The organism is Streptantibioticus ferralitis, from assembly GCF_029223525.1.
In the GTDB taxonomy this organism is placed as follows: domain Bacteria; phylum Actinomycetota; class Actinomycetes; order Streptomycetales; family Streptomycetaceae; genus Streptantibioticus_A; species Streptantibioticus_A ferralitis.
This window is the reverse complement of sequence record NZ_JARHTQ010000012.1, coordinates 1-111662: the sequence shown is the minus strand read 5'-3', so window position 1 is coordinate 111662 and position 111662 is coordinate 1. Positions and strand designations below refer to the sequence as shown.

Here is a 111662-nt window from a genome sequence, read left to right as displayed (position 1 = left end):
GGTACGGCGTTCACGCCGAGGGGTTGGTGGTGGACCAGGAACAGGCGCCGGCGGACGATTTCTTGACGCCTGTGATCGAGTTCACCGACCGGCAGGGCCGACCCGTCAGGTTCCGGCCCGCGGCGAGGGGGACGGGGCTGGGGCTGGACCTCGGAGCCCATGTGCCGGTCGTCTATCTGCCCGAACAGCCGGAGAACGCAAGGGTGTTCACCCGGAGGCACCGCCTATCCCGGATCGTCGGCCTGTTCACCGGAGGCGTGCTCTTCCTCGGTGCCGCAGTGCTGACCACGCTCACTCGATGATCTTGTTCTTGTTCCTCGTCCATCACGCAAGCCGACACATCCGACGGGCGACTGCTGCCAGCCGATCGACCTCCCGCAAGCGAGGGTCCCGTTCCACATGGGAACGGGACCCTCACCTGGTCGATCGCGAGGCGATCAGAAGCGGCGCGTGATCAGCGCGCGCTTGACTTCCTGGATCGCCTTGGTGACCTCGATACCACGCGGGCAGGCGTCCGTGCAGTTGAAGGTCGTGCGGCAACGCCACACGCCCTCCTTGTCGTTGAGGACCTCCAGGCGCTGCTCGGCGCCCTCGTCACGCGAGTCGAAGATGAAGCGGTGCGCGTTGACGATGGCCGCCGGGCCGAAGTACTGCCCGTCGTTCCAGAACACCGGGCAGGACGACGTGCACGCGGCGCACAGGATGCACTTGGTGGTGTCGTCGAACCGCGCGCGGTCCTCGGCCGACTGCAGGCGCTCCCGGGTCGGCTCGTTGCCCTTGGTGATCAGGAACGGCATGACGTCGCGGAACGCCTGGAAGAACGGATCCATGTCGACCACGAGGTCCTTCAGGACCGTCATGCCCTTGATGGGCTCGACCGTGATCGGCTTCTCCGGGTTGATGTCCTTCAGCAGCGTCTTGCACGCCAGCCGGTTGCGGCCGTTGATGCGCATCGCGTCCGAGCCGCAGATGCCGTGCGCGCAGGAGCGGCGGAAGGTCAGCGAACCGTCGATCTCCCACTTGACCTTGTGGAGTGCGTCAAGGACGCGCTCCTTGGGGTCCATCTCCAGCTGGTAGTCGACCCACGTGACCTCGTCGGAGACCTCGGGGTTGAACCGGCGGACCCGCAGCGTGATGGTGATCTGCTCGAAAGCGGTGTTCTCGGCCGCGTCCAGGGCGGCGGAGTGCTTGTCCAGCGTAGGGGTGCTCATCAGTACTTACGCTCCATCGGCTGGTAGCGGGTCTGGACGACCGGCTTGTAGTCGAGGCGGATCGACTCGGCGCCGTCCTCGCCAACCTCGCGGTACGCCATGGTGTGCCGCATGAAGTTGACGTCGTCGCGGTTCGGGTAGTCCTCGCGGTAGTGGCCGCCGCGCGACTCCTTGCGGGCCAGCGCGGAGACGGCCAGCACCTCGGCCAGGTCGAGCAGGTTGCCCAGCTCGATGGCCTCCAGCAGGTCGGTGTTGTACCGCTTGCCCTTGTCCTGGACGCTGACGTTGTTGTAACGCTGCTTGAGCTCGGCGATGTCCTCGACGGCCTGCTTCAGCGTCTGCTCGGTACGGAACACCATGGCGTTGGTGTCCATGGTCTCCTGCAGCGCCTTGCGGATCTCGGCGACCCGCTCGTTGCCGGTCGCGTCGCGCAGCGACTCCACCTGGTCGACCACCAGCGAGGCCGGGTCCTCCGGCAGTTCGACGAAGTCGTTGCGGGAGGCGAACTCGGCGGCGGCGATGCCCGCCCGACGGCCGAACACGTTGATGTCCAGCAGCGAGTTGGTGCCCAGACGGTTGGCGCCGTGCACCGAGACACACGCCACCTCGCCCGCCGCGTACAGGCCCGGCACGACGGTGGTGTTGTCCGCCAGCACCTCGCCCTCGACGTTGGTCGGGATGCCGCCCATCGCGTAGTGCGCGGTCGGCTGGATCGGCACCGGGTCGGTGTACGGCTCGATGCCGAGGTAGGTGCGGGCGAACTCGGTGATGTCCGGCAGCTTGGCGTCCAGCTGCTCCGGCGGCAGGTGCGTGAGGTCCAGGTAGACGTGGTCGCCCTCGGGGCCGCAGCCGCGGCCCTCGCGGATCTCGGTGTAGATCGCGCGGGAGACGACGTCACGGGAGGCCAGGTCCTTCATGACGGGCGCGTACTTCTCCATGAAGCGCTCGCCGTCCTTGTTGCGAAGGATGCCGCCCTCACCACGGGCGCCCTCGGTGAGCAGGATGCCCATCCGCCAGATGCCGGTCGGGTGGAACTGGAAGAACTCCATGTCCTCCAGCGGCAGTCCGCGCCGGTAGGCGACCGCCTGGCCGTCACCGGTGAGGGTGTGCGCGTTGGAGGTCACCTTGAAGAACTTGCCGGTGCCGCCGGAGGCGAACACCACGGCCTTCGCCTGGAAGACGTGGATCTCACCGGTCGCCAGCTCGTACGCCACCACGCCCGCGGTGCGCTTGACGCCGTCCACCTCGGTGAGCAGCAGGTCGAGCACGTAGAACTCGTTGAAGAACTCCACGCCCTCCTTGACGCAGTTCTGGTACAGCGTCTGGAGAATCATGTGGCCGGTGCGGTCGGCCGCGTAGCAGGCGCGGCGCACCGCGGCCTCGCCGTGGTTGCGGGTGTGACCGCCGAACCGGCGCTGGTCGATCCTGCCCTGCGGCGTCCGGTTGAACGGCAGGCCCATCTTCTCCAGGTCGAGGACCGCGTCGATGGCCTCCTTCGCCAGGATCTCGGCGGCGTCCTGGTCGACCAGGTAGTCACCGCCCTTGATCGTGTCGAAGGTGTGCCACTCCCAGTTGTCCTCCTCGACGTTGGCGAGGGCGGCGGCCATACCGCCCTGCGCGGCGCCGGTGTGGGAGCGGGTCGGGTACAGCTTGGTCAGCACGGCGGTACGGCTGCGCTTGGTCGACTCGATGGCCGCGCGCATGCCGGCGCCGCCGGCGCCGACGATGACGGTGTCGTACTTGTGGATCTGCATGGTCGCGTCAGCCCCGGGTCTACTGGATGTTCGGGTCGAAGGTGAAGATCACCAGCGTGCCGAGGAAGACGGTGAACACCGTGGCGGTGTACAGCAGCATCTTCAACCAGAACCGGGTGTTGTCCCGCTCGGCGTAGTCGTTGATGACCGTCCGCAGGCCGTTGGCACCGTGCAGCATCGCCAGCCACAGCATCAGCAGGTCCCACATCTGCCAGAACGGCGAGGCCCAGCGGCCGGCCACGAAGGCGAAGCCGATCTTGGTGACGCCGCCGTCCAGCACCAGCTGGATCAGCAGATGGCCCAGGACCAGCACCACCAGGACGATGCCGGACAGCCGCATGAACAGCCAGCCGTACATCTCGAAGTTGGTGCGGGTGGCGCGTGGCGTGCTCTTGGTGCGGGTACGCGGCGGTTCGATGACCGGTGCCGGGTTGTCCGGGCTGTAGGTGCCCGCTCCGGCCAGCTCCACGGCGTCCGCGGGGGTCGAGGTCTCGGCAGACATTCTCAGCTCCCGAACAGAGTGCGCAGGGTGTGGTCAAGGACGGGGTAGAACGCCCCGGCCATCAACACGATCCAGATACCGACCACGGACCACAGCATCTGGCGCTGGTACTTCGGCCCCTTGGACCAGAAGTCGACCGCGATGACGCGCAGACCGTTCAAGGCGTGGAAGAGGATGGCCGCGACCAGGCCGTACTCCATCAGGTTCACGATGGGGTTCTTGTAGGTCGCGACCACATTGTCGTAGGCCTGCGGAGACACACGAACGAGCGAGGTGTCGAGGACGTGTACGAACAGGAAGAAGAAGATGAGGACGCCGGTGACTCGATGAGCCACCCAGGACCACATGCCTTCCCGGCCGCGGTACAGCGTTCCAGCCGGCACGGAAACCCTCCGGATACGGGATTAAGGGACCTGCCGGCTTCGGTGTCGGTCGGGCCCGGCCGGGTATGGTCCACCGGCCCCCGACATCGTAGCGACGCGTTCCGGCTCATCGCTTCCGGGGTCGGTCAGGTGTGATCGATCCCGCACGTGCGGCCTAGAGTGCCCGGCGTGTTCCCCCTACTCGGCGTGTTCCCCCTAATGGTGCGGACCGCCGGGGTGCGGGCCGACGGGCGGGCAGGGCCGGGCCAGCTGGGCGAGGCGGCCGCGGGCCAGCGCGCGCAGTTCGTCGGCGGCGACGGCACGTTCCTCCTCGGGAGTGTTGCCGAGCCGTAGGCGCAGGCCCGCGAGGACATGGTCGAGGTGCTCGTCCGGGTGAACGGCGTCAAGGCAGATGACGAAGGCATGGCCGAAACGCCGCTGGTACTCGGCGAGTCCGACGCGCAGCGCGGTGTGCGCCGCCAGGCCGCCGCCCTGGGGGAGCGGGAGCGGTTCCTCGCAGGCCAGCGCCTCGGCGAGATCGCCCGCGGCGAGGTCGTACGCGGCCTGGTCCGCGGCGGCGAGTAGCGCGCCCAGATCGGGGTACGGGCGGTGCGCGGCCATTCGGCGGGCCCACTGGCGACAGCCGCAGCAGGTGAGCAGCGCGGTCTCGGCGGCAGCGGTCGCGGCGTGGTTGAGCGCCGCGAGTCCTGTGACGGTGCTGCCGAGGCCGCGGTTCTGCCGCGGTATCGGCGCCGACGTTCCGGGAAGGTCGCTGGCCAGCTTCGGACTCCTGATGCGATGACGGAAATGATGCGAAAAAACGGGCGAGATGACCCGAGGGAGCGGCAGAGGATGATGCCGGAGAAGGGGACGCCGACAACGTATCGGCGGATGCGCGCACTTGACCGCCAGATGTGCGAATTTCACTCGTACGGGAGAGGAATCGGCCGCGAAGTGGACGAGAGCGGCGCCCGAGTGTTGGCGTTGGGGGAGAGTTGGTAGTGGGGAGTCGGCGGGCGTCACGCCCAAGGGGCGGCCGCGCGGCCGTAACGGCAGAGGCGGCCGGAGTCGCCTCCCCCCACAGGAGCGTCTCCGACCGCCATCTCGCGGCGCGCGCCGTTCTGCGCGTCGCTTATTCAAGACAGCGTCAGGCGGCGCGAAAGTGTCACACCCGCCGCGCCGGGACGAACCGGAAACCCGGGTGTGCGCCTCGGGCGCCGGGGCATCCCGAGGAGAGGTGCGGTAGCACCGGGTTCGGGATGGGTAGTCGGAGCAAGCGTTCGGATCGGGCATGATGAGGCACGTGGTGGGGGCTGACCAGGACACGGACGAAGCGCGGGTGACGGCTGCCATAGCCGCCGCCCAGCGCGGCGACGAGGCTGCCTTCCGCACCGTCTACCGCACCGTCCACCCTCGTCTACTCGCGTACGTACGCACGTTGGTCGGGGATGTGGACGCCGAGGACGTGGCGTCCGAGGCATGGCTGCAGATCACTCGTGATCTCGGCCGGTTCGCGGGGGACGCGGACAGGTTCCGCGGCTGGACCGCGACGATCGCGCGGAACCGCGCACTCGATCACCTGCGTCGTGTTGGCCGAAGGCCCGCCGTCAGCGCTGACGAGTCGGTCCTCTACGGCATCGCGGACCGCGCTGACACGGCGGGGGAGGCCCTGGAGTCACTGGCCACCGGGCGCGCCATGGCGCTGATAGCTCGACTGCCGGTGGACCAGGCGGAAGCGGTGGTGCTGCGCGCGGTCGTCGGACTCGACGCCAAGGGTGCGGCGGAGGTGCTCGGCAAACGACCGGGTGCGGTACGGACGGCCGCGCACCGCGGACTACGGCGGTTGGCGGAGCTGATGGAGGACGGTGCGGGGGGCATTGGGACGGACGGCGGTGTGACGTTTGCGGCCGCGCCGACGCAGAAGGACGTGAGATGAGCGGAAGCCGCCATGACTGGCTGGACGAGGAAGCCGCCGAGCGTCTGCTGAGCGGCGAACCAGTCAATGCCGGAGACGCCGGGGACGCCGGAGACGCCGGGGCAAAGGGACGCGACGGAACCACCACCGTCCGGGCCCTCACCGAGCTGTTGGCCGCGGCCGTCGACCGCTCGGCCGTTGAACAGACCCGTGAGGACGCGGTGTTGGCGGCCTTCCGTGCGGCCCGCGACGAGGCCGCGGTGGCGGCGCCTGCCGAGGCGGCATCCGCCGCGGTCATGGCCATGCCGCACGCTGCGACATCTCCGGTCGAACCCGCCCATACCGGGGCGGAGTACGCCGCGAAGTCGAGCACTGCGACGGCGATCAGTGCGCCACTTCCCCCCGAGGCGGCCGTCGCCGAGCGCGCTCCCGCCCGCGCCGGTGCCCCGGCCAGAGCCGTCGAGCGGCCGAGGCGGCTGCGCCGGCTGCGGGGTCTTTCGGGGTCGGCCAAGGTCGCGGTGGCGGCCGCCTTCGCCGCGACCGCGCTGGTCGGCGGGGTCGCGGCGGCGGCCGGTACCGGGGTGATCTCGTCGCCGTTCAGCAGCGGTGACCCCGCGCCGGAGGTCTCGGGCGGCTCGCAGGCGCCGTCGCTGGACGGGAGCGAGGTGCCGCAGGAATCGGGGGGCAGCGGTCTCCCCTCGACCGTGCCCACGTCACCCGGCGCCTCCTCCGGTTCGAAGGGCGCCACCGCCGGTACGCAGTCGCCGTCCCAGTCGCCGGGCGCATCCGGCGTGCCGGGCGTGCTGGGCGGGACCAACGGCTCCAAGCCGGGTGACCAGGACCACGGCAAGGGCAACTGGGACCAGGGCTCCGGAACCTCCGACCCGGACACGCTGTGCCGCGCCTACTTCGCGGCCGGCGGGGGTGCCGCGCTGCAGGGCAACGAGCTGCAGTGGTTGGCCAAGGACGCGGGCGGCCCGCAGGCCATCGACGCGTACTGCCGTCAGCGGCTGGGTCTCGGCTCCGGGAGCGACAAGAACTCCCACGGCACGAACGGCTCCGGCAGCGGCGGCAGCAGCGGCAGCGGCAGCGGCGGCAACGGGGGCAGCAACGGCGACGGGGGTGGCAACGGCAACCCGAGCGGCAATGGCGGGGGCAAGGGCCACGGCACCAACCAGCTGTTCCAGCAGCCGTCCCGCTGACCCCGTTGCGGGCTCACCCGGCTCCGCTTCTCCGCGCACGCCGCCGTCCCGGCGCCACGGCGTTCCGCAACCGGCCACGGCCCGACCGTGCCGTGGCCGACGTAGCGCCCCCGTCGGCGGAGCCGGAGCCGCTTCCAGACGGCCCCGCTCCGCGCTGGACACCTGCCGCGAACGTCGCTGTAACACTTTTCAACCACCCGGCGCAGTTGCTTACGGGTCGACTGGTCATCGGCCCGCGGACGTGCCGGTTCCCCCGTTACCGGCTGGTCCGCGCCTGACGCGGGTGGGGCGCCTTTCCCCCCGCCCCACCCGCGTCGTCAGGCGGCGACCCCACCTTTCGCGCCTCTCACCCCTACGTTGTGACGTGATGACGCCGGGCGCGGCATGCTGTCCGTAGTGCCGGGCTGTGAGCGAGAGCGCCGGGCTGTGAGCGAGGTCCCAGCCTGCGGGGCTCCACGGCTTGTACGCCCGCCACTGCAGTCCGTTGCGAGGACGGACGGTTACCCGTGCGTAACCAGGGTGTCGGTATCCACAGCGGGAGGCGTAGAGCATGGGGCGCGATTCGGGCAGCGACCGACTGACGGAGTCCGGGCTGCCGATCGAACCGGTCTACGGGCCCGCCGACCTGGCCGGTTGGGATCCGCAGGAGAAGCTGGGCGAGCCCGGCTCGTATCCGTACACCCGCGGTGTGTACCCCTCGATGTACACCGGGCGGCCGTGGACGATGCGGCAGTACGCGGGCTTCGGCACCGCGACCGAGTCCAACGCCCGCTACAAGCAGCTGATCGCCAACGGCACCATGGGGCTGTCGGTCGCCTTCGACCTGCCCACCCAGATGGGGCATGACTCCGACGCGCCCATCGCCTCCGGCGAGGTCGGCAAGGTCGGCGTCGCCATCGACTCGCTCGACGACATGATGGTGCTCTTCGACGGCATCCCGCTGGACAAGGTGTCCACGTCGATGACGATCAACGCCCCCGCCGCCCTGCTGCTCCTGCTGTACCAACTCGTCGCCGAGGAACAGGGCGTGTCCGCGGACAAGCTCACCGGCACGATCCAGAACGATGTGCTCAAGGAGTACATCGCGCGCGGCACCTACATCTTCCCGCCCAAGCCCAGCCTGCGGCTGATCGCCGACATCTTCGCGTACTGCAAGACCGAGATCCCGAAGTGGAACACGATCTCGATCTCCGGCTACCACATGGCCGAGGCCGGGGCGAGCCCCGCGCAGGAGATCGCGTTCACCCTCGCCGACGGCATCGAGTACGTACGGACCGCGATCGCCGCCGGGATGGACGTGGACGACTTCGCGCCCCGGCTGTCGTTCTTCTTCGTCTCGCGCACCACGATCCTGGAGGAGGTCGCCAAGTTCCGTGCGGCCCGCCGGATCTGGGCGCGGGTGATGAAGGATGAGTTCGGCGCCAAGAACCCCAAGTCGCAGATGCTGCGCTTCCACACCCAGACCGCGGGTGTGCAACTCACCGCGCAGCAGCCCGAGGTGAACCTGGTCCGGGTCGCCGTCCAGGGGCTGGCGGCCGTGCTCGGCGGTACCCAGTCGCTGCACACCAACTCCTTCGACGAGGCGATCGCCCTGCCGACCGAGAAGTCGGCCCGGCTGGCGCTGCGCACCCAGCAGGTGCTGGCGTACGAGACCGATGTGACCGCCACCGTCGACCCGTTCGCGGGCTCCTACGTGATCGAGAGGATGACGGACGAGGTCGAGGCCGCCGCGGTGGAACTGATGCGGAGGGTCGAGGACTTCGGCGGCGCGGTCGACGCGATCGAGCACGGCTTCCAGAAGAGCGAGATCGAGCGCAGCGCCTACCGCATCGCCCAGGAGACCGATGCGGGCGACCGGGTCGTGGTCGGCGTCAACCGCTTCAAGCTGGACGAGGAGGAGCCGTACGAGCCGCTGCGCGTCGATCCGGCGATCGAGGCCCAGCAGGCCGAACGCCTCACGAAGCTGCGCGCCACCCGCGACCAGGCCGCGGTGGACGCCGCGTTGGCGGCGCTGCGCGGCGCCGCCGAGGGGACCGAGAACGTGCTGTACCCGATGAAGGAGGCGCTGCGCGCCCGGGCCACGGTGGGCGAGGTGTGCAACACGCTCCGCGGGGTCTGGGGAGCGTACGTGCCCACCGACGCGTTCTAGCCTGCGGCTGGGCTTGCGGCTTGGCGGGATCGGCCGGTTGTGACCGGTTCGGTTCCGCCGAGCTCCGGCGCCGTGGCCGCTCGCCGTCGCGGCGGGGAGAAGCGGGCGTTGGGGGCAAGTCCCCGACGCCCCTCGCGTTCCTACCGCTTGGCGGTCAGCAGGGCTCGCCTGATCCGTGGGGTCAGCGGGCGTTCCACCGCGATGTGCAGCAGCCAGGCGAGGGCCAGCATGCCCGCTGCCGTGGCCACCAGTACGACGGGTGCGGGCAGCCGTAGGTCATGGTGGAGGGTGGGGATGACCGCCCAGCCCAGATGCTCGTGCACCAGGTAGAACGGATAGGTCAGCGCGCCCGCGGTGGTCAGCCAGCGCCAGTCGATCCGGCTCAGCGGGGTCAGGGTGACCACGGCGACAGCCGCGAACGCCAGCGTCACGATCGCGATGACCGTCAGCTGGGTGCGATGGTGGAAGGCCGCCGCATGCGCGGGCTGCACCAACTCCCGTACCGCGTAGTGCTGTCCGAGCAGCCAGCCGACGGCGACGACGGCCCAGCCGGTCGCGTCATGCCCGTACCGGTACACCAGGTACAGGCCGATGCCGCCGACGAAGAAGGGCGCGTAGTCGGGCATCAGGATCTGCTGGAGCAGCGGTTCGTGCGCGGCGTCGGCGAAGACGGCGGCCGCCGTCCACAGCGTGCAGAACAACAGGACGCGACGGCGGGTGGCGCCGCGCCAGATCACGCAGAGCGCGAACAGCAGATAGAAGCGCAGCTCCGCCCAGAGTGTCCAGCACACGCCGAGCACCCGCTTGGCGCCCACCGGCATCTGAAGCATCGTCAGATTGGTCAGCAGGTCGCTCGGTGAGACCGGGTGGAGCGCGACCCAGGGAAGGGCGAAGACCAAGGTGATCAGCAAGATCGCGGCCCAGTAGGCGGGCAGCAGCCGACCCGCCCGCGACGCGGCGAAGGACGTCAGCGAGCGGCCCCAGCCGCTCATGCAGATCACGAACCCGCTGATCACGAAGAACAGCTGCACCCCGAGGCAGCCGTACGAGGCCGGTCCGGCGAGGCTGGGGAAGAGCTTGTGCGGGGAGGCACCCCAGGCGCGGGTGATGTCACCGCCGCGCCCCGCGTAGTGGTACGCGCACACCGACAGCGCCGCGATCAGCCGCAACCCGTCCAGCGGCCGCAGCCGCCCGGAGCGCCGGGTACCGGGTGCCGCGACGGGAGCCGAGGCCGTGGTCGCGGCGGACCCGTCGGCCGGTGCCGAGGTGATCTGCGGGGCGGTCATCGGGCGCCCGCCTGGCGGTCGGAGACGCGCGAGGTCAGCACGCGGGCCCGGCGTACCACCCGGCGCACCGTGCGGTTCTTCGGCAGGAAGGCGAGTTGGGACGGCACGCCGCCGGGCAGCGCCAGCGAGGTGAGCCGACGGCGCTTGAAGTACCGCCGTGTGCCGGCGTTGAGGTTCTTCGCCAGGTAGCCGATCGCGTCATCGCGCAGCCGTGGGTACGCCTTGGACTGCATGCAGTAGCCCACCGCCCGCAGCAGCGCGGTCAGTTCGGCGACGGACAGCGGCTCGGCGGAACCGCCACGGGATGCCCGGTCGCGCTCGTCCAGCGGCGGAAGCACGGCGTCGGCGATGGTGACCGGAACGCGGTTGCTGTTCTGGTACGGGGACAGCCGCTCCAGCAGCAGCCCGGTGCCGGTGCTGGCCACCGGCAGGTCGAAGAACTCGGAGGCGGTGACCAGGGCGGTGGAGAAGCAGCCGACGACCAGCGCGGGCCGCAGGCGCTGGAACAGCACCTCGGCGAGCCCCGGAGTGTCGCAGACGGTGAACTCCACTCCGAGCTCCGCGGCCTCCTTCTCCAGCAGATGCGGCCAGTGCGCGGGCGCCATCGGATGCGGTTTGAACACCGCGTTGCGGTGCCCGCGCGCGGCCACACCCCGCAGCATGCGCACATGCAGCCGCTCCTCCTCCTCGGGCGTGAGGATCTCCAGAGCGGACAGGTACTGGCCGAGCAGCAGAGCGGGACCGTCCGCCGAGACCGGCTCCCCGTCCCGCGGTGTGGCCGCGGCCACCTCCGCCAGTACCGCGGTGAAGGCGCCGGTCGGGACGATCTCGGGCCTGACCCCGTACTCCGAGAGCAGCAGCGGGGTGAGGCCCGGTACCAGATCGAGGTGCAGCAGGCGCCGGATCCGGCTGGTGACCAGCAGCTCCAGTTTGTTGCGGGTGGGGCCGTAGCTCATCAGGCCGTCCGCGTAGACGTCGATGGGCGCGGCCGGGAAGAGCTGGACCACGGCGAGGGCCGGTTCGACCTGGATGGACTCCACGGCCAGCTCGATCTCGTCGTCCCCCAGCTGCCACAGCAGCCGCAGATGCCGTTCCCACAGCGGTACGTCGTCCGGGCGCGGCGTCCAACCGCCGGGGTGGAACGGGGAGATGGCCTCGTTCCAGGACAGGACACGGTCGAAGCGGTCGCGCAGCGCCGCGAAGCCCGGCATCCGGTCCAGCGGCGGGGTGGTCTCCGGCACCGAGGCGTTGTTGCTGACCAGCAGGATCCGCCGGTGCGCCGGGCGGAAGCAGTCGGCGTCCAGCGCGGCGGCCAAGGTGGCGGCGCCGTAGAGGGTGGACGCCATGAAGATCTGGGTACGCGCCATCAGGCCGCCGCCTCCTCTTCGGCGCCCTGCGACGGGCGGGCGTTCGCGTTCCGGGTCGGCAGCAGCCGGTCCATGCGGCGCAGCCGCCTGAGCCGTAGCGAGCGGTCCAGGTCCATGGAGTCCAGGGCCGCGGTCAGCAGCTCCTGCGGCATCCGCTTCATCGCGGCGATGCTCAACGCCCGCAGCTTGCGGGCGACATGGGGCTCGAAGCGTTCGATGTTGTTGAGGTGGTGGGCGATGATCGCGCAGTAGGTGCGCACCGCCTTCGGCAGGAACTCGTCGGCGCGCGGGTCCTGCGCCGTCTCGGCCAGCACCTGGTCGAAGGACCGGATGAAGTCGAGCTGCCGCACATCGCCGATCTGGGTGAGCGAGGTGGCGACACCGCGCCGGTAGAAGACACCGAGCAGGCCGAGCACGGCGAAGGACTCGGCCTTGCGGTGCAGCCGCCAGATCCAGGGGCGGTCCTCGGCGGTGCGCAGCCCGTCCGGGAAGTGCAGCAACCCGGCGTCCTTCAGCCTGCGGTGGTACATCCCGGCCCAGGCGTACGGGTAGTCGACGGAGGTCGAGGTGTCCGCGGGCAGGATCGCGTCGCGTGGGTCGAGCACCTCGCCGCGGCGGCCGTCCGGCACCCGGTGGATGACGCGTTCCCTGCCGGTGCACTGCACATGGTCGGTGCGGACGAAGTCGCAGCCCAAGCCTTCGATGGCGGCCAGGAGTCGGGCGAGGTATCCGGGGGCCAGCCAGTCGTCGCCGTCGAGGAAGGCGAGGTACTCGCCCTCGGCGGCGTCCAGGCCGGTGTTGCGGGCGGTGGCCAGTCCGCTGTTGCGCTCGTGCCGTACCAGCCTGGCGCCGGGCACCGCGCCGTTCGCGGCGCGTTCCAGGATCTCCGGCGTCCGGTCGGTCGAACAATCGTCGACCAGAATGAATTCAAAATCCGTGCGGGCATTCGATACCAGACTTCTCAGCATGTCAGGTGCGAATGGCTGCACGTTGTAGAACGGCACGATGACGGAGAGCTTGGCCACTTGCGGAACGTTATGCAACGGGTCGCCATTTGGGATTGCGAGCTGCGAACCGTCGGGTGAACGACGTGTGGCAGGGCCGTGAACCAGCCGCGTCAAACAGTGAATCCCCCTGCCGTCGGCACGCTGTTAACCATTTGTTGCGGCCCTGTATGCCCACCGCTTTGATTTGATTCCTACGGTCTGCTGTCGTGCCAACCAGTGCCACCCCGGTAAAAAAGATCACCGTACTCGCTGATTCGGACACGCGTTGGAAATGGGGCGCCCAGACCGCCCGCCGAATTGCCGAGGACGCGTGTCTTGACGCGCGACTGCTGCGCGGTCGGGCCACTCCGACCACCCGGCAGTTGGTCGAAGTGGGCGTCCCCGCCGACTCGATGCGCGAGGTGACGGCCAGTCAGTTCCTGGCGGAGACAGACCGGGAGAACGCCGATGTGATCGTGCTCGCCTGCGTGGGCGGCACCGTGCAGGCCATGCTGCACGGCCTGGCCCGCGCCTGGCAGGGGCGAACCAGACGGCCGGTGATCGTCACCGGGTACGTCGGGGTGGTCTACGAGAAGCTCGCCGACGGTCTGCTGCTACGCCACGGTGCCGATGTGGTGCTGGCCAACAGCCGGCACGACGCCGAGCGCTTCCGCGCGGTGTACCAGGGCGTCGGGGCGGACCACGAGTGCGTTGTGGAGAGCGCGCTGCCGTTCCTCGACGGCGCGCCCTACCAGCCGTCCGACGACCGGCCGCTGACCGTGGTCTTCGCCGCCCAGCCCTCGGTGCCGGACAGCCGCCGCGACCGCGAGTACCTGCTGGAGCGGGCGGTGCGGCACGCCGTGGCGCACGGCGACCGGCAGGTCCTGGTCAAACTGCGCAGCAAGCCGGGCGAGCACACCACGCACATCGAGGAGATCCCCTACCCCAAGCTGGCCGCACGGCGTGAACTGCCGTCCAACCTGCGGTTGGGGTACGGGCACATGGGCGAGGTCCTCGACGGCACCGACCTGCTGGTCACCGTCAGCTCCACGGCCGCCCTGGAGTCGATGCACCGTGGCATCCCCACCGCCGTCCTCACCGACCTCGGCGTCCGCGAGGCGCTCGGCAACCACCACTTCCTCGGCTCCGGCTGCCTGGCCTCCTGGGACCAGTTGGACGCCGGACTGCTGCCCCGCGCCGACGACGGATGGCTGCGGCGGCACGGCGTCACGGCCGACGACCCGTTCCGGGCGGTACGCGAGCGGGTCGCCGAGCTGGCGGGCGCGGCCCAACTGCCGCCGCCGCGGCCGTACTACACGCCGCAGACCGCGCCCGGTTACCTGCCCGGCGTACTGGCCCGGCACCACCTCGACGCCAAGGGCGAACCGCTGCCCGGCGCACCGGCTCCCGCCGCACCCGGCCGACTGCGCGGCACGCTCCACGAGCTGACCCGCAACGCGGCCCGCACCCTCTACCGCCAGGGCGTCCAACGCGTGGCGCCCGCCATCCGCCGCTGGGGGCAACTGTGAGTGACGCTCTCGCCGCTTGGGTTCTCCCGACGGCTCTTCGCCGGGTCACGGTCACCCGACTGCGCCGATCCACGGACGCCTCGGCGCACCTTGCTTCCCGCCGCGATGGCGCGCAACCAGAAGATCGTGGTCCGGCGGTTGGCGGGCAGCCGCAGCCCACGGGCACCTCGGCGCAGGCCGACTCGCGACCGCCGGTCTCCGCCGCGGCGCAGGACCCTTCCCGCCGCGCGGTCGGCGAGCCCGTCGTGCTGGCCGTCATTCCCGCTCGCGGCGGATCGAAGGGCGTGCCCGGGAAGAACCTGGCGGAGGTCGGCGGGGTGCCGCTGGTGGCGCGGGCGGCGCGGGCCTGCGGGGCCGCGCGCAACGTCAGTGCCGTCATCGTGTCCACCGACGACGCCGGTATCGCCGAGGCGGCCCGGGAGGCGGGCGCCGAGGTGGTGGCTCGGCCGCCGGGCATCGCGGGTGACACGGCGACCAGCGAGGCGGCCGTACTGCACGCGCTCGACGCGTACGAGGCGATGCACGGCCAAGTCGTCGACGTCGTGGTGCTGGTGCAGTGCACCAGCCCGTTCCTGGCGACCGAGGACGTGACGGGCGTGGTGGCCGCGGTGCTGGAGGACGGCGCGGACACCGCACTGACCGTCGCACCGTTCCACGGCTTCCTGTGGCGCCAGGGCGGCGACGCCCACGGTGTCAACCACGACAAGGCCGTCCGCCCGCGCCGCCAGGACCGCCCGCAGGACCTGCTGGAGACCGGCGCCGCCTACGCGATGCGGGTGCCCGGATTCCGTAAGGCGGGCCATCGCTTCTTCGGACGCACCGCCCTGGTGCGCACCGACGCCGCGCGGGTGCTGGAGATCGACGAACCGGCCGACCTCACCCGTGCCCGTGCCCTCGCCCCACTACTCGACACCGCATGCCCCCCGCTGGGGGCAGCAGGTGACTCTCCGGGGGCCGTGCCCCCGAACCCCCGCTCATGAAAGGACCGTCCCCCGTGACCACCACCCCCCACCGTATGCGCACGATCGGCGAGCGTCTCGTTGGCACCGGCCGTCCCGTGTACATCACCGGCGAGATCGGCATCAACCACAACGGCGACCTGGAGAACGCCTACCGGTTGATCGACGCCGCCGTCGCGGCCGGTTGCGACGCGGTGAAGTTCCAGAAGCGCACCCCGGAGATCTGCACCCCGCGCGACCAGTGGGACATAGAGCGTGACACGCCGTGGGGCCGGATGACGTACATCGACTACCGGCACCGCGTCGAGTTCGGCGAGGACGAGTACCGCGCCATCGACGAGTACTGCCGTGAGCGCGACATCCACTGGTTCGCCTCGCCGTGGGACGTGCCGAGCGTGGAGTTCCTGGAGAAGTTCGACCTGCCCGCGCACAAGGTCGCCTCGGCCTGCCTGACCGACGACGAACTGCTGCGCGCCCTGCGGGCGACCGGCCGCACGATCATTCTGTCCACCGGCATGTCCACCCCCAGGCAGATCCGGCACGCGGTGGAGGTGCTGGGCAGCGACAACATCCTGCTGTGCCACGCCACTTCGACGTACCCGGCGAAGCACGAGGAGCTCAACCTGCGCATGATCCACACCCTGCAGGCCGAGTACCCGAACGTGCCGATCGGCTACTCCGGCCACGAGGTCGGTCTGCAGACCACCCTCGCCGCCGTCGCCCTCGGCGCCGTCTTCGTCGAGCGCCACATCACCCTCGACCGCGCCATGTGGGGCTCCGACCAGGCCGCCTCGGTGGAGACCTCCGGCCTGCAGCGGCTGGTCCGCGACATCCGGATCGTCGAGCAGTCGCTGGGCGACGGTGTGAAGCGGGTGTACGAGGGCGAGCTCGGCCCGATGAAGAAGCTGCGCCGGGTCGCGGGTGTGGTGGCGGAGGCCGAGGAGGCCTCGGCAGCCGGACGAGAGCCGGTCTCCGCGTGACCGGTTCACCAGCCGGCGGGGCCGCCGCCGTTCCGGGGCCCCGTGCCGCGGGCGATCAGGGCGCCGTCGCGGACGGCGGGGGCGGGCTGCGCACGCTCGCCCTCATCGAGTCCCCGGTGCAGCTGCTCAACCTGCTGGAGTGGGTGCACGCCCAGCGCACCGCCGGGGCGCTGAGCGTGGCCGACTGCACCGTCGTCGTCCTGCCGCCGCGCGACCCGATGAGCCGGGGGCAGCTGCGGCGGATGGCGGAGTTGGCGCGGGACGAGGGGCTGGCGCTGCGGTGGTGCGAGCCGCGCACCGCGACCGCCGGGCCGGTACGGACCCTCGCGGGGCTGACGCCGCTGCTGCTGCGCGCCAAGCGCCTGGTGCTGGGCGACCCGTTCTCGCGCTTCGTGCAGACGCTGCTCCCGCTGACCCGGGCCCGCGACCTGGTGGTGATCGACGACGGAACGGCGACCATGGAGTTCGTGGCGCTGATCGCCGACGGGCAGCGCCTGGTGCGCTGGCACCGTGCGGGACGCGGCCTGCGGGACGCCGCGTTCGCCGCCGTCGCCGCCAACGCCCGGCGGCGGCTGACCGCGGGACCCAACCGCCGGGTGGAGCTGTTCAGTTCGATGCCGGTCACACCGCCGCCCGGTACCCGGCTGCACGTCAACCACCTGGCGTGGACCCGGGCCCGCTTCGGCCCGCCCGCCGTCCGGCGCGGCGCGGACCTGATCGGGACCTCGCTGGTGGAGACCGGCGTGGTCGAACCGGACGCCTACCTCGCCGCCGTCCGCGGGATCGCCGCCGCGCACGGCGCCACCCGCTACTTCGCGCACCGCCGGGAGCGCGAGGACAAACTGCGGCGGCTGTCCGCCGAGACCGGGCTGGAGATCGTACGGCCCGACCTGCCGCTGGAACTCGTCGCCCGGCGCGGGCCGATAGGTGCCCGCCTGCTGAGCTTCCCGTCCACGGTCGTGCACACCCTGCCGCTCGCACTCGACGGCACCGGTGTGGAGGTCGCCGTCTGCGAGGTCGACCCGACCTGGCTGACCAGCGGCGCTTCGCCGCGCGCCCATGGCTTCCTGTCCGGCATCACCAGCGCCGCCCGCAGCCGCCACGGGCTCGGCGCGATCCGCAACCCGGTGGCGGTGACCTCATGACCGTAGCCATCGACGCCCCCGCCGCCCGGCTGACGTCCAGCCAGGCCGAGGAGCTGGCCGCCCGGTACGGGCTGACCCCGGCCGTGGTACGGCCCTCCCTGCCCGCGTACCTCCAACAGCTGTGGGGCAGACGGCACTTCACCGTCGCCTACGCCCGCGCCCGGCTGACGGCCCTGTACGCGACGGCCCGCCTCGGCCAGATCTGGCATGTGCTGACGCCGCTGTTCAACGTCGCGGTGTACTGGCTGATCTTCGGCTATCTGCTCGACAAGAAGGCCGGGACCGGCGACAACTACATCGCCTTCCTGTCCGTCGGCATGTTCGTCTTCACCTACTCGCGGGAGTCCATCTCCTCCGGCACCTGGTCGATCTCCAACCGCATCGAACTGGTCCGGGCCATGCACTTCCCGCGCGCCTGCCTGCCGATCGCCTCAACTCTCGTACAGCTCCAGCAACTTGTGCTGTCCATGGGCATCGTCGTCAGCATCGTGCTGGCGACCGGCGAGCCGTTCACCGCGCGCTGGCTGCTGCTGATTCCGGCGCTCGCGCTGCAGACGGTCTTCAACCTCGGCTGCGGGATGCTGATGGCGCGCATCGGCGCCCGCAACCACGACATCGGCGAACTGGTGCCGTTCCTGCTGCGCACCTGGATGTACACCTGCGGCGTCTTCTACAGCATCGCCAAGGTCACCGGGCACGCGCCGCGGATCGTACGGCTCATCCTGGAGGCCAACCCCGGCGCGCTGTACATCGAGCTCGCCCGGCACGCGCTGCTCAACGGCTACCCGCAGCTCACCCCGCATGCCTGGCTGCTGGCCGGGGCATGGGCGGTGACGGCGCTGGTGACCGGCCTGATGGTCTGCTGGCAGGCCGAGGAGAAGTACGGCCGTGGGTGATCGCGCAATGCCCTGCGCAGCGCCGGGCCGCGATCGATACCTATCCGTGACCCGTTCAACCCGGCGCCACACGCCCGCCATCCGGTGATCACCGCCGCCGTGTTCCCTTCTCTCATGGGGAGCACACCGCGGATGACCACGCGGATCGCGGTTCTCGCGGACAGCACACTGGGGAACGACTCGCGAGCACAGCGGGTGGCCCGGGCGGCCGCCGACGCTGGCTATGACGTCACGCTCATCGGACGCGCCGAGGGCCGTCCCGCACCGGTACTCAAGGGCGTCGCGGTGATCACCGTCGACGTACCGGAGACCCTGCGCCGGCACCGGATCCGCAGACCACGACCGGGCCTGCGCTGGCCGCTGGCGTACCGCTGCGCGGAGGCGCATCGCTACCGCACCGCGCAACTCGCGGTACGCGAACAGCTGTTGGGCACCAGAGCCGCCGAACTCGGCGTGATGTATCGGCCGTTGGTCCGGCAGGCCGCCGCCCGGGCGGCCTACTCCCTCGCCCGTGCCCGGTACGAGGTGCGCCGGGCGTGGACCAGGGCGCGCTCCGCCCAGTACCAGGCGGCGGTGCGGCGCCGCCGCGTCCCCGACGGCTTCCTGGACGACCTGGCCACCGCGCTGTCCCGGCTGATGCCCGCCCGGCGTGCCTGGCGCCGTCTCGAACCGCTGCTGCTCGACCTGGAGGCGGCCTACGGCCCGGTACTGGACGAGCGGCGCCCGCAGCTGATCCACGCCCGCGGGCGGCGGGTGCTCGGAGTAGCGCTGCGCGCAGCGGTACGGGCGGAGGCCGCCGGACGGTCGGTGAAGGTGGTGTGGGACGCCGACGAGTGCGCCGCGCTCGGTCCGGCCGGCTCGCGCCGGGCGGCCGCCGCCCGGGACGCCGACGAACGGGCGCACGCCGCCGGGGCCGATGCGGTGGTCACGGTGTGCGAGGCCTACGCGGAGCAGCTGCGCACCCGGCACAAACTGCCGGTGCCGCCCGCCGTGGTGCTCAACGCCCCCGCATACCAGGAGCGTTCGGAGCAGCGCGACGTCGGCGGGGTGCGGGCGGCCTGCCGCCTCGGCCCGGACGTGCCGCTGCTCGTACACAGCGGCGCGGTCGCCCCGGAGCGCGGGCTGCTCACCGCCGTGGAGGCGCTGCCCAAGCTGTACGACCTGCACGCGGCGTTCGTGGTGCCCGATCCGGGCGCCGCATACGTCCGTACCCTCATCGAGCGCGCCGCGGAGCTGGGGGTGGCCTCCCGGCTGCACATCCTGCCGTTCGTGCCGCCCGAGGAGATCGCCCGGTACCTGGCCTCCGCGGACATCGGCGTGGTACCGGTGCACCATCTGCCGCACCATGAAGTCGGGCTCGCCGCCCGCTACTTGGAGTACGCGCACGCCCGGCTGCCGGTGGTGGTCAGCGACGTACGGGTGATGGCCGCCGCCACGCTGTCACTCGGCAACGGAGAGGTGTTCCGCGCCGCGGACACCGCCGACTTCGTCCGCGCGGTCGGCGCGGTGCTGACCAACCGCCCGCGCTACCGCAGGGCGTACCAGCGCTCGCCGATGCTGGGGAAGTGGTCCTGGCAGACCCAGTCGGGGCCGCTGCTGGAGGTCTACGCACGGCTGGCGGGGACGCCGACGGTCGCGGGTCCCGCGGTGCTCGCCCGGACCTGACGGGATTGGGCGCGACCGCGTACGGACCTGACCGAGTCTGCTCCATCCGGGGCCGTTGCCGCGCATTCGGTCGCTCGTTGGTCCACCATGGAGAGGTAGGGAAGACGAAGGCTTAACAAGTGGCTATACCCGCGGCGGCGCCGGATATGCACCACAGGGGTGATGATCTCGTCACTTGAAGGCCGGAATTTCCACTGACGACACACCAGGAGTGGTCATGAGTCCTACGCTGTCGGGGGTGGACCACTCACTACCCGCGCCCGCGTCCGGCGCCCTGCCCGATGACCTGTTCACCGAACTCGTCGCGTTCCGCCGCGACTTGCATATGCACCCCGAACTTTCCCGGGAGGAGTTCCGCACCACCGAGGCGATCAGCAGACGCCTGGCGCAGGCGGACCTCCAGCCCCGAGTGCTCCCCTCCGGTACCGGCCTGATCTGCGACATCGGCGAGGACGAGCCCGGGCGGGACCGGCTGGCGCTGCGCGCCGACATCGATGCGCTGCCGATCCCGGACACCAAGACCGTCGAGTACCGGTCGACCGTGCAGGGCCGGGCGCACGCCTGCGGCCATGATGTCCACACCACCGTCGCCCTCGGGGCCGGCCTGGTCCTCGCCGAGCTGGACCGGGCCGGACGGCTGCCCCGCCCGGTGCGGCTGGTGTTCCAGCCCGCCGAGGAGAGCATGCCGGGCGGCGCGCTCGACATGCTCAAGGCCGACGTACTCGACGGGGTGGGGCGGATCCTCGCCGTGCACTGCGACCCCAAGGTCGAGGTGGGCCGGATCGGGCTGCGCACTGGAGCGATCACCTCCGCCTGTGACCGTCTTGAGCTGCGGCTCGACGGCCCGGGCGGCCACACCGCGCGCCCCCATCTGACCACCGACCTGGTGACCGCGGCGGCCAAGATCGCAACCGAGCTCCCGGCGGCTCTGGCCCGCCGGATCGACCCGCGCGCCGGTGTCTCGGTGGTCTGGGGCCGGATCGAGGCGGGCCACGCGTGCAACGTGATCCCGCAGCGCGCCGAGTTGGAGGGCACGGTCCGCTGCCTCAACCTCGACGCGTGGCACGAGGCGCCCGACCTCATCCATGAGGTGATCGACCAGATCGCCGCGATCTACCGGGCCAAGTGGGAACTGACCTACCACCGGGGCGTGCCCCCGGTGGTCAACGAGGCGTCCTCCGCCGACCTGCTCCGCGAGGCGATGACCTTCCGCCACGGCGCCCATGCCGTCGAGGACACCGAGCAGAGCCTTGGCGGCGAGGACTTCTCCTGGTACCTGGAACGCGTCCCCGGCGCCCTCGCCCGACTCGGCGTGCGCCCGGTCGGCGATCCGACGGTCCGCGATCTGCACCGCGGCGACTTCGACGCCGACGAGGAAGCGATCAGGGTCGGCGTCGAGCTGTTCACGGCGGCGGTGCTGCTCGAATAGGCGCGGACCGGTTCAGTTCGGCGGACCGGTTCAGCTCAGCAGCCTCGCCCGCCAGAAGCGGTGGATGATCTCCCGGAATCCGGTGTGCGAGGGGTTGCGCCCCACGTGCCGGAAGGCCCAGTCCCGGACGTCCTCGAACTCCTCGCTCGCCTGCGAGGCCTCGTCGCAGCGCATGCACTCCATCTCGAAGACCATGCGCGGCGCCTCCGGTGCGGTCTCCGGACCGATCAGCCAGTTCGCACTGCGGATCACCGGGTACGCGCTCAACGCGCCCACCTCCGGGCGGCGTTGACCTCCGCGACCCTGGCGCGCAGCGCGTCGGTCGGGCTGGCGGGGGACACGTCCCGCGGGTGGGCGACCCATGGTTCGCCTTCCCCGGCAGGGCGCAGGTGCACCATGCCCTGCCGCATGAACAGCACCACTCCGACGCGGTCCCGCGCCCTGTCCAGCACCACCGAGCCCGACTCTGGGATCTCCGCCGCCTGCATGCCTCACCTTTCCACTGCCGCTTACCGTGCGTAAACGACCCTTTACTGGTTGTTACCCGTGGTGAGGGGTGCGGCGCTAGGCTGAACAGGGGGTGTGGGGTTACGGGGGGTGTGCGCAGGGCTGGGGGTAACGCCTTTCGCGGCCAGGAGACTTGAACGCGCGAGACGGCAACAGGTTCAAAGGTCACGCGCGAGTTGAATGCGCACCGGCACAAGTGCGGTTACCGGAACCTTCTCCTTGTCGCCGAGGCGTGGAACTCCTCTGCGCGGGACGTAGAAGGCGACAGGATCGGCCGAACCAGGTGACCTGAAGGATGACGACGCGTTCCCGGCGTACAGCCGTGAGGTAGGCGATCGTCAATCGGCCACGTCGCTCCGTCCGTACCCCCGGAGAGTGCCCTGCGTGCGCCAAGCCGTCCAGAAAGATCGTGGAATCGCGAACGGTGATCTCGTTGGCGAGTGGTTCCAGCTCTCGGAGTGCTTCCGAAGGCAACCCGTCGAGCAGGTCATCGGGGTCGCATTCCCGGTGCCGGTCAGCCGTCTGCGACCTCGCGGTGGGCAGCGCGCACGATGTCACCGGCCTCCCGGATGGCGCGCGCTTGCCCTTCGGGGTCCTCGCTGGCAACCGCGCGCTCGGCCGCGTGCAGGCGGCGAGCCGTCCCCGGGTTTCTCTCGATCGCGACGACGACGCCCCAGTGCCGGTAGAGCATCTGGATCGGGACCACGCTGCCTTCCTCGCCCGCCTGGACGAAGGCCTTCTGCATATCCTCGAACATCTCTGGAAGGCGGGAGGGGGCGACCGCGGCCACAGCTTGGCGCAACGCTGGCAGCGTGAGCGCAGGCATGGGGATGATGGGCCTGTCGTGTTCCGGGTGCTGGGTGGTCATGCGCTGCCTTCCTGAGTGCCCTGTCAAGAATTGAGCTCCGTCTCAGAGTGTCGGCAGCGCTGGGGCGTCGGGTCGGGTCTCGCATGGGCCACCCGATCGGGTGTTCTGGTCGCCACGCAACGCCGTGCTGACAGGGAGCGCGGGTGCCACCGCCCTCGGTTACTGCCCCGCCACCCGGTGGCCCATGGCCGGAAACCGACCGTTGGCCTCGATCCGATAACAGGTTCTCAACCCCCCTTTACCTGACATCTACGCGCGTTAAGCTCCCGTTCGACCAGCGCCGGACGGGGCGCTATCTGGATGAAGGGGTACCCCTCGTGCGCCGGGTAACCACAACAATCGCCGCAGCCGGCATAGCCGCGGCCCTCGCGATCAGCGCCACCGCGTGTGGCGCGAGCTCCACCAGCTCGGGTTCGAGCACCTCGGGCTCGTCCTCCAGCGGAATGAAGGTCGGCATCGCCTACGACGTGGGCGGTCGCGGTGACCACTCGTTCAACGACTCCGCTGCGCGTGGTCTGGATCAGGCCACCAAGCAGTTCGGCGGCACGCCGAAGGAGCTGACCGCCAAGACCACCGACACCGAGTCGGACCGCGAGCAGCGGCTGTCCGACCTCGCCTCCGCCGGGTACAACCCGGTCGTCGCGGTCGGCTTCGCCTACGCCGACGCGGTCAAGGCCGTCGCACCGAAGTTCGCCAAGACGAACTTCGGCATCGTCGACTCCGTGGTGCCGGGCAACAACGTCGACAGCATGACGTTCGCCTCCCCGGAGAGCTCCTACCTCGCCGGTGTCGCGGCCGCGCTGAAGTCCAAGAGCGGCAACATCGGCTTCATCGGCGGTGTGGACAACCAGCTCATCAAGGGCTTCGAGGCGGGCTTCCGGCAGGGTGTCACCGACACCAAGCCGAGCGACAAGGTCACCACGCAGTACCTGACCACCGGCTCCGACCTGTCCGGCTTCTCCAGCCCGGACAAGGGCAAGAGCGCGGCCGGCGGCATGCTCTCCAAGGGCATCGACGTGATCTACAGCGCGGCCGGTAGCTCCGGCTCCGGTGCGATCGAGGCCGTGCACGGCCAGAAGGGCGCCTGGGCGATCGGCGTCGACTCCGACCAGTACCAGGACCCGGGTCTGGCCCAGTACAAGGAGTCGATCCTGACCTCCGCGATCAAGAACGTGGACGTCGCGGTGCTGGCCCTGATCAAGAGCGTGCACGACGGCAAGGCGCTCAACGGCAACAACACCTACGGCCTGAACAACGGTGGCGTCAGCCTGGCCACCAGTGGCGGGTTCATCAACGACATCCAGCCGCAGATCGACGCGGTGAAGACGAAGATCGTGGGCGGCCAGATCAAGGTCAAGTCCACTTCCTGACAAGGGAACGGCCTCCCGGCCAGTGGCTCCCGGGCAACCGGGTCACCCGCGGCCGGGAGGCTGAATCCACTCCCTGACAAGGGAGTTCGGTCATCGGCGTGGCGCACGGGGCCCGGTGGCGGAGGTGACTCTCCGCCGGGTCCCGTTGGCTACGTGGCCGTCCTGCGTCATCTGGGCAACCTACGCGCGTAGAACTCGATTTCGGTCGGTCACGCGGTACGTTCGCCCCCCACCGCCCCACTCCTTCGCCCCGAGGAGAGTGCGCCATCAACGCGTCCAGTAATCCTCCCGCTGCAAGCTCCCCCGCAGTCCAGCTCAAGGGAATCACCAAGCGGTTCCCCGGAGTTGTCGCCAACCACGACATCGACATCACCGTCGCCCGTGGCACCGTGCACGCCCTCGTGGGCGAGAACGGTGCCGGCAAGTCGACCCTGATGAAGATCCTCTACGGCATGCAGAAGCCGGACGAGGGCACCATCGCGATCGACGGCGAGCAGGTCACCTTCCACCACCCCGGCGATGCCATCGCCCGGGGCGTCGGCATGGTGCACCAGCACTTCATGCTCGCCGACAACCTCACCGTGCTCGAGAACGTCGTGCTCGGCAGCGAGAAACTGCACGGCATCGGCGCCAAGGCGCGCACCAAGATCCTTGAGATATCCGACAGCTACGGTCTCGGCATACGGCCCGACGTCCTCGTCGAGAACCTCGGCGTCGCCGACCGGCAGCGGGTGGAGATCCTCAAGGTCCTCTACCGCGGTGCCCGCACGCTGATCCTCGACGAGCCGACCGCGGTCCTCGTCCCGCAGGAGGTCGACGCGCTGTTCGACAACCTGCGCGGCCTGAAGGCCGAGGGCCTGACGGTCATCTTCATCTCGCACAAGCTCGGCGAGGTGCTGTCGGTGGCCGACGAGATCACGGTCATCCGGCGCGGTACGACGGTCGGTTCCGCCGACCCGAAGACCACCACCACCAAGCAGCTCGCCGAGCTGATGGTCGGCAGCGAACTGCCGTCCCCCGAGACCCGCGAGTCCACGGTCACCGACGTCCCGATGCTGACGGTGGGCGGCCTGCGGCTCACCGCGCCGGACGCCGACGGCGTCGAGCGGATGGTGCTGGACGACATCGCCTTCACCATCCACAAGGGCGAGGTCCTGGGCCTCGCGGGCGTCGAGGGCAACGGCCAGGCCGAACTCGTCGAAGCCATCATGGGCATGCGCGACGCGGACGCCGGGATCATCACGCTCGACGGCGCCGACATCTCGCACGCCCCCACCCGCAAGCGCCGCGAGAACGGCATCGGCTACGTCCCCGAGGACCGCCACCGCCACGGCCTGCTGCTGGAAGCCCCGCTGTGGGAGAACCGCATCCTCGGCCATGTCACCGAGGAGCCCAACAGCAAGGGCGCCCTGCTCGACAACGCCGCGGCGCGCCGCGACACCGAGCGGATCGTCGCCGAGTACGACGTACGTACCCCTGGCATCGACGTCACCGCCGCCTCACTGTCCGGCGGCAACCAGCAGAAGCTGATCGTCGGCCGCGAGATGAGCCACCGCCCCAAGCTGCTGATCGCGGCGCACCCCACGCGCGGTGTGGACGTCGGCGCGCAGGCGCAGATCTGGGACCAGATCCGCGAGGCACGCCGTGAGGGTCTGGCGGTCCTGCTGATCTCCGCTGACCTGGACGAACTGATCGGCCTGTCCGACACCCTGCGGGTGATGTACCGCGGCCGCCTGGTCGCCGACGCCGACCCCGCCACGATCACCCCCGAGGAGCTGGGTTCCGCCATGACCGGCGCGTCCTCCGGCCGCCTCGAGCACGTTGCGACGGACGCGGACGCCGCTCCGGACGCCGACGGGGGAGAGGAACGATGAAGAAGATCGACAAAGAGCGGCTGCTGCTCGGCATAGCCGCACCCGTACTGGCCCTGCTGGCCGCGTTCGTGGTCACCAGCCTGGTGCTGCTGGCCACCGGCAAGCAGCCGTTCGACGCCTTCCAGATCATGGGCAGCTACGGCGTCAAGAGCGACAGCCAGGTCTACATCCTGAACAAGGCGACCACGTACTACCTGGCGGGTCTCGCGGTGGCCGTCGGCTTCCGGATGAACCTGTTCAACATCGGTGTGGACGGCCAGTACCGGCTCGCGGCCTTCGCGGCCGCCGTGGTCGGCGGCATGGTCAACCTTCCCGGGATCCTCGAACTCCCGCTGATCATCATCGTCGCGATGCTGGTCGGCGCCATGTGGGCGGGCCTCGCCGGTCTGCTCAAGGTCGGCCGGGGCGTCAGCGAGGTGATCGCCACGATCATGCTGAACGCGATCGCCACCGCGATCATCAGCTATCTGCTGCAGCCGGGACGGCTGGCGCACCTGGACGCCAACACCAACAGCGTCCACACCACGGTGCTGCCGAAGTCGGGCTGGTTCTTCACCTTCACCACCAACCCGGCGGCCGGTCCCATCGAGGGCTTCATCGTCGTCGCCGCGCTGGCCGGTGTCGCCTACTGGTTCGTGCTCTCCCGCACCCGCTTCGGCTTCGACCTGCGGACCGTCGGACAGTCCGAGTCCGCCGCACAGGCCAGCGGCGTCAACGTCAAGCGCATGATCGTCACCAGCATGCTGGTCTCCGGTGCGTGCGCCGGACTCGTCGGCATGCCCACGCTGCTCAACGAGTCCCACCAGTACGCCACCGACTTCCCGGCCGGTATCGGCTTCACGGGCATCGCGATCGCGCTGCTCGGCCGCAACAACCCGGGCGGCATCGCCGTCGGCGCGCTGCTGTGGGCGTTCCTCGACCGCACCTCCAACTGGCTTGAGTTCAACGGCTACGACAAGGAGATCGTCGGCGTGATGCAGGGCGTCATCGTCCTGTCCGTCGTCGTCGCCTATGAACTCGTCCGCCGCTACGGCCTCGGCCGCCAACAGCGCCGGGTCGGCGAGCAACTCGCCGCTGCGGCCCGCAATACCGCCAAGCAGGAGCAGGAGGCAGCGATATGACCGCGGTGCGAAGCACCTCCGTTGAGGGCGGTGGCGGGCGACGGGCGGGCATGAGCGCCACCACCACGACCGCTGTACCGGCCACCGCGCCCAAGGCCCCGCAGGCCAAGCGCGGACGACTCTCCTACCCCGTACTGCTGTTGATCTTCGCGGGTGCGCTGCTCGCGGTCTGCGCGGTACGGGCGATCACCGGCGCGCAGGACGTCACCTCCTCGGGCCAGATCAGCGGCATGCTGCAGATGGCCGTGCCGATCGGTCTGGCGGGGCTCGCCGGTCTGTGGTCGGAGCGCGCCGGTGTGGTCAACATCGGCCTTGAGGGCATGATGATCCTCGGCACCTTCTTCGGTGCCTGGGCGGGTTGGCAGACCAACCCGTGGATCGGCCTGGTCGCCGGAATCCTCGGCGGCATGCTCGGCGGACTGCTGCACGCCGTCGCCACCGTGACGTTCGGCGTCGACCACATCGTCTCCGGTGTGGCGATCACCCTGCTCGCCCAGGGCACCACCCAGTACCTGGCCAAGCGCTGGTTCAACACCGGCCACGCCGCGGCGCTCGGCGGCAACCCGAAGCAGTCGCCACCCATCAAGTCGGTGCCGTCGATCACCGTGCCGGGTCTGTCCGACTCGCTGCTGACCATCGAGCACCACCACTGGTTCCTGGTCTCCGACCTCGCGGGCATCCTGGGCGGACTGGTCACCGGGCTGTCCTACTTCACCGTGCTCGCCGCCCTGCTGTTCGCCGCCACGTTCTTCGTCCTGTGGCGCACGGCGTTCGGTCTGCGGCTGCGCTCGTGCGGTGAGGCGCCGATCGCCGCCGAGTCGCTCGGCGTCAACGTGTACTTCTACAAGTACGCGGCGGTCGTGCTCTCCGGTGGACTCGCCGGCTTCGGTGGCGCGTTCCTGGCCATGGTCCCGTCGCACATCTACAACGAGGGCCAGACCGGCGGCCGCGGCTACATCGGTCTCGCGGCGATGATCTTCGGTAACTGGCGGCCGGGCGGTCTCGCCATGGGCGCGGGCCTGTTCGGCTACACCGACAGCCTCCAGCTGCGCAGCGGCGGCCCGGCCGCGCACGCGCTGCTCCTGCTGCTGGTGATCCTGTTGGTCCTGCTGGCCGCACGGAAGGTCTACCGCAAGAGTTACCGACAGGGCGTGCTGAGCGCCGCGTTCGCCGCACTGCTGCTGGTGTGGTTCCTCATGACGGACACCATCCCGAACGAATTCGTCTCCGCCACCCCGTACGTGGCCACGCTGCTGGTGCTCGCGCTGTCCGCGCAACGGCTGCGGATGCCCAAGGCGGACGGCAAGCCCTACCGGAAGGGCCAGGGCAAGTGACCGACCAGCACATCGGCTGGGCGGAGCTGCGCGCGGCGGCCCGGGACGTGATGACCCGGGCCTACGCGCCGTACTCCAACTACCCGGTCGGCGCCGCCGCCCTGGTCGACGACGGGCGGACCGTCGTCGGCTGCAACGTGGAGAACGCGGCCTACGGCGTCGCACTGTGCGCCGAATGCGGCCTGGTCTCCACGCTGCATGCCTCAGGCGGCGGCCGCCTGGTGGCGTTCACCTGCTGCGACGGCCAGGGCCGGGTCCTGATGCCGTGCGGGCGCTGCCGCCAGTTGCTGTGGGAGAACGGCGGACCTCAGCTGCTGGTCGACACCACGAGCGGCATCCGGCCGCTCAGCGAGTTGCTTCCGGACGCCTTCGGCCCCGACGATCTTGACCGATAAGGTCAAACCGACGTAAGGAACGCGAACCCCTCATGGACGTCATCTCCGTCATCCGTACCAAGCGCGACCGAGGTCGTCTCAGCGACGAGCAGATCGACTGGGTGATCGACGCGTACACCAAGGGCGAGGTCGCCGACGAGCAGATGTCCGCGCTCGCCATGGCGATCCTGCTCAACGGTATGGACCGGGCCGAGATCGCCCGCTGGACCGCGGCGATGATCGCCAGCGGTGAGCGGATGGACTTCTCGTCGCTGTCCCGCCCGACCGCCGACAAGCACTCGACGGGCGGCGTCGGCGACAAGATCACGCTGCCGCTGGCCCCGCTGGTCGCCGCGTGCGGCGCCGCCGTACCGCAGCTGTCCGGACGCGGCCTCGGCCACACCGGCGGCACGCTGGACAAGCTGGAGTCCATCCCCGGCTGGCGTGCGCTGCTGTCCAACGACGAGATGATGGGCGTACTGCGGGACGTCGGCGCCGTCATCTGCGCCGCGGGCGACGGCCTGGCACCCGCGGACAAGAAGCTGTACGCGCTGCGCGATGTGACCGGAACGGTCGAGGCGATCCCGCTGATCGCCTCCTCCATCATGTCCAAGAAGATCGCGGAGGGCACCGGCTCGCTGGTGCTGGACGTGAAGGTCGGCTCCGGCGCCTTCATGAAGAACCGCGAGGACGCGGCCGAACTCGCCCGCACGATGGTCGGGTTGGGCACGGACCACGGCGTGAAGACCGTCGCGCTGCTGACCGACATGTCCACTCCGCTGGGCCTGACCGCGGGCAACGCGCTCGAAGTCCGCGAATCCGTCGAGGTGTTGGCGGGCGGCGGCCCGGCCGACGTCGTGGAGCTGACGCTGGCCCTGGCCCGCGAGATGCTCGACGCGGCGGGGCTGAAGGACGCCGACCCGGCCAAGGCGCTGCGCGACGGTTCCGCGATGGACCACTGGCGCCGCATGATCGCCGCCCAGGGCGGCGACCCGGACGCGGAGCTGTCGGTGGCCCGTGAGCAGCACGTGGTGACCGCCTCCGCCTCCGGTGTGCTCACCGGGCTGGACGCCTACGCGGTGGGCGTCGCCGCCTGGCGCCTCGGCGCGGGCCGCGCCCGCAAGGAGGACCCGGTCCAGGCGGGCGCGGGCATCGAGATGCACGCCAAGCCGGGCGACACCGTCACCGCCGGTCAGCCGCTGCTGACGCTGCACACGGACACGCCGGAGCGCTTCGACTACGCACTGCAGGCGCTGGAGGGCGGGGTGACCGTTGCTCCGGCGGGGACGGCGTACGAGGCTGCACCTATCGTGCTGGAACGTATCGCCTGATTTTCGGGTCACTCGTACGGCTGAACGGGACCGGTGGACGGCCATCGGTCCCGTTCGTCATGCTGGGATCGGTGACGCACCGAACGAGGAGCACACCATGAGCGCACTCAGCGTCGAGCACGAGCCGGAGAACGGGTACGGCTGGGACGAGCTTGTCCGCCTCTGGGAGGAGACGGACTGGCCCGAAGGGTGCCTGGTGGAGATCATCGAGGGGATCATCACCGTGGCGCCAGCGCCTTCCAAGAGGAATGCCCTGACCGCAACGCGGCTCGCACGGCAGGTCGACAAAGTCATCCCGGAGGATTGGGGGGTCTTCCAGAACCTTGCCGGTGCTGTACCTGTTCGTCAGGGCTTGTATATCCCCGACTTGGCCGTCTTCGCCCATAGTGTTCTGGAAGCTCCCGGTCCCGCAAACTACGTTCCTTTGGATGAAGCCCAGTTGGTCGTCGAGATCACTTCAGGCAGAAATGCCAATCACGACCGGGTTGAGAAGCTGCGCGGCTATGCGATGGCAGAAGTGCCGTTCTACTTGCTGCTGGATCCGTGGCACTCCGGAGCACCGACAGCAACTCTCTATGGCGAGCCCAGGAACGGCATGTACCGCGTCCTCGCGGCGGTGAAGTACGGCGAGGAACTCCACCTCCCCGCCCCCTTCGACCTCACCATCGACACCAGCGTCTTCCCCGGCGCCTAACCGACCGCCGTCGCCCGCCGGGCCGCCCGCGTCCCGTACAGCGTGACGCCCGCAGCCGCGACCATCGCGGCCAGCCCCACCACCGTCGCCGCGGGCCAGCCGCCGTCGTGGTAGGCCGCGGCGCCGACCGTGCCGCCCACGCTGTTGCCGATGTAGTAGGCCGTCAGGTACAGGGCGCTGGCCTGGGCGCGGCCCGAGGTGGCGGTGTGCGAGACCGCGCCGGAGGCGACCGAGTGGCCCGTGAAGAAGCCCGCGGTGATCAGTACGAGTCCGGCCAGCACAGCGGCGATCGAGTCCGCCAGGCTCAGCAGCAGCCCCACCGCCACGGCGCCGATCCCGAAGTACAGCGCACCCCGCCGCCCCAGCCGGGCCACAAGCTTGCCCGCCGCGGCCGAGCTCGCCGTACCCACCAGGTACACCAGGAAGATCGAACCGACCAGGCCCTCCGGCAGGTTGAACGGCGCCGCCGTCAGGCGGTAGCCCAGCACCGTGTAGACCGAGCCGAACACCGCCATGAACAGCAGGCCGAGCAGATAGAGGCGGACCAGCAGCGGATTGCGCAGGTGCCCGGTGAGAGTGCGCAGCAGCGCGCGCGGGCTGATCGGCGACGGGGTGAAGTGCCGGGCCTTCGGGGCGAGCAGGATGAACGCGACCGCGCAGCCCAGTGACAGCACGCCCAGCACACCGAGCGCCACCCGCCAGCCCGCGAACTGGGCGACGAAACCGGCGATCACCCGCGAGGCCATGCCGCCCAGGCTGTTGCCCGCGACGTACAGGCCGATCGCGGAGGCGATCGCCTTCTTGGAGACCTCCTCGGCCAGATACGCCATGGCGGTGGCCGGAAGCCCGGCGAGCGCGACGCCCTGGAGGGTGCGCAGCACCACCAGCACGGTGAGGTCGGGCGAGAAGGGCACCGCCAGGCCGATCACCGCGGCGCTGACCACCGCGGCCGCCATGACCGGCGTACGGCCGTACTTCTCGGACAGCGTGCTGACCGGGATCAGCGCGATGGCCAGCCCGGCCGTCGTCATCGCCACCGTCAAGCTGGCCTGGGCCGGGCTCACCCGGAGGTCGTCGGAGATCGCGGGCAGCAGCCCCTGGGTCGAGTACAGCAGGAGGAAGGTGGCCGTTCCGGCGGCGAACAACGCCAGGATCGCGCGGCGGTAGGCGGCGCTGCCGGGCAGGAGCTTGGATTCCGCGGCGGCGTCCGTGGTCGTGGTACGAGCGGACGCCGGGGTATCGACATCGGGCATACCTCGAAAGTACGACCGGCATATTGATGCGTCCAATGCATGGAATCGCAATAATCGTTCCCATGCAGCATGACCGCAGGTCAACGAGGGGTGCTTCATCCCATCGCAAAGAAAACGACATTGAGGCGATAAACATCCGTCAACGCGGCGGCAGTACCGGGAGCTGGGCCGCGGTGCTCGCGCCGCGCCTCGCCCAGTTCGCCGCCGTCGCCCGCCATGAGCACGTGACCCGCGCCGCCCAGGAACTCGGCGTGCCGCAGTCCAGCCTCAGCCGCGCCATGGTCCGGCTTGAGGACGACCTCGGCGTCACCCTCTTCGCCCGGCACGGCCGTACGGTCTCGCTGACCCCGGCGGGGCGCGTCTTCCTCGGCTCGGTGGAACGCGCTCTCGACGGGGTGGAACGGGCCGCGGAGACCGTACGCGCCGACGCCGATCCGGCGACCGGGCGGGTCGCCTTCGGCTTCCTGCACACCCTCGGCCCCGAGACGGTACCGGGGCTGCTGCGGGAGTTCCGCGCCGACCACCCGGGCGTGCGCTTCCAGCTCGTACAGAACTACGGCGAGGCGATGTTGGAGAAGCTGCGCGCTGGGGAGTTGGACCTGTGCCTGACCGCGCCGCTGCCCGACGCGCCCGATCTGGTGGTGCGCCGCCTCGACGAACAGCGGCTGCGCCTGGTCGTCCCCGAGGGGCACCGGCTCGCGGCCCGCAGGCGGGTACGGCTGGCGGAGACCGCCGACGAATGGTTCGTCACCCTGGAGCCGGGATACGGGCTGCGCCGGATCACCGACCGCCTGTGCGCGGAGGCCGGGTTCACTCCGAAGGTCGCCTTCGAGGGCGAGGAGGCGGAGACCCTGCGCGGCCTGGTCGCCGCGGGGCTGGGGGTGGCCCTGCTGCCACCCCCGCCCGTACCGCGCCCCGGCGTGGCGGAGTTGACGGTCTCCGGCCCCCGTGCCGTCCGCGAGATCGGCGTCGCCTGGCTGGACGGCCACCCCGACACGGCTCCGGTCGCGGCGTTCAAACGGTTCCTGTTGGGGCGGCGGGGGCGGTTGTTGGCGTAGTGGGTGCGTCGGGCGCTCAACCGGCCCAGGTGACGCTGGTGATCACGATGACTTCTGACCGCTCAAGCGGAAGAAAGGCTAAGAGACCGAACCCTCCGAAAAATTCAAGCAGCCGCAAGCTGCCTGGTCTCGGCCCCCTACCCACGTCCAGCGCATCCCGCCCCAGGTCGGCCAGTTGCTGCGCCATTCGCTCTACCTCGGCCACCACCTCCTCGGGCAGCCCGCCCACAACGTGTTCGGCATCCGGGTCATAGGCCCAGGACCACGCGTCGCTCACCGGGTGGTGTTCACCTCACGTTCCGCGGTATCCATGATGGCTCGGATTTCAGCCAAGGCAGGGCGTGCGGCGTCGAAGGTGGGTGCGGACTGCGCCGCATCCTCCATCTCGCGCAGCCGCGCGGCACGCGCTGGATGGCGCTGGATCGCGATGGTCATACCCCAGTAGAGGAGGAACGTGCGTAGTGGCGCGATGCTGCTTTGGGCGGCGGCGTTCTCCGCGGCTTCCGCCAAGTGCTCGTTGAACCTGGGCAGATCAGCGGGGATGATCTGTGACACCGCCCGCCGCAGGGCTGTCGGCGTCAGGGCTGGCATGGCGATGAGCGGCCCCTCGGGCGGGGTGTGCTGGGCGGACATGGCCTCTCCTCGGAGTCGGACGACTTCACCGTAGCGCGGCCCACATGGGCGCCGGACGCGTCGCCCGCATTTTCATACCTTCGTGCGAGGGTGCCTCCCGAACCCCGCCGCCAGCGGCATCCTCAAACCCAGCGGCGGCGGAGCCGCCAGCGCGTCGACCACCGGGCGGGCCAGCGCGCTCCCGCACAGCGTGCCGAGGGTGAAGTCGGCGGTGAGGGCCATGACCTCGGGGCGGTGCTGGTGGAGCGAGTGGCCGTCGGAGTGGACCTCGAAGCGGCAGACGTTCGGGTTGACCTTCTTGACCCGTTCGGCCAGCCGATAGGACAACTCGGGGTCGGACCTGACGTCGTTGGTGCCGTGCACCATCAGCACATGGCGGCCCGCGAGGTGTTTCACCGGATCGGGTTCCTCTCCCTCCGGCAGCCAGGGGGCGAGGGCCGCCACGGAGTTGACGGCCGGATGGCCGCCCGCCCGCAGTGCGGCGCGGGCGCCCATGTTGATGCCGACCAGGCACAGCGGTACGTCCCCGTACCGCCGGACGATCTCCTCCGCCGCCCATGCGGCGTCCTCGGCGAGGTGCGCGTGATTGCCGTTCCACCCCTGGAAGCGGTAGTGCACCACATGTGCGACCAGGCCCTCGGGCCGTCCGGCGCGCACCAGGGCGCGGGCCAGCGGCCAGGCCGAGGCGGCCGACAGCGCGGAACCGCGGCGGGTGCTGACCGCGCGGCCGGCGGGCAGTACGAGCACCGCGGCGCGCACGGCGGTCCCGGCGACGGCGCCCACCGCCCTGCCGAGCCGAGCCCCCCGCAGGGGCGCGATGCCTTTCCGGGGGGTGACCCCCGGACCCCCGAGCGAGTGCGAAGCCATGGCAAAACCTTGGCAGACGCGGCGGTGTGCTCCACCTGGCCGGTAGGTCAATCTTCGGTATCGGAATGGCTTCACTCGGCTTTCTACGCGCGTAGGGGCTAGCATCGGCCAATGGAGAAGACAAGCCAGCTCACGAATCAGCTGGAGCACACCCTCGGAGACGCCGCCTCCGCGACGCCGGACCGGATCCGCCGGGCACCCAAGGTGCTGCTCCACGACCACCTCGACGGTGGTCTGCGTCCCGAGACCATCATCGAGCTCGCCCAGGCCGTCGGATACGACAACCTGCCCGAGACCGACCCCAAGCGCCTCGCCGCCTGGTTCCGGGACGCCGCCGACGCCCCGGCCAAGGAGGGCGGCGCGGGTCTGGTGCGCTATCTGGAGACCTTCACCCACACCTGCGCGGTGATGCAGACCCGCGACGCGCTCTACCGGGTGGCCGCCGAGTGCGCCGAGGACCTGGCCGCCGACGGGGTCGTCTACGCGGAGATCCGCTACGCCCCCGAGCAGCACCTGGAGGCCGGACTCACCCTCGAAGAGGTCGTCGAGGCGGTCAACGAGGGCTTCCGGGAGGGCGAGCGCCGGGCGCTCGCGGCCGGGCACCGGATCCGCGTCGGCGCGCTGCTGACCGCCATGCGGCACGCCGCACGCTCGCAGGAGATCGCCGAACTCGCCAACCGCTACCGCGACCTCGGCGTCGTCGGCTTCGACATCGCGGGCGCCGAGGCGGGCTTCCCGCCCACCCGCCACCTCGACGCCTTCGAGTACCTCAAGCGCGAGAACAACCACTTCACCATCCACGCCGGTGAGGCCTTCGGCCTGCCGTCGATCTGGCAGGCGATCCAGTGGTGCGGCGCCGACCGGCTGGGCCACGGCGTGCGGCTGATCGACGACATCCACGTCTCCCAGGACGGTTCGGTCAAGCTGGGCCGACTGGCCTCGTACGTACGGGACAAGCGGATCCCGCTGGAGATGTGCCCGACCTCCAACCTGCAGACCGGTGCGGCCGACAGCTACCACGAGCACCCCATCGGCCTGCTGCGGCGGCTGCACTTCCGGGTGACCGTCAACACCGACAACCGGTTGATGAGCGGTACGACCCTCAGCCAGGAGTTCGGCTACCTGGTGGACGCGTTCGGCTACACGCTCGACGATCTGCTGTGGTTCACCGTCAATGCGATGAAGTCCGCGTTCATTCCTTTCGATGAACGTCTGGCCATGATCAATGATGTGATCAAGCCCGGCTACGCCGAACTGAAGGCCGAATGGCTGTTCCGTCCGGCGACCGGACAACCCGGTGTGGCCAGCGGTTCTGCCGCCGAGCGGGACTGACGGGCGGGCGCGGGAACGCGCAGGGGGTCGTGCGGTCACGGTGGCGCGCGCGGCCCCGGCGGCCTGTTTGCACCGGCGACGGCGTGTCACTAGCGTGCTGCGAACGGTGATCGCCTCATTACCTGGCGTGGTCACTGCCGTTGTCGTCGATGGCTCGGCGCCGGGCAACCGACCGCCGGATACTGCCAGGTTCTGGAATTCCGCGGTAACGGCCGGTGTGTCATCGCGGGCCGCCACAAGCCACCAGAGGATGTATTGCGATGAAGAACGGAACCATCAGGACGCTCGGTGCCGCAGCGCTCGGCGTGGCCTTCGCCGCCGCCGCGGGCTCCGCGAACGCCGCGGAGACCGCCGCCCCGGCGGCGCTGCCGGTCGCCAACCCGGCCACCGCGGTCGACGGCCTCACCGGCAAGCTCCCGGTCCAGCAGACCGCCAATCTGCTGCCCGGCGCGGGGACCGCCGCGCAGACGGCCCAGGACACCCTGAAGTCCCTGGCCAGCCCGAACGGTAACGGTCTGCTCGGTGGACTGCCGATCAGCTCGGTGACCGGCGCGCTGGGTGCCGCCGGCCACTGACGCCCCTCCTCTTCGGGCGTCGCACCAGAGCGGGCCGTGTTCTTCCCCCCGGGACACGGCCCGTTCGCCTGCCCGGGGCCGGTTGCCCGTGGGACGTCGGGTGGGAAGCCGGTTACCGGGCCGCGCCCACTCCGGACATCATCGGTGTCCTGCTCTGCGGCTCCCGGTCCGGCTGGTGACCGCGGCGACGGCTTCCGCGGCGCCGCCGCAGTGCCGCCCGCGCCGCGGGCACCACCAGCAGATGCGCCAGCGCCACCCCGGTGGTGTTCAGCAGCAGCGCGTCCACGTCCAGTACCTGGCCCGCCATCCCGGTCCGTCCCGCCTCGAAGCAGAACGAGAGCATCAGACCGGTGAAGACGGTACGGGCGAAGGAGACCACCGGCGGCACGTCCAACCGCCCACCGGCCAGCGGCAACAGCACGCCCAGCGGCGCGAGCAGCAGCAGACCGCCCCCGATGTTCCGCGCCGCCGCCGCCGGTCCGAGCGCCAGATCGGCTCGGATGGTGTGCAGCGGAGTGAAGTTGCCCGCCGCCATCCAGGTCGCGGAGAGCGGCCGCAGGGTGAACCAGCAGACAGCCGCCAGATACAGCGCGGTGAGCACCACGCCCACGGGTCGCGCCCCGGTCAGGGTCGGCTGCTGCCGCTCATCTCGCTGCACGCCGGGAATGACGCCCGGTACCGTGCGGTGGTTCCTGGGCGCCGCCGGACGAGACCTACGTCATGTCACGGCGCGGCCCGCGGGCCGTCAGGAGACCTTGGTGCCCTCGGTCGACCCGGCCTCGGGGCGGGTGCGCAGCCCGTCGTCGCAGCGGTAGCGCAGCGGCGCCATGTTCTTGTCCGGGCCGCCGAGCACCACCGACCGGTCGGCGGCGCCCGCCACCGTCCCCGCGACGGTGCACACCAACTGGCCGACCGCGTACGACGGCAGGTCATCGGGGTCCTGGTTCAGCCGCAGCGTCTCCGGCGGATCGCCCGGGAACGGAGCCGTGACGGTCAGCCCGCCCGGCACCTCGGAGGCGAAGCCGCCCCGCTCCTCGGCCTGGTCGGGCTTGCGCTGCAACTCGGCCAGCAGCATGCGGGCGGTGCCGAGCCGGTCCTGATGCCGGTCCGGAACCATCCGCCGTACCGGCGAGACCCGCTGGCTGCACACCAGATAGACATCCGCGACCACCATGCCCGGCGCCTTGGCCGACGCCCCGGTCCTCGGCTGGTCGCAGGACACCCTGGTCGGCGCGGCGCCCGCGTCGACCGGCACCGAAGTGGCGCGGATCCCGCACCCCGCCGTACCGAGCAGCAGCGCCAGCAGTGCCAGCCCCGCGCCCAGTCGCCTTGGCGACGTCAACTCCGCCCCTCCTCGGGCTCGTTGGGCTCCCCATGATCACTCGGGTCGCCGGACTCATGGTGTTCGGCGGGCGGGATCGGCAGCCGCAGGGTGAACACGGCGCCGCCCTCCGGCCGGTTGGCCGCGGTGATCGTGCCGCCGTGGATGTGCGCGTTCTCCATGGCGATGGACAGGCCGAGACCGCTGCCCTCCGAACGCGCCCGCGAGGCATCCGCCTTGTAGAACCGGTCGAAGACATGCGGCAGGACGTCCTCCGGAATGCCCGGCCCGTTGTCCGCCACCTCGACGACCAACGTCGCGTCTTCGGTCCGCACGGTCACCCGCACCGGTGAGCCGCCGTGCTTGAGGGCGTTGCCGATCAGGTTGGCCAGGATGACGTCCAGCCGCCGCGGGTCCAGACGGACCAGGATGCCGCGCGGCGCGTCCAGTTCCACCGCGTCCAGCCAGGCCCGGGTGTCGATGCAGGCGGTCACCATGTCGGCGACGTCCACCTCGTCGGCCCGCAGCTTCGCGGTGCCCGCGTCGAACCGGGTCACCTCCATCAGGTTCTCCACCAGATCGCCGAGCCGCCGGGTCTCGGTGACGACCAGCCGAACCGCCGGTTCGATCATCGGGTCGAGGGCGTCCGCCTCCTCCTCCAGCACCTCGGTCACCGCGGTGATCGCGGTCAGCGGGGTGCGCAGTTCGTGCGACATGTCCGCGACGAACCTGCGGGACGCCTCCTCCCGGCCGCTCAACTCCTCCACCTGGCGCTGCAACGCCTCCGCCGCGCTGTTGAACGTCCGTGACAGATCGGCGAGTTCATCGGTGCCCGAGATCCGCAGCCGGGTGTCCAGGCGCCCCTCGCCCAGTCTGCGCGCCGCGTCCCCGAGCCGTTGTACCGGCCGCAGCACCGTGGAGGCCGCCGCCTGGGCCAGCAGCGCGGCGCCGATCAGGGCCAGCGCGGTGGCGATGCCCAGCGACCAGGCCAGCGAGTTGAGGTCGGAACGCTCCGCGTCCAGCGACTTGTACATGTAGCCGGTCGGGCCGTTGCTCATCATCTTCGCGCCACCGACCAGGAACGGACGCCCGCCGGGCGCGGTCCGCTGCCAGTACAGGTGGTACGCGGCCTGGTTGCCGTCCTTGATCGGCCGGGGGTTCTGCACCGCCTTCTGCAGCGCGGCCGGCACCTGGTCGAGGGTGAAGACGTCCCGGTCGGAGGTGGCCGCGCACTGGTTGCCGTCCCCGTCCTTGGCGATCAGCAGCACCTGGTAGTTCTGGGTGCTGCTGGCCATGCGGTTGGCGGCCTCCTGCAACTCGTCGCACGGCGGATTCACCGGCAGCGAACCGATGTTGCGGGTCATCGAGGCGCGGAAGTCGTTGAGCGCCGCGTTCTGTGCACGGGTGAGCACCGCGTCGCGGTTCAGCCAGTACGCGATACCGGAGACGGAGACGGCGGCGGTCAGCGCGACCGCCGCGAACACCGCGACCAGCCGCAGCCTCAGGCTGCCGAACCTCAGCCGCGACAGGGCGGCCCTGAACCTCACCATGGCCTCGCTATCGCGGTCACGAACATCACCGTCACTGCGGCGGGTCCAACCGGTAGCCGACGCCACGCACCGTACGGATCAGCTTCGGGGACGACGGGACGTCCTCGACCTTGGCGCGCAGCCGCTGGACACACGCGTCCACCAACCGGGAGTCGCCCAGGTAGTCGTGCTCCCACACCAGTCGCAGCAACTGCTGCCGGGACAGCGCCTGTCCGGGGCGGCGGCTCAGCTCAAGCAGTAGCCGCAACTCGGTCGGGGTCAGCTGGAGATCCTCACCGGCCTTGGTCACCGTCATCGCGGACCGGTCGATCACGATCGAGCCGAATGCCGCCGAATCGGTGCTGTCCCGCTCGCCGCGCCGCAGCACCGCGCGGATCCGCGCGTCCAGCACCCGCGGCTGGATCGGTTTGACCACATAGTCGTCGGCGCCCGACTCCAGGCCGACCACCACGTCGATGTCGTCACTGCGCGCGGTGAGCAGGATGATCGGCAACTGGTCGGTGCGGCGGATCCGACGGCACACCTCGAACCCGTCGATGCCCGGCAGCATCACGTCCAGCACGATCAGGTCGGGACGCTGCTCACGCAGCCGTTCCAGACCTTCCTCGCCGGTCGCGGCGGCCACCACACGGTGGCCCTGCCGGGATAGGGCCAGTTCGAGGCCCGTACGGATGGCGTCGTCGTCCTCGATAAGCAACAGGAAGGGCACGCAGGCCATTGTGGCGCACCGGCGGGTGCCATCGCGTGCACCCCCGAATGTAGAGGCGGACGCGCGGCCCTGTGACGAGCCTGTGACACTTGACGGACAGCCTCATGAAAGTGGTCCGCCAGAGTTGTGGAACAACAGCGGGAAGCCCCGCTGGGAAGTACCACGAATTCCACACCAGACCGGTTCCACTCACGGGGGCACGAGATGAGCGCTATGCACACCAACACCTCCGCCGCGATCGTGCGGCAGCGTCCGCACACCGCACAGTGGAACGAAGGACCGTCCGGTGCCCCGAGCGGGCGGGGGTGCGCACGCGGCACCGGACGCAACACGGTCGGCTCGGCGACAGTGCGCCATCGGGCGCCGTACCTGAGCGCGATCGACGGCGGGGCCGCGGGGGTTGCCGCCACCGCGTACGGGGAGGCCGCGACCGCGCGGAAGGCGTCCAGCGAGGCGGACTTCACCGCCTACGTCGCCGAGCGCCGCGCCTCCCTGTACGCGACCGCGTACCACCTGACCGGTGACCGGCACGAGGCGGAGGACCTGCTGCAGAGCGCGCTGTTCTCCACCTACCGCGCCTGGGACCGGATCAGCGACAAGGCGGCCGTCGGCGGCTACCTGCGCCGCACCATGACCAACCTGCACATCAGCGCCTGGCGCCGCCGCAAGCTCAACGAGTACCCGACCGAGGAACTCCCCGAGACCGTCGGTGAGTCCGACGCGATGCGCGGCACCGAACTGCGCGCCGTGCTGTGGCAGGCGCTCGCCAAGCTGCCGGAGACCCAGCGCACGATGCTGGTGCTGCGCTACTACGAGGGGCGCACCGACCCGGAGATCGCCGACATCCTCGGTATCAGCGTCGGCACCGTCAAGAGCAGCATCTGGCGCTCGCTGCGCCGCCTGCGCGATGACGAGGTGCTGGCCCAGGGCCGCGACGAGGCTGAGGCCTTCGACGAACTGGTCGCGTAGAACGGCCCGGCAAGGCTTTCCCCGGGGGAAAACGGGGTAAACCGGGGGAATGGGGGATGAAGGGGCGGACACGCACGTCCGGGGGGGCCGTGCGTGCCCGTCCCTTCGTACTGCCGTCGGGGGTTTCGGGGGCTCGCCCTCGAACTCCCCCTCAGCCGTGCACCGGTACCGGAACCACCCTGGCGGCAGCGGTCCGTATCCGGTCCAGCGCCTCGGCGTGCCCGCACGGCGTCGCGCCCAACGCGGCCTGCCGGGCGACGATGCCGCGTTCGGCGCGCATCAACCGCCAACCTCTGCGGAGCAGATACGGCATGGACTTGCGGCCCTCCCGCAGATCACGCCGCAGCCGCCGCCACGCGGTGACCGCCGGTCGGCCGCGCAGGCACACCGCGTCGGCCAGCAGCCCGGCCGCGCGGCAGCGGTCCGCGATGTCGGCGGCGAAGATCCCCTCGGCGACGAAGACGGGAGCGCCGCCCAGCGTGAACTCGGTCATGCCGGTGATCGAACTGGTGGCGATGGAGTAGCGGGGGACCACCGCCGTACCGCCGTGCGCCGCCGCCTCGATCGCGGCGACGGCGGCGTCCGCGTCCCAGGACCGCGGTGAGTCCCAGTCCGTGCCACCGCCGCCCGGGAGAGCGGGCAGCGTGGGGTCGTCGCCTTCCTTGTAGAAGTCGTCGAGGTTAAGCACCGGAAGCGCCGCGCGGGCGGCGAGTGAACTCTTCCCCGAGCCGGACGGTCCGGTCAGCAGGACGACGAGGGCAGCGGGGTGGGCAGGGTCAGCGGCAGTCACGGGACACCAGTGTGAGGCATACGACGCGATGCGGCGCTGGTGGACCGTGCGCACTCGATCAACTACGCTGTGTGTTTACAGGTTTGTTCGTTGATGCCGTTGATGTCGGGTAAGTCAGGTAGGTCGCCATGTCGTTCCGTATCCCAGCCGGCCGCGCACTGCTCCGCACCGCGGTCGCCCTGTCCACCGCCGGAGCGGCGCTGGCGGCCGGCGCGGGGGCCGCTTCGGCCCGCAGTGAGCTGCACCTCCCGAGCAGCGGCGACGTGGTGGGCGGCACGCTGCAGGGCCTGGACAGCGGGGTGGCCCCGATCAAGCACCTCCAGCTGTATCCGCTGGCGAAGACCACCGTCGACCCGCTGACCAACACGGTGGGCACCCGGATCGCCGACTTCAAGCCGATCACCACCAGGCCGCTGACCAAGCCGCTGTCCGATGGCGACTCGCTGTCCCAGCTCCCGCTGGTCGGCCAGCTCACCAAAATCCTGCCGGGAGGCTGACCGCGAACGGCCAACCCACCGGCAGGATCACGACGGTCACACCCCGATCGGATGCCAGACGGTCTTGGTCTCCAGGAACGTCAGCAACCGGTCCGTGCCGGGGTCGGCCGACCAGTCCTCGTCGCGCGGCCGCAGCACCCGCTTGAGGTTGTCGGCCGCGGCCGTCTCCAACGCGGTGGCCAACTCGGCGTCCGCGCCGGTCAGATCGATCGCGTTGACATCGCTGTGCGCCGCCAGGTGCGGGCCGATCTCGGCCGCCTTGCCGGACAGCACGTTGACCACGCCACCGGGCAGATCCGAGGTGGCCAGCACCTCGCCCAGCGACAGCGCGGGCAGCGGGGACTTCTCGGAGGTCACCACCACGGCCGTGTTACCGGTCGCGATCACCGGCGCCAGCACCGAGACCAGCCCGAGGAACGAGGAGTCCTGCGGGGCCAGCACCGCCACCACACCGGTCGGCTCGGTGGTCGACAGATTGAAGTACGGCCCGGCGACCGGGTTCGCGGCGCCCGCGATCTGGCCGATCTTGTCGGTCCAGCCCGCGTACCAGACCCAGCGGTCGATCGCCGCGTCCACCACGGCCGCCGCCTTGGACTTGGACAGCCCCTCGGCCTCGGCCACCTCGCGGACGAACTGCTCGCGGCGGCCCTCCAGCATCTCGGCGATCCGGTACAGGATCTGACCGCGGTTGTACGCGGTCGCCCCCGCCCAGCCGCCGAACGCCTTACGGGCGGCCACCACCGCGTCACGCGCGTCCTTGCGGGACGCCAGCGGCGCGTTCGCCAGCCAGTTGCCCTTGGAGTCGGCCACCTCGTACACCCGTCCGCTCTCGGACCGGGGGAACTTGCCCCCGACGAACAGCTTGTAGGTCTTGAAGACGCTCAGCCGTGCATCAGACATTGAGGTACGCCTCCAGACCGTGACGGCCGCCCTCGCGACCGAAGCCCGACTCCTTGTAGCCGCCGAACGGCGAGGTCGGGTCGAACTTGTTGAACGTGTTGGCCCACACCACGCCCGCGCGGAGCTTGTCGGCCATCCACAGGATGCGCGAGCCCTTCTCGGTCCAGATGCCCGCCGACAGGCCGTACTGCGTGTTGTTGGCCTTCTCCACGGCTTCCGCCGGGGTGCGGAAGGTCAGCACCGACAGCACCGGGCCGAAGATCTCCTCGCGGGCGATCCGGTGCGCCTGGGTGACACCGGTGAACAGCGTCGGCGCGAACCAGTAGCCGCTGGACGGAAGTTCACAGGACGGCGCCCAGCGTTCCGCGCCCTCGGCCTCGCCGCTGTCCGCCAGGGACTTGATGCGGGCCAGCTGCTCGGCGGAGTTGATCGCGCCGATGTCGGTGTTCTTGTCCAGCGGGTCACCGACGCGCAGCGTCGACATCCGCCGCTTGAGCGCGTCCAGCAGCTCGTCCTGAACGGACTCCTGCACCAACAGCCGGGATCCGGCGCAGCAGACATGCCCCTGGTTGAAGAAGATGCCGTTGACGATGCCCTCGACCGCCTGGTCGATCGGCGCGTCGTCGAAGACGATGTTCGCGGCCTTGCCGCCGAGTTCGAGCGTCAGCTTCTTGTCCGTACCGGCGACGGTACGGGCGATCGCCTTGCCGACCTCGGTCGAGCCGGTGAACGCCACCTTGTTGACGTCCGGGTGGGCCACCAGCGCGGCGCCCGTGGACCCGTCGCCGGTAAGGATGTTGACGACACCCTTCGGCAGCCCGGCCTGGCGGCAGATGTCCGCGAAGAACAGCGCCGACAGCGGAGTGGTCTCGGCGGGCTTGAGTACCACGGTGTTGCCGCAGGCCAGCGCCGGAGCGATCTTCCACGCCAGCATCAGCAGCGGGAAGTTCCACGGAATGACCTGCCCGGCCACGCCCAGCGGACGCGGATCCTGGCCGAAACCGGCGTGCGAGAGCTTGTCGGCCCAGCCCGCGTAGTAGAAGAAGTGCGCAGCGACCAGCGGCAGGTCGGCGTCCCGGGACTCGCGGATCGGCTTGCCGTTGTCCAGCGACTCCAGCACGGCCAGCTCGCGGGAGCGCTCCTGGATGATCCGGGCGATGCGGAACAGGTACTTGGCGCGCTCGGAGCCGGGCAGCGCCGACCACTTCTCGAACGCCTTGCGAGCGGCCCTGACCGCCGCGTCCACATCCGACTGACCGGCCTGTGCGACCTCGGACAGGACCTCCTCGCTCGACGGGGAGACGGTCTTGAAGACCTTGCCGTCCTCCGCCGGTCGGAACTCCCCGTCGATGAACAGCCCGTAGGAGGGTGCGATGTCGACGATCGCCCGGGACTCGGGAGCCGGTGCGTATTCGAAAGCCATAGTCATGTCCGCTCAGTCCACCGTCACGTAGTCGGGACCGGAGTACCGGCCGGTGCTCAGCTTCTGACGCTGCATCAGCAAGTCGTTCAGCAGGCTGGAGGCACCGAAGCGGAACCAGTCCGGGGTCAGCCACTCCTCGCCCAGGGTCTCGTTCACCATCACCAGGTACTTGATGGCGTCCTTGGTGGTGCGGATGCCGCCCGCGGGCTTCACGCCGACCTGCACCCCGGTGGCGGCGCGGAAGTCCCGTACCGCCTCCAGCATCAGCAGCGTGTTCGGCGGGGTGGCGTTGACCGCGACCTTGCCGGTGGAGGTCTTGATGAAGTCCGCGCCCGCGAGCATCGCCAGCCAGGAGGCCCGGCGGATGTTGTCGTACGTCGACAGCTCGCCGTTCTCGAAGATCACCTTGAGGTGCGCGGCGCTGCCGTCGGGACGGGCGCAGGCCGCCTTGACCGCCTTGATCTCCTCGAAGACCCGCATGTAGCGGCCGGAGAGGAAGGCGCCACGGTCGATGACCATGTCGATCTCGTCCGCGCCCGCGGCCACCGCGTCGGCGGTGTCGGCCAGCTTCACCGGCAGCGCGGCGCGCCCGGCCGGGAAGGCGGTGGCGACCGAGGCCACGTGGATCCCGGAACCGGCGAGCGCGTCCTTGGCGGTCTCCACCATGTCCGGGTAGACGCAGATCGCGGCGACCTTCGGGGTGGTGCGGTCGGTCGGGTCGGGATTGACGCCCTTGGCGCACAGCGCCCGGACCTTGCCGGGGGTGTCGGCGCCCTCAAGGGTCGTCAGGTCGATCATGGAGATCGCCAGGTCGATGGCGTACGCCTTCGCCGTGGTCTTGATCGAACGGGTGCCGAGCGTCGCGGCGCGGCCTTCGAGGCCGACCGCGTCGACGCCGGGCAGCCCGTGGAGGAACCGGCGCAGCGCTGCGTCGGAGGCGGTGACGTCGGCCATCGACGCCAGCCGCTCCGCGGCCTGCGGGCTGTATGCGGGCGTGATGGGCCCAGGGGTCTGCATGGTCACCAGGTGAGCATATCTACGCGCGTAGCGGCGCACCAGCCCCCCGGGAAAGCTCGTCCGTGTGACCTTGTCCCGCGGGCTCGTCCGTTGCGAGGGGCCGCGCCCTCGGAGAGCGGAGCGGAGGTCGCGAACGGACCGCCGCCTTCGGGGGCGCGGAGCAGCGGTCGCGAGCCGATCGCTCGGTCAGCGTCGCGCTCCGGCGGGCGTGTACGGATCGCGCGCTCGGCGTCGTGGATCGGCGGCCAGGAACCGACCGTACGCCCGGCGCCACGAAACCGCAGTCACGGCCCGACCGCACGTCCGGCGTCCCGGACCGGCGGTCACGAACCGACCGCACCCTCGGCACCGCGGACCGGTAGTCACGAACCGACGGCAGGCCAAGCGAGACCCGCCGGACGGTCTCCCGCCCCCGCCCCGCCGATGGGAGCCCCGAAAGGAGCCCGTACGGCCAAAGTCACGGAAGGGAGCCGTCGGAAAACGGACCAACGTCATGCACAATCGTCCGCATGACGAGCCCCGACGCTCCCCGGCAACCCCAGCAGAAGTATGCCGACCGGTCCTTCCGGTCGCCGATGGGCATTGTCAGCGGGGTGCTGCTGCTCGCGCTCGGCGGCTGGCTGGCCGTCGACGCGATCGTCAGCGGTAGCGGCCGCGCGCCTTGGGATGCGGTGGCCGCAATGCTGTTCGCCGCCCCGCTGGTGATCGCCTTCACCATCCGACCGGTGGTCTATGCGAGCGACGTACGGATGCTCGTACGCAACCCGTTCCGTTCCATCACGATCCCCTGGGCGACGGTGGAGACCGTCCGCTCCGGGTACTCCAGTGAAGTCCTCGCGGGCGGGCGGAAGTTCCAGCTCTGGTCGGTGCCGGTCTCGCTGCGCGCCCGCAAGCGGGCGGCCCGGCAGGCCGCGCGGGCGACCGCCGAGGACCCCTTCGGCCGCGGCCCGCGCACCCTGCGGCTGCGCCCCGACGCACCGCTGCGCGCGCCTGCCGACCAGGCGGTGGACGACCTGCGGGAACTCGCCGAGCGCAACGCGGGCAACGAGGGCGCCAAGGGCGAGATCACCATCCGGTGGGCCTACGAGATCATCGCGCCGTCGGCCGTGGGAGCGATCGCCCTCGCGGTCCTGCTCGCCATCGGCTGAGACCCCGGTCCTGCTCGCCGTCGGCTGAAACGCGTACGGGGCCGGTCGCCCGGCCCCGTACGGCGGCTGTCAGATCCCGGCGGCGGCCGCCAGGTCCTTCTTCAGCGACTCCAGCACCCCATCCGCCGCACCCCGGGCGGAAGGCAGCGCATCGCGCGAGTCCACCGGTACGACGACTTCCAGGTAGCACTTCAGCTTCGGCTCGGTGCCGCTCGGGCGCACGATGACCCGCGCCGAGGAGACCGTCCCGTTGCCCGCCAGGTGGTACCGCAGGCCATCGGTGGGTGGCAGCCGGTCACTGCCCTGGCTGAGGTCCTCGGCCGAGGTGACGGCGAGACCGGCCAGCTCGGCGGGCGGCTGCTCGCGCAGCCGGGCCATCGCGTCGGCGATCAGCGCCAGGTCGGCGACCCGCACCGAGAGCTGGTCGGTGGCGTGCAGCCCGTGCTCCACGGCGAGCTCGTCGAGGAGGTCGGTGAGGGTCCGGCCCTCCGCCTTCAGCCCGGCCGCCAGCTCGGCGGCGACCAGCGCCGCGGTGACACCGTCCTTGTCGCGCACGCCCTCGGGGTCGACGCAGTAGCCGAGCGCCTCCTCGTACCCGTACCGCAGACCGGGTACCCGGGCGATCCACTTGAAACCGGTCAGCGTGTCCTCGTACGGCAGTCCGGCGGCGGCCGCGATCCGCGACAGCAGCGAGGACGAGACGATCGAGGCGGCCAGCGTGCCGGTCGCGCCCCTGCGCACCAGGTGCGCGGCGAGCAGCGCGCCCACCTCGTCACCGCGCAGCATCCGCCAGCCGCTCGCCGCGGCGGCGTCCGGTACGGCCACCGCGCAGCGGTCCGCGTCCGGGTCGTTGGCGATAACGATGTCCGGGGCCTCGGCGCGGGCGTGCGCGAAGGCCAGATCCATCGCCCCCGGCTCCTCCGGGTTGGGGAACGCCACGGTCGGGAAGTCCGGATCCGGCTCCGCCTGCTGCGGCACGACCGCCGGAGCCGGGAACCCGGCTCTGGCGAAGGCGGCGGTCAGCACGTCCCGGCCGACGCCGTGCATCGGCGTGTAGACGACGGAGACGTCGCGCGGGCCGCCCGGGGCGACCACGGTCGCGGCGCGGTCGAGGTAGGCCTCGACGATCGACTCGTCGAGCGTCTGCCACCCGCCGTCCGCCAAGGGCACTTCGGCGAGCGCGCCGATCGCGGCGATCTCCGCGGCGATCCCCGCGTCCGCGGGCGGCACGATCTGCGAGCCGTCACCGAGGTAGACCTTGTAGCCGTTGTCCTGCGGCGGGTTGTGGCTGGCGGTCACCATCACACCCGCGGCAGCGCCCAACTCCCGGATGGCGAACGCCAGTACCGGCGTCGGCAGCGGTCCCGGCAGCAGGGCGGCACGCAGCCCGGCACCGGTCACCACGGCCGCGGTGTCGCGGGCGAAGTCGTACGACTTGTGGCGGGCGTCGTACCCGATCACCACCAGGCCCTTGGTGTGGCCCTGCGCCTTGAGGTACGCGGTCAGGCCCGCCGCCGCGCGGATCACCACGGCGCGGTTCATCCGCATCGGACCCGCGCCGAGCTCACCGCGCAGTCCGGCGGTGCCGAACTGGAGCGTTCCGGAGAAGCGCTCGGCGATCTCCACCTCGGCCTCCGGCGTACCGGCGTCGATCAGCGCCGCCAACTCGGCGCGGGTCTCCGGATCCGGGTCTTCCGCCAGCCAGGCGCGAGCCCGGGTCAGCGTGTCCATTCCCATCTGCGGCTCCTTGCGGGTGAGTTAGATGCGGCCGAGCACCTGGGCGAGGAGGCTGCCCATCCGGCTGGCGGAGTCGCGGCCTGCTTCCAGGACCTCTTCGTGGTTGAGCGGCTCGCCCGTCATACCCGCGGCGAGGTTGGTCACCAGCGAGATACCGAGCACCTCGGCGCCCGCCTCACGAGCGGCGATCGCCTCCAGCGTGGTCGACATACCCACCAGGTCGCCACCGATCGCGCGCACCATGCCGATCTCGGCCGGGGTCTCGTAGTGCGGGCCGGGCAGCTGGACGTAGACGCCCTCGGTCAGCGTCGGGTCCACCTCCTTGCACAGCGCGCGCAGCCGCGGCGAGTACAGGTCGGTGAGGTCGACGAAGTTCGCGCCCACGATCGGCGAGGTCGCCGTCATGTTGATGTGGTCGCTGATCAGCACCGCCTCGCCGGGCTTGAAGGTGGGGCGCAGCCCACCGCAGCCGTTGGTCAGCACGACGGTCTTGCACCCCGCGGCGACCGCGGTACGCACGCCGTGCACGACGGGGGCCACGCCGCGGCCCTCGTACAGGTGGGTACGGCCCAGGAACACCAGGGCGCGCTTCTCGCCCACCCGCACGGAACGGATCTTGCCGGAGTGGCCGGCGACGGCGGGCGGCGGGAAGCCGGGCAGCTCGGTGACGGGGAACTCGTGCTCGGCGTCGCCGAGCGCGTCGGCGGCCGGGACCCAGCCGGAACCCATGACGAGCGCGACGTCATGGGTTTCGGCGCCTGTCAGCTCGCGCAGGCGGGACGCCGCCGCGTCTGCGGCGGCGTAGGGGTCGGTGGAGAGATTTGCTGTTGCGTTCACGCGGAGAGGGTAGCGCGCGTGTGGCTACGCGCGTAGATGCAGTTCATCACGTTTTGACTCGCGCCGCGTTTGGCTCTTTCTCCCACCCGCCCCGACCCCTCACGTTGTTTCCCGCGCTGCGACTCGGTGGCCATCACGATCCGCAGGGGGTGCGATTTCTTTTGGCCTTCTATCCCCTCGGGTCCGCATCTCCACCCACTCAGCTGCAAGCGCAGGAACTGACGGAAGGGGGTGGGCCGGGGTGTCCCCGCAGCGACCCCAGGAAGCACCGTAACTGTGCAGTGATAGCTGGAGCGAGGAGACACCCCGGCCCGCCCCCGACCCCACGGCAGCCGCGCGCAACGGCAAGATGCGGGCATCGGCAACGGGGGGTGGGAGGGAAATCTCCGTACCCGGAACCGCCAAGCGCGAGCGGAACCGCAACCGGGCCGCAGGCCACCCCGCGTAACGGCGAGATTGCGGGCACCGGCAAACGGGGGGAGGCAGAACGCCTTACCCGGAACCGCCAAGCGCGAGCGAACTAGCAGGGGCGCTTTCGCAACTCCATGACGTAGTCGTGCGGCGCTCCCGCCGACTCCGCCGCATCGGCGATCTCCCCGAGATACCGCGCCGACGGCAACCCACCCTCGTAGTCGTTCAGCACGTACACCCACGCCGCGATATCCCCGTCCAGCGTGTGCACCCGCATCGTCGTGCGGCGGTAGATCCCGAGCGGCACGCCCTCCCACCGGTCCATCGACTCCTCGTCGACCGGCGCGATGTCGTAGAGACCTACGAAAACCTGGTGCAGGGGGTCCTCGACGAGAGTCGCCAGCGCGCCCTCCCACCCCATGTGCTCCCCGCCGAACGTCAACCGCCAGCCGTCCAGCCAGCCCGTGCCGCGCAGCGGCGAGTGGGGCGCGCGGCGGGTCATCAGCCTCGCATCGAGGTTCCCGGCGTAGGCGGCGTAGAGCGACATGGCCGACAGGGTACGGGAACGAACTGAGCACCCGGTACGCCAAGATCGCCAGGCCCGGCCCCCGGCGCACATCAGCCCCGCGTCGCGCGCCCCCGCCCCTCCCCAGCCCTCCGCAGGGAGCTCCGAACCGCCCTCCAGGGAGAGCCGGGAAACATCCCGCAGGGAGCCCGGAGCATCCCGCAGGCAGCCCCGAGGAGAGAGGAAGGGCCCGCGTGCGGGACAATGGAGCACGTGACTCGGATCGTGATCATCGGTGGCGGACCCGGCGGATACGAGGCGGCGCTGGTCGCGGCCCAACTGGGCGCGGAGGTGACCGTCGTTGACTGCGACGGCCTGGGCGGGGCGTCGGTACTCACCGACTGCGTACCGTCGAAGACGTTGATCGCCACAGCCGAGGTCATGACGACCTTCGACTCTTCCTACGAAGAGCTCGGCATCATCGTGGCGGACGATACGCCCGCGCTCGAACAGTCCGCCCGGGTCGTCGGAGTCGACCTGGGCAAGGTCAACCGCCGGGTGAAGCGCCTCGCGCTCGCCCAGTCGCACGACATCACCGCCGCCGTCACCCGCGCCGGCGGCCGGGTGCTGCGTGGCCGCGGCCGTCTGGAGCCGCAGCAGGCGCCGGACGGCACGCGCACCGTGACCGTCACCGCCGCCGACGGTACGACCGAGGCGCTGACCGCCGACGCGGTCCTCATCGCGACCGGCGCGCACCCGCGGGAGATCCCCGACGCCCTGCCGGACGGCGAGCGGATCCTGAACTGGACCCAGGTCTACGACCTCGACGAGCTGCCCGAGGAGCTCATCGTGGTCGGCTCCGGTGTCACCGGCGCCGAGTTCGCCGGTGCGTACCAGGCGCTCGGCTCGAAGGTGACCTTGGTCTCCTCGCGTGACCGGGTGCTGCCCGGTGAGGACCCGGACGCCGCCGCGGTGCTGGAGGACGTGTTCCGGCGGCGCGGTATGAACGTGATGGCCCGCTCCCGGGCCGCCGCCGCCAAGCGGGTCGGCGACCGGGTCGAGGTGACGCTGGCCGACGGCCGGGTGATCAGCGGCACGCACTGCCTGATGGCGGTCGGATCGATCCCGAACAGCGCCGAAATCGGCTTGGAGGAAGCCGGCGTCAAGCTGAAGGAGTCCGGACACATCTGGACCGACAAGGTCTCGCGGACCACCGCCCCTGGCGTCTACGCCGCGGGCGACTGCACCGGCGTGCTCGCGCTGGCGTCGGTGGCCGCGATGCAGGGCCGGATCGCGATGTACCACTTCCTCGGTGACGCGGTCGCTCCGCTGAACCTGAAGACGGTGTCGGCGAACGTCTTCACCGACCCGGAGATCGCCACCGTCGGTTACAGCCAGGCGGACGTGGACAACGGCATCATCGACGCACGGATGGTGAAGCTGCCGCTGCTGCGTAACCCGCGTGCGAAGATGCAGGGCATCAGGGACGGCTTCGTCAAGCTGTTCTGCCGTCCGGGCACCGGCATCGTGGTCGGCGGCGTGGTGGTCGCGCCACGTGCCAGCGAGTTGATCCACCCGATTTCGATCGCGGTCGACAACAACCTGACGGTCGAGCAGATCGCCAACGCGTTCACCGTCTACCCGTCGCTGTCCGGGTCGGTCGCGGAGGTGGCCCGTCAGTTGCACAACCGCAAGACGACCAGCGCGTAGCACGCCCGGCGCTCCCACTGCCTATAGCACTCGCACGGTGCGCACATGAACAACTTCTGTTAATTGGTGCAAACTGCTGAAAGTAGACGCCTGTTGGCATTACTGTCAGTTTCGTGTTCGCAGCAGAACGTCGTCAGTTGATCCTCGAAATGGTGCGAGCGAACGGGGCGGTCTCGCTCCGTGAACTCGCCCGCGTCGTCCAGACCTCCGAAGTGACCGTACGGCGGGACGTGCGGGCGCTTGAGGCAGAAGGACTGCTCGACCGTCGGCACGGTGGTGCCGTGCTGCCGGGCGGCTTCACCAGGGAATCCGGCTTTCCGCAGAAGACCCATCTAGCGACCGCGGAGAAGACGGCGATCGCCGATCTCGCGGCCGGTCTCGTCGAAGAGGGCGAGGCCATTGTCGTAGGCGCCGGGACCACCACGCAGGAGCTGGCCCGTCGGCTCGCGCGCATTCCCGGACTCACAGTAGTGACCAACTCCCTCTTGGTGGCACAGGCGTTGGCGCACGCCAACCGGGTCGAAGTCGTCATGACCGGTGGCACACTGCGCGGCTCGAACTACGCGCTGGTCGGCAGCGGGGCCGAGCAGTCCCTGCAGGGGCTGCGGGTGACCCGGGCGTTCCTGTCCGGCAGCGGCCTCACCGCGGAGCGCGGTCTGTCCACCTCCAACATGCTCTCCGCGAGCGTGGACCGCGCCCTGGTCCAGGCGGCCGCCGAGGTCGTCGTGCTGGCCGATCACAGCAAGCTCGGTACCGACACCATGTTCCAGACCGTGCCGTCCGACGTCATAACCCATCTGGTCACCGACGAGCCGCCGATGGGCGACGACCGCGCGGCGACCGAACTGCAGGCGCTCGCCGACTGCGGGGTGCGTATCACCGTTGCCTCTGTCTCACCGTCCGACGGCGGTGAGACCGGTGGCGGCCGGACCCGCAGGGACGTTCCGGTACCGGGCCCGCGGCGGCATGTCCGGCCGGGTGGCGGCCAGCCGGGCGCGGCACTGCGCAGTGCCCCGCTCCCGCCGGAGCAGTCCGCACCGGGCCGGGTCGCCGATCTGGCCCCGCGCAGGCGGTAGTTCCGGGTTACGGGGCCGTTCGGCTGGGGTTCCGAGCGGCATCCACCGGCGGGACGCGGTGGAACCGCAGACCGTCCAACGCCAGGGTGAGGAGGCGCTCGGCGATTTCCGGGTCGTCGGGGGTCTTTTCCGCCGCGAGCCCGATGACATGAGTGAGCTGCAACAGGTCGGGGATGTTCGTGTCCTCGCGTACCAGCCCGGCCTGTTGGGCCCGTGTCAGCAGCGCGCCGCCCGCGTTGCGCATCGGGACCTTGCACGCGGTCATCGTGGCGCCTGCCCCCGGCGCGCGGTCCGATTCCATCAGGGAGGCGGCCAGGCCGCGGTACGTGCTGGCGTGCCGCAACACCGCCCGTAGCCATTCGGCCAGCCCCTCGAACGGGTCCTCGGCGTCGGCCAGTTCGTCGGCGCGGGCGACGAGCTTGTCCACCTCCTCCTGGTACACCGCGTCGATCAGCGCGATACGGCAGGGGAAGTGCCGGTAGAGGGTGCCGATGCCCACCCGGGCCCGGCGTGCGATGTCCTCCAGCGAGGCGTTGGTGCCCTGCTCCAGGAACGCGGTCTTGGCCTCCGCCACCAGCCGCTCGTAGTTGCGCCGTGCATCCGCCCGCATCGGCTTCGCCATCGCCCCGACCCTTCCTGTGCCCCGGCCCCCTGAACTCTCCTGGCCTCCACAATCCCATTGCGCGGCTGGAAGCGGTCTCGTCCGAGAACAGTGTGGGCCCCGGCCGAGATCTCGGCCGGGGCCCACCCACGCGCTACTGCCTCAGTCCTTGATCTCGCAGATGACGGCGCCGGAGGAGAGCGACGAGCCGACTTCGGCGGTGAGGGACTTGACGGTGCCGGGGCGGTGGGCGTTGATGGGCTGTTCCATCTTCATCGCTTCCAGTACCACGATCAGGTCGCCTTCACTGACTTCCTGGCCCTCTTCCACGGCGACCTTGACGATGGTGCCCTGCATCGGCGAGGTGAGGGCGTCACCGGAGGCGGCGGGACCGGACTTCTTGGTGGCCTTGCGGCGGGGGGCCTTCTTCGCGCCCGCGGGTGCGGCGGTGGTGGCGACGCCGAGGGAGGCGGGGAGGGTGACTTCCAGGCGTTTGCCGCCGACCTCGACGACGACGGTTTCCCGGGCGGTCTCGGATTCCTCGTCTTCGGTGGCCGCGCCGGTGAAGACGGGGATGTCGTTGACGAATTCGGTTTCGATCCAGCGGGTGTGGACGGTGAACGCCTCGCCGCTGCCGGTCAGTTCGGGGGCGAAGGCGGGGTCGGTGACCACGGCGCGGTGGAACGGGATGGCGGTGGCCATGCCCTCGACGGTGAACTCGGCCAGTGCCCGCTTGGCGCGCTGCAGGGCCTGGGCGCGGGTGGCGCCGGTGACGATGAGCTTGGCGAGCAGGGAGTCCCAGGCCGGGCCGATCACACTGCCGGACTCCACACCGGCGTCCAGCCGCACACCCGGTCCGGCGGGCGGCTGGAAGGCGGTCACGGTGCCCGGCGCGGGCAGGAAGTTACGGCCGGGGTCCTCGCCGTTGATGCGGAACTCGAAGGAGTGGCCACGCAGCGGCGGGTCGTCGTAGCCGAGGGGTTCGCCGTCGGCGATGCGGAACATCTCGCGGACCAGGTCGATGCCGGTGACCTCTTCGGTGACCGGGTGCTCGACCTGCAGGCGGGTGTTGACCTCCAGGAAGGAGATCGTGCCGTCCTGCCCGACGAGGAACTCGCAGGTGCCCGCGCCGACGTAGCCGGCCTCGCGCAGGATGGCCTTGGAGGCGCGGTACAGCTCGGCGTTCTGCTCGGGCGTCAGGAACGGCGCGGGGGCTTCCTCGACGAGCTTTTGGTGGCGGCGCTGCAGCGAGCAGTCGCGGGTGGAGACGACCACGACGTTGCCGTGGGTGTCGGCCAGGCACTGGGTTTCCACGTGCCGGGGGCGGTCGAGGTAGCGCTCGACGAAGCACTCGCCGCGGCCGAACGCGGCGACCGCCTCGCGTACCGCGGACTCGTAGAGTTCGGGGACTTCTTCGAGGGTGCGGGCGACCTTCAGGCCGCGGCCGCCGCCGCCGAAGGCGGCCTTGATGGCGATGGGAAGGCCGTGCTGCTGCGCGAACTCCACGACCTCGTCGGCGCCGGAGACGGGGTCGGGGGTGCCGGCGACCAGGGGGGCTCCGGCGCGTTGGGCGATGTGGCGGGCGGCGACCTTGTCGCCGAGGTCGCGGATGGCCTGCGGGGGCGGGCCGATCCAGATCAGGCCGGCGTCCAGGACGGCTTGGGCGAAGTCGGCGTTTTCCGACAGGAAGCCGTAGCCGGGGTGGATGGCGTCGGCGCCGGAGTCGGCGGCGGCCTTGAGGACCTTGGTGATGTCCAGGTAGCTGGTGGCGGGGGTGTCGCCGCCGAGCGCGTAGGCCTCGTCGGCCGTGCGCACGTGCAGCGCATCCCGGTCCGGATCGGCGTAGACGGCTACGCTGGCGATCCCGGCGTCCTGGCAAGCACGAGCGACACGAACGGCGATTTCGCCGCGGTTCGCGATGAGCACCTTGCGCACGATGGCTCCCTCCTTGAAACAAGGTGAGTTTAGGGACTGCCGACACGTCGTGCCGAGCCACCCCTATGGGTGACCTTGCCCACACGCAGGGTGGTGCCACATCGTCGGGCGACGCCTGAGCCCTTGTCGCACCAAGGTACGCCCGGAATTCGCCACTGATCACCGGCCTTGTGGCGGGGTTCGCACGGAGTGCCGGGGCGGCAGGTGTAGCCCGGATTCTTTGTGGGAATTCCACGATTCCAGGGCGGAAAGTTTGCCGGGTGTTGGCGCTCGGAAGGATGACGGCGGCAGAGCCCCTCAGGACCCCTACCGCACACCTCTTGTCCCCGCCATTACCCGTTAGTAGCGTCAGCCCTGCCGATACCGGCGGTAACGAGGGGCCGAGGGGTGTCCCCACGGCCTAAGGGAGGTGGGGGAGGATGCGCAGACCGGTGGTGGCGGTCGCGGCGGGCGTGCTGATCATCGAGGCGTTCGTCATCGCGTTCATCAACCTCGTGCTCGGGTTGGCGGTGAAACGTCAAAGCATGTCGCTCGGCGGCCTGGCGCCCGGAGCCATGTCGGCGGGGGCCTTCGCGGCCGGTGCGGCCTTCGCTGTGTTCCTGCTGTTCTGCGCCGCGATAGCGATACGTACCGCCGTAACCGACCGTGCCCCCGGCCGCTTCGCCCGTATCGTGCTGGTCGTCTGCGCCGTGCTGCACGGCCTTCTCGGGGCGGCCGTCGTCGGGATGGTCGGCTGGCCGGCGTTCGTCGCGATGATGGTGACGCTCGGCCTGGTGGTGGCGACGCTGGTGCTCTACGCCGAGATCGGCGCGGCGAACAACGGCGTCGCGCCGGAGGCCGGAGGGACCCCTAGCCCCACAAGTCCGTGATGCGGATGCCCAGTTCGGCCAGCAGACGGCGCAGCAGGGGAAGCGACAGGCCGATGACGTTGCCCGGGTCGCCGTCGATGCCGTCGATGAACGGAGCCGACCGGCCGTCGAGGGTGAACGCGCCCGCCACATAGAGCGGTTCGCCGCTGGCCACGTACGCCTCGATCTCGGTGTCGTCCGGGGTCCCGAACCGCACGGTCGTGGAGGCGGTCTCGCTGGCCTGCCGGCCGCTCGCGGTGTCGATCACACAGTGCCCGGTACGCAGCACGCCGGTACGGCCGCGCATGGCCCGCCAGCGCGCCGTCGCGTCGGCGGCGTCGCGCGGCTTGCCCAGCGGGCTGCCGTCGAGGTCCAGTACCGAGTCGCAGCCGATGACGAGTTCGCCGCCGGTCAGTCCGTCCGCCACGGCGGCTGCCTTGGCCTCGGCGAGGAGGCGCGCCAGCTCGGCCGGGGTCGGTGCGCTGATCGCGTCCTCGTCGACGCCGCTGACCACGATCTTGGGGTCGAGTCCGGCCTGCTTGAGCAGCCCAAGACGGGCCGGGGAGGCGGAGGCGAGAACGAGGGGACGCGCAGCGGTCATGGCCATCAGGGTAGTCAGACCGCGGTCGTGCGTGGGACCGGCCCCGAGCGCAGCGGTGCTCAACCTCGACAGAACGCGATCGCCATGATCAGCGGCAGGACGACCGCGATCATGAATCCGGCCCGTCGGAGCATCGCCTGCGCCCGCTGTATCTCCTCGGGCTGTTCGTCGCGATCGGACCAGAGCATGGGTCGATCGTGCGTCCGGCAGGCCGGGCCGCGCCTGAGTACGGGTACTCAGACGCGGCCGGTATCTGGTCAGTACCGTCAGTGCCCGATGGGCATGACGGCCCTCAGTACGGCCAGTACGTGCTGCGCCAGGCCGCCGGGCCCGGCCGTGGCACCCGGCGCAGCGGGATGTTGCGCGCGGGGTCGGCCCATGCGTCCAGCGGGCGCGCGCCGCCCGTCCCGCCCGGGACGGCCGCCGCGCGCGCCTGTACCACCGCCAGCGCGGCGGCCAGCTCCTCAGGGGTCGGATTGCCCCGTACGACCTTGATCATGTCAATGGCCTTTCCAGGTACCGGACTTAGAGCGGGATGTTGCCGTGCTTCTTGGGCGGCAGGCTCTCGCGCTTGTTCCGCAGCGTCCGCAGTGCCTTGACGATGTGGGTACGGGTCTCGGACGGCGGGATGACCGCGTCGACGTAACCGCGCTCGGCCGCGATGTACGGGTTGAGCAGCGCGTCCTCGTACTCGGTGATCAGTTCCTTGCGCAGCGCCTCCGGATCGGCGGCCTCCGCCAGGCTGCGGCGGTGCAGGATGTTCACCGCGCCCTGGGCGCCCATCACCGCGATCTGGGCGGTGGGCCAGGCCAGGTTGAGGTCCGCGCCGAGGTGCTTGGAGCCCATGACGTCGTACGCGCCGCCGTACGCCTTGCGCGTGATCACGGTGATCAGCGGAACGGTCGCCTCGGCGTATGCGTAGATCAGCTTGGCGCCGCGCCGGATGATGCCGTTCCACTCCTGGTCGGTACCGGGCAGGAAGCCGGGTACGTCGACGAAGGTCAGCACCGGGATGTTGAAGCTGTCGCAGGTCCGGACGAACCGTGCCGCCTTCTCCGAGGCGTCGATGTCCAGGCAACCGGCGAACTGCATGGGCTGGTTGCCGACCACGCCGACCGGGTGTCCTTCGACCCGGCCGAAGCCGGTGACGATGTTCGGCGCGAACAGCGCCTGGGTTTCCAGGAATTCACCGTCGTCCAGGACATGCTCGAAGACCGTGTGCATGTCGTAGGGCTGGTTGGCGGAGTCCGGGATCAGGGCGTCCAGTTCCAGATCCGCGTCGGTGACCGAGAGGTCGGCCTCCTCGGCGAACGCCGGTGGCTCCTGCAGGTTGTTGCTCGGCAGGTAGGCCAGCAGCGCCTTGACGAACTCGATGGCGTCCTTCTCGTCGCCCGCCATGTGGTGGGCGTTGCCGGACTTGGTGCTGTGGCTGCGGGCGCCGCCCAGCTCCTCGAAACCCACGTCCTCCCCGGTGACAGTCTTGATCACGTCGGGCCCGGTGATGAACATGTGCGACGTCTGGTCGACCATCACCACGAAGTCGGTGATCGCGGGCGAGTACACCGCACCGCCCGCACACGGACCCATGATCAGCGAGATCTGCGGAATCACGCCCGACGCATGGGTGTTGCGGCGGAAGATCTCGCCGTACATGCCCAGCGAGACCACACCCTCCTGGATGCGGGCGCCGCCGGAGTCGTTGATGCCGATGACCGGGCAGCCGGTCTTCAGCGCGAAGTCCATGACCTTGACGATCTTCTCGCCGAACACCTCGCCCAGGGCGCCGCCGAAGACCGTGAAGTCCTGCGAGAACACCGCCACCGGGCGGCCGTCCACCGTGCCGTAACCGGTGACGACGCCGTCGCCGTACGGGCGGTTCTTCTCCAGGCCGAAGTTGGTCGAACGGTGCCTGGCGAACTCGTCGAGTTCCACGAACGAGCCCTCGTCCAGCAGCATGGTGACCCGTTCGCGTGCGGTCAGCTTGCCCTTCGCGTGCTGCTTCTCCACCGCCCGCTCGGAGCCCGCGTGGGTGGCTTCGTCGATGCGACGGCGCAGGTCCGCCAGCTTGCCGGCGGTCGTATGACTGCTTACCCCGGTTTCCGGGGCGTTCTCCAGCTCGGCCATCTCAGGCGGCTCTCCTGCTCTCGTCGGTGTCTCGTCGATGCTGTCGTACGGGCACAGGTGACTGGCGGGTAACGCTGTTTCGTAGCGTAACGGCGCGTGTGCCGGGTGGGCACTGCGGCGTTGGCCACACTCCGTGGGCGCGCCCCCTAGGCTGCGGGTATGACCTCCTCTAACCGCTGGTCGGACCTGGAGCGGCCGCCGCTCAACGAGACCGCGTTGCGCCACGCGCTGCTCACCCCCTCGGGACTGTGGACCTCGCTGGACGTGGTCGCGGCCACCGGCTCCACCAACACCGACCTGGTGGCGCGGGCCAAGGCGGGCGCCGCCGAGGGCGCGGTGCTGATCGCCGAGGAGCAGTCCGCCGGGCGCGGCCGCCTGGAACGCCGCTGGACGGCACCCGCCCGCTCCGGTCTGTTCTTCTCCATACTGCTCCGACCCGGTCTGCCGACGCCGGACGGGAACGCCGCGCTGCCGGTGGACCGGTGGGGTTGGCTGCCGCTGCTCGCCGGGGTCGCCACCGCCACCGCCGTGTCCCGTACGGCGGGTATCGACACCGCCCTGAAATGGCCCAACGACCTGCTGGTGAAGGTCCCCAAGGACTCCGACAAGCTCCGTCCGGGGGAGACCCCACCCGGCGAGGAGCGAAAGGCCGCCGGGATCCTGGCCGAGCGGGCCGACGACACCGGCATCGTGATCGGCGTAGGGCTCAACGTCACCCTGCGCGAGGACGAGCTGCCGGTGCCCACCGCCACCTCGCTGGCCCTCGCCGGAGCGCCGGGCGTGGACCGCGACCCGCTGCTGCGGGCGGTGCTGCGCTCGATCGCCCAGTGGTACCAGGAGTGGCGGGCGGCGGACGGCGACCCGCACCGGTCCCGGCTGCAGGAGGCGTACGCGGCGGGCTGCGCGACGCTCGGCCGCACGGTTCGCGCCGAACTGCCCGGCGGGCGCGAGCTGGTCGGCGAGGCGGTCGCGGTGGACTCCGACGGTCGACTGGTGATCTCCGCGGAAGGGCGGGAGGAGTCGGTCGGCGCGGGCGACGTCGTCCATGTACGTCCGGCGGCGGACGGCGGATCGGCAGGCTGAGCGGACCGGGAGGCGATCGGCGATGGTGGGTGTGATGGCCGAGGGTGGCGCCCCACGCGGTGGCGCGAGCGTGAGCTACGGCACACTGCCGTATTGTTGACGGGACGTTCTCCGGGGCCCGCGGCGTCCGCTGCTGATGTCCAGGCCCGGGACCCCAGTGATCGGAAGGGCAGTGGTCAGGGATCAGGCAGGGGGCGGCCGGTGACCGCGGAGAACGCGGCGAACTCGCCGCACGACGCGGCTGGCGGTTCCGGCGCGTCTCAATCGCCGGGCGAGCGCCGGGCGCCGGACGAGTTCGAGCCGTCGGGTACACCGGGCGGGCGCGAGACGCCGGGCGAGTTCGAGCCGTCGGGTGCACCGGGCGGGCGCGAGACGCCGGGCGAGTCCGAGCCGTCGGGTGCACCGGGCGGGCGCGAGACGCCGGGCGAGTTCGAGCCGTCGGGTACACCGGGCGGCGGCGAGACGCCGGGCGAGCGCCGGCCATCAGACGCGGACCGGCAGGAAGCACCGGACGAGCGGGAAGCACCGGACGAGCGGGAAGTGCCGGAAGAGCGGGAACCGTCTGACGAGCAGGAGGCGCCCAACGGCGAGAACCCGCTGGCGCTGCGTCTGGAGCAGATGATCCTGGGCGCCGACCGCCAGTACACGCCCTTCCAGGCGGCACGCAGTGCGGGTGTCTCGATGGAGTTGGCCTCGCGCTTCTGGCGTGCGATGGGCTTCGCCGACATCGGCCAGGCCAAGGCGCTCACCGAGGCGGATGTGCTGGCACTGCGGCGGCTCTCCGGACTCGTGGAGGCCGGGCTGCTCAGCGAGTCGATGGCGGTGCAGGTCGCCCGGTCCACCGGCCAGACCACGGCCCGGCTCGCCGACTGGCAGACCGACTCCTTCCTGGAGGGGCTCACCGAGCCGCCGGAGCCGGGCATGACCCGGGCCGAGGTCGCGTATCCGCTGGTCGAACTGCTCCTGCCGGAACTGGAGGAGTTCCTGGTCTACGTGTGGCGGCGTCAGCTCGCCGCCGCCACCAGCCGCATCGCCCGGTCCGACGACGAGGAGGCGGTGAGCCGTCGGCTGGCGGTCGGCTTCGCCGACCTGGTCGGTTTCACCCGGCTCACCCGGCGTCTGGAGGAGGAGGAACTCGGCGAGCTGGTGGAGGCGTTCGAGACCACCTCCGCCGACCTGGTGGCCGCGCACGGCGGACGGCTGATCAAGACCCTCGGCGACGAGGTGCTGTTCGTGGCCGACGACCCCGGGATCGCCGCCGAGATCGGGATGCGGCTGATCGAGACCATGACCGGCGACGAGACGATGCCCGCGCTGCGGGTCGGCATGGCCTTCGGGACGGTGACGACCCGGATGGGCGATGTGTTCGGCACGACGGTGAACCTGGCGAGCCGGCTCACCTCGATAGCGCCGCGGGACGCCGTCCTGGTCGACGGGGAGTTCGCCGAGGCGCTGGGCGCGTCGGGCGATGCGCCGGTCTCCGAGGCCGATGCCTCCGCGGACGAGAAGTACCGGTTCGCACTGCAGCCGATGTGGCGGCGCCCGGTACGCGGGCTCGGTGTCGTCGAACCATGGCTGCTGTCCCGGAGGGAGTGACCTCGGCGGCGATCCCTGCGATGATCCCTCCGTTTGCGGTTTACGGTCGTTAACACCTTGGGCCGGGAGGACGGACGGAATGACGGAGCAGAGGTACGGGGAATGGGTGGCCGTGCGCAGGCACCGGGCACACGTCGCTGAGCTGGTGCTGGACCGGGTCAAGGCGATGAACGCCATCTCCACCCAGATGGCGCGCAGCCTGACCGAGGCGTGCGCGGCCCTGTCCGCCGACCAGGACGTGCGGGTGGTCGTGCTGACCTCCTCGCATGAGCGGGCGTTCTGTGTGGGCGCGGATCTGAAGGAACGCAACGCGCTCAGCGACGCCGAGCTGGTCCGGCAGCGGCCGGTCACCCGGGCCGCCTATACGAGCGTGCTTGAGCTGCCGATGCCGACGATCGCCGCGGTGCACGGCTACGCGCTCGGCGGTGGGTTCGAACTGGCGCTGTCCTGCGATGTGATCGTCGCGGACTCGACGGCGGAGGTCGGGCTTCCGGAGGTGTCGGTCGGCGTCATCCCGGGCGGCGGCGGTACGCAGTTGCTCCCGCGCCGGGTCGGCTCCGCCCGCGCCGCCGAGCTGATCTTCACCGCCCGGCGGGTCGGGGCTGCGGAGGCCGCCGCGATCGGCCTGGTCGACGTCCTGACCGAGGAGGGCCAGGACGCCAAGGACGCACTCGCGTTGGCGGAACGTATCGCCGCGAACTCCCCGGTCGGTCTGCGGGCCGCCAAGCGCGCGCTGCGCCTGGGGCAGGGCCTGGGACTGCGCGAGGGGCTTGAGGTGGAGGACGCCGCGTGGCGCTCGGTCGCCTTCTCCGGCGACCGGGCGGAGGGCGTACGCGCCTTCAACGAACGCCGCAAGCCGAACTGGCCGGGCGCATAGGCCCTTCCGGCGGATTCGCGATGTTCGTCGGGGTGCGGCGGGTTCGGCACCGCCGGTTCCCGGCGTTGTGGTTGCTCGCCGTCGCGGCGGAGATTTCTTGCCTCGATGGCGAGCCGCCTCGATGGCGAGTGGCGCCGGGACCTGTCCCCCCGTGGGAAAATCCCCCCAAACGGAAGCGCGAACGAGCCCGGGGCGAAAAGCCGTGGAAGGCTGGGCCACAAGAACCAGTCGCCAGCCCAAGCGCACCGGAAGCCCAGAGCCCAACGCAGCGCGAGCGAGACGCTGGCCAACCAGAACCACACGCCAGTCCAAGCGCACGGGAAGCGAGAAGCCCCAGACGCCAGCGCGAGCGAAGAGGCGGAGGATGGGCGAGAAGGCCGATGCCAACGGGCGGTTGATGGCCGTCGTCGGGATAGCCCGGGCGGTGGCGGCCGCGCAGACCCCGCTGGATGTGGCGCGCGCGTCGATAGGACGCGCGCGCACCGCCCTGGGCGGATCGTTCGCCGCCATCTCCGTGTGGGAGCGCGAATCCGGCTGGCTGCGGGTCCTCGTCAACGACGGCGACCTCGCCCCGGGCGAGGAGCCGTTGCCGGCGAACGAGACGTACCCGGTACGCAACTTCCCCGAGGTCGTGGAGTACCTGCACCACGAGTGGGCCAACGGCGGCGAGCCGCACGCCTGGGTGGAGACGGTCGGCGGCCCCAGCACCGGGCCGTACGAACACCAGCGGGTGGCCGCCCTGCGGCGCGGTGGCCGGGGCTGCTGCATAGTCGCGCCCATAGTGCTGCACCGGCAAGCCTGGGGCGAGCTGTATGTGGCCCGCCGCACCGGCGGACCGGGGTACGGCAGGACCGACGCCGACTTCGCGACGGTGCTGGCGGCGGTGATCGCGGCCGGTGTGGCGCAGACCGAGCGCCTTGAGGAGGTGCGGCGGCTGGCGTTCACCGATCCGCTGACCGGCCTGGCCAATCGGCGCGCGGTGGACAGGCGGCTGAACGAGGCGCTCGAACGGCACCGGGAGCTGGGTATCGCGGTGAGCCTGGTGGTCTGCGATCTCAACGGGCTCAAACGGGTGAACGACAGCCTCGGCCACGAGGTCGGCGACCGGCTGCTGGTGGGGTTCGGCTCGGTGCTGTCGATGTGCGGGGCGATGCTGCCGGACAGTCTCGCCGCCCGGCTCGGCGGTGACGAGTTCTGTCTGCTGGCCGTGGGCGCGAGCGCGGCGGATGTGGAGCGGGCCGCGGAGGAGCTGTGCGCGCGGGCCCGCTGGCTGGGGCTCGGCGACGGTGTGGCGGTCGGGATCGCCTCTACGGACGCCGACGCCGGGCCGGTGCGCACCGCGCGGCGGCTGTTCCGGCTCGCCGACGCGGCCCAGTACCGCGCCAAGGCGGAACGTTCCATCAAGCCGGTGGTCGCCGGGCGCGCGGTGGCGGAGCTGGCCGACTCGCCGCCCCGTACGCCAGCCGAGCGGCGTAGTTTCCGCGGCCGTCGCCAAAACGAGTCGTGACAGTTAGCGATTCACTCTTTAGGGTGCATGAATATGGATATGCACAACGTGGTCTTGGGGGCGTCCGGGACAACCGCGGACGACGTGCTGGCCGTAGCCCGAGGCGCGGCCAAGGTCGAGCTGTCGCAGCAAGCGCTGGCCGGAATCGCCGCCTCGCGCGCGGTCGTTGACGCGCTGGCCGCCAAGCCGGATCCGGTCTACGGAGTCTCCACCGGGTTCGGCGCGCTCGCCGTCATGCACATCGGCCCCGATCTGCGGGCCCAGCTGCAGCGCTCCATCGTGCGCTCGCACGCCGCGGGGATGGGCCCGCGGGTGGAGCGCGAGGTGGTACGGGCGCTGATGTTCCTGCGGCTGAAGACGCTGGCGTCCGGGCACACCGGGGTGCGGCCGGTGGTCGCCGAGACGCTGGCGGCGCTGCTGAACGCCGGGATCACGCCCGTCGTCCACGAGTACGGCTCACTGGGCTGCTCCGGTGACCTGGCGCCGCTGTCGCACTGTGCGCTCACCCTGATGGGCGAGGGGAACGCCGAGGGCCCGGACGGTGTCGTCCGCCCGTCCGGCGAGCTGCTCGCGGAGCATGGCATCGAGCCGGTGGAGCTGCGCGAGAAGGAGGGCCTGGCGCTGCTCAACGGCACCGACGGCATGCTCGGCATGCTGCTGATGGCCTGCGCCGACCTCGCCCGGCTGTTCACCTCCGCCGACATCACCGCCGCGCTGTCGCTTGAGGCGCTGCTCGGCACCGACAGGGTGCTGGCGCCCGAACTGCACGCCATCCGCCCGCACCCCGGGCAGGCGGCCAGTGCCGAGAACATGCGCCGGGTGCTGGCCGGGTCCGGCCTGACCGGGCACCACCAGAGCGGCTTCGCCGGGGAGTCGGCGGCGCCGCGGGTGCAGGACGCGTACTCGGTGCGTTGCGCCCCGCAGGTCGCCGGTGCCGGACGGGACACCCTCGCGCACGCCCGGCTGGTGGCGGAACGGGAGTTGGCCTCCGCCGTCGACAACCCGGTGGTGCTGCCGGACGGCCGCGTGGAGTCCAACGGCAACTTCCATGGCGCGCCGGTGGGTTACGTGCTCGACTTCCTGGCCATCGCCGCCGCGGACCTGGGCTCGATAGCCGAACGGCGCACCGACCGGCTGCTGGACAAGAACCGTTCGCACGGGCTGCCGCCGTTCCTCGCCGACGACCCCGGTGTGGACTCCGGCCTGATGATCGCCCAGTACACGCAGGCGGCACTGGTCAGCGAGAACAAGCGGCTCGCCACGCCCGCTTCGGCCGACTCGATCCCGTCGTCGGCGATGCAGGAGGACCATGTCTCGATGGGCTGGCACGCGGCGCGCAAGTTGCGGCACTCGATCGACAACCTCGCCCGGATCCTGGCCGTCGAGCTGGTGGCCGCCACCCGCGCCATCGAGCTGCGCGAGCACTCCGGTACGGGGCTGAACGCGGCTCCCGCCTCTCGTGCGGTGCTCGCGGCCACTCGCGAGGCGGGCGTCCAGGGCCCCGGCGAGGACCGCTTCCTTTCGCCCGACCTGGCGGCCGCCGAAGCGTTCGTCCGCTCCGGCGGCCTGGTCAAGGCCGCCGAATCGGTCACCGGCCCGCTGGCGTAGCGCCCTCCCGGCGGTTCCTTCCCTACGGGGTACGCCCCGGTGCCCCTTGCCGTCGCGGCGGAATCAACTTCCGCCGCGACGGCGGGTGCTTCGCGGCGGCGACGATTCGTCACCGCCGCAACGGCGAGCAACCACGCTCAAGAGTCCGGCGGTCCGCAACCCACCTGTTCACTGCCGCGATGGCGAGCAACCACCCTCAAGGACCTGGGCAGTCCCGAGCCCGTCCACGTCGTGGTGGCGAGTGTTTCGCCGTGGCGAAGTTCTGTCACCGCCGCGATGGTGAGCGACCACGCTCAAGAAGCCCGGCGGTCGCCAGCCCGCCCGCACCGCCCAAAGAAACCCACCCGCGCCCGCGGCAGAAACCCCACCCGCACCGCGCGCAGCGGCCCCATCACCCCGCCGGAGGCGACCCCGCGCCGCGCGCAGCGGAACCCCCAACTCCGCCGGAGGCGACCCCGCACCGCGCGCAGCGGCCCCATCACCCCGCCGGAGGCGACCCCGCGCCGCGCAGCGAAAACGCCCCCGCGCCGCGCGCAGCGGAACCCCCGACTCCGCCGGAGGCGACCCCGTACCGCGCGCAGCGGAACCCCCGACCCCGCCGGAGGCGACCCCGCGCCGCGCAGCGAAAACGCCCCCGCGCCGCGCGCAGCGGAACCCCCAACCCCGCTGGAGGCGACCCCTCATCCAGTGGAGAGCGAAACCCCCCGCCGTCGGGAGACGACCAGCAGTGCCGCGCCCGCAACGAGGAACCCCGTGCCGCACACCACGTACGGCGTGGTGTTGACGCTTCCGGTGTCCGCGAGGTTCATCGCGTCGGTCGGCGCCTTGGGCTCACCCAAGGTGCCGTTGCGCGGCGCGGACTTGTGATGCGTGACGTCCTGCCGGGCGGGCGACGGGTGTTCCACGGTCGCCGACGCCGAGGGGACGAAGCACAGAGCGGCGAGGAGCCCGCCCGCGGCGGCCGTGGTGGTGGTGAGCGATCGGCGCGAGGCCATGGAACCCCCTTGCGAATACGGTGACTTCACCGTGGGCACCGATGGTAGTGAGATTTCCCGACCACAGGAAAGTGCCGTGGTGATACCCGGGCCCGCATCGCCGTGTCCGACCACGGTGCGCTGTCCAGCCGCCTACTCTCCGTCGCATGACTACGGAGAACGACAGCAGCGGCGCCGAGGAGACCCCGGCGCGTTACATCCGGCTTCAGGTGGATCTGGTCATGGAGATCACCGACCCTGATGAGCTGACCGAGGCGGCCGTGGCGCAGATCGACGGCGACGAGTTCATGCCGGAGGACGAGCGCGCGCACGCCAGGGACGCCGTCCAACGCGACGAGGCGGAGGCGCTGGCCTATCTCGTCGATCCGTTCGGCCTGGTCAACGGCGTTGCCGGGATCGAACTGGTGCAGGCGTCATGGAGCAGCGCGCACACCGAGTACGACCCGGACTCCGACGAGTGGGACCTGTACGAGGAAGAGATGGGCGAGGAGTAGCGAGACGTTCCGGGGCGACCGTCCGGTGGTCCCGGAGCGTGTCATTCCTCACAGTCCGTTGTGGGGCGGAACGGACTTAACGGGGATAGGTGTCTTCATCCGTACGAGACGTGCGGACGGATGGAGATACGTGTGAAGTCGCCGCAGAGCGGTACGGGTGCATCCCCTGGGCAGCGCCGCGGGCGTGGTGCGCGTCGTGGGCTGGTCGCGGTTTCCGTGGTGGTCGGCGGTGCGCTGCTGCTCACCGCGTGCGGGGGGTCGGGCTCCGCGGAGTCGAAGTCGGCCGCCGCGGACGCTGCCGCCGCCAAGGACGCCTCCGCCGCCAAGATCACCATCACGCCCAAGGACCAGGCGACCAACGTCGGCATCAACAACGACGCCAAGGTCGCGGTCAGCGACGGAACACTGACCAGGGTGTCGATGACCGAGGTCGACGGCGGCAAGATGGTGACCGGCAAGATTTCCGCCGACGGCAGGAGCTGGCAGCCGGACGGCCCGCTGGCCCGGGCCACCGCCTACAAGATCACGGCGGCCGCCAAGGACTCCGGCAACCGCCCGGCCACCGCCAACTCGACCTTCACCACGGTCTCCCAGGCCAACAGCTTCATCGCCTACTACACGCCGGACAACAACTCCACGGTCGGCGTGGGCATGCCGGTGTCCATCAACTTCGACAAGGCGATCACCAACAAGAAGGACGTCGAGTCGCACATCAAGGTGAACTCCAGCAGCGGCCAGCAGGTCGTCGGCCACTGGTTCGGCGACCAGCGCCTGGACTTCCGTCCCCAGGACTACTGGAAGGCCGGATCCACCGTCACCCTGAAGCTGGAGCTCGACAACGTGCAGGGCGGCAAGGGCCTCACCGGCGTGCAGAACAAGACCGTCACGTTCAAGGTCGGCCACTCCCAGGTCTCCACGGTCGATGTGAACACCCAGACCATGACGGTGGTCCGGGACGGCAAGACCATCAAGACCATCCCGGTGTCCACCGGCAGCCCGCAGCACACCACGTACAACGGGCAGATGGTGATCTCGGAGAAGTTCGAGACGACCCGGATGGACGGCAAGACGGTCGGCTTCGGTGGTGAGTACGACATCCCGGACGTGCCGCACGCCATGCGGTTGAGCACCTCGGGCACGTTCATCCACGGCAACTACTGGTCGGACAAGTCGATCTTCGGTTCCACGGCCACCAGCCACGGCTGCATCGGGCTGAGCGATGTGCGCGGCGGCGGCGACCGGACCACGGATGCCGCGTGGTTCTACGGCAACTCGCAGGTCGGCGATCTGGTCGTGGTGAAGAACTCCCACGACAGCACGATCGCCCCGGACAACGGCCTCAACGGCTGGAACATGTCCTGGACCGCCTGGAAGTCGGGCAGCGCGCTCTAGCCGGTCCGGCGCCGACGCATCGGCGCCCCGAAGGACGTTGGGCCCGGCGCTTGCGCCGGGCCCATTCTCATGTCCGTCTCATCCGGGCCTCAGTCATCCCTAACGGGCGGTTCCTACCCTTTCGCCGTCAGTCTCCCCACGCCTCCGCTGACGGGGCGTCGACGGCGAGGGCCGGATGTTCTTCACGTACCTGCGGCGAGAGCTGCGCTGCCACGCGAAGGCGGCGTTGGCCGTCGCCCTGGGGCTCGCCCTCGGTATCGGGCTGGTGATCACCGTGTCATCGGTCGCCTCGGGCATGCGGCAGGCGCAGGGCAGGGTCCTGCAGTCGCGCTACGGGCTCGGCACCGATCTGACCGTCACCAAGGCGGCCACCCCGCCGACCCGCGGCAGCACGCCGACGTTCGACTTCGCCGGGCAGAGCGGCAGTTCGGCGCGGGGCGACGACCTGGTGACGGTCCAGGGCTCCCGGTCGCTGGACGCCTCCGTGGTCTCCGCGGTCACCGGGCAAAGCGGTGTCGCCGACGCCGCGGGCGGGCTCAGCCTGCGGGTCGTCAAGGCCGACCGGCGGTTCACCCAGGGCCAGGCCCGGCAAGGCGGCGACGCCACCGGCGTGATCAACGGCCAGCACGGCTTCGGCGGCTACGGGGGCGTCACCGCCGGCCAGTCGGGCGGCGGTACGGCCGGACAAGGCGGCGGCAGCCGGTTCGACGCCGACGACTACCGCGCGTACGGCGTCGATGTGTCGCGGCCGGACATCGGACCGCTGACGTCCGCCAGGATCACCAGCGGTACCGGCTTCAGCGCGGCGCAGGCCGACGGCAGGGTCGCCGTCGTCGACAGCGGCTACGCCCGGCGCAACAACCTGGCCGTGGGCAGGTCCTTCACCGTCAGTGGCAGTACGTTCAAGATCATCGGTGTTGCCGCCGCCAGCGCGGACCCGGCCGCCGAGGTCTATCTGCCACTGCACCAGGCCCAGGCGCTCGCCAACGCCACGGGCAAGGTCAGCACGGTCTACGTCAGGGCCACCGACGCCCAGCACATCGGCACCGCCAGGTCGGCGATCCAGAAGAACATTCCGGGTACGGACGTCACCACCTCGGCCGAACTCGCCGCCGCTGTCTCCGGATCGCTGACCACCGCCGCCAACCTCGCCACGAACGCGGGGCGCTGGCTGTCCCTCGCGGCCCTGGCCGTCGCGTTCCTGGCGGCGGGGCTGTCGACCTCGTCGGCGGTCGGCCGCCGGGTGCGCGAGTTCGGCACGCTGCGCACGCTCGGCTGGAGCAGTGGCCGGGTGGTCCGGCAGGTCATGGGGGAGGCACTGGTCAACGCCCTGGTCGGCGGGGCGCTCGGGATCGCGCTGGGCCTGGCGGCGGCGTACGCCGTTTCCTGCGTCAGCCCCACGCTCACCGCGCAGGTGGCCGACGCGCCAGGAAGCGGCGGCCTCGACCAGGGCGGCAAGGCCGTCGGCGACGTGCTGCACATCGCGCTGACCGCTCCCGTCAGCGCAGCCACCCTCGCGGTCGCGGTGGCCCTCGCCGTCGGCGGCGGTCTTGTCGCGGGCGGCTGCGGCGGCTGGCGGGCCGCCCGGCTGCGCCCCGCCGACGCGCTGCGCCCCGCCGACGCGCTGCGCCCCGCCGCCTAGCGCCCGTACCCCCACCCCCCACGGAGGCCGCATGTACAGACTGACCGGTGTCACCAAGCGCTACCGCCGCGGCGACGAGACCGTCGACGCGCTCAGCGGCGTCGACCTGGTCATCGAGGGCGGCAGCCAACTCGTCATCCAGGGCCCCGCGGGCGGCGGCAAGACCACCTTGCTGCAGATGCTCGGCGGCCTCGACCGCCCCACCGAGGGCAGCGTCGAACTCGACGGCACCGACCTGGCCCGGCTGCCCGAGCCGCGGCTGACGCGGATCCGCAGCGAGAGCATCGGATTCGTCTTCCGCACCGTCAACCTCATCCCCGCCCTGACCGCCCTGGAGAACGTCGAGACGGCCCTGGTCCCGCTGGGCCTGGCCGCCGCCCAGCGGCGCCAACAGGCCGCGGAGGCACTGGAGTCGGTAGGTCTCGCGGAACACCGCGACGGCCTGCCCGGGGAGTTGTCCGGCGGCCAGCGGCAGCGGGTCGCGGTGGCCCGCGCTCTCGTGAAGCGGCCCAAGGTGCTGCTCGCCGACGAGCCGACCGGCGATCTCGACGAGGACGCCAGGGACGAGGTCATGAGCCTGCTGGAAGGGCTGTGGCGGGCGCACGGGCTGACGTTCGTCGTGGTCACCCATGACTCGGCGATCGCCCGCCGCGCGCCCCGGCTGGCCACCGTCAGGAAGGGCCGGGTGGCGGTGCGGGAGCGCGGGCCGGCCCGCTGACCTGGCCCGCGGCTACAGCTTCCCGATGTAGAGCTCGCAGAAGGCCGTGGCGGCGGCCGGGGAGGAAAGCAGCCGCTGCAGGCGGGCTTCGGCCATCCGGGCGTGGAACGGGTCGGCGTGCGTGGCCCCGTGCAGCACGTCGGCGAACCACTGCGAGAACTCCTGGTACTGCCACACCCGCCGCAGGCAGTCCGCGGAGTACCCGGCCAGCCGGGCGCCGTCGCCGTGCCGCAGCTGTGCGGTGAGCGCCGCGCTGAGCAGGAACGCGTCATGGAGCGCCAGGTTCATGCCCTTCGCACCGATCGGGGCCACCAAGTGCGCGCTGTCCCCGGCGAGATGCAGCCTGCCGTAGGACATCGGCTCGACGACGTAGTTGTGCATGTCGAGGACCTGTCGCTCGACGATGCGACCCTCGGTGATCGGCGCGCCCGGCACCGCCAGCCGGGTGTGCAGTTCCTGCCAGACCCGCTCATGGCTCCAGTTCGCCGGGTCGTCGCCCGGCGGGCACTGCAGGTAGAAGCGGGTGATCTGCGGGGTACGGGCCATGTGGGCGGCGAAGCCGCGCGGATGGATACCGAAGACGACTCCGTCGGCGGAGGGCGGCGCCTCGACGAGCAGCGCGAGCCAGCCGATGCCGTAGTCATGGCTGGCGAACACGCTCTCGTGCGCGGGGATGTGCCGCCGGGAGACACCGCGTGCGCCGTCGCAACCGGCTATGTAGGCGCACTCGACGCGGTGCGACTGTCCGGTGTGCGGATCGGTGTACGTGACGGACGGCGAGTCGCCGGTGAGGTCGTGCAACCGGACGTCGCGCACCCCGAACCGGATGTCACCGGCGGACCCGTCGGCGTAGGCCGCGACGAGGTCCGTCACCAACTCCTGCTGCGGATAGACGAAATGGTGGTGCCCGGTGAGCTCGGCATAGCGGACGGTGTGCCGCCGCGCGGCGAACCGGAACTCGAACGCGCCGTGCTGCCCGGCCTGTTGGAGCAGCCGTCCGGCGAGCCCACGGCGTTCCAGTTCGCGTACCGCCCACTCCTCAAGGAACCCGGCACGCGGGCGCTGCTCGATGAACTCCCGGCTCTGCGCCTCCAGTACGACGCAGTCGACACCCCGCTGGCGCAGTAGGTTCGCCGTCGTGAGCCCGGCGGGACCAGCGCCGATGACGGCGACCTGGGTGCGGGTGGTTGCCGTGATCATCAGTGTGTCAGCCTTCGTCTGATAGTGAGCATGTCAGCGGGGAAAGTATGTCCTAGGAGGGGAGTCGCCATGATGACCAGCAGTGGGCGGCGCAGTGGAGTGATGCGTTCGGTGGGCAGCCTGCCCGCCGCGGCGATGGCGTTGACCGGCACCGTGGCGCTGTACATCGCGCTCGTGGCATTCGGCAACATCACCGACTTCGGTACCAATCAGCAGTTCGTACGGCATGTCTTCGCGATGGACACCACGTTCCACGACAAGTCCCTGATGTGGCGCGCGATCACCTCGCACGCCGTCGCGGACGCCGCCTATGTGGCCATCATCGGATGGGAGACGCTCACCGCGTTCGTCCTGATCGCCGCAACGGTGCTGTGGGCGCGCGGACTCGCGGGCAGGGGCGGCCTGGCCCGCGCCCGGGGTGCCAGCACCCTGGGCCTGGTGATGATGCTGCTGCTGTTCGGCGCGGGCTTCATGGCGATCGGCGGCGAGTGGTTCTCCATGTGGCAGTCGAAGAGCTGGAACGGCCTGGACGCCGCCGCCCGCGATGTGCTGCTGGCAGGCGTCGCACTGGTGGTGGTACGGCTGCCGGAACGCGGGGAGTAGCCGGACAGCCCGCATTACTGCGGAGTTGCGGCGAGTAACCCCACGGCACGGCTCGACGATGCCGAACTCGCCGCAACCCGAGCAGGATCGTGCGGGCATGTTCACCGCCGTAATCGATGGGCCGTCCGATCCCTGACGGACCGAACGTAGAACGTGAACCGCGCTTCATGTCAACGGCCGTCTTACCGCAAGTGGCAGAACATAGCCGGATATCCCGTATCGCACATTCTGCGCGCTGTACGGTGCTGGCCACTAGGCGGTTTCGGCTGGATCACCGCCTGACGGGGACAGGACCGCGGCCGCCAAGCTGTTGCGGAACCAGCGGTGCCCCGGGTCGGTTGAGTTGCGGGGGTGCCAGGCCATTCCGAGGTCGAGGGGTGCCAGGTCGAGGGGGATGGGGAAGGTACGCAGTCCCAGGGCGGAGATGGTGCCGGGGAGCCAGTCGGCCAGGGTGAGCGCAACGAGGTCGGTGTCCCGGGCGAGCATCATCGCGCTCGTGTGACTGGGGACGACGACCGCGATCCGGCGCCGTAGCCCGAGTTCCGCGAGCGCGCTGTCGATGGGCCCGAGGCGCTTGCCGAGCCGGGAGATGCCGATGTGGTCGGCCGCGGCGAAACGGCGGGCGTCGATCCGCCCGTCGAAGAGCGGATGACCGCTGCGGGCGATGCCGACCAGCGTCCTCTGGGTGAGCCGTCGGGTCCGGATCTCCGGGTCCAGATGTCCGAGGACGCCCAGTTCGACGTCCACCCAGCCCTGCCGCAGCGCGGGGCCGCCCTCCACCGCCTCCGGCAGGAAGACCACGTCCACGTGCGGGGCCTCCGCGTGGATCCGGTCGGTCAGGGTCCCGGCCAGCCCCACCAGGAGCAGGTCGGTGGCCTGCACGGTGAAGGTGCGCTGGAGATGCGCGGCATCGAAACCGGCTCCGGGCCGCAGGACGTTGTCGCAGCTGCGCAGCACCGCGCTCACCTCCTCCCGGAGTTCCAAGGCTCGCGGGGTCGGGACCAGGCCCTGGCCCGCGCGGACCAGCAGAGGGTCGCCGACGGCACGGCGGAGCCGGGCCAGCGTACGGCTGGCTGCCGCGGGTGACGTGCCGAGCCGCTCCGCGGCGCGGGTCACGCTGTTCTCCTGGAGCAGGGCGTCCAGGGCTCGCAGCAGGTTGAGATCCATTGGCACTCCTGAGCTGCACGTTTACGTCTGAGTCAACTATTAGGTGCCAATTCTTGCATTGTCGCGGAATCCTCTCGCGGCGAGAGTAGGGGTGTCCGCGAAGACGCGTGACATCCCATTCGTGCCGTTTAAGGAGCCCGCGATGCGGCAGTCCCCCCGCGCCGGTCGAGAAGGCGATGTTCTGGCCGTGGTCAGTCAGAGCGGGCCGACGGTCTCGTTCTTCGACGCCGCCTCCGACCGGCACATCGACACGATCGAAATCCTCACCGAGCCGCACGAGTTGTGCTTCGACCCGACGCAGCGACTGCTGTGGTGCACAACGACATATCACTCGGGCTACTACCACGCGAACAGCGGCCGACGCACCGAGCTGACCGTCATCGACCCTGACACACGCCGCATCGTCGAGGTCGTCGACCTCGCCCCGGAACACGGCCCGCACGGGCTGGCGTTGGACACGGCGCGTCGTCGCCTGTACGTCAGCGTGGAGGGCTCGGCGGATCGGCCCGGCGGCGTCGTGGTGATCGACACGGAGACCCGCCGGCCCCTGGGCAGGATCGACACGGACGCGCCCGGCCCGCACTGGTTCGCCATCGATCCGGCGGGACGGACGGGTTACGCCACCAACAAGGAAGCGCCGTTCGTGTCGGTCGTCGACCTCGAACGGGGAACCCTCACCGCGAAGGTCGAGGTGCCGGGCAGTGAGGGACTCGCCGTCGCCGCCGACGGCACGCACGCCTTCGTCGCCTCGCCCTACGGTGGTTCCTTCTCCCCCACCGCCGAGGAGCGGCCAGACGCTGGAATCCGGGTCATCGACGCCCGGACGGCGTCCGTCGTCGACACCCTGCCCACCGAGAACGTCGTCCTGCCGGTGCACCTGACGTCGACGGGAAAGCTGCTCGTGGGCGAACTGCGCATGGAACCCGACCCGGAGTCCCGACTCGGACGCCACGCGCCGGGTCGCCTCACGGTGTTCTCCGCCGACACCCGCAAGCAGCTGGGCGAGATCGAGGTGGGGCTCTGCCCGCTGACCATCACCTCGTCGCCCGACGGCCGGATCGCCTATGTGGCCTGCGTCGCCTCGTCCACCGTCAACATCGTCGACCTGGAGACGCTGCAGGGCCTGACCCGGCTGGACATCGCCAAGCTCGGCGAGCCCGGCGCCCACGGCCTGGCCTACATCCCCCGCCCGGCCTGACCGCCGTGCGGACAAAGCGCCATGCCATCGGCAGCTGACCCCGCGGCGAAGGCCCGGAGCTGCACACCGCACTCCGCTCGGGCCGCCGTCGCCCACCAACACCCCAAGGAAAGAAAAGGACTTACATGCTTGTCATCACCGCACCCACCAGCACCATCGGCCGCCAGCTCGTCGATGCCCTGCTCGATCTCGGGGCACCGCTGCGCCTTGTCGCCCGCGACCCCTCGCGGCTCGCACCCGAGGTTCGTGAGCGGGCCGAGGTCGTCGAGGGCTCGCACAGCGACGCCGCCGTCATCGACCGGGCGTGTGAGGGCGCCGAGGCTGTCTTCTGGCTCGCGCCGGACGATCCGGCCGCACCGAGCACCGAAGCCGCCTATGTCGACTTCACTCGCCCCGCGTGCGAGGCGTTCGCTCGCCACGGCGTCAAGCGCGTCGTGGGCATCTCCGTGCTCGGACGCGGGACGCCGATGGCCGGTCATGCCGGCCTGGTGACCGCGTCGCTGGCGATGAACGACCTGATCGCCGCCTCGGGCGTCGCCTACCGGGCGGTGAGCTGCCCGTCGTTCATGCACAACCTGCTGCACCAGGTCGGCGCGATCAAGGACCAGGGCAAGTTCTTCATGATGATCGACCCGGACCTGAAGAGCCCCACCGTCGCCACCCGTGACATCGCCGCCACCGCCGCGCGGCTGCTGCTCGACGACTCGTGGAAGGGGTCCGGCCAGGTCGCCTGCCTCGGGCCCGAAGACCTGTCGCCCAACGAGATGGCCCAGATCATCTCCGAGGTCCTCGGCACCGAGATCAGCTACCGGCAGATTCCGGGCGCGGCGTTCAAGGAGCGCCTCACCGGCTTCGGGATGACCGACGCGATGGCGCAGGGGATGGTCGACATGTTCGACGCCAAGAACCAGGGCCTCGACAACGCCGAGCCGCGCACCCCGGAGTCGACGACCCCGACGACGTTCCGGCAGTGGTGCGAGGAGGTCCTCAAGCCCGCCGTGACCGCCTGAATCCGCAGCCCGACGATCACCACCGAACGGCTCCGCGCCGGCGCCACTCGCCGGCGCGGAGCCGTTCGGGCTATGTGACCCATGGCGATACGAGCAGCGATCCACGTCAGGGATGTCACCCGCGGGCATGCCCAACCACGACACCCCCGACCAACGTCGCTGGTCGGGGGCCGAGCTGCCTACTCGCTGTAGAGGTGGTGGATTCGAAGGTGGGATTCGAGCCCACGGTGGTGCCGCCTCCGACGGTCGTCACGATCGTGTGGGGGCTGTCTCGATCATCGGGACTCCGCCGGTACTCCTGCAAGCTCAGTGCCTGCCGGAGCCGGCGGCGTCGCAGTGCGGGACGCTGTTGGGCGGGGCGCAGTTGGTCGGGTGGTTCTTGACGACGGCGCTCTGAATGAGGTCCACCCTGAAGGGCGTCAGCTTGGGCGAGTTCCCCTTGCTCTCCTCGCGCCGAGGGCTGCCCGTCGTACCGATGAAGAGGCCGAGGCGGATTCCGGAATTCGCGATGCCGCCGCCGGTGGTGGGTCCGCCGTTCGAGGTGTTGTGGCTGACGATGCTGCGGTAGAGAGTTGTCGGCTGGTCCGCGCCGGTCTGGATGCCGCCGCCGTCCATCCGGGCGATGCTGTACCTGATCTTGGTGTGCTTCAGGCGCAGCGGCCCGGTCTTGAGGTTGATCGCCAGGGTGACGATGCCGCCCCCGCGCTCACCGGCGTCGTTGCCGTCGACCAACACGGAGTCGAGCTTGGTGTCCCCCGCGTTGGCGAGGCCGCCTCCCCAGGCTCCGCCCGTGTTGTCGTGGAGCGTGCCGCCCTGCATCGTCATCGTGCCGTTGGTGGCCACTCCGCCGCCGAAACCCGCTCGGTTGTTGCTGATCGTGGTGTTCTTCAGGGTGAGCGTTCCCAACTGGTTCCAGATCCCGCCGCCGGCGCCACCCACGTTGTTCCTGACCGTCGAGTCGATCAGGGTGAGGCTGCCGCGGTCGTTGAAGAGGCCCCCACCATTGGAGCTCCCGACAACGGTTTGGCCATAGCGCACGGTGATCGACTTCAGGCTGAGGCTGCCGCCCTGCGTCACATGGAAGATGCGGAAGGACGCGGGGGAATTGCGATCGATTGTGGTGTGGTCTCCGGTGATCCGCACGTCGCCGGTGATCACGGGCAGGCCATCACCCATGTGGTCGGCCTGCGTCAAGGTATAGACGCACCGAGGGGCAAGGGTGATGCTGCCGCCGCTGGTATTCGCGTTGTTGATGGCTGCCTTCAGGGCGGCGATGTCGTTGCACGGGACGAAGGTCGAGCCGTGCGCCTGCGCTTGTCCGGCGGGCAGAAGGGTCAGGCACAGGCCGAGGCCGGTGACGGCGGTGACGGTCGTGCGTCTGAGCGTGTCAGTCATGAGGCTTCCCTTGGCTGTGGGGGGAGGGACTACACGATCCCGGTGACGCACAGCTGTCGAAACGTCACTGAGCACCACTGATCGCCACTCAGACATATACGTGGTCATTCAACGCACTCCGAGCCTGCCGTTCGGACGCACTGCCCCGGGCCAGCTTCACGCGGGTGTGCCGTGAGGCCCAGTTCGGTCAGCAGCCCCGGCAGGTCACGGCATCGGCCGGGGCGGAGCCCGGCCGTCGACGTCGAAGGCGGCCCGGGTTCATCACGGCGCCGGCCAAGACCCGACCGGCGTCGCCGACGGCACTGGATCGGGGTCCGCAAGGGCACGGGGCCGTTCGGCGGTACACCAGGTGAGGCTGCTACGCCTGGCGGTTATGAAGGAAGTGCCATTTGATCCCCCCCGTTGATCGGCGGCATGGCCGTTGGGTGCCGGTGAGATGTGCCTCTTCGCTCCCCAGCACTGAGAAGGGCGTAGTGATGAAGAACATCGTGCGTGCCGCGACCACCACGGTTGGTGTGGGACTGTCCATTGCCGTCCTGTCCGCCGGACCGGCCAGTGCTACCGGGGGGACTCATGTGCGGTGCAACGACATCACCGCCCTGAGGAACGCAATCAGCCAGGCCAACACCAGCGGCGGTCGCATCACCCTTGCGCCCCACTGCACCTACACCCTGACCGCACCCGACAACCCTGAGGACGGGCTTCCGGAGATCACCGGGAACGTGACCATCTCCGGCCGCGACACCTCCGTTCGACGCGCCCCGAACGCGACGCAGGCCTTCCGCATCTTCCACGTGGCGAATGGTGGCAATCTCACGCTGAAATCGCTTACGGTCAGTGGCGGAAGCGTGCCCGATTCCGCTGGCGGCGGCATCTGGAACAGCGGCACCCTGAACCTGAACAGCGCGATCATCAAGGGCAATCTTGCCGGCACGGGTGGTGGCGTCTACAACCTGGGCGGACAGCTCACACTCGACCGCAGCACGGTCAAGCGCAACACCGCAATCCACAATGGCGGCGGAATCGCCAACGGACGCTACGCCATCCTCGACCGTCCCGGCACGGTGACGATGAAGGGCGGGGCGCTGCTCAAGAACCGGGCACTCAACGACAACGGTGGCGGTCTGGAGAACGTCAGAAGTACCGCGTCGCTGGACTCCGTATCGGTCCGGGGCAACACCGCCCTTCACGGTGGCGGCATCAACCAGTTCGGCTCCACCCTGCGCCTCACGTCGACCACTGTCAGGGACAATGTTGCCGTCTCAGGCGGGGGCCTTGCGAACAACGCCAGTACGGCCGCACTGGTTCGAAGCCTGGTCACGCGCAACACGGCGATTACCGCCGGCGGCGGCATCTTCAACGAGAACTCCGGTCAGGCCACCCTCACTGCCAGCAAGGTCATCCACAACACCCCGGACAACTGCAGTCCCGAAGGCAGCGTTCCCGGATGCGCCGGCCCTGCCAACCGCATTACACCGTCGAGCCGGTAACTGTCCCCGCCTGCCAGGGACAGCACAGTGCGCACGTGACCCGCCTGACACGAAAAGCGGCGACGCGCTCCGACCAACTCCGCGAATCCTGAGCCGGAATCCGGAAGGCGGCCCATGCCCGGCTTGGAAGCGCGGGCGTTCTCTGAGCCGCCAACTGACCACGCCTCCCAGCGCCGTTGGCGCCAACGGTCGCGGCCGCCTCCCTCAGGGACCGGCAGAGTGGTTGATGTAGGTGGGGGGTTGATCACGCACACGCGTGCCTGATCACTCTTCGCGCCCGCCAGCGTGGCTGACCTTCTCTGGTGCAGGTCTCACGGACAGCACAAATCGGCATCCCCGTAACCCGAGTCCAGACCCGATCCAGGGCAGACCGGGGGGATGAGTGCATATCCGCAGCGTGCACAGTACCGCCCATGCACCGATTCAGCGCGACGTACGCCGCCGACTCGCGCGACCAGTCGCACGCCCCACACAACGCTTCGCGTGGTCATCGACCGCCGCCGCCATAGCCATCAAGCGACTCTGCCACGGCCAGGAGTCCGGATGTTTCATCACGTGATGAAACCGTAGCGGCACACAAACGGCCCGCACCCCATACAGGTGCGGGCCGTTCTCGTTCCCCGCGTCGGTGTTGCGCGGGTACCGTCCTGAATGCGACCACAGGACGGAGACCAGCATGCCCCAACTCCTCGAAGAACAAGAGGCAATCGGCCGTCGCATCCGCCGCCAGCGCTTGCGGTTGGGGATGACGCAAGCCGATGTGGCTGCCGCCGTTGGCAAATCGCAAGGCTGGCTGTCCAAGGTGGAGAAAGGCCAGATCGAGCTGGACCGCGCGGGGCTGATCAACGCCATTGCCGCAGCGCTGCACTGCCACCCCAACGACCTGATCGAGCGCCCGTACGCAGGCCGTACGGTCGCAGAGAATCAATGGCAGAAGGCCGCCACGGCGATCCTGCGAGAGCTGCGCCGCTACGACCTGGCACCCGTGTTCGACGGCACCCCACGACCGTCCTCGGAACTGTGGGCAGACACCGCCCGGCTACATCGACTCAGGGACGCAGCGGCCAACGTGCCGATTCTTCAATCCCTTCCGGACATGTTCCGCGAGGCCCGCGCCCTAGCCGAGATGAGCACCGGCCATGAACGCGAAGAGGCGTACGCGGTCTACGCGATGTGCTGCAAGTTCGCGCACACCGCCGCACATGCTCTCGGACACCCTGAGCTGATCGCTATGGCGTGCGAACGTGCGGCGTGGTCGGCGCAGCTCTCCGGCGACCCGCTCATGCCCGCCGTCGCCGACTGGATGCGGGTATGGGACATGTGGGCTACCGCCGATTGGGACGATTCCCTGTCCCTGTCGGACAAGGCATTGCGCAGCGTGCAGGCCGAGTACGACAGCGGAGACCCGCTGGCTGTCCGCGTCTGGGGATCGCTGCAACTGCGCGCCGCCGTCTCCGCAGCCCGCGCGAGCAACGCGGCCGAGGTGAACCACCGATTGAGCCTGGCGCAGGAGGCCGCCGACCGCGCCGACAGCAACCCGGCACCGGTGTTCGACCGGCACTCGCTGACGTTCTCCACCGGAAACGTGCTCATCCACGGGGTCAATGTGGCGCTGGAGATGAGCGACCAGACCGAAGCCATTCAACGTGACAAGCGCGCCGACCGCGCCCGCGTGGCCAAACTGCCGAAGTCCCGGCGAGGGCATCACCGGATGGACATGGCCCGCGCCTGGCTATGGGACGGCAACCGGGACAAGGCCCTGTCCGAGCTATCCGAGGCTGAGCGCCTGGCCCCCCAGCTTGTACGTAACCACCCCATCGCGCGGGCGACGTTGCGTCAGATCGTCTATGCCGAACGGGTGTCCACGCGGGAACGCCTGCGGGCGATGTCCAATCGTTTTCATTTGGATGACCAGGAGCTATTCCCCTGATTCATATTCAGGGGTAGTCGCGCCCTTACCGTCCGTTGCATGACACGACGACGCACCCCTGAAGACGCCGAGCGGCGGCGCAACCTCGCCGACGCCGCCGCCGGATGGACACCCCTTCGCGGCGACCTCGCCCAGGACACCAAGACCGGCCGTCTCGGTGTCGTTGTGGCGCTGCCCGAGGACACCGGGGCGCCCGTGTACCACCTGCTGCCCGAAGGCGGTGGCGATGACTGGACAGCGGTGCCCGGCACGCTGCAACCGCACCCTGGCGAAGCCCCCGACGGTCTGACTCTGGCCGAGGCGGTCATGCCTCCGCGCCCGGAGGCCGAGCGGTGAGCGCGGCCGTGTGGGCGCTGGACGGCACGCGGGATCACCCCGGCCTGACGATCGCCGTGTATCGGGTCACCGAGGCCGGTAGGCGCATCCAGGTACGCGAAGCGCATCGCGTTCCGCCTGCCGACGCCGCCCCGTTCTCGCTGGCGTACCCGCCGTGCGAGTGCCCGCAGTGTCTAACGAGCGGGGGCCACCGGTGAGCGGCCGTCACGCGACGCCGTCCGAGCCGATCGCATTACCCGGGTGGCGGTTCGCGGCGGTCCTGGTCGCGGTCGGCGCGGTCGGCCCCGCCGTCACCCTCAGTCACCAGGCCGTCGCCGACACCCACAACGCCGAGCCACCAGCCCCGGTCACCGCGCCCGACACCGAACCATCCCCGTGATCCCGGCCACGCTGAACAAGTCACGCGGACACCCGGGCGTCCGCCTGCCGGGTCAAGAACCCGGCAACTGATCTCCCGCCCCTGCCGGATGGAATCGGACGGGTCTCCCACGCGCCCATGTTCGAGATCCCGGTAGGGGTGGGGCAAGTACCCGCCCCGGGCTCTGCGGATTGGTCGGCCGGGGCGGGTCGGCAAATGCAGTGCACCACTCCAACAGGAGGGATCAAGCACCATGACAGCGACAGCGATTGACCTGCGGTCCGGCAGGTCCCTCGTCAGTGACGAGTTGTTCAACAGCATCGTTCACTTCACCGTCGTCCACTTCGGGCAGGACCCGGAGCGGGCGGAGCGCATCACCGACCAGGCGATTGCGTTCGTTGCCACCGCAGCTACCGCAACCGTCCCCATGGTCCCGAGCTACGACGTCGACCACGGGTTGCACGCTTTCATTCTCCACACGGAGGAGCACCAGGAGTTCTGCCAGAAGCGCGCAGGCCGGATGCTCCATCACAATCCCCGGCCCGCAGGTGGCGGGCGGACGCTCGAAGCCGTCCAAGCGAGCGCCCACGCCATGAAGTCGGCGCGCTTTCTGGTCTTCGATGACCTATGGACCGTGAACGGCGAGAGCGCCGCGCAGTGCGATTCGGACTGCGGACGGCCCTACGGACTGACCGGCGGGGGCAACGGGAGCGACGGCGACAGCGACGGGCAAGGCGGCAATCCCCCAACAGGCGACAGCGATGACGGAAGGCCGTACAACCACTAGCACTACGCTCCCCGGCGTGACGTGACGTGTTCCGGGGCCGACTTCGCGAGGGGGCGGCCCTGTCACATAGGAGGGATAGGGACCATGGACCCTCACGAATTGCCTAGCAGTGTCACGGACCAACTAGCCCCCGCGTCTAGGCGGTTGGTGGTCAATCGGCGCGGTTCCACGGTTTGGAAGATCGAATCTGATCGCGGCCCGTACGCCGTGAAGCTGGGGTACGCCATCAAAGCGACCGATCAATGGGACGGCCAGCCATGGACAGCCATGGCCCCCGCACGCGAAGCAGTAATCATGCACCAGCTCACCCCAGAGCGGATCTTCCACGGGCATTGGGAGGAAGGTACGTGGAACGCCCAACCGTGGCGCCCCGGTCAGAGTCTCTGGGAACTGTGGGAGCCTCACCGCTCCGCCGACGAGTTGCCCCAGCCCACCCTTGACGAAGCGTATTCATGCGCGGTCACCCTCGCCGCGCTCCACGCAAAGGGTTGGGCGCACGGCGACGTCCAACCCGCACACTTCATCATCGGACCGACAGGCACATTCCTGATCGACCTCGCGCTAGCCCACAGCGAGGGACAGGTTCCGGAAGCCTGCGACTTCCCGTACCGGGGGTGCCTTGTGCACTACGAAGCGCCGGAAATCTCGCGCAGCGTTCTGGAGACGAGGACCGCCACGCCGACACCGGAAGCCGACGTATACGGGTTGGGCGCCTCTCTCTTAATCAGCGCTACCGGATTGAGGCACGTCGACTACCCCGACGATGCGTCGCGAAAGGAGCAGCGAACGGCCATTGTGGAGCGTTCACACCGACCGGTGACCGTGCCTGGCACGCTGGGCAAGCTGATTGACGCCATGCTGAGTCGTAAGCCGGAAGACCGTCCAACCGCCGCCGAAGTCTCCCAGGTACTACAAGCTCCCTAGCCCTACCGCCGACGCCCCCCGGAACCTCAACGGCCGGGGGCGTCGGTCTGTCCGGTCCGTGGCGGCGATAGAGGTGTCAGCCCTCCGTCGGAGCCACGCCCACCGGGCAAGAGACGCCCGTCCCTGCGAGGGCCTGGCTATGTGACCCATGGCGAAACGACCATGTCGGTCTTATGAGGCCGCCCCGGCGGGCGCCAACGCGGCCTGCATCGCCACTCCGTCGACATAGGAGTGCTTCTCCTTCACCGCCCCGTTCTCGACCAGGACGAAGTCAGCGAGGTCGATGTCGACCGCGACCCCGGCCGCGGACGTGCCGCTCAGCTTCCACTGGACGACCCAGAAGTCCTCCCCGACGCGGAGCGAGACAAGGTCGAACGCCAGGTCGGGGACCAGCTTGAACAGTCCGGCCGCCGCCTCACGGATGGCAGCCGGCCCCCGCACGGGGTCCTGGCCCGAGTGCAGATGGAACACGGAGTCGGCTGTGTGGAGTCCGGCGATCCGGTCAGGGTCGCGGGACTCCCAGCACGCGTGGTAGCGCTCGAACAGATCGCGGGTGGCAGCGGTCATGGTCTGGCCTCCGGCTCATGGACGAACAGGCTTACTGCACACGGCATTTCGATCGGCCGTGGGCAAGATCTTCCGCGACGAGGGTCCACGCTGTCCATGGCCGCCCCACAGGCCCGAAGGGGCAACGGTGGCGGCGGACGATTGGGCCTACCCGTCTCGTCGCCCTGCTGGATCAGCCCCCTGCCGGAAAGACGTGATCGACCTTGCCGACCGGCACGGCCTGGAGCCGGCCACAGTGAGCGGCGCAGCCGATCTCGCGACGCCCACCCTCCGTGCCGACGCGGAGGAACTCGTAGAGCTGGCAGTCGACTTCGGTAAGCAGGTGATCACCGCATCTTCAGGCACCCACAGCATCTCGTCAACGTCGAACGCGTCACCCTCGAAGCCCGGCCCGTCCGCGCGACACATGCGCCCAGATCCCTTCCCCGTCCATGAGGTCAACTCCATTGCCGAGCAGGTGCGTTGGCCAACGGGCACGACGAGCGCCCCGGTGTCATCAGCACCGGGGTCCGCTCGCGGACCTCCGCCCAACGGCCCCCGCGTCGCCCTGTTCCCGTCCTCGGACGGGTCACGCTGATGCGCTGCTCATGGCTCTGGAGGATCCGGTTCGGCGACTGCGGGAGGCAGGCATCCCGCCCGTTGCGAACCCCATTGGTCTGCCGGCGGCCGTTTGACTGGGGCCTTCTGCGGCGACCCCGCCCATCTGCCGGAACGAGACCGGAAGACGGGCAGGGCCTGTGCCGGTCCGGCCACCGGCTGAGTGCTCACGGTGACCGGCGCAGCGTTCACGGGGGACACGGATTGCCCGGGCTCACTGCTGGCCTGACGGGAGGCGAGGACGGCAGCAGAGGGCACGGAGCAGGCGTGAGAGCCCCACCAATCGCAGGGCTCAACGGCCGGGGGCGTCGGCTTGTTCGGCCTGTAGAGGCTCTAGAGGCATCAGTCTTCCGTCGGAGCCACGCCTACCGGGCAAGAGACACCCGCCAGCAGGACGCGGGGTGGAACCGTTGGCTTCGCGCTCGGGGAGCTCAACCATCGTGGTCCCGCCGGGCTCCTCGGCCACTCCCAGGTCACGGCGCATCGCGTCCCTCATGGTGCCTATGAGGGACCAGAGCGCCTGCTGTGCTTCGAAGGCGGATTGCGGGGTCTCGCCCGGCCGTGGGTTTCCCTGTTCCAGGCGCTTGACCTGCCCGTAGACGCGGGTCAGTGCCTCGTTCAGTTCGTGGGCGGGAACGATCACGGCGTCGGGCGCGATCATCAGTGCCTCGGACCAGCGGTCGCGGTGGGTGTCTTTGGACTCCTCCAACGCCCGAACGTCCTCGTCCCCGGCCGGACGGTCCCGCATGATGTACAGGTGACGGCTGAGCGCCGTGGCGAACTGGCGTGCGTCCCGGTGCAGTTGCGTATAGCAGCCACGTCGCAGTTCACGGTTGTCGCGGACTTCCTGGAGGGCCCGGGTCATCTCCAGCTCGCGTCGCTTGGCCCGCTCGGCACCGCGCTGGGTGAGCAGGGCGCCCCCGAGGGTTCCTGCGACACCCACCACGGCGATCAGCACCGCACCAATGTCCATCCGAGCACCCTAGACCGCGCCTGCCAGGGGGCGGGATGAACAGTCGAAGAGCCTGGGCTCAGCCATCCGCCTTGGCCACGCCGATCGGGCACGCAACCCCCGTCCCCCCGATCCCGCAATAGCCGGCGGGGTTCTTGTCCAAGTACTGCTGGTGGTACGGCTCGGCCGGGTAGAACGGGCCCGCGGGGGTGATTTCCGTGGTGATCGGGCCGTAGCCGGCCTTGGTGAGGATGGGCTGGTAGGCGTCGCGGGAGGTGATGGCGGCGGCCTGCTGGGCGGGGGAGTGGGTGTAGATCGCGGAGCGGTACTGGGTGCCGATGTCGTTGCCCTGGCGGAAGCCCTCGGTGGGGTCGTGGGCCTCCCAGAAGACCTTGAGCAGCTGCTCGTAGGAGACCAGGGCCGGGTCGAAGACGACCCGGACGGCTTCGGTGTGGCCGGTGTGGCCGCTGCAGACCTCCTCGTAGGAGGGGTTGCGGGTGTGGCCGCCCTGGTAGCCGACCAGGGTCGTCCACACGCCCGGGGTCTGCCAGAAGCGCCGCTCCGCGCCCCAGAAGCAGCCCAGGCCGAAGTCCGCGACCTGGAGGTCCTCGGGGTACGGGCCCAGCAGCGGCTTGCCGAGGACCGTGTGCTGGGTGGGGACGGTGAATTCCGGCTGGTCGCGGCCGGGCAGCGCCTCTTCGGCGGTCGGCAGCTTCGTCTTGAAGCGGTTCAGGAACATCGGCTGGTCTCCTCACTACCTACGCTCTCCAGAGAGAACGCAGCGGCGGACCTGGGGATTCCGGGGCAGAGCAGTGCCCCCGGCGCATTACGCTCGGGCACATGAGCGACCAGCACACCGAGCGGCATCAGAGTTTCGAGACCCTCGCCATCCACGCGGGGCAGCCGGCCGACGCCCAGACCGGCGCCGTCGTCACCCCCATCTACCAGGTGTCCACGTACAAGCAGGACGGGGTGGGCGGCCTTCGCGGCGGCTACGAGTACAGCCGGTCGGCCAACCCGACCAGGACCGCGCTGGAGGAGAACCTCGCCGCCCTGGAGGACGGCCGACGCGGCCTCGCCTTCGCGTCCGGGCTGGCCGCGGAGGACTGCCTGCTGCGCACCGTCCTGGTGCCCGGCGACCACGTGGTGATCCCGAACGACGCCTATGGCGGCACGTTCCGCCTGTTCAGCAAGGTCGTTGAGCGGTGGGGCGTGCAGTGGTCGGTGGCCGACACCTCCGACCCGGCGGCGGTACGGGCCGAACTGCGGCCCAACACCAAGCTGATCTGGGTCGAGACGCCCAGCAATCCGCTGCTGGGCATCACGGACATCGCGGCGCTCGCCGACATCGCGCGTGGCGCGGGCGTCCGCCTTGTCGTCGACAACACCTTCGCCAGCCCCTACCTCCAGCAGCCGCTGGCGCTCGGCGCCGATGTCGTCGTGCACTCGACCACCAAGTACATGGGCGGCCACTCCGATGTCGTCGGCGGTGCGCTGGTCACCGGTGACGCCGAGCTCGGCGAGCAGCTCGCGTACCACCAGAACGCGATGGGCGCGGTGGCCGGGCCGTTCGACGCCTGGCTGGTGATGCGCGGCATCAAGACGCTGGCGGTGCGCATGGACCGGCACAGCGCCAACGCCACCCGCATCGCGGAGATGCTGGTCAACCACCCCAAGGTGACCCAGGTGTTCTACCCGGGGCTGGCCGGGCACGCCGGTCACGAGGTCGCGGCCAAGCAGATGCGGGCGTTCGGCGGAATGATCTCGTTCCGGGTCGCGGCCGGCGAGGAGGCGGCCGTCGAGGTCTGCAACCGCGCGAAGCTGTTCACCCTCGGTGAGTCCCTGGGCGGTGTGGAGTCGCTGATCGAGCACCCGGGCCGGATGACCCACGCCTCGGTGGCGGGCTCGGCGCTGGAGGTGCCGTCCGACCTGGTCCGGCTGTCGGTGGGCATCGAGTCCGTCGACGACCTGCTGGCGGACCTGACCGAGGCACTGGGGTAAGCGACTGGCGCCTGTTTCAGGGGGTTTGGGGTGAACCCTCAAACCCCCTGAGATCCGCCTCGTCCCCGAGCAGGCCCCCGCCGGAGGCGCGCGCTCACCAACTCTCCAGCGGGGGCGTGACGTTGAGCGGTGCCGGGGTCGGCCAGTCCATGGCCGCCCATATGGCGACTGCCACCACCGCCGCGAGCAGCAGTGCCCACAGGGTGCGGCGCAGCAGCAGCCGCCGCCGCACCAGGCGCCGCCCGTGCGCTATCGCGCGCTCGGCCAGGTCGGCGGGTACCGGAGGATGCGGTATCTCCAGCATCCGCCGGACCTCGGCCTCCTTGCGGTCCGGCAGCCGGCCGCTGACCGCGTCCGTCACGCCCGGCTCCGCATCGTCGCCATCGCCCGCAGGTAGACGGTCCGCAGCCGTTCCGCGGGCAGCCCGAGCTGGGCCGCGGCCTGCTCCTCGGCCACGCCCTCGTAGAGCCGTAGCACCAGCACCAACCGCTCCTGCGGCGCGAGCCGGTCGAGCAGCCCGCCGCGCGGTCGCCGGTAGTGCCAGGCGTGGTGCGCGAACCGGGTGGCCAGTTCCTCGCGGGTATGGACGTACGGGTCCTCGCCGCGCATCCGGAACCAGTCGGCGTAGGTGCGGGCCAGCGCGGCCACCAGCAGCCGTTCGCCTTCGGCGGGGTCGCCGGTCAGCAGTGTGGCGGCGTGCAGCAGCCGCCCCGCGGCGCCCGCGGTGAACGCCTCGAACTCCCGGGCCCTGCGGTGCTCTTGAGCCTCGCGGCGCGCTCCCACCATGCTTCCCCCGGCCCGGGTGCCTGCACGCTTTGCAGGCTATGGGACGGCACGTGGTGCGCGCCGGTCAAGAGGTACGCCGTGCGGCTGCGGCGCCGCACGGCGTAAGGCCTTCCCCCGTTGTGCCGTGGACCGCTAGGACTCCCCGCCCCCCGAGGCCACGTGGTAGTCGGAGAGGGCGATGTTGAAGCGTGAGAGCAGGTCGCAGAACTGCTCCCGCTCGTCCTGTGTCCAGCCGTCGGTGACGACCTCCATCAGTGCGCACCGTGAGGCCCGTACCTCCTCCAGGCGGCCGCGGCCGCGTGGGGAGAGCGCCAGGACGACGGCGCGGCCGTCCTCGGGGTGGGAGGTCCGTTTGACCAACCCGGACTCGACCAGTGGTGCCACTTGGCGGGTCACGGTGGAGGAGTCGATTCCCATGCCCTCGGCGAGCGCCTTGACGCCCATGGGGCCTTCCCGGTCGAGCCGGTTCAGGAGCAGATAGGCCGCACGGTCCATCGAGTTGCGGGCCTTGCCCACGCCACCGAGGCGGGTCTGCTCCGCGCGCCGCGCGAAGAGGGCGACCTGATGCTGAAGGCGCTCGAAAAGTGCGGCAGATGTCATGTCAACGGAGGTCGGCATGTCGGAAGGGTACGCGGACGGGGTGTTCCCCGTACCCCCGCAGCCCAAACATATGGTCCGACAGCCGGACAGCCGCTCATTCCTACCGCATTCGTCCGCATTCCCTACTGCATTCGTACTGCGTCCGAGTACCTGAGTGCGATGCTTGGCCGCATGGTCGACAAGTTTGCTTCCGTCACTCTCGACGACGTGCGCAACGCCCAGAAGACGCTGTCGGGCGTGGCCCGGGTCACCGCCCTGGAGGGGAGCCGCCATCTCTCCTCGCTGGTTGGCGCACCGGTCCATTTCAAGTGCGAGAACCTGCAACGCACCGGCTCGTTCAAGCTGCGCGGTGCCTTTGTCCGGATCGCGGGCTTGTCCGAGCAGGAGCGGGCGGCCGGTGTGGTGGCGGCCAGCGCGGGCAACCACGCGCAGGGCGTGGCGTTGGCGGCGTCGCTGCTCGGGGTGCGGGCCACCGTCTTCATGCCGGTCGGCGCTCCGCTGCCGAAGGTGGCGGCCACCCGCGACTACGGCGCCGAAGTCCGGCTGCACGGGCAGGTGGTGGACGAGACGCTGCGCGCCGCCCAGGAGTACGCCGTGGCCACCGGGGCGGTGTTCATCCATCCGTTCGACCATCCGGACGTGGTGGCCGGTCAGGGCACGGTGGGCCTGGAGATCCTGGAGCAGTGCCCGGAGGTGGGCACCATCGTCGTGGGCATCGGAGGTGGCGGTCTCGCGGCTGGGATCGCGGTGGCGGTCAAGGCGCTGCGGCCGGACGTTCGGGTGGTGGGTGTGCAGGCGGCTGGCGCGGCGGCGTATCCGCCCTCGCTGGCGGCCGGGCGGCCGGTGGCCATCGAGGCGCCGTCCACCATGGCCGACGGCATCAAGGTCGGGCGGCCGGGCGACGTGCCGTTCGGGATCATCCGTGAGCTGGTGGACGAGGTCCGTACGGTCTCCGAGGACGCGCTGTCCCGTGCGCTGCTGCTGTGTCTTGAGCGGGCGAAGCTGGTGGTGGAGCCCGCAGGGGCGAGTCCGGTGGCGGCGCTGCTGAGTGAGCCGGAGGCATTCGAGGGGCCGGTGGTCGCGGTGCTGTCGGGCGGCAACGTGGACCCGTTGCTGATGCAGCGGATTCTGACCCACGGCATGGCGGCGGCCGGGCGCTATCTGTCGCTGCGGCTGCGGCTGACCGACCGTCCCGGGGCGTTGGCGCTGCTCCTGGGGGTGTTGTCAGAGGTGGACGCTAACGTCCTGGATGTGAGCCATGTGCGGACCGATCCGCGGCTGGGGCTCACGGAGGCGGAGGTGGAGCTGCATCTGGAGACGAAGGGTCCGGAGCACTGCGCGCGGGTGGCCCAGGCGTTGGGCGAGGCGGGGTACGCCGTCATCGGGTGAGGGATGGGGCTGTGTTCGCGCACTGACTCACGACCGGTTGACGCGATATATCGCGAACAGCCATACTCGCGATGCATCGTGACGTTGTCGTGCCGGGTCGCGACACCCGGCATTCGGGGCGAAGGTGACACATGGCGCTGTGGCAGCCGCTGGTGCCGCAGCGTCCGGTGAAGCACCACGCTCACCGCACACAGGCCGAACACGTAGCCCAAACCCAGGGAGTACTCCTATGCCAGGTGCCATTTACGCCGAAGGCCTGGTGAAGACCTTCGGTGACGTACGGGCGCTGGACGGCGTCGATCTCGACGTGCCCGAAGGCACCGTGCTCGGTCTGCTCGGCCCCAACGGTGCCGGGAAGACCACCGCGGTCCGGGTTCTGACCACACTGCTACGGCCGGACAGCGGCCGTGTCGCCGTAGCGGGCATAGACGTCCTCAAACACCCCAACGAAGTGCGCCGCTCGATAGGCCTGTCCGGCCAGTTCGCCGCCGTCGACGAGTACCTCACCGGCCGGGAGAACCTCCAAATGGTCGGCCAGCTCTACCAGATGAGTGCCCGGGTGGCCAAAGCCCGCGCCGGTGAGCTGCTGGAGCGCTTCAACCTCGCCGAAGCGGCCGACCGGCCCGCCAAGACATACTCCGGCGGTATGCGCCGCCGGCTCGACCTGGCCGCGGCGCTGGTCGTCCAGCCGCCGGTGATGTTCATGGACGAGCCGACCACCGGCCTGGACCCGCGCAACCGCCAGCAGTTGTGGGAGGTCATCCAGGAACTGGTCTCCGGCGGCACCACGTTGCTGCTCACCACCCAGTACCTGGAGGAGGCGGACCGCCTCGCGCACGACATCGCGGTGATCGACCACGGCAGGGTCATCGAGCGCGGCACCTCCGACCAACTCAAGGCCCGCACCGGCGGCGAACGCGTCGAAGTCGTCGTCCAGGAACCGGCGATGATCGAACCGGCGACGGCCATCCTGCGCAGGTTCAGCGCCAAGGGGCTCAACAAGAGCGAGGCGACGGTGGACCGGCACACCCGGCGCGTCACCGTTCCCGTCACCGGCGGGGCGAAGCTCCTCGCGGAGGTCATCCGCGAACTCGACACCCAGGGCATCGAGATAGACGACATCGGACTGCGCCGTCCCACCCTGGACGACGTGTTCCTCGCGCTCACCGGCCATGTCGCGGAAGCGGAGGGCGCCGAAGCGGGGGGTGTGGACGCGGGGGGTGCGGACGAGGGCAGCGCCGAACCGCGGCGCACCGGCGCGCAGAACGCCGAGAAGGGGACCGCAGGGAACACCTGCGGGGGCAGCAGCGCGCGCGAGGCCGAGGAGGCAGCCAAGTGACCACCACCCAGACCGTGACCGCCACCCGCGCGCCGCGTCCCTCCGGCGGCCCGGCCCAGGCGGTACGCGACTCCCTGGTCATCGCCAAGCGCAATCTGATCCGCATGGTGCGGATACCCGAGGTCGTGATCTTCGGGCTGGTCCAGCCGATCATGTTCGTCGTGCTGTTCAGCTATGTGTTCGGCGGCGCGATACCGGTGCCCGGCCACCCGGGCAACGATCCCTCCGTCTACCGCGAGTACCTGATGGCGGGCATCTTCGCGCAGACGGTGACGTTCGCCACGGCGGGCGCGGGTGCGGGCATCGCCGACGATATGCACAAGGGGCTGATCGACAGGTTCCGTTCACTGCCGATGTCGCGCGGTGCGGTGCTCACCGGACGCACCCTCGCGGATCTGGTGCAGACGGCGCTGACCATGCTGGTGCTGATCGTGGTGGCGGTGATCGTCGGCTGGCGGATTCACGACGGCTTCCCCAAGGCGCTGGCCGGGATAGGGCTGCTGCTCCTGCTGGGCTACGCCTTCTCGTGGATCGGCGCGCTGATCGGGCTTTCGGTTCGGACCCCGGAGGCGGCCACCTCGGGCGGGCTGATCTGGCTGTTCCCGCTGACGTTCGTGTCCAACGCGTTCGTGCCGACCGCCAACATGCCGGCGTTCCTGCGGCATGTCGCCGACTGGAACCCGTTCAGCGCCACCGTGCAGGCGGCCCGCCAGCTCTTCGGCAACCCGCAGGGCATGGTCTCGCAAGCCTGGCCCATGGAGCACCCGGCGCTGGCGTCGCTGCTCTGGTCCGTCGTGATCATCGCGGTCTTCCGCACCCTGGCGGTGCGGAAGTATCGCTCCGCGACGGCCTAGGAATCGCCCCGCCGGGGTGGGTGGGCTTTTCCGGGGGCTCCGCCCCAGGCCACCGCTGACCCCGCTGGCGCGCTGGTTCGAAGCCCCGGACCGCACGGGGGGTCCGGGGCTTCGGCGTGCGTGTTGGCTCAGGCTCCGTACGGCTTGGCGTCGAGGATCTTCACCGACGCCTTCTTGCCGTTCGGCAGCTCGTACGAGGCGTCGTCACCGGCCTTCTTGCCGCTGACCGCCGACCCCAGCGGGGACTGCGGCGAGTAGGTGTCGATGTCCGAGGAGATGCCCTCGCGCGAGCCCAGCAGGAAGGTCAGGGTGTCGTCGGGGTCCCCGTCGAAGGCGATGGTGACCACCATGCCGGGGGCGACCACGCCGTTGTCCGCGGGTGCCTCGCCCACCTTGGCGTGCTGGAGCAGCTGGGTCAGCTGGCGGATCCGCAGCTCCAGCTTCCCCTGGTCCTCGCGCGCGGCGTGGTAACCCGCGTTCTCCTTGAGGTCGCCCTCCTGGCGCGCTTCCTCGATCTTGGCCACGATCTCGGCGCGGGCGGGACCCGACAGGTGCTCCAGCTCGGCCTTGAGCTGGTCGTACGCCTCCTGGGTCAGCCAGGTGACGTTGTCGCTGGTCTGGGTCACAGGTGCTCCTCGTCGGTACTCGGCTTGCTGCTTACTTGGTGCTGCTTTTGTCTTCAGTCCTACTGCCTGGCTCCGGCTCGTTCCAGCTGGTTCCAGATGCACTGAACGCCCTTCCGACGGCATGCGCCTGTGCGGACGGGCGAAACCACGAGCGTAACAATTACCGGCCGGGACCGGGAGAAGGAAGCCGTTAAATTCCGGCCGCACCCGGGGCGGGCCCGAGGGCGTCAGTGCTGGTCAGCGGCCTTGCAGCGGAGAAGTTCCGCGGTGCTGCCGCGGCCCGTGGTGCGGATCGTCACGGTGGTGTCCACGGTCGACGCGGAACCGCCGACCGTCACGTCCTTGCGGCCCACCTCGGACTGGTCGGCGGCCTGTGAGCGCAGGGTGCACACGGCGGTCTGACCGCTGTCCTTGTGGACCTCCAGATGGGCCCGCACCTCGGTGTCGGACAGCACGTCGAAGGTGACGACCTGGCCGCTGACGGTGTTCGTGGACAGGTACCACCAGCCGCCGATGCCCAGGCCCAGCACGAGCGCCCCGCCCAGCACCGTGCCGAGCAGCTTCAGCCGCCGGTCGGTGGTGGCGCTGTCCGTGCGCCCGTAGCGCCCCTCGGGCAACCGGTCGCGCACGGCGCTCATGATCGATCCTCCAGCGAGGGGGCTACGGAATTATTCACGCCCCCGCGTCGGTCACTATAGAGGGCGTTGCTAGACGTACTGACCCCACTCCCGTAGCCAATCCTTCACCGTAAGGACCTTTGCCTTGACCGATCAGCTGCGACTGATGGCCGTGCACGCGCATCCCGACGACGAGTCCAGCAAGGGCGCGGCGACGATGGCCAAGTACGTGTCCGACGGCGTGGACGTGCTGGTGGCCACCTGTACCGGTGGCGAGCGCGGATCCGTGCTGAACCCCAAGCTCCAGGGCGATCCCTACATCGAGGAGCACATTCACGAGGTGCGGGCCAAGGAGATGGACGAGGCCCGCCAGATCCTGGGCGTCAAGCAGGCGTGGCTCGGCTTCGTGGACTCCGGGCTGCCGGAGGGCGACCCGCTGCCGCCGCTGCCGGAGGGCTGCTTCGGACTGCAGGACGTCGACGAGGCCGCGGGTGCGCTGGTCAAGCTGATCCGCGAGTTCCGGCCGCATGTGATCACCACGTACGACGAGAACGGGGGCTATCCGCACCCCGACCACATCATGACCCACAAGATCTCGATGGTGGCCTTCGACGCTGCCGGGGACCCGGAGCGCTACCCGGACGCGGGCGAGCCTTGGACGCCGTTGAAGCTCTACTACAACCAGGGGTTCAACCGGGTCCGTACCGTCGCCCTGCACGAGGGGCTGCTGGCCCGCGGCCTGGAGTCGCCGTACGGGGAGTGGCTGGAGCGCTGGGACAAGATGGACCGGCCGGACCGGGAGATCACCACCTACGTGCCGTGCGCCGACTTCTTCGAGATCCGGGACAAGGCGCTGCTCGCGCACGCCACGCAGATCGACCCGGACGGCTTCTGGTTCCACGTGCCCATGGACGTGCAGAAGGAGATCTGGCCGACCGAGGACTACGAGCTCGCGAAGTCGCGAGTGGACACCACATTGCCAGAATCGGACCTCTTTGCGGGCATCCGCGAGGCGGGGTAGACAATGGCTCTCGTGAACGCTTCCTTCACCCCGGCGGCCGCGCACCTCGTCCAGCTCGCCGACCTCGACCAGAACAAGGTGACGCCGGGCCTTATCGGCTTCGTCGTCTTCGCGGCCATCGGTGCTGCCGTGTGGTTCTTGATGAAGAGCATGAACAAGCAGTTCCAGAAGATTGACTTCGAGGAGGTTCCCTCCTCGAAGTCCGGGGCTGAGGCGGCGTCCGCGGCCAAGCGGGAGGGTTAGTTCCGGGGGCTTCGCCCCCGGACCCCCTCGCTGCGCCAGGGGCACAGCCCCCGGCGCCCGCCCGGCTGCGCCCCCGGCCCCGCTTGGGGCTGCGCCCCCGGCCCCCCTTCAGGGCTGTGCCCCGGTGCGTATCCGTTGGGGCTGTGCCCCGGTGCGTATCCGCTGCGTGCTTGCGCTACGCCGTTGCCGCCAGGGACAGTCGGTCGCGCGACGCCCGAGTCGGAGTCATGCCCAGCCGCCAGACCTCCCAGGGCTCGCCGGGCTGAAGGCCGCGCTGCAGGACCAGCGACCAGGCTTCCGCGTACTCCTGGAGCGCCGGGTCGCGGCCGTCGTGGTCGGTGGCGAGGAGGTCGGCGAGGTCCTGCTCGGCCGCCTTCGCCCCGGCTTCGGAGGCCAGCGGAAGCAGGGTGCAGCGCAGGAAGCGCGCCCAGTCCTCGCCGCGCCGGTCGCCGATGGTGACGAACAGGCGCCCGGCCTCCTCGGTCAGTTCGAGTGCCTCGGGGATCCGGGCGTTACCGGCGTCGATCACCGCCAGCTCCACGCAGGACCACGCCTCACCGTGCGGCACGCCCACCTTGCGGAAGTCCTGCCTGGCGTCCTGCAGCAACTGCCGGGCGAAGCCGCTGTTGCGCAGGTTTCCGACCTGCTTGGCGCGCTGGTCGCGGGTGAGCCGGGCCGAGTGATGGCGGGCGCAGGCCAGCCCGTAGGCGTCCCGCATGCGGTTGAACATGCTGCGGGCGCGCTCCAGTGAGCGCAGCGCCGCGTCCGCGTCGCCCGCCTCCTCCTGCGCCTGGCCCAGGTAGTACAGCGTCCAGGCCTCGCCCCGGGCGTCCTCGTTCTCCCGGTGCCTGCCGAGCGCCTCGTGCAGCGCCTGTACGGCCTCGGGCGCCGCGCCGCGCACCAACACGGCGCGGGCGAGCTGCGTCATGGTCCACGCGGTGCCGCGCTGGTCGTGGGTGACCTCGTACTCCCGCTGGGCCTCGTGCAGCGCGGCGAGCGCGCTGGCCTCGTCACCGAGCCGCAGATACACCTGCCCCAGCTGCATGTGTGCCCAGGCCTGTCCGTGCACGCTCTCGCTCTCGCGGTGCAACTCCAGCGCCGCCAGCAGCAGTTCGCGCGCCTCCTCGACCCGGCCCTGGTCGCGGAGCACGGCGGCGAGGGCGTGCTGGGTCCAGGCGCGGTCGCCGCGCAGCGCGTCGGTGTTCTGCAGGTCCAGCGCCTCGCCGAGTTTGGCCGCCGCCTCCCGCAGGTTGCCCTGGTGGTGCAGGGTGATGCCGAGGCTGCACAGCGCGCGGGCGGCGCCCGCCGGATGCTGGGCCTCGAAGTACAGGTTGACCACCGAGGTCAGCGTGGAGCGCGCCCGGTCCAACTCGCCGAGCTGCCGCGCCGCGATACCGGTGCGCCACTGCACAGAGCGCACCAGCAGCCCCTGGTCGACCTCCTGCGTCAACTCGCTGATCTCGCCCAGCCGGTACAGATCGCCGCGCAGCAGGCAGTAGTCGCACAGCGCGCCCAGCAGATGCAGCACCGCCGCTTGGTCGACGCCCTCCGCGCTGCGCACCGTCGCCGTGATGAAGCTCGACTCGTCGTCCAGCCAGCGCAGCGCCTGGTCGAGCGAGCGGAAGCCGTGCGAGCCGACCGCGCCCTTGACGAACGTGTCGGCACGGGTGGAGGTCTTGCCGTCGACCAGGCGGATCACCGAGTCGGCCAGCTCCGAGTAGGTGCGGATCAGCCGCTCCTGCGCGGCCGTCTGCTCGCCCGGCTCCTCCTCGTCCAGCAGCCTGGCGTACGCGAAGCCGCGGACCACGTCGTGCAGCCGGTACCGGGTGCCGCGGACATGCTCGATCAGCCCGGCCTTCGCCAACTCCTCAAGCCTGCGTGTCGCCTCCTTCTCGTCGGTCGCCAGCAGCGCACCGGCGGCCGCCGCGCCCAGACTCGCCCGACCGGCCAGTGCCAGACGGCGTAGCAGACGGCGGGAGACCTCGGACTGGTCGTGGTAGCGCAGCGCCAGCGCCCGCTCCACCGGATCCACCGGCCCGTACGCCTCCAGGTCGTCGGCGAGCCGCCGCAGCGTCCGCGAGCCCAGCGAGGATCCGGCGACGGTCAGCGCCAGCGGCAGCCCGCCGCACAACTGCCGTACGTGTTCGGCGGATTGCGGATCGTCCGGCACGCCGTCGACCGCGAGCTCCCGCAGCAGTTCCTTGGCGTCCGTCTCGGTCAGCGCCTCGACGGGCAGGTTGTGCACCCACGCGGACGTGGAGCCGAGGTCCACCGGCGCGGCGGAGGTCACCAGGACCAGGCTCTCGGAGTGTTCCGGGACGAGCGTGCGCACCTGTTCGGGGTCGGAGGCGTCATCGAGGATGATCACGGCGGGCAGATCGGTGAGGTGCTTCTGGTACTGCTCGCTCAACCGCCGCAGGTGCTGCTCCTGGTTGGGCCGCTCGCGGAACAGCAGTTGCTCGCGGGGCGCGCCGAGCCGGTTGAGGATGTACAGCAGCGCTTCGCGGGTGGACATCGGCGCTTCGTTCACTGCGCCGCCCCGCAGCGGGACGACACAGGCGCCCCGGAACTGGTCGCTCAACTGCCGTGCGGCGCGCACCGCGAGCGCGCTGCGGCCCGAGCCCGTCGGGCCGTGGAGCATCACCACGGTCGGCTTGGTCTCGGTGGAGGCGCGGCCCTGCTGCACCCACTGGTTGATCTGCGCCAGATGGCCGCGGCGCCCGGTGAACGGCCCGTCGCTCTGCGGCAGCAGGCTGAACGACTGCTCAAGTACGGCGCGTTGGCGGGCGGCGGCGCTGCGGTCGCCACGCTTCGCCTGCGCCGGTACGGGGGACTTCGAGGTCTTCTTCAGGCTCGGCGTCGGCGGTGTCACCACGCGCTGCTGCTCCAGGAACGGCCGCACCCCGCGTCGCTCCAGTGCCGCCAGCCACTGCTGTCGCAGCTGTTCGGCATCGCCGGACTGCCCCTGCCCGCCCGCCCGTCCCCGGACGACCGACTTGGCGCCGATGGCGACACCCGCGGCGGCCATCACCGCGACACCGGTCACCAGCGAGGCGCCCGCGGAGAGCCCCTGCCCGAGGTCGACGGCGAACGCGGTGGCCCCGCACACCCCGGCCAGCAGCGCCGGGGGTACCGCCGGATCGCGGCGCGGCGCACCGGAACCGGCGTCCACCGCGCGCAGATACGCCGCGTACTCCTCGGTCGCGTGCACCGCGATGTCGTCGAGCGCGGCCCGCCCGCGATCCAGCAGGGCGGTGGCGTCAACCTGCCGCTTGGAGCGGGTGGCGCGCTGGGTCTCCTCCGTGACGGCACGCTGCAGGAGCCGCTCCGCCTGGGCCCGGTCCGGCTCACGCAGCGTGGGCGGTCCCCCGTGGGTCTGTGTGGGTTGGTTCACCGTTCTTCCCCCTAGTGGTGTGTTTCGCTCGCCCTCCGCATACGCGCCCCGTCGCGCGTCTGAGCGCGAGGGGATGTGTGAGGGTGGGTACATGGCCAATCGACTCAGCCGCTCGACCTCTCCCTACCTCCTTCAGCACGCCGACAACCCTGTGGATTGGTGGCCGTGGGGCGAGGAGGCGTTTGCCGAGGCCCGGCGGCGCGGGGTTCCGGTGCTGCTCAGCGTGGGTTATTCCAGCTGCCACTGGTGCCATGTGATGGCCGCGGAGTCCTTCGAGGACGGCCGGACCGCGGCGGTGCTGAACGAGCACTTCGTGCCGGTGAAGGTCGACCGGGAGGAGCGGCCGGACGTCGACGCGGTCTACATGGAGGCGGTGCAGGCGGCGACCGGGCAGGGCGGCTGGCCGATGACCGTGTTCCTGACACCGGACGCCGAGCCGTTCTACTTCGGTACCTACTTCCCGCCCGAGCCCCGGCACGGCATGCCCGGCTTCCGGCAGGTGCTGGAGGGCGTACGGGCCGCCTGGCAGGACCGGCGGGACGAGGTCGGCGAGGTCGCGGCCCGGATCGTACGGGACCTGTCCGGCCGTCGGATCGAGTACGGCAAGGCACCGGCGCCCGGCGAGGCCGAGCTGCACGCCGCGTTGCTGGCGCTGACCCGGGACTACGACACCTCGTACGGCGGCTTCGGCGGCGCGCCGAAGTTCCCGCCGTCCATGGTGCTGGAGTTCCTGCTGCGGCATCACGCGCGCACGGGTTCCGAGGCCGCGCTGCAGATGGCGTCCGACACCTGCGAGGCGATGGCGCGCGGCGGGATCTACGACCAACTCGGCGGCGGCTTCGCCCGCTACGCGGTGGACCGCACGTTCACGGTTCCGCACTTCGAGAAGATGCTCTATGACAACGCGCTGCTGTGCCGCGTCTACGCCCATCTGTGGCGGGCCACCGGCTCCGACCTCGCGCGCCGCGTCGCGCTGGAGACCGCCGACTTCCTGGTCGGCGAACTGCGCACGGACGAGGGCGGGTTCGCTTCCGCGCTGGACGCGGACAGCGACCGTGCTGACGGCACGCACGGCGAAGGAGCCTACTACGTCTGGACACTTGACGAGCTGCGGGACGTGCTGGGGGAGAGCGACGCCGAGTTCGCCGCGCAGTACTACGGGGTGACGCCCGAGGGCACCTTCGAGGAGGGCGCCTCCGTACTGCAGCTGCGGGACGGCGAGTTGGGCGCCGCCGACCGCGTCGCGGCCATCCGCGAACGGCTGTCGGCGGTACGGGCGCGGCGCCCGCGCCCCGGCCGGGACGACAAGGTGGTCGCCGCCTGGAACGGCCTGGCCATCGCGGCCCTCGCCGAGACCGGCGCCTACTTCGGCCGCCCCGACCTGGTCCAGGCCGCGCTGGACGCGGCCGACCTGCTGGTGCGGGTGCACATGGACCCGCACGGGCGGCTGACCCGTACCTCGCGCGACGGCAAGGCCGGTGACAACGCGGGCGTGCTGGAGGACTACGCGGATGTCGCCGAGGGCTTCCTCGCCCTGGCCGCGGTGACCGGCGAAGGCGTATGGGTGGAGTTCGCCGGACTGCTGCTGGACACCGTGCTACGGCACTTCGCGGGCGCCGACGGCACGTTCTACGACACCGCCGATGACGCCGAGGCGCTCATCCGCAGGCCGCAGGACCCGACGGACAACGCGGCCCCCTCCGGCTGGACGGCCGCGACCGGCGCCCTGCTGTCGTACGCGGCCCACACCGGCTCCGCCGAGCACCGCACCGTCGCCGAGCAGGCGTTGGGCGTGGTGGGCGCGCTGGCCGGGCGCGCGCCGCGGTTCATCGGCTGGGGGCTGGCGGTGGCCGAAGCGGCACTGGACGGTCCGCGCGAGGTCGCGGTGGTGGGCCCCGCGCAGGACCCGGCCACCCGCGAGCTGCACCGCACCGCGCTGCGGGGGACGGCCCCCGGAGCGGTGATCGCCTGCGGCGAGCCCGGCAGCGAGGAGTTTCCGCTGCTGCGCGACCGCCCACTGGTGGACGGCCGCCCGGCCGCGTATGTCTGCCGCCAGTTCGTGTGCGAGGCGCCGACGACTGACGCGTCGGCGCTGGCCGAGCGGGTGCGCTGAGCGCTTCGCTGGAAGTGCGGCGATGTGCTTCTGCCGTCGATCGGCTGCGGCTCCGTCGTGGCTGGTCGCGCAGTTCCCCGCGCCCCTTCAGGGCGCTGCCGAACCGCAGCGGACCTCGCCCGACCTGCTGAGCGCCTGCCCGGCGGCTCTTGGCCCGGTCGCGGTGCCCGTCAGGGCCGGTCCCAGACGGTCACCTCGACGTTCTCCCGGTCGGGCCCCGGCTCGCCCGCGACCGTGAAGTAGCCGACGCGGCCGTCCCAGGTCTTGAAACAGCCCATGGCGCCCGCTCGGGCGTCCACCACATGCTGCCCCAGATGAGTGCCCAGGGCATCGGAGCACTGCTGCTGTTGCGGCGCGCCGGGGCCGTCCCACGCCACGATCGCGTTGCCGACGACCTCGTTGGGGTCGCCGTAGCTGAGGTCGCCGACCGGCGCCTGAGTCGGCGGGACGCGATCGAGCCACCAGCCTCCGCCGGTCCCGCCGTAGCCGCCCAGGACCAGCGTGCCGTGCCACCGCACGCGACCGGCCGTCGGGGTGGGCACGGTCGGGGTGGGCGGGGGCGGGGGCGTTGGTGTCGGGGTGGGCGTCGGTGACGGCGACGGTGAGGGCGGGGGCGAGATCGGCGGGGCGGCGGAGTGGCTCGGCGGCGGGTCCGACGGGTAGCCGGAGGGCGAGGCGGCTGATGATTGGCTCGCGGAGCCGTTGGGCGAGCCGGAGGCCGACGAGTCGTTGAGGTAGGCGCCCAGCCCCAGCCCGAGCGCGACCACTCCGATGACCGCGACGGCCCCCCGGGCCGCCGGTGAGGAGATGGCGGGAATCTCCGAGCCGCTCACCTTCACAGCTCCCCCGACCGCCGCCGCGATCAGGCAGGCCAGGCCGATGATCCACAGCGGCGCGACGTTAGCGAGCACAGCCAGCCCCCCAGTTGGCGTTGAGCCGATCTCAGGCCGTGGAGAACTCACCTGCGGTGACGGCTGATACGAAGGATGCCCACGCTTGGAGTGAGAAGAACAGAGCGGGACCGTGGGGGTCCTTGGAGTCTCGTATGGGGACGGTGCCGGAGGTGAGGGCGGCTCTTGGTGCCCACTCGACGCAGCCGCCGCCGCCCCCGTTGCTATAGCTGGACTTGATCCACTCCGCACCGGAAAGATCGGGGGTGGTGCTCATACGGTGTACCCCTCTCATGCTGCTCGGATGAACCTTTGTACGACGCCCACGACTGACGCGTCGGCGCTGGCCGAGCAGGTGCGTTAGCCGGGGAACTCCCCGGCGTTGACGGCGGATATGAAGGACGCCCATGCATCGGGGGAGAAGCGGAGGGCCGGGCCGTGGGGGTCTTTGCTGTCGCGTATGGGGACGGTGCCAGAGGCGAGGGCGGTCTTTGGCGACCACTCGATGCACTCTCCGCCGCCCCCATTGCTGTAGGTGGACTTGATCCACTCCGCACCGGAGAGGTCAGGCGTAGCGCTCATGCGGTGTACTCCTCCTTTACTGCTCTGATGAACGCTGCTGTCTCGCTGGGCGACAGAGCGTACGACCTGAGCAGATCGTATTTGCGCTGACGGGGTGTGACGCTCTCCGGGGCTTCGAGCAGTGTCCCGGTGTCGATGCTCTCTTCGTAGGCGACGGTTGCGCCGTCGTCGAGGGTCATCAACATCAACGCGCCACCCATCAAGGCATGTTCCCCATGCCCATACGGAAGAAGCTGCACAGTAGTTGCGGCAGTGTCCACAAGGCTGACCAAGGCGTCCAGTTGCTCTCGCATCACGCCCGGTCCGCCGACGGGCCGCCTGATCACTGCCTCATCGAGGATCACACAGAGGTCAGGTGAAGGGGCGGATCGCAGGAGTTCCTGGCGGCTCAGCCGAGCAGCCACCATTTCCTCGATCTTCTCCTCGCTCGCCTTCGGGTTGCTGATGCGGAAGAGAGCGCGAGCGTACGGCTCGGTTTGAACGAGCCCCGTCACCACAGTCCCGGCGTACGTCTCGATGACCCGCGCACGCATCTCCAGCAGCATGAGGCGCCGGTACTGCTCCGGATGGATTTCCTGGCTCTGCCGCACAAGCTCATAGAGCCGCTGAAAGTGCATTCCCGTGCCGAACACCTCGTCCAGCGCCGCCGACAGATCGCGCGGCGGCATCATCTCCGCGACCTCGACGCGGTGTAACTGGCTGCGGCTGTGCAGGACCTTCGCGGCCAGGTCGTCCAACGTCATGTCCGCCTCGTTGCGGCAGCGCCGCATCTCGGACCCGTAGAAGTGGCGGTTGGACCGGTAGGGCGTCAGTTCGCGGGGTGGACGTGCCATGGGTGCAACCCCCGTTGTTCCTGATCGGAGTTGGGATTGGTGGCTGCTTCCAAGCCTACGCGCGAGGAGCAACGCTGGGGCTACACAACGTAATCGAGCACACGGAACAGTGAGAGGTACGGAAGCGATGGCGAACGCGAGTGCGACCCCGGCGCCCGGGGCGCTCGTCTACGACCCGGTGGCGGAGCGGGTGGGGACCTACCAGGCGGAGGCAGGCCCGTACCTCCTGTTGCGTCCGGTCGGCGGCGGCCGTGAATGGGAGGCGGACCCGGCCCGTGTTCGTCCGGCCACCCAGGAGGAACGGGTGAGCGCCGAGGTCAGGGCCGCCAACCGGCGTGCGGAGAGGTACGCCCGGTGAGCGACCAGGCGTTCGACGTCAGCCGCCCGCCCGCGCCGGTCCCCGGCTGCCAGGCGTGCGCTAGGCTCGCCGAGCAACGGGCCGTCGCGCGGGCCGAGTTCGACCGCAGCCACGAGACCGACGCCAACGTGCTGATGCGTCGGCACCAGCTACAGCAGCACACCCGATGACGGCCCGGCGCGCCCTCCACAACTACCGGCGGTGCTTCGCTTGCGACGCGGTCATGAAGCCCGGCTGATGTGAGCGAACTCCCCGGCCAGGATGGTCAGGGCGCGGTCCATCAGTTCGGGCAGGTCGGCGGTGCCGTCGGTGTCCACCCAGTGCAGCATCGCCTCCTGCCAGCCGCCGAGCACCGCACCGACCACTACCCGCAGTTCCAGGTCCTTCGGGGAGCGGCCGGTGCGTTGCGCTAGGGCGCCCACGATCATGTCGCAGGAGACGGCCATGTTCTCGCCCATGCGGGCGCGGATCGCCGGGATTCGCTGGACCAGCCGCATGCGGTGGAGCGACTCCTCCCGGTCGGCGTCATGCATCTCGTGCAGCAGCGGCAGGATGGCCTGCCGCAGCGACTCCACGACGGGCTCGTCCGCGGGGCGGTTCCGCAACGCCTCCACCATGATCGGGTCGTACTCGTCTGTGAGTACGACGTCCTCCTTGGTGGGGAAGTAGCGGAAGAACGTGCTGGGCGAGACTTCGGCGGCGGCCGCGATCTGCTCCACCGTGGTGGCGTCGTACCCCTGCTGGTCGAAGAGCCGGTAGGCGGCGCTCCGGATCGCCTGGCGGGTCTTGATCTTCTTCCGCTCGCGCAGGCTGGGCTTGGCGGCGGAGGGGGTCGTTGCAGGGGCCATGGAGCTCATTGTCGGGCATCGACCGGCTCCGGGGCCATGTCCCGAACGGGCGCTTCCGGGGCACGGGTGTCCGGCAGGAAGACCGCGACCAGTAGTGCGGCGACGATGGCGGCGCCCGCGCAGACCATCAGCACCAGGTCCATGCCGTGCACGTACGCGGAGTTGGCGGAGGCGGCGAGCGCCTGGTCGCCGGTCCTGGCAGCGATGGCGTGCGCTGCGCCCACCGTCTTGCGGGCGTACTCGGCGGCCGCGCCCGGCAGCCCCGCCGTGTCGAGGCGGCTGCCGAACGAGGCGGCCAGCAGGCTGCCCAGCAGCGCCACGCCGATCGCACCGCCGGTCTGCCGCAGGGTCATCAGCAGCCCGGAACCGGAGCCCGCCCGTGCCTTCGGCAGTGCGCCCAGTGCCGCGTCCATCGCCGGGATCATGGCGACGCCGAGGCCGAGGCCGGTGAGGGACAGCCACAGCGCGGTGTTGCCGTACCCGTCGGAGACGGTGGTGCGGGAGCCGAGCAGCGCGGCGCCCGCCATGACCAGCAGCCCGGCGGCCACCACCGGCCGGGGTCCGAAGCGGTTGGTCAGCGGTGCCGTGACGCGGGAGGCGATCAGCAGGCCGCCCATCATCGGCAGCAGCCGTACCCCGGTGGCGAACGAGTTGTAGCCGAGCACCGCCTGGAGGTAGGCGGGCAGTACGAACAGCAGTCCCATCATCACGAAGATGGCCAGCGTGGCCGCCACGCTGTTCCACAGGAAGCCGCGCTGGCGCAGGAGTTGCAGGTCGAGCATCGGCCGGGTGGCCTTGCGCTCGCGCAGTACCAGCGCGGTGAGCAGCGCGACCGCGGCGAACAGCGCGACGAGGATGGCCGGATGGGTCCAGCCGTCGCGCGGCGCCTCGATGATTCCGTAGATGAGGGCGCCCAGGCCGAGGCAGTTGAGCGCGGTGCTGAGGGTGTCGATCCGGGGCGTGGCGGGGTCGCGGGACTCCCGGAGCAGCAGGGCGCAGGCGGTGATGCCGATGCCCACCATGGGCACGTTGATCAGGAAGACCGAGCCCCACCAGAAGTGGTCGAGCAGCCAGCCGCCGATGATCGGGCCAAGCGGCATGCCGAGGGCGGAGGCGGCGGTGAGGATGCCGATCGCCTTGGACCGCTCCTCGGGCTCGAAGGCGGTGGGCAGGACCGCCATGCACAGCGGCATGATCAGCGCGGCGCCGCAGCCCATCGCCGTACGGGCGGCGATCACGCTCGCCGGGGTGTCGGCCAGCGTGCCGAACAGCGATCCGGCCAGGAACAGCGCGAGCCCGGTGATCAGCATCCGGCGGCGGCCGAACCGGTCGCCGAGCAGTCCGGCCGGGAGCATCAGGGCGGCCAGCGCCACGCTGTAGGAGTCGGCGATCCACTGCTGCTGGCTGATGTCCGCGCCCAGTTGTGACGCCATGGTGGGCAGGGCGACGTTCAGGATCGTGCCGTCGAATCCCACGACCAGCATGCTGGCGACCAGGGCGGCCAGCGCCCACCAGCGGCGGGGGTCGGGAGTGGTACGGGTGGCCTCCATGGCACCTCCGATAGTCAGCATCAAATGAAAGTAACTCTCAAAAAAGAGTAGCTGTCTATCTGGGCATGCGAAAGCCCCCGGCGCGGAGGTCCGTGCCGGGGGCGGGGTTCGGTGTGCGGAAGGGCTATGCGTGGGTGTACGCGACCAGGGAGATTCCGACGTAGTGGACGATGAACGCGGCCAGTGTCAGGGAGTGGAAGACCTCGTGGAAGCCGAACCAACGCGGTGAGGGATTGGGCCGTTTGATCCCGTAGATCACCCCGCCCGCGCTGTAGAGCAGGCCGCCGACCGTGACGCAGACCAGTACCGCGACACCGCCGGTGCGCATGAAGTCGGGCAGGAAGAACACCGCGGCCCAGCCCAGCGCCAGGTAGCACGGTGTGTAGAGCCAGCGTGGCGCGCTGACCCAGAAGACCCGGAAGGCGATCCCGGCCAGCGCGCCCGCCCAGACGAACCACAGCAGGGCGGTCGCGGTTCCGTTCGGCAGCAGCAGGATCGCCAGCGGGGTGTAGGTGCCCGCGATGATCAGGAAGATGTTGGCGTGGTCGAGTCGGCGTAGTACCGCCGACGCTCTCGGGGACCAGTTCCCCCGATGGTAGAGCGCGCTGACCCCGAACAGCAGACACGCGGTCAGGGTGTAGACGGCGCAGGCGATGCGCCCGCGGGGGCTGTCGGCGAGCGCGGTGAGCACCACGCCCGCGATGAGCGTCGCCGGGAACATCCCGGCGTGCAGCCAGCCGCGCAACTTCGGTTTGACGGCTGAAAGATGCGGACCCGCGGCGGCCGGGGTGGCGGCGCTGGTCTCCTCGGCGGCGGTCATGCCCGTCATGCTACCTACGGAACCGTAGGTTACGGCCAGGTAATAAATCGGACTGGAAGTGGCAATGCTCACTGCTGCGGCCCTGGACAGATCGCCTGTCACGAGCCGACACTCATATGAGTGCGGTCGGCACCGGATGAGCAGGCATCCGGGTCGCAGCCCCCAAGGGGCCATCCACAACCCTCAACATTTGACGCCGGGCATGTGCGTATCCGGCGGAACGGAGCGATCGTGGCGCGCGGCAATGCGGCTCCCACCAAACACCAGGAACTGATCGCGTGGGTCGGCGAGATCGCCGCCCTCACCGAACCTGACGAGATCGTGTGGTGCGACGGCTCCGAGGAGGAGTACCAGCGCCTGTGCGACGAACTCGTCGCCAAGGGGACGTTCAAGCAGCTCGACCCGGTCAAGCGCCCCAACTCGTACTACGCGGCCTCCGATCCGACCGACGTCGCCCGCGTCGAGGACCGCACCTTCATCTGCTCCGAGAAGGAAGAGGACGCCGGTCCCACCAACCACTGGAAGGCCCCCGCCGAGATGCGGGCCGTCTTCCAGGGGGAGCAGGGCCTGTTCCGAGGCTCGATGCGCGGCCGTACGATGTACGTCGTCCCGTTCTGCATGGGACCGCTCGGCTCGCCGCTGTCCGCGCTCGGCGTGGAGATCACCGACTCGGCCTACGTGGCCGTCTCCATGCGCACCATGACCCGGATGGGTCAGGCGGTGCTCGACGAGCTCGCCGAGGACGGCTTCTTCGTCAAGGCCGTGCACACCCTCGGCGCCCCGCTGGAGCCGGGCCAGGCCGACGTGGCATGGCCGTGCAACTCCACCAAGTACATCTCGCACTTCCCCGAGGCCCGCGAGATCTGGTCGTACGGCTCCGGCTACGGCGGCAACGCCCTGCTGGGCAAGAAGTGCTACGCGCTGCGCATCGCCTCGGTCATGGCCCGGGACGAGGGCTGGCTCGCCGAGCACATGCTGATCCTCAAGCTGACTCCGCCGAAGGGCCAGCCGAAGTACGTCGCCGCCGCGTTCCCGAGCGCCTGCGGCAAGACCAACCTCGCCATGCTGGAGCCGACGATCCCCGGCTGGACCGTCGAGACCATCGGCGACGACATCGCCTGGATGCGGTTCGGCGAGGACGGCCAGCTGTACGCCATCAACCCCGAGGCCGGCTTCTTCGGCGTCGCCCCGGGCACCGGCGAGCACACCAACGCCAACGCCATGAAGACCATGTACGGCAACTCGGTCTTCACCAACGTCGCGCTGACCGACGACGGCGACGTGTGGTGGGAGGGCATGACCGAGCAGGCCCCCGCCCACCTCACCGACTGGAAGGGCAACGCCTGGACGCCGCAGTCCGAGACCCCGGCCGCCCACCCCAACGCCCGCTTCACCGTGCCCGCATCGCAGTGCCCGATCATCGCGCCGGAGTGGGAGGACCCCAAGGGCGTGCCGATCTCGGCCATCCTCTTCGGCGGCCGTCGCGCCTCCGCCGTTCCGCTGGTGACCGAGTCCTTCGACTGGCAGCACGGCGTCTTCCTGGGCGCCAACGTGGCCTCCGAGAAGACCGCCGCCGCCGAGGGCAAGGTCGGCGAGCTGCGCCGCGACCCCTTCGCGATGCTGCCGTTCTGCGGCTACAACATGGGCGACTACTTCGGCCACTGGGTGAAGATCGGCCAGACGCACGACGCGGCCAAGCTGCCGAAGATCTACTACGTCAACTGGTTCCGCAAGGACGCGGGCGGCAAGTTCGTGTGGCCGGGCTTCGGCGAGAACAGCCGGGTGCTCAAGTGGATCGTCGAGCGGCTGAACGGCGAGGCCGAGGGCGTAGAGACCGCGATCGGCGTGCTGCCGACCAAGGCGGCGCTGGACACCAAGGGCCTGGACATCGACGAGGCCGACCTCGACCTGCTGCTCACCGTCGACCCCGAGGTGTGGCGCGAGGAGGCCGCGCTCATCCCGCAGCACCTGGAGACCTTCGGCGACCACACGCCGAAGGAGCTGTGGGACGAGTACCGGGCGCTCGTCGCGCGACTGGGGTGACCACGTAGGGGCGCGGGGAGGCAGCGCCCCGTTAGGGGCGCGGGGAACTGCGCGCTCAGCCCCCACCGGCCGGTGGTCGAAGAACGACCGCAGGACCCCGGCCGGTGGCCACCAACAGGTTCGTCGTGGCTGGCCGCGCGGTTTCCCGCGCCCCATTCGGCGCACCGCACAGCCCTTTCGGCGCACCGCACAGCGCGAGCGTTACGGCTGGCCGTAGCCGTCCAGGAAGCGGCCGATGCGGTTGATCGCCTCGGTCAGGTCCTCCGTGCGCGGGAGCGTGACGATCCGGAAGTGGTCCGGGTCCGGCCAGTTGAAGCCCGTACCGTGGACGATCATTATCTTCTCGGCCCGCAGCAGGTCCAGGACCATCTGCCGGTCGTCCTTGATCTTGTAGACCTTGGGGTCGAGCCGCGGGAACGCGTACAGCGCACCCTTCGGCTTCACGCACGTCACACCCGGGATCGCGGTCAGCGCCTGGTAGGCCGCGTCGCGCTGGGCGAGCAGCCGTCCGCCGGGCAGCACCAGCGAGTTGATCGACTGGTGGCCGCCGAGCGCGGTGGCGATGGCGTGCTGGGCGGGCATGTTTGCGCACAGCCGCATGTTCGCCAGGATCGTCAGGCCTTCGATGTAGCTTGCGGCGTGCGCCTTGGGGCCGCAGACCGCCAGCCAGCCGCTGCGGTAGCCCGCCACCCGGTAGGCCTTCGACAGGCCGTTGAAGGTCAGCGTCAGCAGATCGGGCGCGATGGCGGCGGTCGGGGTGTGCGTGGCGCCGTCGTAGAGGATCTTGTCGTAGATCTCGTCCGAGCAGACGACCAGCCGGTGCCGCCGGGCGATGTCGGTGATCCCGCGCAGCAGCTCGTCGTCGTAGACCGCGCCGGTCGGGTTGTTCGGGTTGATCACCACGATCGCCTTGGTGCGATCGGTGATCTTGCGCTCGATGTCGGCCAGGTCGGGCATCCAGTCGGCCTGCTCGTCGCAGCGGTAGTGCACCGCCGTGCCGCCCGCCAGCGAGACCGCGGCGGTCCACAGCGGATAGTCCGGCGCCGGAACCAGCACCTCGTCGCCGTCGTCGAGCAGCGCCTGCATCGACATCTGGATCAGCTCGGAGACCCCGTTGCCGAGGTAGATGTCCTCGACGGCGAGCGGGATGCCCTTGGTCTGGTAGTGCTGCATGACCGCGCGCCGCGCGGACAGCAGGCCCTTGGCGTCCCCGTAGCCGTGCGCGTCGCCGAGCGAGCGCAGCATGTCCTCAAGGATCTCCGGCGGGCACTCGAAGCCGAACGGCGCGGGGTTCCCGGTGTTCAGCTTGAGGATGCGGTGGCCAGCCGCCTCAAGCCGCATCGCCTCTTCGAGAACCGGTCCCCGGATCTCGTAACAGACATTCGCGAGCTTCGTCGACTGGATCACCTGCATGTCGGTCACCTTACGGGCACGTTTGACCCCCCGCTCGGTGTTCTTCGCCACGTCCCCTGACCGAGCGGCCCGGCAGGGCGTCCGTCCTGCGGCCGTCCCTGATCACGAAGCGGCCGTCCACCAGCACGTGCGGGATGCCGGTCGGCAGGGTCCTCGGACGCTCGAACGTGGCACCGGCGGCGACCGTCCCCGGATCGAAGAGCACCAGGTCAGCGCGGCATCCCCGGCGGACGAGACCGCGGTCGGGCAGGCCCAGCCGGGCGGCCGGGCGGCCGGTCAGATGAGCCACGCACTCTTCGAGGGTGAGCACACCGAGCTCCCGCACGTACCGCCCCAGGTAGTGCGGGAACGTGCCGTAGGCGCGCGGATGCGGCTTGTCGCCCATCAGGATGCCGTCGCTGCCGCCGGTGTGCACCGGGTGGCGCATGATCGTCTGGACGTTCTCCTCGTCGCCGACGTGCTGGAGGATCGTCGTCCCGAGCCGGTCGGCGAGCAGCAGGCTCCTCGCCGTGGTGTACGGGGCCTCGCCGCGCTCTCGCGCGCTGCGTGCGATGGTCTTGCCGACGTGGCCCGCCAGCGCGGGGTTCGACACTCCGGAGACCTCGATGCGGTCCCAGTCGATCGGTACACCGTGGCAGCCGTCCGAGCCCTCCTGCTCCAGGGTATGCCTGATCCGCGCGGCGGCCGTCTCGTCTCGCAGCCGCCGCAGCGTCGCCTCCGGGCCGCCCTCGCCGGCCCAACTGGGCAGCATCGCCACCAGAGTCGTACAGCCCGGCAGATACGGATAGCTGTCCAGCGTGATGTCGGCGCCCTCGGCCAGCGCGGCGTCCAGCAGGGCCAGCAGCTGAGGGGCGCGGCCCTTGTTGACGTCGAAGTTCATGGTGGCGTGCGCGAGATGGAGCGCGCAGCCCGCTTCGCGGCACAGCGCGACCATCTCCGCGTAGGCCTCCAGGGCGCCCACGCCGTAACTGCGGTGGTGCGGGCAGTAGTAGCCGCCGTACGCCGCCACCACGCGGCACAGTTCGGTGAGTTCCGCGGTCGGCGCGTACATGCCCGGGGTGTACGTCAGCCCTGACGAGAGCCCGACGGCTCCCTGCGACATGCCCTCGGCGACCAGCCGTTTCATCCGGGCCAGCTCCGCCGGGGTGGCCGGACGGTCGTCCCAACCGACGGCGAGCATACGGACCGTGCCCTGCGGGACGAGGTACGCGGCGTTGACCGCCACGCCCTCGTCCAGGCGGTCCAGGTACTCGCCGACCGTGCGCCAGCTGAAGTCGATGTCGCAACCGTCACCGTTCCAGCCGGTGATCTGGCGGCTGACCTCGTCGAGCGTGCGGTCGTCCACCGGGGCGTACGACAGGCCGTCCTGGCCGAGGACTTCGAGGGGCACGCCCTGGGCGGCCTTCGCGACATGTTCCGGATCCCGTAGCAGGGCCAGGTCGCTGTGCGCGTGCATGTCGATGAAGCCCGGGGCGAGGGCGAGCCCCTCGCCGTCTACGACGGCTCGGGCGGAGGGGCGGGTTCCGTCCCGCTCCCTGTGGATCTCGGCGATCCGGCCGTCGGCCAGGGCCACGTCGGCGCGGTAGGCCGCACCTCCGGTGCCGTCTATGACGGTGACGTCGCGGATGACGGTGTCCATTTTCGGCTTTCCCTTGGCTGTGGGCGATTTCCCACCCGCC

108 protein-coding genes and 1 pseudogene (1 of these 109 running past the window's edge) are annotated in these 111662 nt (G+C 70.3%); 55 read left to right on the top strand and 54 right to left on the bottom strand.

Translation table 11 applies throughout. The features are described 5' to 3' along the window. Window positions 1-302, top strand: partial view of a DUF3592 domain-containing protein gene (locus P2L57_RS19835; protein ID WP_275816329.1) — the 3' portion only. The gene continues 100 nt to the left of window position 1, outside the view; 302 of the gene's 402 nt are visible here — the last part of the coding sequence; its start codon lies off the left edge, out of view; the stop codon is at window positions 300-302. A gap of 135 nt (window positions 303-437) precedes the next feature. Here the strand turns inward: P2L57_RS19835 and P2L57_RS19830 are convergent, their stop codons facing one another. The 5 genes from P2L57_RS19830 to P2L57_RS40800 all read right to left on the bottom strand — a co-directional run bounded on the left by P2L57_RS19830 (window position 438) and on the right by P2L57_RS40800 (window position 5122). Then, window positions 438-1211: a succinate dehydrogenase iron-sulfur subunit gene (locus P2L57_RS19830; RefSeq protein ID WP_275816327.1), complete on the bottom strand. Its 774-nt coding sequence runs from the start codon at window positions 1209-1211 to the stop codon at window positions 438-440. Next, window positions 1211-2965: a succinate dehydrogenase flavoprotein subunit gene (gene sdhA, locus P2L57_RS19825; RefSeq protein WP_275816325.1), complete on the bottom strand. Its 1755-nt coding sequence runs from the start codon at window positions 2963-2965 to the stop codon at window positions 1211-1213. The genes P2L57_RS19830 and sdhA overlap by 1 nt, the downstream gene beginning before the upstream one ends. A gap of 19 nt (window positions 2966-2984) precedes the next feature. Beyond that, window positions 2985-3467 (bottom strand): succinate dehydrogenase hydrophobic membrane anchor subunit, encoded by a 483-nt coding sequence (locus P2L57_RS19820; protein ID WP_275816323.1) that lies wholly within the window; start codon window positions 3465-3467, stop codon window positions 2985-2987. A 2-nt stretch (window positions 3468-3469) separates the two neighbouring features. Beyond that, on the bottom strand, window positions 3470-3850 hold the full coding sequence (gene sdhC / locus P2L57_RS19815) for a succinate dehydrogenase, cytochrome b556 subunit (RefSeq protein ID WP_275816321.1): 381 nt from the start codon (window positions 3848-3850) through the stop codon (window positions 3470-3472). A 195-nt stretch (window positions 3851-4045) separates the two neighbouring features. Continuing rightward, entirely contained in the window at window positions 4046-5122 is a 1077-nt protein-coding gene (locus P2L57_RS40800) for a 2-oxo-4-hydroxy-4-carboxy-5-ureidoimidazoline decarboxylase (RefSeq protein ID WP_372515786.1), read from the bottom strand. A 10-nt stretch (window positions 5123-5132) separates the two neighbouring features. On the opposite strand from P2L57_RS40800, the gene P2L57_RS19805 reads away from it, so the two are divergent. From P2L57_RS19805 to P2L57_RS19795, 3 genes are all read left to right on the top strand, one after another. Further along, the gene (locus P2L57_RS19805; protein ID WP_275816319.1) at window positions 5133-5765 is read left to right on the top strand and encodes an RNA polymerase sigma factor; all 633 of its coding nucleotides are present in this window, start codon (window positions 5133-5135) and stop codon (window positions 5763-5765) included. Then, complete coding sequence (locus tag P2L57_RS19800; protein WP_275816317.1) at window positions 5762-6946, top strand: hypothetical protein; 1185 nt, start codon at window positions 5762-5764, stop codon at window positions 6944-6946. The genes P2L57_RS19805 and P2L57_RS19800 overlap by 4 nt, the downstream gene beginning before the upstream one ends. A 550-nt stretch (window positions 6947-7496) precedes the next feature. Next, the gene (locus P2L57_RS19795) at window positions 7497-9095 is read left to right on the top strand and encodes an acyl-CoA mutase large subunit family protein (RefSeq protein ID WP_275816315.1); all 1599 of its coding nucleotides are present in this window, start codon (window positions 7497-7499) and stop codon (window positions 9093-9095) included. 140 nt (window positions 9096-9235) lie between these two features. Here the strand turns inward: P2L57_RS19795 and P2L57_RS19790 are convergent, their stop codons facing one another. The 3 genes from P2L57_RS19790 to P2L57_RS19780 are packed head-to-tail and all read right to left on the bottom strand — an operon-like array spanning window position 9236 to window position 12773. Further along, the gene (locus P2L57_RS19790; protein ID WP_275816313.1) at window positions 9236-10381 is read right to left on the bottom strand and encodes an acyltransferase family protein; all 1146 of its coding nucleotides are present in this window, start codon (window positions 10379-10381) and stop codon (window positions 9236-9238) included. Further along, window positions 10378-11748 (bottom strand): polysialyltransferase family glycosyltransferase, encoded by a 1371-nt coding sequence (locus P2L57_RS19785; protein ID WP_275816312.1) that lies wholly within the window; start codon window positions 11746-11748, stop codon window positions 10378-10380. The genes P2L57_RS19790 and P2L57_RS19785 overlap by 4 nt, the downstream gene beginning before the upstream one ends. Next, window positions 11748-12773, bottom strand: a complete 1026-nt coding sequence (locus P2L57_RS19780; protein ID WP_275816310.1) for a glycosyltransferase family 2 protein — start codon at window positions 12771-12773, stop codon at window positions 11748-11750. Before P2L57_RS19780 ends, P2L57_RS19785 begins: the two co-directional genes overlap by 1 nt. A gap of 188 nt (window positions 12774-12961) precedes the next feature. Here P2L57_RS19780 and P2L57_RS19775 point away from each other — a divergent pair, with 188 nt between their 5' ends. The 7 genes and pseudogenes from P2L57_RS19775 (at window position 12962) to P2L57_RS19745 (ending at window position 21337) form a co-directional block, all read left to right on the top strand. After that, window positions 12962-14263, top strand: a complete 1302-nt coding sequence (locus P2L57_RS19775; RefSeq protein ID WP_275816308.1) for a DUF6716 putative glycosyltransferase — start codon at window positions 12962-12964, stop codon at window positions 14261-14263. Window positions 14264-14508: 245 nt separating this feature from the next. Continuing rightward, a pseudogene (locus P2L57_RS19770) lies at window positions 14509-15222 on the top strand (acylneuraminate cytidylyltransferase family protein); the annotation flags it as partial. A 56-nt stretch (window positions 15223-15278) separates the two neighbouring features. Then, on the top strand, window positions 15279-16202 hold the full coding sequence (locus P2L57_RS19765) for an N-acetylneuraminate synthase family protein (RefSeq protein ID WP_275816531.1): 924 nt from the start codon (window positions 15279-15281) through the stop codon (window positions 16200-16202). Continuing rightward, window positions 16199-17347, top strand: coding sequence for a hypothetical protein (locus P2L57_RS19760; protein ID WP_372515784.1), 1149 nt, complete (start codon window positions 16199-16201; stop codon window positions 17345-17347). The genes P2L57_RS19765 and P2L57_RS19760 overlap by 4 nt, the downstream gene beginning before the upstream one ends. Further along, entirely contained in the window at window positions 17344-18243 is a 900-nt protein-coding gene (locus P2L57_RS19755; protein WP_275816306.1) for an ABC transporter permease, read from the top strand. Before P2L57_RS19760 ends, P2L57_RS19755 begins: the two co-directional genes overlap by 4 nt. Window positions 18244-18375: 132 nt before the next feature. Continuing rightward, complete coding sequence (locus tag P2L57_RS19750) at window positions 18376-19908, top strand: glycosyltransferase family 4 protein (protein WP_275816304.1); 1533 nt, start codon at window positions 18376-18378, stop codon at window positions 19906-19908. 217 nt (window positions 19909-20125) lie between these two features. Continuing rightward, window positions 20126-21337 (top strand): amidohydrolase, encoded by a 1212-nt coding sequence (locus tag P2L57_RS19745; RefSeq protein ID WP_275816302.1) that lies wholly within the window; start codon window positions 20126-20128, stop codon window positions 21335-21337. A gap of 30 nt (window positions 21338-21367) precedes the next feature. Here P2L57_RS19745 and P2L57_RS19740 read toward each other — a convergent pair whose 3' ends face one another. The 3 genes from P2L57_RS19740 to P2L57_RS19730 all read right to left on the bottom strand — a co-directional run bounded on the left by P2L57_RS19740 (window position 21368) and on the right by P2L57_RS19730 (window position 22712). After that, entirely contained in the window at window positions 21368-21604 is a 237-nt protein-coding gene (locus P2L57_RS19740) for a DUF7848 domain-containing protein (protein ID WP_275816300.1), read from the bottom strand. Continuing rightward, entirely contained in the window at window positions 21601-21825 is a 225-nt protein-coding gene (locus tag P2L57_RS19735) for a hypothetical protein (protein WP_275816298.1), read from the bottom strand. Before P2L57_RS19735 ends, P2L57_RS19740 begins: the two co-directional genes overlap by 4 nt. A 533-nt stretch (window positions 21826-22358) precedes the next feature. Next, window positions 22359-22712 carry a hypothetical protein gene (locus P2L57_RS19730; protein ID WP_275816296.1) on the bottom strand — a complete coding sequence of 118 codons (354 nt, stop codon included), beginning with the start codon at window positions 22710-22712 and terminating at the stop codon, window positions 22359-22361. 317 nt (window positions 22713-23029) lie between these two features. Here P2L57_RS19730 and P2L57_RS19725 point away from each other — a divergent pair, with 317 nt between their 5' ends. The 7 genes from P2L57_RS19725 to P2L57_RS19695 all read left to right on the top strand — a co-directional run bounded on the left by P2L57_RS19725 (window position 23030) and on the right by P2L57_RS19695 (window position 30810). Continuing rightward, window positions 23030-24082 carry a BMP family lipoprotein gene (locus tag P2L57_RS19725; protein ID WP_275816294.1) on the top strand — a complete coding sequence of 351 codons (1053 nt, stop codon included), beginning with the start codon at window positions 23030-23032 and terminating at the stop codon, window positions 24080-24082. Between the two features lie 266 nt (window positions 24083-24348). After that, window positions 24349-25956, top strand: coding sequence for an ABC transporter ATP-binding protein (locus P2L57_RS19720; RefSeq protein WP_275816527.1), 1608 nt, complete (start codon window positions 24349-24351; stop codon window positions 25954-25956). After that, window positions 25953-27077 carry an ABC transporter permease gene (locus P2L57_RS19715; protein ID WP_275816292.1) on the top strand — a complete coding sequence of 375 codons (1125 nt, stop codon included), beginning with the start codon at window positions 25953-25955 and terminating at the stop codon, window positions 27075-27077. The genes P2L57_RS19720 and P2L57_RS19715 overlap by 4 nt, the downstream gene beginning before the upstream one ends. A gap of 50 nt (window positions 27078-27127) precedes the next feature. Further along, the gene (locus P2L57_RS19710; RefSeq protein ID WP_275816525.1) at window positions 27128-28411 is read left to right on the top strand and encodes an ABC transporter permease; all 1284 of its coding nucleotides are present in this window, start codon (window positions 27128-27130) and stop codon (window positions 28409-28411) included. Continuing rightward, window positions 28408-28806 carry a cytidine deaminase gene (locus P2L57_RS19705; protein ID WP_275816290.1) on the top strand — a complete coding sequence of 133 codons (399 nt, stop codon included), beginning with the start codon at window positions 28408-28410 and terminating at the stop codon, window positions 28804-28806. The genes P2L57_RS19710 and P2L57_RS19705 overlap by 4 nt, the downstream gene beginning before the upstream one ends. A gap of 32 nt (window positions 28807-28838) precedes the next feature. Beyond that, entirely contained in the window at window positions 28839-30116 is a 1278-nt protein-coding gene (locus P2L57_RS19700; protein WP_275816288.1) for a thymidine phosphorylase, read from the top strand. 97 nt (window positions 30117-30213) lie between these two features. Then, complete coding sequence (locus tag P2L57_RS19695; RefSeq protein ID WP_275816287.1) at window positions 30214-30810, top strand: Uma2 family endonuclease; 597 nt, start codon at window positions 30214-30216, stop codon at window positions 30808-30810. Here the strand turns inward: P2L57_RS19695 and P2L57_RS19690 are convergent. After that, a complete protein-coding gene (locus P2L57_RS19690) occupies window positions 30807-32063 on the bottom strand; it encodes an MFS transporter (protein WP_275816286.1) in 1257 nt (418 codons plus the stop codon). The genes P2L57_RS19695 and P2L57_RS19690 overlap by 4 nt on opposite strands. Window positions 32064-32125: 62 nt before the next feature. Here P2L57_RS19690 and P2L57_RS19685 point away from each other — a divergent pair, with 62 nt between their 5' ends. Further along, window positions 32126-33121 (top strand): LysR family transcriptional regulator, encoded by a 996-nt coding sequence (locus P2L57_RS19685; protein ID WP_372515781.1) that lies wholly within the window; start codon window positions 32126-32128, stop codon window positions 33119-33121. Between the two features lie 16 nt (window positions 33122-33137). On the opposite strand, the gene P2L57_RS19680 is transcribed toward P2L57_RS19685, so the two are convergent. The 3 genes from P2L57_RS19680 to P2L57_RS19670 form a co-directional block, all read right to left on the bottom strand. Beyond that, window positions 33138-33398, bottom strand: coding sequence for a hypothetical protein (locus P2L57_RS19680; protein ID WP_275816284.1), 261 nt, complete (start codon window positions 33396-33398; stop codon window positions 33138-33140). Further along, on the bottom strand, window positions 33395-33754 hold the full coding sequence (locus P2L57_RS19675) for a hypothetical protein (protein WP_275816283.1): 360 nt from the start codon (window positions 33752-33754) through the stop codon (window positions 33395-33397). The genes P2L57_RS19680 and P2L57_RS19675 overlap by 4 nt, the downstream gene beginning before the upstream one ends. Before the next feature lie 72 nt (window positions 33755-33826). Continuing rightward, window positions 33827-34621, bottom strand: a complete 795-nt coding sequence (locus tag P2L57_RS19670) for an alpha/beta hydrolase (RefSeq protein WP_275816282.1) — start codon at window positions 34619-34621, stop codon at window positions 33827-33829. Window positions 34622-34732: 111 nt separating this feature from the next. Here P2L57_RS19670 and P2L57_RS19665 point away from each other — a divergent pair, with 111 nt between their 5' ends. After that, window positions 34733-35953, top strand: coding sequence for an adenosine deaminase (locus P2L57_RS19665; RefSeq protein WP_275816281.1), 1221 nt, complete (start codon window positions 34733-34735; stop codon window positions 35951-35953). A gap of 260 nt (window positions 35954-36213) precedes the next feature. After that, window positions 36214-36528 (top strand): hypothetical protein, encoded by a 315-nt coding sequence (locus P2L57_RS19660; RefSeq protein WP_275816280.1) that lies wholly within the window; start codon window positions 36214-36216, stop codon window positions 36526-36528. A 112-nt stretch (window positions 36529-36640) separates the two neighbouring features. On the opposite strand, the gene P2L57_RS19655 is transcribed toward P2L57_RS19660, so the two are convergent. The 4 genes from P2L57_RS19655 to P2L57_RS19640 all read right to left on the bottom strand — a co-directional run bounded on the left by P2L57_RS19655 (window position 36641) and on the right by P2L57_RS19640 (window position 40108). Then, complete coding sequence (locus P2L57_RS19655) at window positions 36641-37186, bottom strand: VanZ family protein (protein WP_372515778.1); 546 nt, start codon at window positions 37184-37186, stop codon at window positions 36641-36643. A gap of 87 nt (window positions 37187-37273) precedes the next feature. Next, window positions 37274-37870, bottom strand: coding sequence for a hypothetical protein (locus P2L57_RS19650; RefSeq protein WP_275816279.1), 597 nt, complete (start codon window positions 37868-37870; stop codon window positions 37274-37276). Further along, window positions 37867-39399 carry an ATP-binding protein gene (locus P2L57_RS19645; protein ID WP_275816278.1) on the bottom strand — a complete coding sequence of 511 codons (1533 nt, stop codon included), beginning with the start codon at window positions 39397-39399 and terminating at the stop codon, window positions 37867-37869. The genes P2L57_RS19650 and P2L57_RS19645 overlap by 4 nt, the downstream gene beginning before the upstream one ends. 31 nt (window positions 39400-39430) lie before the next feature. Continuing rightward, window positions 39431-40108 (bottom strand): response regulator, encoded by a 678-nt coding sequence (locus P2L57_RS19640; protein WP_275816276.1) that lies wholly within the window; start codon window positions 40106-40108, stop codon window positions 39431-39433. 204 nt (window positions 40109-40312) lie between these two features. Between P2L57_RS19640 and P2L57_RS19635 the strand changes: the two genes are divergently transcribed. Then, window positions 40313-41077 carry a SigE family RNA polymerase sigma factor gene (locus P2L57_RS19635; protein WP_275816274.1) on the top strand — a complete coding sequence of 255 codons (765 nt, stop codon included), beginning with the start codon at window positions 40313-40315 and terminating at the stop codon, window positions 41075-41077. A 151-nt stretch (window positions 41078-41228) separates the two neighbouring features. Here the strand turns inward: P2L57_RS19635 and P2L57_RS19630 are convergent, their stop codons facing one another. Continuing rightward, window positions 41229-41867 carry a uridine kinase family protein gene (locus P2L57_RS19630; protein WP_275816272.1) on the bottom strand — a complete coding sequence of 213 codons (639 nt, stop codon included), beginning with the start codon at window positions 41865-41867 and terminating at the stop codon, window positions 41229-41231. Between the two features lie 128 nt (window positions 41868-41995). On the opposite strand from P2L57_RS19630, the gene P2L57_RS19625 reads away from it, so the two are divergent. After that, a complete protein-coding gene (locus tag P2L57_RS19625) occupies window positions 41996-42364 on the top strand; it encodes a hypothetical protein (protein WP_275816270.1) in 369 nt (122 codons plus the stop codon). Between the two features lie 36 nt (window positions 42365-42400). On the opposite strand, the gene P2L57_RS19620 is transcribed toward P2L57_RS19625, so the two are convergent. The 3 genes from P2L57_RS19620 to deoC are packed head-to-tail and all read right to left on the bottom strand — an operon-like array spanning window position 42401 to window position 45704. Next, window positions 42401-43264 carry an aldehyde dehydrogenase family protein gene (locus P2L57_RS19620; protein WP_275816268.1) on the bottom strand — a complete coding sequence of 288 codons (864 nt, stop codon included), beginning with the start codon at window positions 43262-43264 and terminating at the stop codon, window positions 42401-42403. Further along, window positions 43257-44687 carry an aldehyde dehydrogenase family protein gene (locus P2L57_RS19615; protein WP_275816521.1) on the bottom strand — a complete coding sequence of 477 codons (1431 nt, stop codon included), beginning with the start codon at window positions 44685-44687 and terminating at the stop codon, window positions 43257-43259. Before P2L57_RS19615 ends, P2L57_RS19620 begins: the two co-directional genes overlap by 8 nt. 12 nt (window positions 44688-44699) lie before the next feature. Next, window positions 44700-45704, bottom strand: a complete 1005-nt coding sequence (gene deoC, locus P2L57_RS19610; RefSeq protein WP_372515802.1) for a deoxyribose-phosphate aldolase — start codon at window positions 45702-45704, stop codon at window positions 44700-44702. A 509-nt stretch (window positions 45705-46213) separates the two neighbouring features. Between deoC and P2L57_RS19605 the strand changes: the two genes are divergently transcribed. Continuing rightward, entirely contained in the window at window positions 46214-46852 is a 639-nt protein-coding gene (locus tag P2L57_RS19605) for a PH domain-containing protein (RefSeq protein WP_275816266.1), read from the top strand. A gap of 69 nt (window positions 46853-46921) precedes the next feature. On the opposite strand, the gene P2L57_RS19600 is transcribed toward P2L57_RS19605, so the two are convergent. The 3 genes from P2L57_RS19600 to P2L57_RS19590 all read right to left on the bottom strand — a co-directional run bounded on the left by P2L57_RS19600 (window position 46922) and on the right by P2L57_RS19590 (window position 50384). Beyond that, on the bottom strand, window positions 46922-48589 hold the full coding sequence (locus P2L57_RS19600) for a phospho-sugar mutase (protein ID WP_275816265.1): 1668 nt from the start codon (window positions 48587-48589) through the stop codon (window positions 46922-46924). A 21-nt stretch (window positions 48590-48610) separates the two neighbouring features. Then, window positions 48611-49426 (bottom strand): purine-nucleoside phosphorylase, encoded by an 816-nt coding sequence (locus P2L57_RS19595; RefSeq protein WP_275816263.1) that lies wholly within the window; start codon window positions 49424-49426, stop codon window positions 48611-48613. Between the two features lie 520 nt (window positions 49427-49946). Further along, on the bottom strand, window positions 49947-50384 hold the full coding sequence (locus P2L57_RS19590; RefSeq protein ID WP_275816261.1) for a gamma-glutamylcyclotransferase family protein: 438 nt from the start codon (window positions 50382-50384) through the stop codon (window positions 49947-49949). Window positions 50385-50558: 174 nt separating this feature from the next. Here P2L57_RS19590 and P2L57_RS19585 point away from each other — a divergent pair, with 174 nt between their 5' ends. Then, complete coding sequence (locus tag P2L57_RS19585; protein WP_275816518.1) at window positions 50559-52052, top strand: NAD(P)H-quinone dehydrogenase; 1494 nt, start codon at window positions 50559-50561, stop codon at window positions 52050-52052. 149 nt (window positions 52053-52201) lie between these two features. Continuing rightward, window positions 52202-53128 (top strand): DeoR/GlpR family DNA-binding transcription regulator, encoded by a 927-nt coding sequence (locus tag P2L57_RS19580; protein WP_372515801.1) that lies wholly within the window; start codon window positions 52202-52204, stop codon window positions 53126-53128. 7 nt (window positions 53129-53135) lie between these two features. Here P2L57_RS19580 and P2L57_RS19575 read toward each other — a convergent pair whose 3' ends face one another. Then, window positions 53136-53750, bottom strand: a complete 615-nt coding sequence (locus tag P2L57_RS19575; protein WP_275816256.1) for a TetR/AcrR family transcriptional regulator — start codon at window positions 53748-53750, stop codon at window positions 53136-53138. A 141-nt stretch (window positions 53751-53891) separates the two neighbouring features. Next, the gene (locus P2L57_RS19570; RefSeq protein WP_275816254.1) at window positions 53892-55664 is read right to left on the bottom strand and encodes an ATP-binding protein; all 1773 of its coding nucleotides are present in this window, start codon (window positions 55662-55664) and stop codon (window positions 53892-53894) included. Between the two features lie 419 nt (window positions 55665-56083). Between P2L57_RS19570 and P2L57_RS19565 the strand changes: the two genes are divergently transcribed. Next, window positions 56084-56533, top strand: coding sequence for a hypothetical protein (locus tag P2L57_RS19565; RefSeq protein ID WP_275816252.1), 450 nt, complete (start codon window positions 56084-56086; stop codon window positions 56531-56533). On the opposite strand, the gene P2L57_RS19560 is transcribed toward P2L57_RS19565, so the two are convergent. The 4 genes from P2L57_RS19560 to P2L57_RS19545 all read right to left on the bottom strand — a co-directional run bounded on the left by P2L57_RS19560 (window position 56514) and on the right by P2L57_RS19545 (window position 59237). Beyond that, on the bottom strand, window positions 56514-57113 hold the full coding sequence (locus P2L57_RS19560) for a nucleoside triphosphate pyrophosphatase (protein ID WP_275816250.1): 600 nt from the start codon (window positions 57111-57113) through the stop codon (window positions 56514-56516). The two genes, P2L57_RS19565 and P2L57_RS19560, sit on opposite strands and share 20 nt — an antisense overlap. A 59-nt stretch (window positions 57114-57172) precedes the next feature. Continuing rightward, the gene (gene mmpB / locus P2L57_RS19555; RefSeq protein WP_275816248.1) at window positions 57173-57301 is read right to left on the bottom strand and encodes a morphogenic membrane protein MmpB; all 129 of its coding nucleotides are present in this window, start codon (window positions 57299-57301) and stop codon (window positions 57173-57175) included. 104 nt (window positions 57302-57405) lie between these two features. After that, window positions 57406-57612, bottom strand: a complete 207-nt coding sequence (locus P2L57_RS19550; RefSeq protein ID WP_275816246.1) for an acyl-CoA carboxylase subunit epsilon — start codon at window positions 57610-57612, stop codon at window positions 57406-57408. A gap of 26 nt (window positions 57613-57638) precedes the next feature. After that, complete coding sequence (locus tag P2L57_RS19545) at window positions 57639-59237, bottom strand: acyl-CoA carboxylase subunit beta (RefSeq protein WP_275816244.1); 1599 nt, start codon at window positions 59235-59237, stop codon at window positions 57639-57641. A gap of 159 nt (window positions 59238-59396) precedes the next feature. Here P2L57_RS19545 and P2L57_RS19540 point away from each other — a divergent pair, with 159 nt between their 5' ends. The 5 genes from P2L57_RS19540 to hutH all read left to right on the top strand — a co-directional run bounded on the left by P2L57_RS19540 (window position 59397) and on the right by hutH (window position 65908). Next, the gene (locus tag P2L57_RS19540) at window positions 59397-60320 is read left to right on the top strand and encodes a biotin--[acetyl-CoA-carboxylase] ligase (RefSeq protein WP_275816242.1); all 924 of its coding nucleotides are present in this window, start codon (window positions 59397-59399) and stop codon (window positions 60318-60320) included. A gap of 201 nt (window positions 60321-60521) precedes the next feature. Continuing rightward, the gene (locus tag P2L57_RS19535) at window positions 60522-61916 is read left to right on the top strand and encodes an adenylate/guanylate cyclase domain-containing protein (RefSeq protein ID WP_275816240.1); all 1395 of its coding nucleotides are present in this window, start codon (window positions 60522-60524) and stop codon (window positions 61914-61916) included. Window positions 61917-61995: 79 nt separating this feature from the next. Beyond that, entirely contained in the window at window positions 61996-62793 is a 798-nt protein-coding gene (locus P2L57_RS19530; protein ID WP_275816238.1) for an enoyl-CoA hydratase/isomerase family protein, read from the top strand. Window positions 62794-63157: 364 nt separating this feature from the next. Then, window positions 63158-64300 carry a GGDEF domain-containing protein gene (locus tag P2L57_RS19525; RefSeq protein ID WP_275816236.1) on the top strand — a complete coding sequence of 381 codons (1143 nt, stop codon included), beginning with the start codon at window positions 63158-63160 and terminating at the stop codon, window positions 64298-64300. A 33-nt stretch (window positions 64301-64333) separates the two neighbouring features. Further along, the gene (gene hutH / locus P2L57_RS19520; protein ID WP_275816234.1) at window positions 64334-65908 is read left to right on the top strand and encodes a histidine ammonia-lyase; all 1575 of its coding nucleotides are present in this window, start codon (window positions 64334-64336) and stop codon (window positions 65906-65908) included. A 680-nt stretch (window positions 65909-66588) separates the two neighbouring features. Here hutH and P2L57_RS19515 read toward each other — a convergent pair. Beyond that, the gene (locus P2L57_RS19515) at window positions 66589-66903 is read right to left on the bottom strand and encodes an LAETG motif-containing sortase-dependent surface protein (protein ID WP_275816232.1); all 315 of its coding nucleotides are present in this window, start codon (window positions 66901-66903) and stop codon (window positions 66589-66591) included. Window positions 66904-67049: 146 nt separating this feature from the next. Here P2L57_RS19515 and P2L57_RS19510 point away from each other — a divergent pair, with 146 nt between their 5' ends. From P2L57_RS19510 to P2L57_RS19495, 4 genes are all read left to right on the top strand, one after another. Continuing rightward, entirely contained in the window at window positions 67050-67397 is a 348-nt protein-coding gene (locus P2L57_RS19510) for a hypothetical protein (RefSeq protein ID WP_275816230.1), read from the top strand. Window positions 67398-67529: 132 nt separating this feature from the next. Further along, window positions 67530-68789: a L,D-transpeptidase gene (locus tag P2L57_RS19505; RefSeq protein WP_275816228.1), complete on the top strand. Its 1260-nt coding sequence runs from the start codon at window positions 67530-67532 to the stop codon at window positions 68787-68789. A 175-nt stretch (window positions 68790-68964) separates the two neighbouring features. Then, window positions 68965-70431, top strand: coding sequence for an ABC transporter permease (locus tag P2L57_RS19500; RefSeq protein WP_275816226.1), 1467 nt, complete (start codon window positions 68965-68967; stop codon window positions 70429-70431). A 31-nt stretch (window positions 70432-70462) separates the two neighbouring features. Beyond that, complete coding sequence (locus tag P2L57_RS19495; protein WP_275816224.1) at window positions 70463-71149, top strand: ABC transporter ATP-binding protein; 687 nt, start codon at window positions 70463-70465, stop codon at window positions 71147-71149. 12 nt (window positions 71150-71161) lie between these two features. On the opposite strand, the gene P2L57_RS19490 is transcribed toward P2L57_RS19495, so the two are convergent. Continuing rightward, window positions 71162-72349 (bottom strand): 4-hydroxybenzoate 3-monooxygenase, encoded by a 1188-nt coding sequence (locus P2L57_RS19490; RefSeq protein WP_275816222.1) that lies wholly within the window; start codon window positions 72347-72349, stop codon window positions 71162-71164. A gap of 69 nt (window positions 72350-72418) precedes the next feature. On the opposite strand from P2L57_RS19490, the gene P2L57_RS19485 reads away from it, so the two are divergent. Beyond that, entirely contained in the window at window positions 72419-72952 is a 534-nt protein-coding gene (locus P2L57_RS19485; RefSeq protein WP_275816220.1) for a DUF2165 domain-containing protein, read from the top strand. Window positions 72953-73204: 252 nt separating this feature from the next. Here P2L57_RS19485 and P2L57_RS19480 read toward each other — a convergent pair whose 3' ends face one another. Continuing rightward, window positions 73205-74119, bottom strand: coding sequence for a LysR family transcriptional regulator (locus P2L57_RS19480; protein WP_275816218.1), 915 nt, complete (start codon window positions 74117-74119; stop codon window positions 73205-73207). 142 nt (window positions 74120-74261) lie between these two features. On the opposite strand from P2L57_RS19480, the gene P2L57_RS19475 reads away from it, so the two are divergent. Then, entirely contained in the window at window positions 74262-75317 is a 1056-nt protein-coding gene (locus tag P2L57_RS19475; RefSeq protein ID WP_275816216.1) for a YncE family protein, read from the top strand. A 125-nt stretch (window positions 75318-75442) separates the two neighbouring features. After that, window positions 75443-76327 (top strand): NAD(P)H-binding protein, encoded by an 885-nt coding sequence (locus tag P2L57_RS19470; protein ID WP_275816214.1) that lies wholly within the window; start codon window positions 75443-75445, stop codon window positions 76325-76327. Between the two features lie 306 nt (window positions 76328-76633). Here the strand turns inward: P2L57_RS19470 and P2L57_RS19465 are convergent, their stop codons facing one another. After that, a complete protein-coding gene (locus P2L57_RS19465) occupies window positions 76634-77722 on the bottom strand; it encodes a hypothetical protein (RefSeq protein WP_275816212.1) in 1089 nt (362 codons plus the stop codon). 476 nt (window positions 77723-78198) lie between these two features. Between P2L57_RS19465 and P2L57_RS19460 the strand changes: the two genes are divergently transcribed. From P2L57_RS19460 to P2L57_RS19435, 6 genes are all read left to right on the top strand, one after another. Beyond that, a complete protein-coding gene (locus P2L57_RS19460) occupies window positions 78199-79212 on the top strand; it encodes a right-handed parallel beta-helix repeat-containing protein (RefSeq protein ID WP_275816210.1) in 1014 nt (337 codons plus the stop codon). A gap of 676 nt (window positions 79213-79888) precedes the next feature. Beyond that, complete coding sequence (locus tag P2L57_RS19455) at window positions 79889-81142, top strand: helix-turn-helix domain-containing protein (RefSeq protein WP_275816208.1); 1254 nt, start codon at window positions 79889-79891, stop codon at window positions 81140-81142. Window positions 81143-81181: 39 nt separating this feature from the next. Continuing rightward, complete coding sequence (locus P2L57_RS19450) at window positions 81182-81478, top strand: hypothetical protein (RefSeq protein ID WP_275816206.1); 297 nt, start codon at window positions 81182-81184, stop codon at window positions 81476-81478. Between the two features lie 193 nt (window positions 81479-81671). After that, window positions 81672-81857: a hypothetical protein gene (locus P2L57_RS19445; protein ID WP_275816204.1), complete on the top strand. Its 186-nt coding sequence runs from the start codon at window positions 81672-81674 to the stop codon at window positions 81855-81857. Window positions 81858-82089: 232 nt separating this feature from the next. Beyond that, on the top strand, window positions 82090-82623 hold the full coding sequence (locus tag P2L57_RS19440; RefSeq protein WP_504987350.1) for a UCP032817 domain-containing protein: 534 nt from the start codon (window positions 82090-82092) through the stop codon (window positions 82621-82623). 84 nt (window positions 82624-82707) lie between these two features. Further along, complete coding sequence (locus tag P2L57_RS19435; RefSeq protein WP_275816202.1) at window positions 82708-83547, top strand: protein kinase domain-containing protein; 840 nt, start codon at window positions 82708-82710, stop codon at window positions 83545-83547. Window positions 83548-83718: 171 nt separating this feature from the next. Here the strand turns inward: P2L57_RS19435 and P2L57_RS19430 are convergent, their stop codons facing one another. From P2L57_RS19430 to msrA, 3 genes are all read right to left on the bottom strand, one after another. Next, window positions 83719-84114: a nuclear transport factor 2 family protein gene (locus P2L57_RS19430; protein WP_275816200.1), complete on the bottom strand. Its 396-nt coding sequence runs from the start codon at window positions 84112-84114 to the stop codon at window positions 83719-83721. Window positions 84115-85003: 889 nt separating this feature from the next. Further along, complete coding sequence (locus P2L57_RS19425; protein ID WP_275816197.1) at window positions 85004-85684, bottom strand: hypothetical protein; 681 nt, start codon at window positions 85682-85684, stop codon at window positions 85004-85006. A 58-nt stretch (window positions 85685-85742) separates the two neighbouring features. Further along, window positions 85743-86402 carry a peptide-methionine (S)-S-oxide reductase MsrA gene (msrA, locus tag P2L57_RS19420; protein WP_275816194.1) on the bottom strand — a complete coding sequence of 220 codons (660 nt, stop codon included), beginning with the start codon at window positions 86400-86402 and terminating at the stop codon, window positions 85743-85745. A 101-nt stretch (window positions 86403-86503) separates the two neighbouring features. On the opposite strand from msrA, the gene P2L57_RS19415 reads away from it, so the two are divergent. Further along, on the top strand, window positions 86504-87664 hold the full coding sequence (locus tag P2L57_RS19415; RefSeq protein WP_275816192.1) for a cystathionine gamma-synthase: 1161 nt from the start codon (window positions 86504-86506) through the stop codon (window positions 87662-87664). A gap of 94 nt (window positions 87665-87758) precedes the next feature. Here the strand turns inward: P2L57_RS19415 and P2L57_RS19410 are convergent, their stop codons facing one another. The 3 genes from P2L57_RS19410 to P2L57_RS19400 form a co-directional block, all read right to left on the bottom strand. Further along, the gene (locus P2L57_RS19410; RefSeq protein WP_275816190.1) at window positions 87759-88025 is read right to left on the bottom strand and encodes a hypothetical protein; all 267 of its coding nucleotides are present in this window, start codon (window positions 88023-88025) and stop codon (window positions 87759-87761) included. Next, window positions 88022-88447, bottom strand: coding sequence for a sigma factor-like helix-turn-helix DNA-binding protein (locus P2L57_RS19405; RefSeq protein WP_275816516.1), 426 nt, complete (start codon window positions 88445-88447; stop codon window positions 88022-88024). The genes P2L57_RS19410 and P2L57_RS19405 overlap by 4 nt, the downstream gene beginning before the upstream one ends. Before the next feature lie 135 nt (window positions 88448-88582). Further along, window positions 88583-89068: a MarR family winged helix-turn-helix transcriptional regulator gene (locus P2L57_RS19400; protein WP_275816188.1), complete on the bottom strand. Its 486-nt coding sequence runs from the start codon at window positions 89066-89068 to the stop codon at window positions 88583-88585. A 153-nt stretch (window positions 89069-89221) separates the two neighbouring features. Between P2L57_RS19400 and ilvA the strand changes: the two genes are divergently transcribed. The 3 genes from ilvA to P2L57_RS19385 all read left to right on the top strand — a co-directional run bounded on the left by ilvA (window position 89222) and on the right by P2L57_RS19385 (window position 92632). Beyond that, complete coding sequence (gene ilvA, locus P2L57_RS19395; RefSeq protein ID WP_275816186.1) at window positions 89222-90439, top strand: threonine ammonia-lyase; 1218 nt, start codon at window positions 89222-89224, stop codon at window positions 90437-90439. A gap of 229 nt (window positions 90440-90668) precedes the next feature. Beyond that, window positions 90669-91778, top strand: a complete 1110-nt coding sequence (locus P2L57_RS19390) for an ATP-binding cassette domain-containing protein (RefSeq protein WP_275816184.1) — start codon at window positions 90669-90671, stop codon at window positions 91776-91778. Further along, window positions 91775-92632 carry an ABC transporter permease gene (locus P2L57_RS19385; protein ID WP_275816181.1) on the top strand — a complete coding sequence of 286 codons (858 nt, stop codon included), beginning with the start codon at window positions 91775-91777 and terminating at the stop codon, window positions 92630-92632. The genes P2L57_RS19390 and P2L57_RS19385 overlap by 4 nt, the downstream gene beginning before the upstream one ends. A 128-nt stretch (window positions 92633-92760) precedes the next feature. On the opposite strand, the gene greA is transcribed toward P2L57_RS19385, so the two are convergent. Together greA and P2L57_RS19375 are read right to left on the bottom strand one after the other, a co-directional pair. Then, a complete protein-coding gene (gene greA / locus P2L57_RS19380) occupies window positions 92761-93258 on the bottom strand; it encodes a transcription elongation factor GreA (protein WP_275816180.1) in 498 nt (165 codons plus the stop codon). Window positions 93259-93485: 227 nt separating this feature from the next. Then, window positions 93486-93896: a DUF4307 domain-containing protein gene (locus tag P2L57_RS19375; protein ID WP_275816178.1), complete on the bottom strand. Its 411-nt coding sequence runs from the start codon at window positions 93894-93896 to the stop codon at window positions 93486-93488. 124 nt (window positions 93897-94020) lie between these two features. Between P2L57_RS19375 and mca the strand changes: the two genes are divergently transcribed. Both mca and P2L57_RS19365 read left to right on the top strand, forming a co-directional pair. Beyond that, window positions 94021-94896 carry a mycothiol conjugate amidase Mca gene (gene mca, locus P2L57_RS19370; RefSeq protein ID WP_275816176.1) on the top strand — a complete coding sequence of 292 codons (876 nt, stop codon included), beginning with the start codon at window positions 94021-94023 and terminating at the stop codon, window positions 94894-94896. Between the two features lie 3 nt (window positions 94897-94899). Next, a complete protein-coding gene (locus tag P2L57_RS19365) occupies window positions 94900-95139 on the top strand; it encodes a hypothetical protein (protein WP_275816174.1) in 240 nt (79 codons plus the stop codon). A 175-nt stretch (window positions 95140-95314) separates the two neighbouring features. Here the strand turns inward: P2L57_RS19365 and P2L57_RS19360 are convergent, their stop codons facing one another. Further along, window positions 95315-98494 carry a tetratricopeptide repeat protein gene (locus tag P2L57_RS19360; RefSeq protein WP_275816514.1) on the bottom strand — a complete coding sequence of 1060 codons (3180 nt, stop codon included), beginning with the start codon at window positions 98492-98494 and terminating at the stop codon, window positions 95315-95317. 130 nt (window positions 98495-98624) lie between these two features. Between P2L57_RS19360 and P2L57_RS19355 the strand changes: the two genes are divergently transcribed. Then, entirely contained in the window at window positions 98625-100646 is a 2022-nt protein-coding gene (locus P2L57_RS19355; protein ID WP_275816172.1) for a thioredoxin domain-containing protein, read from the top strand. 170 nt (window positions 100647-100816) lie between these two features. Here P2L57_RS19355 and P2L57_RS19350 read toward each other — a convergent pair whose 3' ends face one another. From P2L57_RS19350 to P2L57_RS19335, 4 genes are all read right to left on the bottom strand, one after another. Further along, complete coding sequence (locus P2L57_RS19350) at window positions 100817-101557, bottom strand: hypothetical protein (RefSeq protein WP_275816170.1); 741 nt, start codon at window positions 101555-101557, stop codon at window positions 100817-100819. Window positions 101558-101588: 31 nt separating this feature from the next. Then, window positions 101589-101813 carry a DUF397 domain-containing protein gene (locus tag P2L57_RS19345; protein WP_275816168.1) on the bottom strand — a complete coding sequence of 75 codons (225 nt, stop codon included), beginning with the start codon at window positions 101811-101813 and terminating at the stop codon, window positions 101589-101591. Window positions 101814-101896: 83 nt separating this feature from the next. After that, the gene (locus tag P2L57_RS19340; protein ID WP_275816166.1) at window positions 101897-102118 is read right to left on the bottom strand and encodes a DUF397 domain-containing protein; all 222 of its coding nucleotides are present in this window, start codon (window positions 102116-102118) and stop codon (window positions 101897-101899) included. After that, window positions 102115-102951: a helix-turn-helix domain-containing protein gene (locus P2L57_RS19335; RefSeq protein ID WP_275816164.1), complete on the bottom strand. Its 837-nt coding sequence runs from the start codon at window positions 102949-102951 to the stop codon at window positions 102115-102117. The genes P2L57_RS19340 and P2L57_RS19335 overlap by 4 nt, the downstream gene beginning before the upstream one ends. 127 nt (window positions 102952-103078) lie before the next feature. Between P2L57_RS19335 and P2L57_RS40260 the strand changes: the two genes are divergently transcribed. Together P2L57_RS40260 and P2L57_RS40255 are read left to right on the top strand one after the other, a co-directional pair. Then, on the top strand, window positions 103079-103309 hold the full coding sequence (locus P2L57_RS40260; protein WP_308292492.1) for a hypothetical protein: 231 nt from the start codon (window positions 103079-103081) through the stop codon (window positions 103307-103309). After that, a complete protein-coding gene (locus P2L57_RS40255) occupies window positions 103306-103479 on the top strand; it encodes a hypothetical protein (protein WP_308292491.1) in 174 nt (57 codons plus the stop codon). The genes P2L57_RS40260 and P2L57_RS40255 overlap by 4 nt, the downstream gene beginning before the upstream one ends. A gap of 51 nt (window positions 103480-103530) precedes the next feature. Here P2L57_RS40255 and P2L57_RS19325 read toward each other — a convergent pair whose 3' ends face one another. The 3 genes from P2L57_RS19325 to trhA all read right to left on the bottom strand — a co-directional run bounded on the left by P2L57_RS19325 (window position 103531) and on the right by trhA (window position 106527). Further along, complete coding sequence (locus tag P2L57_RS19325; RefSeq protein WP_275816162.1) at window positions 103531-104157, bottom strand: acyl-CoA-like ligand-binding transcription factor; 627 nt, start codon at window positions 104155-104157, stop codon at window positions 103531-103533. A 5-nt stretch (window positions 104158-104162) separates the two neighbouring features. Next, on the bottom strand, window positions 104163-105728 hold the full coding sequence (locus tag P2L57_RS19320; RefSeq protein ID WP_275816160.1) for an MFS transporter: 1566 nt from the start codon (window positions 105726-105728) through the stop codon (window positions 104163-104165). A 103-nt stretch (window positions 105729-105831) separates the two neighbouring features. Next, on the bottom strand, window positions 105832-106527 hold the full coding sequence (trhA, locus tag P2L57_RS19315; RefSeq protein ID WP_275816158.1) for a PAQR family membrane homeostasis protein TrhA: 696 nt from the start codon (window positions 106525-106527) through the stop codon (window positions 105832-105834). A 231-nt stretch (window positions 106528-106758) separates the two neighbouring features. On the opposite strand from trhA, the gene P2L57_RS19310 reads away from it, so the two are divergent. After that, window positions 106759-108570 carry a phosphoenolpyruvate carboxykinase (GTP) gene (locus tag P2L57_RS19310; RefSeq protein ID WP_275816156.1) on the top strand — a complete coding sequence of 604 codons (1812 nt, stop codon included), beginning with the start codon at window positions 106759-106761 and terminating at the stop codon, window positions 108568-108570. Between the two features lie 201 nt (window positions 108571-108771). Here P2L57_RS19310 and P2L57_RS19305 read toward each other — a convergent pair whose 3' ends face one another. Both P2L57_RS19305 and P2L57_RS19300 read right to left on the bottom strand, forming a co-directional pair. Continuing rightward, window positions 108772-109983, bottom strand: coding sequence for a pyridoxal phosphate-dependent aminotransferase (locus P2L57_RS19305; RefSeq protein ID WP_275816153.1), 1212 nt, complete (start codon window positions 109981-109983; stop codon window positions 108772-108774). A 10-nt stretch (window positions 109984-109993) separates the two neighbouring features. Next, window positions 109994-111622 (bottom strand): N-acyl-D-amino-acid deacylase family protein, encoded by a 1629-nt coding sequence (locus P2L57_RS19300; protein ID WP_275816151.1) that lies wholly within the window; start codon window positions 111620-111622, stop codon window positions 109994-109996. Window positions 111623-111662 lie beyond the last annotated feature (40 nt).

What these genes read in the sequence shown, in the direction of transcription:
- P2L57_RS19830 (WP_275816327.1), bottom strand. Translation starts at nt 1,211, where the DNA reads ATGAGCACCCCTACGCTGGACAAGCACTCCGCCGCCCTGGACGCGGCC.
- sdhA (WP_275816325.1), bottom strand. Translation starts at nt 2,965, where the DNA reads ATGCAGATCCACAAGTACGACACCGTCATCGTCGGCGCCGGCGGCGCC.
- P2L57_RS19820 (WP_275816323.1), bottom strand. Translation starts at nt 3,467, where the DNA reads ATGTCTGCCGAGACCTCGACCCCCGCGGACGCCGTGGAGCTGGCCGGA.
- P2L57_RS40800 (WP_372515786.1), bottom strand. Translation starts at nt 5,122, where the DNA reads ATGCCCGATCCGAACGCTTGCTCCGACTACCCATCCCGAACCCGGTGC.
- P2L57_RS19800 (WP_275816317.1), top strand. Translation starts at nt 5,762, where the DNA reads ATGAGCGGAAGCCGCCATGACTGGCTGGACGAGGAAGCCGCCGAGCGT.
- P2L57_RS19795 (WP_275816315.1), top strand. Translation starts at nt 7,497, where the DNA reads ATGGGGCGCGATTCGGGCAGCGACCGACTGACGGAGTCCGGGCTGCCG.
- P2L57_RS19790 (WP_275816313.1), bottom strand. Translation starts at nt 10,381, where the DNA reads ATGACCGCCCCGCAGATCACCTCGGCACCGGCCGACGGGTCCGCCGCG.
- P2L57_RS19785 (WP_275816312.1), bottom strand. Translation starts at nt 11,748, where the DNA reads ATGGCGCGTACCCAGATCTTCATGGCGTCCACCCTCTACGGCGCCGCC.
- P2L57_RS19765 (WP_275816531.1), top strand. Translation starts at nt 15,279, where the DNA reads ATGCGCACGATCGGCGAGCGTCTCGTTGGCACCGGCCGTCCCGTGTAC.
- P2L57_RS19755 (WP_275816306.1), top strand. Translation starts at nt 17,344, where the DNA reads ATGACCGTAGCCATCGACGCCCCCGCCGCCCGGCTGACGTCCAGCCAG.
- P2L57_RS19750 (WP_275816304.1), top strand. Translation starts at nt 18,376, where the DNA reads ATGACCACGCGGATCGCGGTTCTCGCGGACAGCACACTGGGGAACGAC.
- P2L57_RS19745 (WP_275816302.1), top strand. Translation starts at nt 20,126, where the DNA reads ATGAGTCCTACGCTGTCGGGGGTGGACCACTCACTACCCGCGCCCGCG.
- P2L57_RS19735 (WP_275816298.1), bottom strand. Translation starts at nt 21,825, where the DNA reads ATGCAGGCGGCGGAGATCCCAGAGTCGGGCTCGGTGGTGCTGGACAGG.
- P2L57_RS19730 (WP_275816296.1), bottom strand. Translation starts at nt 22,712, where the DNA reads ATGACCACCCAGCACCCGGAACACGACAGGCCCATCATCCCCATGCCT.
- P2L57_RS19715 (WP_275816292.1), top strand. Translation starts at nt 25,953, where the DNA reads ATGAAGAAGATCGACAAAGAGCGGCTGCTGCTCGGCATAGCCGCACCC.
- P2L57_RS19710 (WP_275816525.1), top strand. Translation starts at nt 27,128, where the DNA reads ATGAGCGCCACCACCACGACCGCTGTACCGGCCACCGCGCCCAAGGCC.
- P2L57_RS19700 (WP_275816288.1), top strand. Translation starts at nt 28,839, where the DNA reads ATGGACGTCATCTCCGTCATCCGTACCAAGCGCGACCGAGGTCGTCTC.
- P2L57_RS19695 (WP_275816287.1), top strand. Translation starts at nt 30,214, where the DNA reads ATGAGCGCACTCAGCGTCGAGCACGAGCCGGAGAACGGGTACGGCTGG.
- P2L57_RS19690 (WP_275816286.1), bottom strand. Translation starts at nt 32,063, where the DNA reads ATGCCCGATGTCGATACCCCGGCGTCCGCTCGTACCACGACCACGGAC.
- P2L57_RS19685 (WP_372515781.1), top strand. Translation starts at nt 32,126, where the DNA reads ATGCAGCATGACCGCAGGTCAACGAGGGGTGCTTCATCCCATCGCAAA.
- P2L57_RS19675 (WP_275816283.1), bottom strand. Translation starts at nt 33,754, where the DNA reads ATGTCCGCCCAGCACACCCCGCCCGAGGGGCCGCTCATCGCCATGCCA.
- P2L57_RS19670 (WP_275816282.1), bottom strand. Translation starts at nt 34,621, where the DNA reads ATGGCTTCGCACTCGCTCGGGGGTCCGGGGGTCACCCCCCGGAAAGGC.
- P2L57_RS19665 (WP_275816281.1), top strand. Translation starts at nt 34,733, where the DNA reads ATGGAGAAGACAAGCCAGCTCACGAATCAGCTGGAGCACACCCTCGGA.
- P2L57_RS19660 (WP_275816280.1), top strand. Translation starts at nt 36,214, where the DNA reads ATGAAGAACGGAACCATCAGGACGCTCGGTGCCGCAGCGCTCGGCGTG.
- P2L57_RS19645 (WP_275816278.1), bottom strand. Translation starts at nt 39,399, where the DNA reads ATGGTGAGGTTCAGGGCCGCCCTGTCGCGGCTGAGGTTCGGCAGCCTG.
- P2L57_RS19635 (WP_275816274.1), top strand. Translation starts at nt 40,313, where the DNA reads ATGAGCGCTATGCACACCAACACCTCCGCCGCGATCGTGCGGCAGCGT.
- P2L57_RS19625 (WP_275816270.1), top strand. Translation starts at nt 41,996, where the DNA reads ATGTCGTTCCGTATCCCAGCCGGCCGCGCACTGCTCCGCACCGCGGTC.
- P2L57_RS19620 (WP_275816268.1), bottom strand. Translation starts at nt 43,264, where the DNA reads ATGTCTGATGCACGGCTGAGCGTCTTCAAGACCTACAAGCTGTTCGTC.
- P2L57_RS19615 (WP_275816521.1), bottom strand. Translation starts at nt 44,687, where the DNA reads ATGGCTTTCGAATACGCACCGGCTCCCGAGTCCCGGGCGATCGTCGAC.
- deoC (WP_372515802.1), bottom strand. Translation starts at nt 45,704, where the DNA reads ATGCAGACCCCTGGGCCCATCACGCCCGCATACAGCCCGCAGGCCGCG.
- P2L57_RS19605 (WP_275816266.1), top strand. Translation starts at nt 46,214, where the DNA reads ATGACGAGCCCCGACGCTCCCCGGCAACCCCAGCAGAAGTATGCCGAC.
- P2L57_RS19600 (WP_275816265.1), bottom strand. Translation starts at nt 48,589, where the DNA reads ATGGGAATGGACACGCTGACCCGGGCTCGCGCCTGGCTGGCGGAAGAC.
- P2L57_RS19590 (WP_275816261.1), bottom strand. Translation starts at nt 50,384, where the DNA reads ATGTCGCTCTACGCCGCCTACGCCGGGAACCTCGATGCGAGGCTGATG.
- P2L57_RS19580 (WP_372515801.1), top strand. Translation starts at nt 52,202, where the DNA reads ATGGTGCGAGCGAACGGGGCGGTCTCGCTCCGTGAACTCGCCCGCGTC.
- P2L57_RS19575 (WP_275816256.1), bottom strand. Translation starts at nt 53,750, where the DNA reads ATGGCGAAGCCGATGCGGGCGGATGCACGGCGCAACTACGAGCGGCTG.
- P2L57_RS19565 (WP_275816252.1), top strand. Translation starts at nt 56,084, where the DNA reads ATGCGCAGACCGGTGGTGGCGGTCGCGGCGGGCGTGCTGATCATCGAG.
- P2L57_RS19560 (WP_275816250.1), bottom strand. Translation starts at nt 57,113, where the DNA reads ATGACCGCTGCGCGTCCCCTCGTTCTCGCCTCCGCCTCCCCGGCCCGT.
- mmpB (WP_275816248.1), bottom strand. Translation starts at nt 57,301, where the DNA reads ATGCTCTGGTCCGATCGCGACGAACAGCCCGAGGAGATACAGCGGGCG.
- P2L57_RS19550 (WP_275816246.1), bottom strand. Translation starts at nt 57,612, where the DNA reads ATGATCAAGGTCGTACGGGGCAATCCGACCCCTGAGGAGCTGGCCGCC.
- P2L57_RS19545 (WP_275816244.1), bottom strand. Translation starts at nt 59,237, where the DNA reads ATGGCCGAGCTGGAGAACGCCCCGGAAACCGGGGTAAGCAGTCATACG.
- P2L57_RS19540 (WP_275816242.1), top strand. Translation starts at nt 59,397, where the DNA reads ATGACCTCCTCTAACCGCTGGTCGGACCTGGAGCGGCCGCCGCTCAAC.
- P2L57_RS19530 (WP_275816238.1), top strand. Translation starts at nt 61,996, where the DNA reads ATGACGGAGCAGAGGTACGGGGAATGGGTGGCCGTGCGCAGGCACCGG.
- P2L57_RS19525 (WP_275816236.1), top strand. Translation starts at nt 63,158, where the DNA reads ATGGGCGAGAAGGCCGATGCCAACGGGCGGTTGATGGCCGTCGTCGGG.
- hutH (WP_275816234.1), top strand. Translation starts at nt 64,334, where the DNA reads ATGGATATGCACAACGTGGTCTTGGGGGCGTCCGGGACAACCGCGGAC.
- P2L57_RS19515 (WP_275816232.1), bottom strand. Translation starts at nt 66,903, where the DNA reads ATGGCCTCGCGCCGATCGCTCACCACCACCACGGCCGCCGCGGGCGGG.
- P2L57_RS19510 (WP_275816230.1), top strand. Translation starts at nt 67,050, where the DNA reads ATGACTACGGAGAACGACAGCAGCGGCGCCGAGGAGACCCCGGCGCGT.
- P2L57_RS19500 (WP_275816226.1), top strand. Translation starts at nt 68,965, where the DNA reads ATGTTCTTCACGTACCTGCGGCGAGAGCTGCGCTGCCACGCGAAGGCG.
- P2L57_RS19495 (WP_275816224.1), top strand. Translation starts at nt 70,463, where the DNA reads ATGTACAGACTGACCGGTGTCACCAAGCGCTACCGCCGCGGCGACGAG.
- P2L57_RS19490 (WP_275816222.1), bottom strand. Translation starts at nt 72,349, where the DNA reads ATGATCACGGCAACCACCCGCACCCAGGTCGCCGTCATCGGCGCTGGT.
- P2L57_RS19485 (WP_275816220.1), top strand. Translation starts at nt 72,419, where the DNA reads ATGATGACCAGCAGTGGGCGGCGCAGTGGAGTGATGCGTTCGGTGGGC.
- P2L57_RS19480 (WP_275816218.1), bottom strand. Translation starts at nt 74,119, where the DNA reads ATGGATCTCAACCTGCTGCGAGCCCTGGACGCCCTGCTCCAGGAGAAC.
- P2L57_RS19475 (WP_275816216.1), top strand. Translation starts at nt 74,262, where the DNA reads ATGCGGCAGTCCCCCCGCGCCGGTCGAGAAGGCGATGTTCTGGCCGTG.
- P2L57_RS19470 (WP_275816214.1), top strand. Translation starts at nt 75,443, where the DNA reads ATGCTTGTCATCACCGCACCCACCAGCACCATCGGCCGCCAGCTCGTC.
- P2L57_RS19465 (WP_275816212.1), bottom strand. Translation starts at nt 77,722, where the DNA reads ATGACTGACACGCTCAGACGCACGACCGTCACCGCCGTCACCGGCCTC.
- P2L57_RS19460 (WP_275816210.1), top strand. Translation starts at nt 78,199, where the DNA reads ATGAAGAACATCGTGCGTGCCGCGACCACCACGGTTGGTGTGGGACTG.
- P2L57_RS19455 (WP_275816208.1), top strand. Translation starts at nt 79,889, where the DNA reads ATGCCCCAACTCCTCGAAGAACAAGAGGCAATCGGCCGTCGCATCCGC.
- P2L57_RS19450 (WP_275816206.1), top strand. Translation starts at nt 81,182, where the DNA reads ATGACACGACGACGCACCCCTGAAGACGCCGAGCGGCGGCGCAACCTC.
- P2L57_RS19440 (WP_504987350.1), top strand. Translation starts at nt 82,090, where the DNA reads ATGACAGCGACAGCGATTGACCTGCGGTCCGGCAGGTCCCTCGTCAGT.
- P2L57_RS19435 (WP_275816202.1), top strand. Translation starts at nt 82,708, where the DNA reads ATGGACCCTCACGAATTGCCTAGCAGTGTCACGGACCAACTAGCCCCC.
- P2L57_RS19430 (WP_275816200.1), bottom strand. Translation starts at nt 84,114, where the DNA reads ATGACCGCTGCCACCCGCGATCTGTTCGAGCGCTACCACGCGTGCTGG.
- P2L57_RS19425 (WP_275816197.1), bottom strand. Translation starts at nt 85,684, where the DNA reads ATGGACATTGGTGCGGTGCTGATCGCCGTGGTGGGTGTCGCAGGAACC.
- msrA (WP_275816194.1), bottom strand. Translation starts at nt 86,402, where the DNA reads ATGTTCCTGAACCGCTTCAAGACGAAGCTGCCGACCGCCGAAGAGGCG.
- P2L57_RS19415 (WP_275816192.1), top strand. Translation starts at nt 86,504, where the DNA reads ATGAGCGACCAGCACACCGAGCGGCATCAGAGTTTCGAGACCCTCGCC.
- P2L57_RS19400 (WP_275816188.1), bottom strand. Translation starts at nt 89,068, where the DNA reads ATGCCGACCTCCGTTGACATGACATCTGCCGCACTTTTCGAGCGCCTT.
- ilvA (WP_275816186.1), top strand. Translation starts at nt 89,222, where the DNA reads ATGGTCGACAAGTTTGCTTCCGTCACTCTCGACGACGTGCGCAACGCC.
- P2L57_RS19390 (WP_275816184.1), top strand. Translation starts at nt 90,669, where the DNA reads ATGCCAGGTGCCATTTACGCCGAAGGCCTGGTGAAGACCTTCGGTGAC.
- P2L57_RS19375 (WP_275816178.1), bottom strand. Translation starts at nt 93,896, where the DNA reads ATGAGCGCCGTGCGCGACCGGTTGCCCGAGGGGCGCTACGGGCGCACG.
- P2L57_RS19365 (WP_275816174.1), top strand. Translation starts at nt 94,900, where the DNA reads ATGGCTCTCGTGAACGCTTCCTTCACCCCGGCGGCCGCGCACCTCGTC.
- P2L57_RS19355 (WP_275816172.1), top strand. Translation starts at nt 98,625, where the DNA reads ATGGCCAATCGACTCAGCCGCTCGACCTCTCCCTACCTCCTTCAGCAC.
- P2L57_RS19345 (WP_275816168.1), bottom strand. Translation starts at nt 101,813, where the DNA reads ATGAGCACCACCCCCGATCTTTCCGGTGCGGAGTGGATCAAGTCCAGC.
- P2L57_RS19340 (WP_275816166.1), bottom strand. Translation starts at nt 102,118, where the DNA reads ATGAGCGCTACGCCTGACCTCTCCGGTGCGGAGTGGATCAAGTCCACC.
- P2L57_RS19335 (WP_275816164.1), bottom strand. Translation starts at nt 102,951, where the DNA reads ATGGCACGTCCACCCCGCGAACTGACGCCCTACCGGTCCAACCGCCAC.
- P2L57_RS40260 (WP_308292492.1), top strand. Translation starts at nt 103,079, where the DNA reads ATGGCGAACGCGAGTGCGACCCCGGCGCCCGGGGCGCTCGTCTACGAC.
- P2L57_RS19325 (WP_275816162.1), bottom strand. Translation starts at nt 104,157, where the DNA reads ATGGCCCCTGCAACGACCCCCTCCGCCGCCAAGCCCAGCCTGCGCGAG.
- P2L57_RS19320 (WP_275816160.1), bottom strand. Translation starts at nt 105,728, where the DNA reads ATGCTGACTATCGGAGGTGCCATGGAGGCCACCCGTACCACTCCCGAC.
- trhA (WP_275816158.1), bottom strand. Translation starts at nt 106,527, where the DNA reads ATGACCGCCGCCGAGGAGACCAGCGCCGCCACCCCGGCCGCCGCGGGT.
- P2L57_RS19305 (WP_275816153.1), bottom strand. Translation starts at nt 109,983, where the DNA reads ATGCAGGTGATCCAGTCGACGAAGCTCGCGAATGTCTGTTACGAGATC.
- P2L57_RS19300 (WP_275816151.1), bottom strand. Translation starts at nt 111,622, where the DNA reads ATGGACACCGTCATCCGCGACGTCACCGTCATAGACGGCACCGGAGGT.